The organism is Bradyrhizobium sp. GW821-FHT13H06, from assembly GCF_058803975.1.
Genome location: NZ_JBXAPN010000001.1, coordinates 55,419 through 169,427 on the forward strand (window position 1 = coordinate 55,419; position 114,009 = coordinate 169,427).

General features: G+C 64.6%; 103 protein-coding genes, 3 tRNA genes and 1 pseudogene (2 of these 107 running past the window's edge). 72 read left to right on the top strand and 35 right to left on the bottom strand.

Annotated elements, in window-relative coordinates; genetic code table 11:
* The 3 genes from AC1RQP_RS00300 to AC1RQP_RS00310 form a co-directional block, all read right to left on the bottom strand.
* Positions 1–231 carry the 5' portion of an O-antigen ligase family protein gene (locus AC1RQP_RS00300; protein WP_492935534.1) on the bottom strand. It extends 1,020 nt beyond the left edge of the window, so only the first 231 of its 1,251 coding nucleotides appear in the window; its start codon is at positions 229–231; its stop codon lies off the left edge, out of view.
* Positions 232–419: 188 nt separating this feature from the next.
* Complete coding sequence (locus AC1RQP_RS00305; protein WP_492935535.1) at positions 420–1,970, bottom strand: undecaprenyl-phosphate glucose phosphotransferase; 1,551 nt, start codon at positions 1,968–1,970, stop codon at positions 420–422.
* Between the two features lie 118 nt (positions 1,971–2,088).
* Complete coding sequence (locus AC1RQP_RS00310; protein ID WP_492935536.1) at positions 2,089–3,222, bottom strand: glycosyltransferase family 4 protein; 1,134 nt, start codon at positions 3,220–3,222, stop codon at positions 2,089–2,091.
* A 200-nt stretch (positions 3,223–3,422) separates the two neighbouring features.
* Between AC1RQP_RS00310 and AC1RQP_RS00315 the strand changes: the two genes are divergently transcribed.
* Positions 3,423–5,708 carry a GumC family protein gene (locus AC1RQP_RS00315; RefSeq protein WP_492935537.1) on the top strand — a complete coding sequence of 762 codons (2,286 nt, stop codon included), beginning with the start codon at positions 3,423–3,425 and terminating at the stop codon, positions 5,706–5,708.
* Positions 5,709–5,875: 167 nt separating this feature from the next.
* On the opposite strand, the gene AC1RQP_RS00320 is transcribed toward AC1RQP_RS00315, so the two are convergent.
* The gene (locus AC1RQP_RS00320) at positions 5,876–7,057 is read right to left on the bottom strand and encodes a GNAT family N-acetyltransferase (RefSeq protein ID WP_492935538.1); all 1,182 of its coding nucleotides are present in this window, start codon (positions 7,055–7,057) and stop codon (positions 5,876–5,878) included.
* 129 nt (positions 7,058–7,186) lie between these two features.
* Here AC1RQP_RS00320 and AC1RQP_RS00325 point away from each other — a divergent pair, with 129 nt between their 5' ends.
* The gene (locus AC1RQP_RS00325) at positions 7,187–8,233 is read left to right on the top strand and encodes a polysaccharide deacetylase family protein (protein WP_492935539.1); all 1,047 of its coding nucleotides are present in this window, start codon (positions 7,187–7,189) and stop codon (positions 8,231–8,233) included.
* Here the strand turns inward: AC1RQP_RS00325 and AC1RQP_RS00330 are convergent.
* Complete coding sequence (locus AC1RQP_RS00330; RefSeq protein ID WP_028178822.1) at positions 8,230–8,451, bottom strand: DUF2842 domain-containing protein; 222 nt, start codon at positions 8,449–8,451, stop codon at positions 8,230–8,232. The genes AC1RQP_RS00325 and AC1RQP_RS00330 overlap by 4 nt on opposite strands.
* 93 nt (positions 8,452–8,544) lie before the next feature.
* Between AC1RQP_RS00330 and AC1RQP_RS00335 the strand changes: the two genes are divergently transcribed.
* Positions 8,545–9,627: a COX15/CtaA family protein gene (locus tag AC1RQP_RS00335; RefSeq protein ID WP_492935540.1), complete on the top strand. Its 1,083-nt coding sequence runs from the start codon at positions 8,545–8,547 to the stop codon at positions 9,625–9,627.
* 26 nt (positions 9,628–9,653) lie between these two features.
* Here the strand turns inward: AC1RQP_RS00335 and AC1RQP_RS00340 are convergent, their stop codons facing one another.
* From AC1RQP_RS00340 to AC1RQP_RS00355, 4 genes are all read right to left on the bottom strand, one after another.
* Positions 9,654–9,998 carry a hypothetical protein gene (locus tag AC1RQP_RS00340; protein ID WP_492935541.1) on the bottom strand — a complete coding sequence of 115 codons (345 nt, stop codon included), beginning with the start codon at positions 9,996–9,998 and terminating at the stop codon, positions 9,654–9,656.
* Positions 9,999–10,232: 234 nt separating this feature from the next.
* The gene (locus AC1RQP_RS00345) at positions 10,233–11,513 is read right to left on the bottom strand and encodes an O-acetylhomoserine aminocarboxypropyltransferase (RefSeq protein ID WP_492935542.1); all 1,281 of its coding nucleotides are present in this window, start codon (positions 11,511–11,513) and stop codon (positions 10,233–10,235) included.
* 138 nt (positions 11,514–11,651) lie between these two features.
* The gene (locus tag AC1RQP_RS00350) at positions 11,652–12,236 is read right to left on the bottom strand and encodes a CoA-binding protein (protein ID WP_492935543.1); all 585 of its coding nucleotides are present in this window, start codon (positions 12,234–12,236) and stop codon (positions 11,652–11,654) included.
* 106 nt (positions 12,237–12,342) lie between these two features.
* Complete coding sequence (locus AC1RQP_RS00355; protein ID WP_492935544.1) at positions 12,343–13,167, bottom strand: enoyl-CoA hydratase; 825 nt, start codon at positions 13,165–13,167, stop codon at positions 12,343–12,345.
* An 86-nt stretch (positions 13,168–13,253) separates the two neighbouring features.
* Here AC1RQP_RS00355 and AC1RQP_RS00360 point away from each other — a divergent pair, with 86 nt between their 5' ends.
* The 6 genes from AC1RQP_RS00360 (at position 13,254) to AC1RQP_RS00385 (ending at position 16,941) form a co-directional block, all read left to right on the top strand.
* Positions 13,254–13,682 carry a PaaI family thioesterase gene (locus AC1RQP_RS00360; RefSeq protein ID WP_061877809.1) on the top strand — a complete coding sequence of 143 codons (429 nt, stop codon included), beginning with the start codon at positions 13,254–13,256 and terminating at the stop codon, positions 13,680–13,682.
* A 157-nt stretch (positions 13,683–13,839) separates the two neighbouring features.
* Positions 13,840–14,304 carry a 50S ribosomal protein L13 gene (rplM, locus tag AC1RQP_RS00365; RefSeq protein ID WP_011087726.1) on the top strand — a complete coding sequence of 155 codons (465 nt, stop codon included), beginning with the start codon at positions 13,840–13,842 and terminating at the stop codon, positions 14,302–14,304.
* 1 nt (position 14,305) lies between these two features.
* A complete protein-coding gene (gene rpsI / locus AC1RQP_RS00370) occupies positions 14,306–14,785 on the top strand; it encodes a 30S ribosomal protein S9 (protein ID WP_028178828.1) in 480 nt (159 codons plus the stop codon).
* A gap of 229 nt (positions 14,786–15,014) precedes the next feature.
* Positions 15,015–16,235, top strand: a complete 1,221-nt coding sequence (locus tag AC1RQP_RS00375) for a GGDEF domain-containing protein (RefSeq protein ID WP_194393673.1) — start codon at positions 15,015–15,017, stop codon at positions 16,233–16,235.
* 57 nt (positions 16,236–16,292) lie between these two features.
* On the top strand, positions 16,293–16,529 hold the full coding sequence (locus AC1RQP_RS00380) for a hypothetical protein (protein ID WP_131868128.1): 237 nt from the start codon (positions 16,293–16,295) through the stop codon (positions 16,527–16,529).
* A 115-nt stretch (positions 16,530–16,644) separates the two neighbouring features.
* Positions 16,645–16,941 (top strand): antibiotic biosynthesis monooxygenase family protein, encoded by a 297-nt coding sequence (locus tag AC1RQP_RS00385; protein WP_028155908.1) that lies wholly within the window; start codon positions 16,645–16,647, stop codon positions 16,939–16,941.
* Between the two features lie 90 nt (positions 16,942–17,031).
* Here AC1RQP_RS00385 and AC1RQP_RS00390 read toward each other — a convergent pair whose 3' ends face one another.
* Positions 17,032–18,183 (bottom strand): AI-2E family transporter, encoded by a 1,152-nt coding sequence (locus tag AC1RQP_RS00390; protein ID WP_492935545.1) that lies wholly within the window; start codon positions 18,181–18,183, stop codon positions 17,032–17,034.
* A gap of 279 nt (positions 18,184–18,462) precedes the next feature.
* Here AC1RQP_RS00390 and AC1RQP_RS00395 point away from each other — a divergent pair, with 279 nt between their 5' ends.
* Complete coding sequence (locus AC1RQP_RS00395) at positions 18,463–19,236, top strand: gamma-glutamyl-gamma-aminobutyrate hydrolase family protein (protein WP_319337094.1); 774 nt, start codon at positions 18,463–18,465, stop codon at positions 19,234–19,236.
* Between the two features lie 139 nt (positions 19,237–19,375).
* Here AC1RQP_RS00395 and glnA read toward each other — a convergent pair whose 3' ends face one another.
* Both glnA and AC1RQP_RS00405 read right to left on the bottom strand, forming a co-directional pair.
* Positions 19,376–20,785 (bottom strand): type I glutamate--ammonia ligase, encoded by a 1,410-nt coding sequence (gene glnA / locus AC1RQP_RS00400; protein WP_131868134.1) that lies wholly within the window; start codon positions 20,783–20,785, stop codon positions 19,376–19,378.
* Positions 20,786–20,937: 152 nt separating this feature from the next.
* Positions 20,938–21,276, bottom strand: coding sequence for a P-II family nitrogen regulator (locus AC1RQP_RS00405; RefSeq protein WP_007603495.1), 339 nt, complete (start codon positions 21,274–21,276; stop codon positions 20,938–20,940).
* 380 nt (positions 21,277–21,656) lie between these two features.
* On the opposite strand from AC1RQP_RS00405, the gene AC1RQP_RS00410 reads away from it, so the two are divergent.
* On the top strand, positions 21,657–23,156 hold the full coding sequence (locus AC1RQP_RS00410; protein WP_492935546.1) for an NAD(P)H-hydrate dehydratase: 1,500 nt from the start codon (positions 21,657–21,659) through the stop codon (positions 23,154–23,156).
* Between the two features lie 4 nt (positions 23,157–23,160).
* Here AC1RQP_RS00410 and AC1RQP_RS00415 read toward each other — a convergent pair whose 3' ends face one another.
* Positions 23,161–24,462: a multicopper oxidase family protein gene (locus AC1RQP_RS00415; RefSeq protein WP_492935547.1), complete on the bottom strand. Its 1,302-nt coding sequence runs from the start codon at positions 24,460–24,462 to the stop codon at positions 23,161–23,163.
* A gap of 154 nt (positions 24,463–24,616) precedes the next feature.
* On the opposite strand from AC1RQP_RS00415, the gene AC1RQP_RS00420 reads away from it, so the two are divergent.
* The 3 genes from AC1RQP_RS00420 to AC1RQP_RS00430 all read left to right on the top strand — a co-directional run bounded on the left by AC1RQP_RS00420 (position 24,617) and on the right by AC1RQP_RS00430 (position 27,249).
* Positions 24,617–24,701, top strand: a tRNA-Leu gene (locus AC1RQP_RS00420).
* A 172-nt stretch (positions 24,702–24,873) separates the two neighbouring features.
* Positions 24,874–26,235: a trigger factor gene (gene tig, locus AC1RQP_RS00425; protein WP_492935548.1), complete on the top strand. Its 1,362-nt coding sequence runs from the start codon at positions 24,874–24,876 to the stop codon at positions 26,233–26,235.
* 378 nt (positions 26,236–26,613) lie between these two features.
* Positions 26,614–27,249, top strand: a complete 636-nt coding sequence (locus AC1RQP_RS00430; RefSeq protein WP_028181340.1) for an ATP-dependent Clp protease proteolytic subunit — start codon at positions 26,614–26,616, stop codon at positions 27,247–27,249.
* A gap of 24 nt (positions 27,250–27,273) precedes the next feature.
* Here AC1RQP_RS00430 and AC1RQP_RS00435 read toward each other — a convergent pair whose 3' ends face one another.
* Positions 27,274–27,513 (bottom strand): hypothetical protein, encoded by a 240-nt coding sequence (locus AC1RQP_RS00435; protein ID WP_492935549.1) that lies wholly within the window; start codon positions 27,511–27,513, stop codon positions 27,274–27,276.
* 179 nt (positions 27,514–27,692) lie between these two features.
* Here AC1RQP_RS00435 and clpX point away from each other — a divergent pair, with 179 nt between their 5' ends.
* The 4 genes from clpX (at position 27,693) to AC1RQP_RS00455 (ending at position 32,306) form a co-directional block, all read left to right on the top strand.
* Complete coding sequence (gene clpX / locus AC1RQP_RS00440; RefSeq protein ID WP_008547851.1) at positions 27,693–28,964, top strand: ATP-dependent Clp protease ATP-binding subunit ClpX; 1,272 nt, start codon at positions 27,693–27,695, stop codon at positions 28,962–28,964.
* A 320-nt stretch (positions 28,965–29,284) separates the two neighbouring features.
* A complete protein-coding gene (gene lon / locus AC1RQP_RS00445) occupies positions 29,285–31,708 on the top strand; it encodes an endopeptidase La (protein ID WP_492935550.1) in 2,424 nt (807 codons plus the stop codon).
* A 69-nt stretch (positions 31,709–31,777) separates the two neighbouring features.
* Positions 31,778–32,182, top strand: a complete 405-nt coding sequence (locus AC1RQP_RS00450; protein WP_492935551.1) for a GFA family protein — start codon at positions 31,778–31,780, stop codon at positions 32,180–32,182.
* 47 nt (positions 32,183–32,229) lie between these two features.
* Positions 32,230–32,306: transfer RNA gene (locus AC1RQP_RS00455), tRNA-Val, on the top strand.
* Between the two features lie 42 nt (positions 32,307–32,348).
* Here AC1RQP_RS00455 and AC1RQP_RS00460 read toward each other — a convergent pair.
* Complete coding sequence (locus AC1RQP_RS00460) at positions 32,349–33,443, bottom strand: acyltransferase family protein (RefSeq protein ID WP_492935552.1); 1,095 nt, start codon at positions 33,441–33,443, stop codon at positions 32,349–32,351.
* A 161-nt stretch (positions 33,444–33,604) separates the two neighbouring features.
* On the opposite strand from AC1RQP_RS00460, the gene AC1RQP_RS00465 reads away from it, so the two are divergent.
* On the top strand, positions 33,605–34,465 hold the full coding sequence (locus tag AC1RQP_RS00465) for a class I SAM-dependent methyltransferase (RefSeq protein WP_492935553.1): 861 nt from the start codon (positions 33,605–33,607) through the stop codon (positions 34,463–34,465).
* 221 nt (positions 34,466–34,686) lie between these two features.
* Here AC1RQP_RS00465 and AC1RQP_RS00470 read toward each other — a convergent pair whose 3' ends face one another.
* The 6 genes from AC1RQP_RS00470 to AC1RQP_RS00495 form a co-directional block, all read right to left on the bottom strand.
* The gene (locus AC1RQP_RS00470) at positions 34,687–35,661 is read right to left on the bottom strand and encodes a cation diffusion facilitator family transporter (RefSeq protein ID WP_492935554.1); all 975 of its coding nucleotides are present in this window, start codon (positions 35,659–35,661) and stop codon (positions 34,687–34,689) included.
* Between the two features lie 2 nt (positions 35,662–35,663).
* Positions 35,664–38,882, bottom strand: a complete 3,219-nt coding sequence (locus tag AC1RQP_RS00475) for an efflux RND transporter permease subunit (protein WP_492935555.1) — start codon at positions 38,880–38,882, stop codon at positions 35,664–35,666.
* The gene (gene ihpB / locus AC1RQP_RS00480; RefSeq protein ID WP_239623863.1) at positions 38,875–39,849 is read right to left on the bottom strand and encodes a divalent metal ion exporter adaptor subunit IhpB; all 975 of its coding nucleotides are present in this window, start codon (positions 39,847–39,849) and stop codon (positions 38,875–38,877) included. The genes AC1RQP_RS00475 and ihpB overlap by 8 nt, the downstream gene beginning before the upstream one ends.
* A complete protein-coding gene (ihpA, locus tag AC1RQP_RS00485) occupies positions 39,846–41,120 on the bottom strand; it encodes a divalent metal ion exporter subunit IhpA (RefSeq protein ID WP_492935556.1) in 1,275 nt (424 codons plus the stop codon). The genes ihpB and ihpA overlap by 4 nt, the downstream gene beginning before the upstream one ends.
* 55 nt (positions 41,121–41,175) lie before the next feature.
* Positions 41,176–41,538: a hypothetical protein gene (locus AC1RQP_RS00490; protein ID WP_492935557.1), complete on the bottom strand. Its 363-nt coding sequence runs from the start codon at positions 41,536–41,538 to the stop codon at positions 41,176–41,178.
* A 119-nt stretch (positions 41,539–41,657) separates the two neighbouring features.
* A complete protein-coding gene (locus tag AC1RQP_RS00495; RefSeq protein WP_492935558.1) occupies positions 41,658–41,891 on the bottom strand; it encodes a hypothetical protein in 234 nt (77 codons plus the stop codon).
* A gap of 365 nt (positions 41,892–42,256) precedes the next feature.
* Here AC1RQP_RS00495 and AC1RQP_RS00500 point away from each other — a divergent pair, with 365 nt between their 5' ends.
* A complete protein-coding gene (locus tag AC1RQP_RS00500) occupies positions 42,257–43,147 on the top strand; it encodes a phage holin family protein (protein WP_492935559.1) in 891 nt (296 codons plus the stop codon).
* A gap of 60 nt (positions 43,148–43,207) precedes the next feature.
* Here the strand turns inward: AC1RQP_RS00500 and pepT are convergent, their stop codons facing one another.
* Positions 43,208–44,458, bottom strand: coding sequence for a peptidase T (gene pepT, locus AC1RQP_RS00505; RefSeq protein ID WP_492935560.1), 1,251 nt, complete (start codon positions 44,456–44,458; stop codon positions 43,208–43,210).
* Positions 44,459–44,560: 102 nt separating this feature from the next.
* Entirely contained in the window at positions 44,561–44,890 is a 330-nt protein-coding gene (locus AC1RQP_RS00510) for an HU family DNA-binding protein (protein WP_492935561.1), read from the bottom strand.
* 417 nt (positions 44,891–45,307) lie between these two features.
* Between AC1RQP_RS00510 and AC1RQP_RS00515 the strand changes: the two genes are divergently transcribed.
* The gene (locus tag AC1RQP_RS00515) at positions 45,308–45,805 is read left to right on the top strand and encodes a hypothetical protein (RefSeq protein WP_492935562.1); all 498 of its coding nucleotides are present in this window, start codon (positions 45,308–45,310) and stop codon (positions 45,803–45,805) included.
* An 11-nt stretch (positions 45,806–45,816) separates the two neighbouring features.
* Positions 45,817–46,674, top strand: a complete 858-nt coding sequence (locus AC1RQP_RS00520) for a DUF2971 domain-containing protein (RefSeq protein WP_492935563.1) — start codon at positions 45,817–45,819, stop codon at positions 46,672–46,674.
* 424 nt (positions 46,675–47,098) lie between these two features.
* Here AC1RQP_RS00520 and AC1RQP_RS00525 read toward each other — a convergent pair.
* Positions 47,099–47,175: transfer RNA gene (locus AC1RQP_RS00525), tRNA-Asp, on the bottom strand.
* Positions 47,176–47,335: 160 nt separating this feature from the next.
* The gene (locus tag AC1RQP_RS00530; RefSeq protein ID WP_239623856.1) at positions 47,336–47,539 is read right to left on the bottom strand and encodes a hypothetical protein; all 204 of its coding nucleotides are present in this window, start codon (positions 47,537–47,539) and stop codon (positions 47,336–47,338) included.
* Here AC1RQP_RS00530 and AC1RQP_RS00535 point away from each other — a divergent pair.
* The 24 genes from AC1RQP_RS00535 to AC1RQP_RS00650 all read left to right on the top strand — a co-directional run bounded on the left by AC1RQP_RS00535 (position 47,531) and on the right by AC1RQP_RS00650 (position 71,346).
* Positions 47,531–47,917: a hypothetical protein gene (locus AC1RQP_RS00535; protein WP_492935564.1), complete on the top strand. Its 387-nt coding sequence runs from the start codon at positions 47,531–47,533 to the stop codon at positions 47,915–47,917. The genes AC1RQP_RS00530 and AC1RQP_RS00535 overlap by 9 nt on opposite strands.
* A 175-nt stretch (positions 47,918–48,092) precedes the next feature.
* The gene (locus AC1RQP_RS00540; protein WP_492935565.1) at positions 48,093–50,348 is read left to right on the top strand and encodes a TonB-dependent siderophore receptor; all 2,256 of its coding nucleotides are present in this window, start codon (positions 48,093–48,095) and stop codon (positions 50,346–50,348) included.
* A gap of 739 nt (positions 50,349–51,087) precedes the next feature.
* Positions 51,088–51,453 (top strand): NADH-quinone oxidoreductase subunit A, encoded by a 366-nt coding sequence (locus AC1RQP_RS00545; RefSeq protein WP_008136158.1) that lies wholly within the window; start codon positions 51,088–51,090, stop codon positions 51,451–51,453.
* Positions 51,450–52,031 (top strand): NuoB/complex I 20 kDa subunit family protein, encoded by a 582-nt coding sequence (locus tag AC1RQP_RS00550; RefSeq protein WP_492936351.1) that lies wholly within the window; start codon positions 51,450–51,452, stop codon positions 52,029–52,031. The genes AC1RQP_RS00545 and AC1RQP_RS00550 overlap by 4 nt, the downstream gene beginning before the upstream one ends.
* Before the next feature lie 11 nt (positions 52,032–52,042).
* Positions 52,043–52,654 (top strand): NADH-quinone oxidoreductase subunit C, encoded by a 612-nt coding sequence (locus tag AC1RQP_RS00555; RefSeq protein WP_492935566.1) that lies wholly within the window; start codon positions 52,043–52,045, stop codon positions 52,652–52,654.
* A 2-nt stretch (positions 52,655–52,656) separates the two neighbouring features.
* The gene (locus AC1RQP_RS00560; RefSeq protein ID WP_492935567.1) at positions 52,657–53,853 is read left to right on the top strand and encodes an NADH-quinone oxidoreductase subunit D; all 1,197 of its coding nucleotides are present in this window, start codon (positions 52,657–52,659) and stop codon (positions 53,851–53,853) included.
* A complete protein-coding gene (locus AC1RQP_RS00565) occupies positions 53,853–54,815 on the top strand; it encodes an FkbM family methyltransferase (protein ID WP_492935568.1) in 963 nt (320 codons plus the stop codon). The genes AC1RQP_RS00560 and AC1RQP_RS00565 overlap by 1 nt, the downstream gene beginning before the upstream one ends.
* 10 nt (positions 54,816–54,825) lie before the next feature.
* Complete coding sequence (gene nuoE / locus AC1RQP_RS00570) at positions 54,826–55,437, top strand: NADH-quinone oxidoreductase subunit NuoE (protein ID WP_492935569.1); 612 nt, start codon at positions 54,826–54,828, stop codon at positions 55,435–55,437.
* The gene (locus AC1RQP_RS00575; protein WP_194393700.1) at positions 55,437–55,643 is read left to right on the top strand and encodes a hypothetical protein; all 207 of its coding nucleotides are present in this window, start codon (positions 55,437–55,439) and stop codon (positions 55,641–55,643) included. Before nuoE ends, AC1RQP_RS00575 begins: the two co-directional genes overlap by 1 nt.
* 15 nt (positions 55,644–55,658) lie before the next feature.
* A complete protein-coding gene (nuoF, locus tag AC1RQP_RS00580; RefSeq protein WP_131868153.1) occupies positions 55,659–56,984 on the top strand; it encodes an NADH-quinone oxidoreductase subunit NuoF in 1,326 nt (441 codons plus the stop codon).
* Between the two features lie 5 nt (positions 56,985–56,989).
* Positions 56,990–59,065 carry an NADH-quinone oxidoreductase subunit NuoG gene (gene nuoG / locus AC1RQP_RS00585; RefSeq protein WP_492935570.1) on the top strand — a complete coding sequence of 692 codons (2,076 nt, stop codon included), beginning with the start codon at positions 56,990–56,992 and terminating at the stop codon, positions 59,063–59,065.
* A 10-nt stretch (positions 59,066–59,075) separates the two neighbouring features.
* Positions 59,076–60,143, top strand: coding sequence for an NADH-quinone oxidoreductase subunit NuoH (nuoH, locus tag AC1RQP_RS00590; RefSeq protein WP_131868155.1), 1,068 nt, complete (start codon positions 59,076–59,078; stop codon positions 60,141–60,143).
* Positions 60,144–60,151: 8 nt separating this feature from the next.
* A complete protein-coding gene (gene nuoI / locus AC1RQP_RS00595) occupies positions 60,152–60,646 on the top strand; it encodes an NADH-quinone oxidoreductase subunit NuoI (protein WP_191093171.1) in 495 nt (164 codons plus the stop codon).
* Positions 60,647–60,762: 116 nt separating this feature from the next.
* Entirely contained in the window at positions 60,763–61,401 is a 639-nt protein-coding gene (locus AC1RQP_RS00600) for an NADH-quinone oxidoreductase subunit J (RefSeq protein ID WP_061027048.1), read from the top strand.
* Entirely contained in the window at positions 61,398–61,706 is a 309-nt protein-coding gene (nuoK, locus tag AC1RQP_RS00605) for an NADH-quinone oxidoreductase subunit NuoK (protein ID WP_008547737.1), read from the top strand. Before AC1RQP_RS00600 ends, nuoK begins: the two co-directional genes overlap by 4 nt.
* An 8-nt stretch (positions 61,707–61,714) precedes the next feature.
* Positions 61,715–63,805 carry an NADH-quinone oxidoreductase subunit L gene (gene nuoL, locus AC1RQP_RS00610; RefSeq protein ID WP_492935571.1) on the top strand — a complete coding sequence of 697 codons (2,091 nt, stop codon included), beginning with the start codon at positions 61,715–61,717 and terminating at the stop codon, positions 63,803–63,805.
* Positions 63,806–65,314 (top strand): NADH-quinone oxidoreductase subunit M, encoded by a 1,509-nt coding sequence (locus AC1RQP_RS00615; RefSeq protein ID WP_239623845.1) that lies wholly within the window; start codon positions 63,806–63,808, stop codon positions 65,312–65,314.
* A 22-nt stretch (positions 65,315–65,336) separates the two neighbouring features.
* On the top strand, positions 65,337–66,773 hold the full coding sequence (nuoN, locus tag AC1RQP_RS00620) for an NADH-quinone oxidoreductase subunit NuoN (protein ID WP_492935572.1): 1,437 nt from the start codon (positions 65,337–65,339) through the stop codon (positions 66,771–66,773).
* A gap of 1 nt (position 66,774) precedes the next feature.
* Positions 66,775–67,581, top strand: coding sequence for a biotin--[acetyl-CoA-carboxylase] ligase (locus AC1RQP_RS00625; RefSeq protein ID WP_492935573.1), 807 nt, complete (start codon positions 66,775–66,777; stop codon positions 67,579–67,581).
* Entirely contained in the window at positions 67,581–69,251 is a 1,671-nt protein-coding gene (locus AC1RQP_RS00630; RefSeq protein WP_239623842.1) for a ribonuclease J, read from the top strand. Before AC1RQP_RS00625 ends, AC1RQP_RS00630 begins: the two co-directional genes overlap by 1 nt.
* A gap of 68 nt (positions 69,252–69,319) precedes the next feature.
* Positions 69,320–69,724: a methylmalonyl-CoA epimerase gene (gene mce / locus AC1RQP_RS00635; RefSeq protein ID WP_239623841.1), complete on the top strand. Its 405-nt coding sequence runs from the start codon at positions 69,320–69,322 to the stop codon at positions 69,722–69,724.
* 9 nt (positions 69,725–69,733) lie between these two features.
* Entirely contained in the window at positions 69,734–70,009 is a 276-nt protein-coding gene (locus tag AC1RQP_RS00640; protein WP_492935574.1) for a DUF1467 family protein, read from the top strand.
* 246 nt (positions 70,010–70,255) lie between these two features.
* Entirely contained in the window at positions 70,256–70,609 is a 354-nt protein-coding gene (locus AC1RQP_RS00645) for a hypothetical protein (protein WP_239623840.1), read from the top strand.
* Positions 70,610–70,737: 128 nt separating this feature from the next.
* Positions 70,738–71,346 (top strand): class I SAM-dependent methyltransferase, encoded by a 609-nt coding sequence (locus AC1RQP_RS00650; RefSeq protein WP_492935575.1) that lies wholly within the window; start codon positions 70,738–70,740, stop codon positions 71,344–71,346.
* Between the two features lie 344 nt (positions 71,347–71,690).
* On the opposite strand, the gene AC1RQP_RS00655 is transcribed toward AC1RQP_RS00650, so the two are convergent.
* Both AC1RQP_RS00655 and AC1RQP_RS00660 read right to left on the bottom strand, forming a co-directional pair.
* On the bottom strand, positions 71,691–71,954 hold the full coding sequence (locus tag AC1RQP_RS00655) for a GlsB/YeaQ/YmgE family stress response membrane protein (protein ID WP_028178196.1): 264 nt from the start codon (positions 71,952–71,954) through the stop codon (positions 71,691–71,693).
* 32 nt (positions 71,955–71,986) lie between these two features.
* Complete coding sequence (locus tag AC1RQP_RS00660) at positions 71,987–72,436, bottom strand: YidB family protein (RefSeq protein WP_492935576.1); 450 nt, start codon at positions 72,434–72,436, stop codon at positions 71,987–71,989.
* Between the two features lie 270 nt (positions 72,437–72,706).
* Between AC1RQP_RS00660 and mtnK the strand changes: the two genes are divergently transcribed.
* A complete protein-coding gene (mtnK, locus tag AC1RQP_RS00665) occupies positions 72,707–74,005 on the top strand; it encodes an S-methyl-5-thioribose kinase (RefSeq protein ID WP_492935577.1) in 1,299 nt (432 codons plus the stop codon).
* A gap of 214 nt (positions 74,006–74,219) precedes the next feature.
* On the opposite strand, the gene AC1RQP_RS00670 is transcribed toward mtnK, so the two are convergent.
* From AC1RQP_RS00670 to AC1RQP_RS00685, 4 genes are all read right to left on the bottom strand, one after another.
* The gene (locus AC1RQP_RS00670) at positions 74,220–75,245 is read right to left on the bottom strand and encodes an ABC transporter permease (RefSeq protein ID WP_492935578.1); all 1,026 of its coding nucleotides are present in this window, start codon (positions 75,243–75,245) and stop codon (positions 74,220–74,222) included.
* Positions 75,246–75,256: 11 nt separating this feature from the next.
* Complete coding sequence (locus tag AC1RQP_RS00675; protein WP_492935579.1) at positions 75,257–76,759, bottom strand: sugar ABC transporter ATP-binding protein; 1,503 nt, start codon at positions 76,757–76,759, stop codon at positions 75,257–75,259.
* Between the two features lie 21 nt (positions 76,760–76,780).
* Positions 76,781–77,803 carry a sugar ABC transporter substrate-binding protein gene (locus AC1RQP_RS00680; protein ID WP_028177658.1) on the bottom strand — a complete coding sequence of 341 codons (1,023 nt, stop codon included), beginning with the start codon at positions 77,801–77,803 and terminating at the stop codon, positions 76,781–76,783.
* A gap of 222 nt (positions 77,804–78,025) precedes the next feature.
* Positions 78,026–78,157, bottom strand: a complete 132-nt coding sequence (locus AC1RQP_RS00685) for a hypothetical protein (protein WP_492935580.1) — start codon at positions 78,155–78,157, stop codon at positions 78,026–78,028.
* Positions 78,158–78,780: 623 nt separating this feature from the next.
* Here AC1RQP_RS00685 and AC1RQP_RS00690 point away from each other — a divergent pair.
* From AC1RQP_RS00690 to AC1RQP_RS00725, 8 genes are all read left to right on the top strand, one after another.
* Entirely contained in the window at positions 78,781–79,158 is a 378-nt protein-coding gene (locus AC1RQP_RS00690) for a DUF2946 domain-containing protein (RefSeq protein ID WP_492936352.1), read from the top strand.
* Between the two features lie 95 nt (positions 79,159–79,253).
* Positions 79,254–81,653: a TonB-dependent receptor family protein gene (locus tag AC1RQP_RS00695; protein ID WP_492935581.1), complete on the top strand. Its 2,400-nt coding sequence runs from the start codon at positions 79,254–79,256 to the stop codon at positions 81,651–81,653.
* 26 nt (positions 81,654–81,679) lie between these two features.
* Positions 81,680–82,891 (top strand): sialidase family protein, encoded by a 1,212-nt coding sequence (locus AC1RQP_RS00700; protein ID WP_492935582.1) that lies wholly within the window; start codon positions 81,680–81,682, stop codon positions 82,889–82,891.
* Positions 82,888–83,385 carry a TlpA family protein disulfide reductase gene (locus AC1RQP_RS00705; RefSeq protein ID WP_492935583.1) on the top strand — a complete coding sequence of 166 codons (498 nt, stop codon included), beginning with the start codon at positions 82,888–82,890 and terminating at the stop codon, positions 83,383–83,385. The genes AC1RQP_RS00700 and AC1RQP_RS00705 overlap by 4 nt, the downstream gene beginning before the upstream one ends.
* Before the next feature lie 27 nt (positions 83,386–83,412).
* Positions 83,413–83,949 carry a copper chaperone PCu(A)C gene (locus AC1RQP_RS00710; protein ID WP_492935584.1) on the top strand — a complete coding sequence of 179 codons (537 nt, stop codon included), beginning with the start codon at positions 83,413–83,415 and terminating at the stop codon, positions 83,947–83,949.
* A gap of 157 nt (positions 83,950–84,106) precedes the next feature.
* On the top strand, positions 84,107–85,426 hold the full coding sequence (gene proS / locus AC1RQP_RS00715) for a proline--tRNA ligase (protein WP_492935585.1): 1,320 nt from the start codon (positions 84,107–84,109) through the stop codon (positions 85,424–85,426).
* Between the two features lie 90 nt (positions 85,427–85,516).
* Complete coding sequence (locus AC1RQP_RS00720; RefSeq protein ID WP_239623830.1) at positions 85,517–86,797, top strand: lipoprotein-releasing ABC transporter permease subunit; 1,281 nt, start codon at positions 85,517–85,519, stop codon at positions 86,795–86,797.
* Positions 86,798–86,804: 7 nt separating this feature from the next.
* Entirely contained in the window at positions 86,805–87,509 is a 705-nt protein-coding gene (locus AC1RQP_RS00725) for an ABC transporter ATP-binding protein (protein ID WP_028177652.1), read from the top strand.
* 94 nt (positions 87,510–87,603) lie between these two features.
* On the opposite strand, the gene AC1RQP_RS00730 is transcribed toward AC1RQP_RS00725, so the two are convergent.
* Positions 87,604–88,683 carry a zinc-binding dehydrogenase gene (locus AC1RQP_RS00730; RefSeq protein WP_492935586.1) on the bottom strand — a complete coding sequence of 360 codons (1,080 nt, stop codon included), beginning with the start codon at positions 88,681–88,683 and terminating at the stop codon, positions 87,604–87,606.
* A 108-nt stretch (positions 88,684–88,791) separates the two neighbouring features.
* Here AC1RQP_RS00730 and AC1RQP_RS00735 point away from each other — a divergent pair.
* Together AC1RQP_RS00735 and AC1RQP_RS00740 are read left to right on the top strand one after the other, a co-directional pair.
* A pseudogene (locus AC1RQP_RS00735) lies at positions 88,792–89,563 on the top strand (helix-turn-helix transcriptional regulator).
* A gap of 267 nt (positions 89,564–89,830) precedes the next feature.
* A complete protein-coding gene (locus tag AC1RQP_RS00740) occupies positions 89,831–92,980 on the top strand; it encodes a GAF domain-containing protein (protein ID WP_492935587.1) in 3,150 nt (1,049 codons plus the stop codon).
* 152 nt (positions 92,981–93,132) lie between these two features.
* Here the strand turns inward: AC1RQP_RS00740 and pdxR are convergent, their stop codons facing one another.
* A complete protein-coding gene (pdxR, locus tag AC1RQP_RS00745; protein ID WP_239629791.1) occupies positions 93,133–94,539 on the bottom strand; it encodes a MocR-like pyridoxine biosynthesis transcription factor PdxR in 1,407 nt (468 codons plus the stop codon).
* 114 nt (positions 94,540–94,653) lie between these two features.
* Between pdxR and AC1RQP_RS00750 the strand changes: the two genes are divergently transcribed.
* The gene (locus tag AC1RQP_RS00750; protein ID WP_239623826.1) at positions 94,654–95,154 is read left to right on the top strand and encodes a carboxymuconolactone decarboxylase family protein; all 501 of its coding nucleotides are present in this window, start codon (positions 94,654–94,656) and stop codon (positions 95,152–95,154) included.
* 2 nt (positions 95,155–95,156) lie between these two features.
* Positions 95,157–95,795 (top strand): HD domain-containing protein, encoded by a 639-nt coding sequence (locus AC1RQP_RS00755; protein WP_197966849.1) that lies wholly within the window; start codon positions 95,157–95,159, stop codon positions 95,793–95,795.
* Between the two features lie 54 nt (positions 95,796–95,849).
* On the opposite strand, the gene AC1RQP_RS00760 is transcribed toward AC1RQP_RS00755, so the two are convergent.
* Positions 95,850–96,116, bottom strand: coding sequence for a DUF3551 domain-containing protein (locus AC1RQP_RS00760; RefSeq protein ID WP_239623825.1), 267 nt, complete (start codon positions 96,114–96,116; stop codon positions 95,850–95,852).
* 1 nt (position 96,117) lies between these two features.
* On the bottom strand, positions 96,118–96,426 hold the full coding sequence (locus AC1RQP_RS00765) for a DUF3551 domain-containing protein (protein ID WP_492936353.1): 309 nt from the start codon (positions 96,424–96,426) through the stop codon (positions 96,118–96,120).
* 254 nt (positions 96,427–96,680) lie between these two features.
* Between AC1RQP_RS00765 and AC1RQP_RS00770 the strand changes: the two genes are divergently transcribed.
* From AC1RQP_RS00770 to bamA, 13 genes are all read left to right on the top strand, one after another.
* A complete protein-coding gene (locus tag AC1RQP_RS00770; RefSeq protein WP_028177643.1) occupies positions 96,681–97,406 on the top strand; it encodes an outer membrane protein in 726 nt (241 codons plus the stop codon).
* A 470-nt stretch (positions 97,407–97,876) separates the two neighbouring features.
* Complete coding sequence (dnaE, locus tag AC1RQP_RS00775; RefSeq protein ID WP_492935588.1) at positions 97,877–101,380, top strand: DNA polymerase III subunit alpha; 3,504 nt, start codon at positions 97,877–97,879, stop codon at positions 101,378–101,380.
* 130 nt (positions 101,381–101,510) lie between these two features.
* Entirely contained in the window at positions 101,511–102,254 is a 744-nt protein-coding gene (locus AC1RQP_RS00780; protein ID WP_492935589.1) for a carbonic anhydrase, read from the top strand.
* Between the two features lie 322 nt (positions 102,255–102,576).
* Positions 102,577–105,240: a caspase family protein gene (locus AC1RQP_RS00785; protein WP_492935590.1), complete on the top strand. Its 2,664-nt coding sequence runs from the start codon at positions 102,577–102,579 to the stop codon at positions 105,238–105,240.
* A gap of 211 nt (positions 105,241–105,451) precedes the next feature.
* A complete protein-coding gene (locus AC1RQP_RS00790; protein WP_239623821.1) occupies positions 105,452–106,447 on the top strand; it encodes a 30S ribosomal protein S2 in 996 nt (331 codons plus the stop codon).
* A 131-nt stretch (positions 106,448–106,578) separates the two neighbouring features.
* Positions 106,579–107,502, top strand: a complete 924-nt coding sequence (tsf, locus tag AC1RQP_RS00795; RefSeq protein ID WP_131868196.1) for a translation elongation factor Ts — start codon at positions 106,579–106,581, stop codon at positions 107,500–107,502.
* Positions 107,503–107,562: 60 nt separating this feature from the next.
* A complete protein-coding gene (gene pyrH / locus AC1RQP_RS00800) occupies positions 107,563–108,279 on the top strand; it encodes a UMP kinase (protein ID WP_061879549.1) in 717 nt (238 codons plus the stop codon).
* A gap of 67 nt (positions 108,280–108,346) precedes the next feature.
* The gene (gene frr, locus AC1RQP_RS00805; RefSeq protein ID WP_027575609.1) at positions 108,347–108,910 is read left to right on the top strand and encodes a ribosome recycling factor; all 564 of its coding nucleotides are present in this window, start codon (positions 108,347–108,349) and stop codon (positions 108,908–108,910) included.
* Positions 108,911–108,920: 10 nt separating this feature from the next.
* The gene (locus AC1RQP_RS00810) at positions 108,921–109,679 is read left to right on the top strand and encodes an isoprenyl transferase (protein ID WP_028177636.1); all 759 of its coding nucleotides are present in this window, start codon (positions 108,921–108,923) and stop codon (positions 109,677–109,679) included.
* Positions 109,676–110,518: a phosphatidate cytidylyltransferase gene (locus tag AC1RQP_RS00815; RefSeq protein WP_492935591.1), complete on the top strand. Its 843-nt coding sequence runs from the start codon at positions 109,676–109,678 to the stop codon at positions 110,516–110,518. Before AC1RQP_RS00810 ends, AC1RQP_RS00815 begins: the two co-directional genes overlap by 4 nt.
* A gap of 4 nt (positions 110,519–110,522) precedes the next feature.
* Entirely contained in the window at positions 110,523–111,746 is a 1,224-nt protein-coding gene (gene dxr, locus AC1RQP_RS00820; protein WP_492935592.1) for a 1-deoxy-D-xylulose-5-phosphate reductoisomerase, read from the top strand.
* A 44-nt stretch (positions 111,747–111,790) separates the two neighbouring features.
* Positions 111,791–112,942, top strand: a complete 1,152-nt coding sequence (gene rseP / locus AC1RQP_RS00825) for an RIP metalloprotease RseP (RefSeq protein ID WP_061879513.1) — start codon at positions 111,791–111,793, stop codon at positions 112,940–112,942.
* Positions 112,943–113,118: 176 nt separating this feature from the next.
* Positions 113,119–114,009 carry the 5' end (the start) of an outer membrane protein assembly factor BamA gene (gene bamA, locus AC1RQP_RS00830; RefSeq protein WP_492935593.1) on the top strand. 1,650 nt of this gene lie beyond the right edge of the window, so only the first 891 of its 2,541 coding nucleotides appear in the window; its start codon is at positions 113,119–113,121; the stop codon falls past the right edge of the window.

Sequence of the window (114,009 nt, forward strand, 5' to 3'; positions counted from 1 at the left end):
GCCGACATTGAGCAGGACCAGCATCAGTACGAGCGGCATCAGCACGAGCCGCAGGCGCAGGCTGGTGGCGAAGAAGGTGACGGTGGCGAGCAGCGTCGCGATCTCGTACGGGCTCGGCTCGATGAAGACGATCGCGCCGGAGGCGCCGACCAGCCACACCAGCGCGCGCTGCAGCGCCAGCACGCCGGGCGCAGCCAGTTTCACTCCATCGGCTGTCGCCGCATACGCCATCACATGCTCATACGCTTACGCAACTCGTACACCACAACTTCCGCTGTCATGCTCCGCGAAAGCGGGGCATCCAGTACTCCGAGCCATTCGTGGCAGTTCTCGCTGCCGGTGGGTACTGGATCGCCCGGTCCTAGTGCGCAACTGCGCACTGGCCGGGCGATGACAGCGTGTCTTCGGGGGTAGCAAACTCAATACGCGTTCTCGTTCTTGGTCAGCAGCGAGATCGGCGTCTTCAGGAGGATGTAGAGGTCGAACAGCACCGACCAGTTCTCGATGTAGTACAGGTCGAACTCGACGCGCTTCTGGATCTTCTCTTCATTGTCGATCTCGCCGCGCCAGCCGTTGATCTGGGCCCAGCCGGTAATGCCCGGCTTGACGCGGTGGCGGGCGAAATAGCCGTCGACGGCTTCGTCGAACAGACGGCTCTGGAGCTTGCCCTGCACCGCATGCGGACGCGGGCCGACCAGCGAGAGATTGCCGGCGAACACCACGTTGAAGAGCTGCGGCAGCTCGTCGAGGCTGGTCTTGCGGATGAAGCGGCCGACGCGGGTGACGCGCGGATCGTTCTTGGTCACGACCTTCGATGCGGTCGGGTCGGCCTGATGGTGGTACATCGAGCGGAATTTGTAGACGTCGATGCGCTCGTTGTTGAAGCCGAAACGCTTTTGGCGGAACAGCACCGGGCCGGGGCTGTCGAGTTTCACCGCCAGCGCCACCAGTCCCATTACCGGCAGCGCTGCGAGCAGCGCGAGGCTGCCGACGAGGCGGTCGAACAGCCACTTCATCACCAGATCCCAGTCGGTGATCGGCGCCTCGAACACGTCCAGCGTCGGCACCTCGCCGAGATAGGAATAGGAGCGGGGACGGAAGCGCAGCTTGTTGGTGTGCGCGGACAGGCGAATGTCGACCGGCAGCACCCAGAGCTTCTTCAGCATCTCCAGGATGCGCGTTTCCGCCGAGATCGGCAGCGCGAACAGCACGAGGTCGACGCGGGTGCGGCGGGCGAACTCGACGATGTCGTCGACCTTGCCGAGCTTGCGTGCGCCGGCGCAGGTGTCGAGCGCTCGGCTGTCGTTGCGGTCGTCGAACACGCCGAGCACGTGGATGTCGGAGTCTTCCTGCGCCTTCAACGCCTCGACCAGCTGCTCGCCGTTGCTGTCGGAGCCGACGATGATGGTCCGGCGGTCGAGCCGGCCCTGGCGCGCCCAGCCACGCACCAGCGCGCGCAGCACCAGACGCTCGGCAATCAGCGTGGCGAGTCCGAGGAAGTAGAAGGCGGCAAGCCAGAGCCGCGAGATTTCGCTGCCGTACTTGGCGAAGAAGGAGATGCCGATGAACAGCAGGAAGACGAACGACCAGGACGAGATCATCCGGGTCATCTGCCGGAGCTGACCACGGAACAGCTGCACCTGGTAGATGTCGGCGGCCTGGAAGCAGACCACGGCGGCGACCGCGACGGCGACGACCTCGGCAGGATAAATCCAGCTGAAGGCGCCGGAGAGCGGCATGACATAGCCGACATAGAGCGCAATGCCGACGAGGCTCAGCAGCATGAAATCGGCCAGACGGACGAAACCGGCGATCACGACCGGCGAATAGGCGCGGGCGACCTTCTGGTTGACCACGTCGAGCGCGGCAGTTGAGAGCCGGCGACGGCGCTCCACGAAGGGCTGGTCAGCAGGTTTTGCCGCGGCACTGGTCGCGGCATCGAGCATCGAGCGTGCGTTGAGCGGTTCCACGGGCGTCCACGTCCATTCCAAAGCCCGCGGCACGGCGTTGAGCGCCCGGGCGAGCATCCCCTGGACCTTGGACTATCGAACAAATCGGAAGATTCTCTAAAGCGGGTCTTAAGAATGGTTAGTGATTGGTAAATGCGTCGCTATAGCCGGCGAGCACGCCATCGACCATCGCGGCTTGCGAGAAATGTGCGGAGATGCGTTCCCGCAAGGTGGCCGCGCGCTGCGCGGTCGTTTGCGGATCGTCCAGCGCCGCGGCGATCGCCTCCGCCATGGCCTCGGGATTGCTCGGTGCAAACAAAGCGGGGCTGTCGGCGCCGAAGATCTCGGGAATGCCGCCGATGCGGGACGCGATCATCGGAATACCGGCGGCACCCGCCTCGATCACAACGTAAGGCATGGAATCGCCGCGCGAGGGGACGACCAGCAGCCGCCCCTTGGAGAAGCCGTAGCGCGGCTTGACGTGGCCGATGAAGCGGATGGCGCCGGAGAGGCCGAGCCTCTCGACCTGCGCTTTCAGCGTCGCCGTTTCCTCGCCGTCGCCGCCGAGCGTCAGCGTGACCTTCCTGCCGCCCGCATGCAGCTGCGCCACGGCATCGACCAGCAGATCCGCGCCCTTGATGTGCCTGAACTCGCCGACATAAGCGAGGTCGGTGGCATCGTCGGCCGTTACGACCGGCTCGAACTCCTCGGGGGTGACACCATTGAAGACGCAGCGCACCACGCCCTTGGGCGTGCCGACGATGCGTTGATAGGTGTCGCGGGCAAATGCGCTCTCGAACAGGAACAGGTCGGTCGAATCCATCAGCGCGCGCTCGAGCCGTGCGTAGAACTCGCCCTTGAGGGTGTTGAGGGGATAATGCAGCGAACCGCCATGCGGGGTGTAGATGCGGATGGTGTCGTCGGAGCGCCGCCGCATGCGGATGAAGGCGCCGGCCTTGGCGCCATGGCCGTGCATCACGTCGGGCTTGAGCGTGGCGATCAGGCGCCTCATGCGAAGCCATACCAGGACATCGTCGGGCGACGGCTCGCGGCGGATCGCGAGCCGGTGCACGCCGAGCTTCAGCCGAGGCGCGAGCTCGGCAAGCGCCTTGTCGGCGCGCTCCCCGCCGGTGAGGCTGTCGGCGAGAATGCCGACATGATGGCCACGGTCGACCTGGCCGTTGGCGACGTCGAGGATGTGGCGGAAGATGCCCCCGACCGGAGCACGCACGGCGTGCAGGATGCGAAGTGGCCGGTCGGGAGAAGGGGACATGTTAGAAACCAGCTCGCCGGCGACTGCCGAACAATTCTCACGAAATAATCGTGAGGGATTAAGGGTCCTCGTGGTTAACAAACGGTGACGAGCGCGCGTGGCCGGCCGCCGTCCGTCGCGATTAACCCAGCGGCAACCTTAATGGAGTGTAATCGCCCCGGTTGAGGTAGAGTCGCAGCGTTGCCCTGCGGGAGTGTTCGATGCGTTTAGCGTTCTGGCGTGACAGCAAGGCCAAGGCGGTGATCGAGCGGGCAGTCTCGAAATCCAGACCCAAGCCTGCGCCCAAGGTCGAGGCCAAGATCGAGCCCAAGATCGAAGCCGAGGTTGAAGCGGGCCCTGCGCCTGTCGTCGCGAAGCAGGCACAAGTCGAATCCGGCGACATCGACCTGCGCGCGCTTGGAGCGGCATTGGCGCGCAAGCGCAGCTGGATCATCGTGCCGACGGTGCTGGCGCTCGTTGCGTCCCTTGCTGTCGTCAATCTCGTCACGCCGCGCTACAAGTCTGAAGCCCGCATCCTGATCGACGGCCGCGAGAACGTGTTCCTGCGCCCGAACAGCGACCGCACCGAGGAGCGACAGGCGCTCGACGCCGAGGCCGTCACCAGCCAGGTGCAGCTGGTGTTGTCGCGCGATCTCGCGCGGGAGATCATCAGGAAGAACAAGCTTGCGGAACGCCCCGAATTCGATCCGGTGCTGCAAGGCGTCTCGCCTCTGAAGTCGCTTGCCGCGCTCATCGGTATCGCCCGCGATCCGTTCTCGATGACGCCGGAAGAGCGCGTGCTCGATGCCTATTACGAACGCCTCCAGGCCTACGCGGTCGACAAGTCGCGCGTGATCGTGATCGAATTCCAGTCCGCCGATTCCGAGCTTGCCGCCCGCGTCGCCAATTCGATCGCCGACGGCTATCTCGTGCTCCAGCAGAGCGTGCGCCAGGAGCAGGCCAAGAACGCCAGCCAGTGGCTGGCCGGCGAGATCGAGAGCCTGCGCAAGAAAGTCTCGGACGCCGAGGCGAGGGTCGAGGACTTCCGTTCCAAGTCGAGCCTGTTCGTCGGGACCAACAACACCACGCTGTCGAACCAGCAGATGGGCGAGGTGAACACCCAGCTCAACAATGCGCGCTCGATGAAGGCGGATGCGGAATCCAAGGCCCGGCTGATCAAGGAGATGCTCCAGACCGGCAAGCCGATCGAGGCATCCGAGGTCGTGAACTCCGAATTGATGCGCCGGCTGTCGGAGCAGAGGGTGACCCTGCGCGCGCAGCTCGCCGAACAGTCATCCACGCTGCTCGGCAATCACCCGCGGATCAAGGAGCTGAAGGCGCAGCTTGGCGACCTCGACAATCAGATCCGCGACGAAGCGGCCAAGATCTCGCGCTCGCTCGAAAACGACGCCCGGATCGCCAGCGGCCGGGTCGATGGCCTGACCGTGAGCCTCGAGCAGCTCAAGAAGCAGGCGGCCTCGACCAACGGCCAGGATGTCCAGCTCCGCGCCCTGGAGCGCGAAGCCAAGGCGCAGCGCGACCTGCTCGAGACCTATCTGGCCAAGTACCGCGAAGCCAATACCCGCGAAACCATCGATACCGCGCCGACGGACGGCCGCATCATCTCGCGCGCCATCGTCTCGAACACGCCGGCCTATCCGAAGAAGCTGCCGATCGTGCTGATCGCGACCATCACGACGCTGCTGCTTTCGTCCGGCGTCGTCGTCACCGGTGAGCTGTTGCGTCAGACTGCGCCACGCGCGGCAGCCGTGTTCACCCCGGCGGCGATTCGGCGGGAGCCGGCGGTGGCTCGGCAAGACTTGGTGGTGGAGCCGGTCGTCGAACCCGTCACGGAAGAGCCGGCACCGCTTCAGCCGGAGATCACGGTCGATGCCGCTGTGACCGAGTTCGCCGAGATCGAGCATCTCGCCGACCGCCTGCGTGCCGCGGGCGCGGCGGCGAAGAAGGTCACGGTGCTCGGCACTGCGCCCGGCGAAGCCATCACGCTGTCGACGTTGACGCTCGCCCGGCACCTGGCGCGCGATGCCCGCGTCGTCGTCGTCGATCTCGCCGCGTCCTCGCCGATCATTGCCGCGGTGTCCGTCGATGCTTCGGTGCCGGGCCTCGCCGAGCTGATGCAGGGCGAAGCCTCGTTCGCCCAGATCATCACCCGCGACAAGCTCTCGCGGCTGCATCTGGTCATGGCCGGCCGTCCCGGCTTCGACCGCAGCCTGCTGCAATCGCCGCGCGTGGCGCTCGCGATCGACGCGCTGCTGCGCGCCTACGACCACGTGCTGATCGATGCCGGCGGCGCCTCCGATCTTCCGGCCGAACTGCTGACGGCGCATGCCCGCGCCGTCGTGGTGCCGGATGCGTCGATGGCAGCTGATGCCCGCACGCTGATGTGCGAGCAGCTGAGGGAGGTCGGCTTCAGCGAGGTGACGATGCTGAGCAAGCCGGTGCAGCCGTCGGATGCGATGGAAGCGCCGCGCGTCGTGGCGGCGTAGGCCCTCTCTCCTGGCGCGAGACGGGTGAGGGGGCTCTCTCCACGAGCTCGGAATCGTAGGGTGGGCAAAGGCGCACTTGCGCCGTGCCCACCACCTATCAACGCTTGCGGCGGACATGGTGGGCACGCTTCGCTTTGCCCACCCTACGATACTACGCAGTTCGGTGCTTACCCGAACGCCTGCCGCAGCCGTCGGGCCATATCGAACAGCATCTGGTTTTGCTTCACCAGCCGCTTGCCGTGGCTGAGCGAGGACATCGCCATCGCCGCGAGCTTGCCGCGGGAGGTCAGGGGCACGAAGCTGTCGAAAATGTCCTCTTCGTCCTTGCAGAACATTCGCTTGTAGTCGTCCGAGCCGATGCCGAGGTCGAGCGAGCGGTAGCCGTGTTCGGCACAGCGATCGAAGATGTAGCGCATCAGGATCAGGCCCGGGCTGTAGCGGGCGTGCTCGGACATCGTGTAGGTGTTGAACATCATCGAGAAGCGCTCGCCGTCGGCGACGCCGGCGAAGATCGCGATCACCTCCTCGTCGCATTCCAGCGCATGGATGTCGATGATGCGGCCTCCATCGCGCGGCGCAAGGCAGGCGCTGCGGACGAACTGTTCGACGCCGGGCTCGGCGAAGACGTTCGGGAGCTTCTGTTCCGCCATCCGCACCGGCTTGACGCGGAAGAACCAGTCGAGCAGGCGGGTGATGTCTGCGTCCGACGTGGCCAGGCGATAACGATAGCCGGCGAGCGACTGAAGCTTCTTTTCCTTGCTCTTGAGGCGGCGACGGAGCGAATTGCTGATCCGCGATGCCGGCGGGCCGCCAGGCTCCATCACCAGCCGCGGGCAGCCGTTGATCGCGCTCTGTCGCGGCAGCAGCGCAAACGGGTTCTGCTGGTCGTGCCAGCGCTGCGGCTGCTGCGTCAGCACGAGCACGTCGACATGCTCGCGCAGCGGCGCAAGCAGTGCGTCGAGATCGGCGAGGGCGGCCTGTGCCGCGAACTCGGCGTTCCACAGGCCCATGTTGAAGGTCGTATGCTTGCCGCCCATGAAGCAGGCCGTGCGCACGCCGTGGCTTTGGCGTTGCGAGAGCGGCAGCAGCAGCAGCGGGTGGCGCTCGGCGTCGCGGGCGATCACGATGAACGGCCGGGCGCCTTCATGGGCGCCCACAAGGCGTTGCCACGGGCTGAGCAGGTCGAAGCGTTGGTAGGGCGTGAAGAGATGGCCGTTCGCTTCGAAGGCACGCCAGATCGCCTCGGCCTCGGCGAGATCGGTGACGATATCGACCTGCGCGATACGGCTCGCTTTCGACCGCGCTGGCGCTTCTGCCGTCCGGCTTTGCATCGCCGCAGCCATGGTCATTCGCGAAACCTGTCGAGAAATCTAAAATACGTATTTCGGCCTGTGGCCGACCTTTGCAAACAAAGGTCAACAAAGGGTAATGACGATGGGAGAGGGGAACGGGCGCCGGCGAGCGCGAAGGGTGGGAATTTGGCATCCGACGACAGATGGCTGGAACGGTTGCGCCTCGAACTGGCCTGGTTCACTGGCCGGGCCATGCTGCACAGTCGCGGTGCCGGCGTCATCCTGCGCTTTGCGCATGTGCGGCCGCGGCGGCGCGGATTTCAGCCGCTGCGCGCGAACGAGATCACGCCGCAATTTCTTGACCGCGCGATTCGCGCGCTGAAGCGGTGGAGGTACGATTTCCTCGGCATGGACGAGGTCTGCCGGCGCGCCGTGACGCTGCCGGAGAAGCGTCGTTTCGTGGCGCTGACCTTCGATGGTGCGCCCAAGGACCTCATCAACTTCGCCTATCCGGTGCTAACGCGCCATGCCGTACCTTTCACGATCTATGTGCCCACCGCCTTTCCCGACGGCGTCGGCGAAGCCTGGTGGCTCGGTCTCGAACAGGTGATCGCGCGCGAGAGCCGGATCAGTCTGATGATGGGCGACAGGGAGCAGCGTTTCACGGTCACCGACAATGCCGAGAAGCAGGCGCTGTTTTCGTATCTGGAGAGCTGGCTGCGCTCGTTGCCGCCCGCGGAGCTGTCGGCCGCGATTGCCGATCTCTGCACGCGCTACAGGATCGATCTCGCAGCGGTCTCGCGCGAGGCGTCGATGGATTGGGAAGACCTGGCGCAACTGGCCGCCGATCCGCTCGTGACGATCGGCAGCGCGACAGTCAACTATCCCGTTCTCGCCAACATGAAGGATGCCGCCGCGCTGCGCGAGATGACGATGGGCAAGGCCGTCGCGGAAGCGGCTTTTGGCCGCGAGATCAGGCATTTCGCTTTCCCGTTCGGCGATCGCTCTTCGTTTCGACGCAGCCACGTCATGATGGCGGAGGAGGCCGGATTTGCCAGCGCGGTGTCGACGATCCCGGGCATCGTGGACGCGGAGGGGCGCACCAATCTGCGCGCGCTGCCGCGGATTTCCTGGGACGGACAGGTGCGTTCGCTGCGGATGATGCGCGTGCTGGCGTCGGGCGTCGCCTTTGCGCCGGTGAAACCGACGGGCAGCGTGATGGGCCAGACTTAACGCGTGGACTTGACGCGGTCGGGCCGCTGCATCCAGCTCACGATCGGCATCGCGGGCAGCACCCAGCCCATGCCGACCACGACATAGTAGATCGCCTGCCGCCAGCCGGACTCGGCGATCCACGGCATCTGCGCGGCCGCCATGCCGAGCAGGGCCCATACGGTGGCCAGCACCAGGAGCAGGATGGCGCCGAGGAACTTGCGGGTGCGGATCGTCATGGCGGGAGCTTGCTGCTTTCGCGTAACTTGCACTGAGGGAGCGGGGGACTATAAGGGGCACGCAGTCCGGTTCAAGCTTGGTTTTTGTCCCGAATGACGACGATTTCCACCCCGTCCGAGCCGCATCGCGCCGTGCGCTGGTGGCTGATCGCCGTGGCCGCGCTGATCGCACTGATGGTGCTGGTTGGTGGTGCGACGCGGCTGACGGAATCCGGCCTCTCGATCGTCGAATGGAAGCCGGTCACGGGCAGTGTTCCCCCGCTCTCGGAGGCGCAATGGACCGAAGCATTCGAGGCCTACAAGAAGATCCCGCAATATCGCGAGCTCAACGCCGGCATGAGCCTGTCCGAGTTCAAGGAGATCTTCTGGTGGGAGTGGAGCCACCGGCTGCTCGGGCGGTTCATCGGTATCGCTTATCTCTTGCCGTTCCTGTTCTTCCTCTGGCGCGGCGGCCTGTCGGGCGAGTTGAAGCGGCGGCTGTGGCTGCTGTTCGCGCTCGGCGGTCTGCAGGGTGCGGTCGGCTGGTGGATGGTCGCCTCGGGCCTGACCGGGCGGGTCGAGGTCTCGCAATATCGGCTGGCGACACATCTGGTGCTCGCGCTTCTGATCTTCGCCGGGATCGTCTGGACGGTGCGGCGGCTCAAAGAGCGGCCGCAGATATCGGCGCCGGCGCGGCTGCGGCTCACGAGCGCGCTGCTTCTCGTCGTGACCTTCGTGCAGATCTATTTCGGCGCGCTGGTCGCGGGCCTGCGCGCCGGGCGCGTCTACAACACCTGGCCGCAGATCGACGGCGCGTTCATCCCGTCGGCGGAGCGGTTGTGGTTCGAGACGCCGTGGTGGCGCAACATGTTCGACAATGTGCTGACCGTGCAGTTCGAGCACCGCATGACCGCCTATCTGCTGGTCGCGCTGGCGGCGCTGCACGCGATCGACGCGGTGCGCTCGCGCGCAGGGTCGGCGGCGAGCGGCGCGCTGTGGCTGTTTGCGGCCGTGAGCCTGCAGGCTGTGCTCGGCATCCTCACGCTGCTCAATCAGGTGCCGATCGATCTCGCGCTCGCCCACCAGGCGGTCGCGATCGTGGTGTTGACGCTTGCGGTGATGCAGGTCGAACGGCTGGCGCCGCGGCAATCAGCGCAGGCACAGCCGCGCGCGGTTCCGGTCAGTCAGCCCGGCTGATCACCAGCAGCCCGGCTGATCAGGGATCAGCAATAGCCGTAAACGCCGCACGCGTAGGGCAGGCGCCAGAAATAATCGACCTGCTTCCCGCCGTAATACGCGCCCTGATAATCGTAGCTCCAGGGGCGGCCGTAATAGCCCGGCAGCGCGTGTGAGCCCGGCAGCAGCGGCGTGCCCGGCAGGTTGCGGATGTAGCTGCCGATGCCATAGGCCGGCGAGATCAGCGCATCCGGATCGGTTTCGACATAGACCTGCGGCGGATCCTGTGGCGGCACGGCGGCACGCCGCTTCGGTGTCGCCGGCAGATCGGCGGCCAGCGCGCCTGAAACCGTCAGCATCGCCGCAAGGGCAGGCACCATCCAGTGCAGCATCGTCGGCTCCGAATCAAAAGGGCGATCCAAGGACGATGTATGCGGCAGATGTGGTTAATGACTGTTAACTGACGGTCGCCAAAGCGACCGCCATTCCGGGGCGGCGCGAAGCACCGAACTATGGTGCGCAATTGCGCACCTGAGAATCTCGAGCTTGTGATGCAACGTCGAGGTTCCCCGGTGCGCAATTGCGCACCTGAGGTTCGCGCTTTGTGCGCCCCGGAACGACAGCGACTACGCCCCCAGCGCCTGTTCCAGATCCGCGATCAGGTCTTCCTTGTCCTCGATGCCGACCGAGAGCCGCACCACGTCGGGGCCGGCACCGGACTTGATCTTGGCGGCGTCGTCGAGCTGGCTGTGCGTGGTCGAGGCCGGATGGATCACGAGCGAGCGGGTGTCGCCGACATTGGCCAGGTGCGAGAACAGCTGCAGTTTCGACACCAGGCTGACACCGGCGTCATAGCCGCCCTTCAAGCTGAAGGTGAACACCGCGCCAGCGCCCTTCGGCGCATATTTGCGGGCGAGCTGGTTGTACTTGTCGCTCGGAAGGCCGGCATAGCTGACCGAGGCCACCGCCGGATGGCCGGCGAGGAATTCGGCAACCGCCTTGGCGTTGTCGCAGTGCTTCTGCATGCGCAGCGGCAGCGTCTCGATTCCCGTGAGGATCATGAAGGCATTGAACGGCGACAATGCCGGTCCGAGATCGCGCAGGCCGAGCACGCGGCAGGCGATCGCGAAGGCGAAATTGCCAAAGGTCTCCTGGAGGCGGATGCCGTGATATTCCGGGCGCGGCTCCGAGAGCATGGGGTATTTGCCGCCCGTGGACCAGTCGAAGGTGCCGGCGTCGACAATGATGCCACCGAGCGAGTTGCCGTGGCCGCCCAGGAATTTCGTCAGCGAGTGCACGACGATGTCGGCGCCGTGGTCGATCGGGCGGATCAAATAGGGCGAAGCCAGCGTGTTGTCGACGATCAGCGGCACACCCGCTTTGCGCGCGACCGTCGAGATCGCCTCGATGTCGGTGATGCTGCCGGCGGGGTTGGCGATGGACTCGATGAAGATGGCTTTCGTGCGCGGCGTCACCGCGCGCTCGAAGCTCGCGATGTCGTCGGGATCGGCCCATACCACATTCCAGCCGAAACTCTTGAAGGCGTGCGTGAACTGGTTGATCGAGCCGCCATAGAGCTTTCGCGCGGCGATGAACTCGTCGCCGGGCTGCATCAATTGCTGCAACACCACGACCTGCGCAGCATGGCCCGAGGCCACTGCAAGCGCGGCCGTGCCGCCCTCAAGCGCGGCGACGCGCTCTTCGAGCACGGCATTGGTCGGGTTGCCGATGCGGGTATAGATGTTGCCGAACGCCTGCAGGCCGAACAGCGAGGCGGCATGGTCGGCGTCGTTGAAGACGAAGGACGTCGTCTGATAGATCGGCGTTGCGCGCGCACCGGTGGTGGGGTCGGGCTGTGCACCGGCATGCACGGCAAGAGTCGAAAATCCCGGAAGGCGATCGCTCATTTGGGCGTCCTGTTTCTCGTGGTCTGAAATCGCGCGGCATGCTGATCGGCGACGCGCTCGCCGTCAAGGCGCGGCTTCACATCGGAATGATCGTGCTGCGCATTGTCGCGTTCGCGAAAGAAATCCTTCGCAAGTGCGTCAGCCCTGTTCGCTCTTGTTTTTTGCGGCGCGATCCGATGCAGCGGTTTCGCCGCCGCCGACACTCATCCGATTGAGGGATAGCCGCATGCCATGCGTCGGTGCCGGCGCCCGCTTCGAACTGAGCGTGCGCGAATTCACGCCCATCCAGGAGATTTCGGACGACAGCCGGCCATACTCGATCTTCGGGCAGCGGTTCATGACCACCTTGATGCCGACCGACTCCGCTTTTGCCGCCGCGGCATCGTCGCGTGCGCCGAGTTGCATCCAGATCACCTTCGGCAGCGGATCGAGCGTGAGCGCCTCTTCGACGACAGGCATGATGTGGCTGGAATTGCGAAAGATGTCGATCATGTCGACGGGACGGCCGAGGTCGGAGAGCGAGGCGACGAACGGCTTTCCGAGCAACTCCTTGCCGACATGGCCGGGGTTGATCGGGATCATGTCGTAGCCGCGCTGCGCCAGATATTTGAACGCGAAATAGCTCGGCCGCACGTTGACCGGCGAGGCGCCGACCATCGCGATCGATTTCACGCTGTTGAGGATGCCGCGGATGTAATTGTCGGGATAGGCGTCGTGGTTCATGGCTCGTCTTTTTCCCTGTCATTGCGAGGAGCGAAGCGACGAAGCAATCCAGTCTGTCGCAGAGGAGGGATTTCCTGATTGCTTCGCTTCGCTCGCAATGACGATTTCACTCATCCCGCCATGTCGGCGTGCGCTTCTCGATGAAGGCGCCGATGCCTTCCTCGGCGTCGCGCGCCATCATGTTCTCGGTCATCACCTCTGCCGCATAGCGATAGGCGTCTGCAAGGCTCATCTCGGCCTGGCGGTAGAACGCTTCCTTGCCGAGCTTGATCGTGTAGGCGGATTTCAACGCGACCTTCTGCGCCAGCGCAATCGCGGCCTCGCGCTCGGTGCCGGCGGGGACGACGCGATTGACGAGCCCGATCTCGCGGGCACGCGCGGCCGGAATAGGCTCGCCCGTCAGCAGCATCTCCATCGCCTGCTTGCGCGGCACGTTGCGCGACAGCGCCACCATGGGCGTCGAGCAGAACAGGCCGATGTCGACGCCGGGCGTCGCAAAGCTCGCTGCCTCGGAGGCGATCGCGAGATCACAGCTCGCCACGAGCTGGCAGCCGGCCGCGGTCGCGATGCCCTGGACGGCGGCGACCACCGGCTTTGGCAGCTGCACGATCGCCTGCATCATCGCACTACAGGCGTTCATCATCTCGGCGAAGAAGGCGCGGCCGCGATCCGGATCGGTGCGGCGTGCGGTGAGTTCCTTCATGTCGTGGCCGGCGGAGAAGGCGGGGCCGTGGGCCGCGATCACCACGCCGCGGACGGCCTTGTCGTCGCGGATCTCATTGAGCTCGGCATGCAGGCTCGCGATCATCGCCTCCGACAGGCTGTTGCGCGCGGCCGGGCGGTTGAGCGTCAGGACCGCGATGCTGCCGATCGTCTCGCGCAGCAGGATCTGTGGTTGCGGGGAGGGGGTGCGGGCGGCCTGGACGGACATTGACGCGATTTCCGCTAAGTGATTGCAATTGGATGACGCAGATAACTTAATGTAACAGAGCAAGCGAAGCGAGGGTGGGGAACGGTATGGCGGTAGCGAGGATGAGCGTGGCGGAGCTTGAGCTGTTCCTCCGTGATGAATTTCCCCAGGCCTTCAGCGGTGACGACATCACGATCGAGAGCGCGGACGGCCAGACCTGCCTCCTGCGCCAGCGCTACAGCGAACGGATGCTGCGGCCGGGTGGAACCGTGTCGGGCCCGACGCTGATGGCGCTCGCCGATTTCGCGATGTACGTGGTGCTTTTGTCGGCGATCGGGCCGATCGGGCTCGCGGTCACCACCAACCTCAACATCAATTTCCTGCGCAAGGGCCAGCCCGGGCAGGACGTGCTGGCGGAGGCGCGGTTGCTCAAGCTCGGCAAGCGCCTCGCGGTCGGGGAAGTGAACCTGCTGTCGGGGACCTCGCCCGACCCGATTGCCCATGTCACCTCCACCTATTCCATTCCAAATGTTTGATGTTTTTGCAGGTAATATGGCACCATATTTGTAAGTGTCTGATTTCACGAATGTAATTTCCGTCGCTGGGCATTGACCGTGGCGCGTCTCTTCTCTAGAACCCGCGCAGTCCGGTGCGGTGTTCGCGCCGATGCTCCCCGTCCACGGAAACTCTGACATGAAAACCTTTTCGGCAAAGCCGGCTGAGGTGACGAAGAAGTGGGTGCTGATCGACGCCAAGGGTCTGGTCGTCGGCCGTCTCGCCACCATCGTCGCCATGCGCCTGCGCGGCAAGCACCTCCCGACCTACACCCCGCACGTCGATTGCGGCGACAACGTCATCATCATCAACGCGCAGCATGCGGTCCTCACCGGTCGCAAGCGCGAGCAGAAGACCTATTACAAGCACACCGGCTATGTCGGCCACGTCAAGGAGCGCACCGCGCGCCAGATCCTCGAGGGCAAGCATCCCGAGCGCGTGCTCGAGAAGGCCGTCGAGCGCATGATTCCGCGTGGTCCGCTCGGCCGCGTGCAGATGGGCAACCTGCGTGTCTACGGCGGGGCCGATCATCCGCACGAGGCGCAGCAGCCCGAGAAGATCGACATCGCCAAGTTGAACCGCAAGAACACGAGGGCCGCATAACATGGCCGAATCCATCCAGTCGCTCGACCAGCTCTCGCAGCTCAAGACGGCGGCAGCGCCCGAGGCGCCCAAGCACGAGAAGAAGGTCGACAAGTTCAACCGCGCCTATGCCACCGGCAAGCGTAAGGACGCGGTCGCCCGCGTCTGGATCAAGCCGGGCGCCGGCAAGGTCACCGTCAACTCGCGCGAGGTCGAAGTCTATTTCGCCCGTCCCGTGCTGCGCATGATGATCGAGCAGCCGTTCTCGGTGGCGCAGCGTTCGGGCCAGTACGACGTGATCTGCACCGTCGCCGGCGGCGGCCTGTCCGGCCAGGCCGGCGCGGTCCGTCACGGCATCTCCAAGGCGCTCACCTATTTCGAGCCGGAGCTGCGCGGCGTGCTCAAGAAGGGCGGTTTCCTCACCCGCGACTCGCGCGTGGTCGAGCGCAAGAAGTACGGCAAGGCCAAGGCCCGCCGGTCCTTCCAGTTCTCGAAGCGTTAATCGTTTTTGTCGCATTCGCCGCGAAAGCGGCTTCAATGAGATGCAAAAGGGCGCTGATTTCAGCGCCCTTTTTGCTGTTCGTTTGTATGCAAATTGAAGGCGTGTTTCCCGAAAACTTGGGCACCGGCGAAAACCTGAATGGAACCCGCCAGACATAGCGTCGCATTCGGAAGGGCGCGCAAATCGGATGTGCCGATCGCGTAACTGCTATGTTCTAGAGGGGGCCGACATGATGTCGCTCGATAGCATCACGCTCTATTTGGTCGCCACCATGGTCGCCGCACTGCTCGGCGCCATGATGGTGTTTTTCGGCAAGCAGGAGAACAGCCCAGCGCTGAAATGGTGGGGCACCGCCTATCTGCTCGGTGCCGCCTCGGTCGCGCTGTGGACCGCGGCGGGCGACAGGCTGGGCCCCCATATTTACCTTGCGCTGAACGCCGTCGGTTTCGTCGCCTGCGGCATGGTTTGGAATGCGGCGCGCGTCTTCCACGGCCGCAAGCCGAACTGGCCCGGTCTCGTGCTTGGTGCGCTCGCCTGGGTCACTGCTGCGACGCTGCTCGATCCCGCCGCGTCCATGCTGCGCATGCTCCTCGGTGCCGGTATCGTCTCGATCTATGCGGCGCTGACCGCGAGCGAGCTCTGGGTCGAGCGGCGCAAGAGCCTGCAACGGCGCTGGCCCGCCTTCGTGGTGCCGGTGATGCACGGCTGCGTGTTGATGCTGCCGATCCTGATCGGCAGCTTCCTGCGTCCGCACGATGCTGGCTTTTCATCGAGCATCTGGGTGACCGTGTTCGCGGTCGAGCTCGTGCTCTACGCCGTCGGCACCGTGTTCGTGATCTTCATGCTGGTGTCGGAGCGCACCGTCACCGCGCACCGGACCGCGGCGTCCACCGATCCTTTGACCGGCATGCTCAATCGCCGCGGCTTCTCGGAAGCCTGCGCACGCGTGATCGAGCGCGAGGCCAAGGCCGGGCGGCCCGTGACCGTGATGATCTTCGACATCGACCACTTCAAGTCGATCAACGACCGCTTCGGCCATCCCGCCGGCGACGAGATGCTGAAGCTGTTCTCCACCGTCGTCGTCAGCAACTTGCGCATCTCCGATCTCTCGGGACGCATCGGCGGCGAGGAGTTCGCCGCGCTCCTGCCGTGTTCGCTGGAGGAGGGCGTGCTGGTCGCCGAGCGCGTGCGCGAAGCGTTCGAGACCTCCGGCGTCGTGGTCGACGAGGGCCCGGTCGACACCACGGTCAGCATCGGCGTCGCCGGCGGTCCGGCCGGCACCGAGCTCGAAGTGCTGCTGGCCTCGGCCGACACCGCGCTCTACCAGGCCAAGCGCGGCGGCCGCAACCGCGTCGAGGCGGCCGAGGAGCTGCCACTGTCGCTGGAGAACTGGCGCCGCCAGAGCGCGGCACGGATCGGCGCGCCGCAGGCGCGTCCAGCCACGGCCTGACTCGCAGGGGCGTTGCGGTAATCCTCTGTTTACCGTTCGATTCCTACCATTGCGGTCATGGAATCGATCCGTCGACAGAATCCGCAAATCACCCTGATGTCGCTCGAAGCAGCCGCGGCGTCCGCACGCGGCGGCTTCGCCTGTCTCTTCTCGACCGCCGACGAATACGAGACGGCGCTGATCGCCGAGCGTCGCGCGCAGGGGCGCTATGGCCAGCACCGCAGCTATTGGCCGTTCGCGATGTTCGTCGGTTGCGTGTTCATCGTTGCGGGCACCGTTCTGCTGCTCGCCTGACAGGCCTGCATTCAAGAGACCTGCATATTCCAGGGACCGAGGCGCCGTTTTCGGCGCCTTTTTCTTTGTCGCCGTCTGCGGTAGACACGCCGATCGAACGAAAGGGTGGAAACCGATGATCACCGAGATCGCGCAAATCGACGTCAAGCCGGGTAGCGAGAAGGATTTCGAGGCGGCCGTCGCCAAGGCCAAGGCCGCCTTCGGCGGCTCCAAGGGGTTTCACGGCTTCGAGCTGCACAAATCCATCGAGAAGCCGCAGCGCTATCGGCTGATGGTGAAGTGGGCGACGCTGGAGAACCACACCGTCGACTTCCGCGGCTCGGAGAATTTCACCGAATGGCGCGGCCTCGTCGGCCAGTATTTTGCCTCGCCCCCCGAGGTCGAGCACACCGAGACCGTGCTGACGACCTGAGCGGCTCTATTTCTGGAGCATGATCTCCGCGCAAACGCGTTCCGCGTTTGTCGCGAAGGAAAACCGCTGCGCACTTTTCCGGATCATGCTCTACGCCGCCTCGGCGAGCGGCGGCGCCTCATACGTCTTGAAATGGTCGATCATGACCTTGGCGATGGCGACCAGCGGCAGCGCCAGCGCGAGGCCCCAGATGCCGAACACGACGCCGAGCAGGATCTGGAACGCGAACAGCGTGGCCGGCGGGATGTCGAGCGCCTGCCGCTGCAGGATCGGCGTCAGCACGTAGCTCTCCATGGCGTGCACGCCCATGAAGAGGAGAAAGGCCGACAGGGCGGGAATCCAGCCCGAGGCGAGGCTCGCCAGCACCACGATGACGCCGGCGATGATGGCTCCGACAGTGGGGATGAACGCGAGCAGGCCCGCCTGGATCCCTAAGATGAACGCGCCGGGGATGCCGATGATCGCAAGCCCGATCCAGGTCACGACACCGACCGCGATCATGACGACGATCTGGGCGATCAGCCAGCGCTCCAGCGTTTCGCTGATACGGTCGATGACGAGGGCCACACGCGTGCGGTGCCTTGCCGGTGCCAGGAACAGCAGGCCGTCATGATAGACGCCCGGCTGGGCGGCGAAGGCAAGGCCCAGGAACAGTACGATGAAGATGTTGCCCACGCCGTGAATGGTGCCGAGCAGCAGCTTGAAGGTCTGGCTGACGATCGCCCCGCCGCTGGAGGCGAGCGCGCCGGCACCGGGCAAGGGCCCGCGCGATGGCGCCGCTGGCGCGGGCGTCGCGTCCGGCGAGGTCGCGGCCGAGGCGTCCGACGCAGCGTTGCCGAGATCGAAGAAGCTGGTGTCGATGCCGTGGGTTTCCAGGAAGGACCTGACATTCACGATCTGCGACTTGATGGTCTTGCTCAGCAGCGAGGCCTGTTCGGCAATGGTGGCGCCGCCCAGATAGGCGATGCCCGCGAGAAGCAGGGCGAGCGCGACGCAGACGATCGCAAGTCGGACCGTATGAGGCAGGTGAACCCGGCGGCCGAGCGCATGGACCAGCGCGTTGAGACCGAGGCCGAGCAGCATGCCGGTGAAGATCAGCAGCAGGGTGGCCGCAAAATACCAGGTGAAGGCGAGCAGTGCGGTGAACAGCACGACCCCGATGCCTCCGACCGAAATCGCCCAGGCCTGATCCCGAGCCAGGTCGCTGCGGGTCCGGAGGCGTTCATCTCTGGGAATCGTCACATTGGATCCTTTTCGAGGGGGGCGGCGCCAGCGCACTCTTTCGCGAAATCCTGGCGCGGATCAAGCGGGACACGCGCCGGATCGGCGCGCTGGTCGCCAACGCGGGGCTGTAAGTCCCCTTCGAGCGATCGGACTCGCCGCCGCCCGGCCTGCCACGGCGCTCCAGTCCGGGTATTTGCGCGAAAATAGCATTGCCGTCCCGCGATCCCTTCTGTTGAATTTGTTCCATCGGAGGGGCATGTTGACAGAATCTTCTTACCTGGAGGCGCGGAACGACAGATGAGAAAGCCGGTCGTCGGCGTGATCGGGAATTCCCATCGCGTCGAAAATCGATTTCAGGTCCAGATGGTCGGCGAGCGAAACCTGCGCGCCGTGGCTGAGGTCTCCGGCGGCTTGCCGGTGATGTTCGCGGGTTCGCCCGACATCACGGATATCGCGGCGCTGCTCGATACCGTGGACGGCATCATTCTCACCGGCGCCCGCGCGAACGTGCACCCGACCCGTTTCAACGTCGATCCTTGCGAGAAGCACGAGCCCTACGACATCCACCGCGACGAGGTGGCGCTGGCGCTCTCAGTTGCCTGCGTCTCCCGCGGCATCCCGCTGTTCGGCATCTGCCGCGGTCTCCAGGAGATGAACGTCGCCTTCGGCGGCTCGCTGCATCCCGAGATCCGCGAGATCCCGGGCCGTATGAACCATCGCATGCCCCGGCTCGAGAACGGCGAGATCCATCCCGATCCGACGGTGGTGTTCGCCGACCGCCATGACGTCGACCTGACGCCGGGCGGGGCGTTTGCGAAAATCCTCGGCTGTGAGAAGATCCGGGTGAATTCGCTGCACGGCCAGGGCATTCTCGAACCCGGCAAGCGCGTTCTGATCGAGGGCGTCGCCGAGGATGGCACCATCGAGGCGATCCGCATCGCTGAAGCCCCGGCCTTTGCGCTCGGCGTGCAATGGCATGCGGAGTACGATCCGCAGCACAACCCGATCAACCGCAAGCTGTTCGAGGCCTTTGGTCAAGCGTTGGCCGCGCGGCAAAAGGCGGCGGCGTAGCTAGCGCTGTGTCCGGACACGCTGCAGCGTTCCTAGGCTGCCCGCACCATCAGCCGCGTGACGCGGCTGCGGCGTCCTCAAACGAAAAGGCGCCCCCTTCCGGAAGCGCCTTTTGCCTGTCGCGGTCTGTTCGAGCCGCTCAGCCCGAATAGTACATGTCGAACTCGATGGGGTGCGGGGTCATCTCGAAGCGCTCGACCTCGGTCATCTTCAGCTCGATATAGGCGTCGATGAAGTCGTCGTCGAACACGCCGCCGGCCTTGAGGAAGGCGCGGTCCTTGTCGAGGTTCTCGAGCGCCTCGCGCAAGCTGCCGCATACCGTCGGGATCTGCTTCAGCTCTTCCTTCGGCAGGTCGTAGAGGTCCTTGTCCATCGCCGGACCCGGATCGATCTTGTTCTTGATGCCGTCGAGGCCGGCCATCAGCATCGCGGCGAAGCCGAGATAGGGATTGGCGAGCGGATCGGGGAAGCGCACCTCGACGCGCTTGGCCTTCGGCGAAGCGGTGTAGGGGATGCGGCAGGAGGCCGAGCGGTTGCGCGCGGAATAGGCGAGCAGCACGGGGGCCTCATAGCCCGGGACCAGACGCTTGTAGGAGTTGGTCGAGGGGTTGGTGAAGGCGTTGATCGCCTTGGCGTGCTTGATGATGCCGCCGATGTAGTGGAGGCAGGTCTCCGACAGGTCGGCATATTTGTTGCCGGCGAACACCGGCTTGCCGTCCTTCCAGATCGACTGGTGCACATGCATGCCCGAGCCGTTGTCGCCATAGACCGGCTTCGGCATGAAGGTGGCGGTCTTGCCGTAGATGTGCGCGACCTGATGGATGCAGTACTTGTAGATCTGGAGGTGGTCGGCCATCAGCGTCAGCGTGTCGAACTTCATGCCGAGCTCGTGCTGGGCGGAAGCGACCTCGTGGTGATGCTTCTCGACCTTGACGCCCATCTTGGCCATGGCCCCGAGCATCTCCGAGCGCATGTCCTGCACGGAGTCCTGCGGCGGCACCGGGAAATAGCCGCCCTTGGTGCGGACGCGGTGGCCGAGATTGCCGCCCTCATATTCGGTGTCGGAATTGGTCGGCAGCTCCGAGGAGTCGAGGCGGAAGCCGGTGTTGTAGGGGCTGGAGGAGAAGCGCACGTCGTCGAACACGAAGAACTCGGCTTCGGGGCCGACGAACACGGCGTCTCCCACGCCCATCGACTTCACCATCGCCTCGGCCTTCTTGGCGATGCCGCGGGGGTCGCGGTTGTAGGGCTCGCCGGTGGTCGGCTCGAGCACGTCGCAGGTGATGACCATGGTGGTCTCGGCGAAGAACGGATCGATCGTCGCGGTCACCGGATCGGGCATCAGGCACATGTCGGACTCGTTAATCGCCTTCCAGCCGGCGATCGAGGACCCGTCGAACATCGTCCCTTCGGCGAAGATGTCTTCATCGATCATGCTGACGTCGAACGTGACGTGCTGCCACTTGCCGCGCGGATCGGTGAAGCGCAGGTCGACGTACTTGACGTCGTTGTCCTTGATCGATTTCAGGACGTCTTTGGCGGTCTTCATGCATACCCCTTTTGGCTCTGCGGATCGGTTTCCAGATGAGCAAACTCGTTCTCGCTTTGGGCGAGTTTTGCGCGACCGCACAAACGAAATCAGGCCGCCGAAGCAGCCTTATTTCTTGTCGGAGTGTCGCAAAATGCGGGATAGCACCCGGCTCAGATAGCGTCCAGCCCGGATTCGCCGGTCCTGATGCGGATCGCCTCTTCGATGTTGGAGACGAAGATCTTGCCGTCGCCGATGCGGCCGGTCTGCGCGGCGCGGCGGATCGCGTCGATGGCGCGCTCGACCAGATCGTCGCCGATCACGATCTCGATTTTTACCTTCGGCAGGAAGTCGACGATGTATTCTGCGCCGCGGTAAAGTTCGGCGTGACCCTTCTGCCGGCCGAAGCCCTTGGCTTCGGTGACGGTGATGCCCTGAAGGCCGACTTCCTGAAGCGCTTCCTTCACCTCGTCGAGCTTGAATGGCTTGATGATGGCTTCGATTTTCTTCACTGCGCGACTCCCGGCCTCTCGATCAAATAGCAACGTCTTCGTCAGGATGCGCATTTCTCAACGCACGATCTTGTCTTCATCTATGCCGGGATCCCTGACCAGTCCGGCAACAACGGCCGGCCACACCCTAAGATGCCAGTGAGCACGACGAACCGAAGCGGCTTCCTCGAAAGCAGGGTCTATGCCAAGTTGCAAATGCCCTGGTTATTGGAGCGTTATCAGCCTTTTAACGAGCATCCCTGGGTGGTGGCGCCGATCTGCACAAAATACCGAAGACTACGAAATAGGCAAACGGTTCAATATATGTGCAGATCGATGTTTTCGCCGTCGGATCGGCACGGAAGGTGCCTGTTGAAGAGGCGATTGTACTAGGAAGTGGCATGGAAGTTCTGACCAACGCCGAAATGCAGCGCGCCGACCAGCTCGCCATTGCGGCCGGTACGCCCGGCTTCAAGCTGATGCTGAGCGCGGGCCAGGCGGTCGCCAAGGCCGCCCATGCGCTGGTGGAGGAGGGGCCGATCCTGATCGTGGCCGGCCCGGGCAATAATGGCGGCGACGGCTTTGTCGCGGCCGCCGAGCTCGCCGCGCAGGGGCGGGAGGTCTCGGTGATCCCGATGTGCGAGCGCGATCAGCTCCAGGGCGATGCGGCCTCCGCGGCGCGCGGCTGGAAGCATCCGGTGCTTCCGTTCAACCCCCAGGCAATCGGAAAGCCTGCGCTGATCGTCGATGCGCTGTTCGGCGCCGGTCTCAGCCGTCCCGTCGACGGCGAGGCGCGCGAAATGATCGAGGCGATCAACGCCAACGGTGCCCCGGTGCTCGCGGTCGACCTGCCGAGCGGCATCAACGGCACCAGCGCGGCCGTCATGGGGGTGGCGGTGAACGCCACCGAGACCGTCACCTTCTTCCGCAAGAAGCCGGCGCATCTGCTTCTGCCCGGGCGGATGCATTGCGGCCGCGTGCGCGTCGCCGACATCGGCATCGATGCGCAGGTGCTGGACGAGATCGCGCCGCAGACCTTCGAGAACGATCCGGACCTCTGGGGCGCCGCCTTTCCGGTGCCGCGCATCGATGGCCACAAATACGCGCGGGGTCACGTGCTGGCGGTGTCCGGCGATGCGGCAGCGACAGGCGCCGCGCGGCTCGCTGCGCGCGGAGCGCTGCGGGCTGGCGCAGGCCTCGTGACGCTGGCGAGCCCGCGCGATGCGCTCGCGATCAATGCGGGCGCGCTGACTGCTGTGATGGTTCGCCCCGTCGACACCGCGATCGAGTTCGGCGAGCTGCTCGGCGACAAGCGCTATAGTACCTGCATCATCGGTCCCGGCGCGGGCATCGGTGAGCGCACCTGCGACCTCGTTCACACTGCCCTCAACGCGCAGCGGCATCTGGTGCTCGATGCGGATGCGCTGACGAGCTTTGCCGCGACCCCCGAGCGCCTGTTCGAATCGATCAAGTCCTCGCGGGACAATGCGGTGGTGCTGACCCCGCATGAGGGCGAATTTCCGCGCCTGTTCTCCGATCTCAGCAACAAGCATCCCGGCCGCTCCAAGCTCGAGCGCGTCCGCGCTGCCGCCGAACGCTCCGGCGCCGTCGTGCTCCTGAAAGGCCCGGACACCACCATCGCCGCCCCTGACGGCCGCGCCACCATCGCCGCCAACGCGCCGCCCTGGCTCGCCACGGCCGGTGCCGGCGACGTGCTCTCCGGCATCATCGCAGGGCTCCTGGCGCAAGGCGTCCCGGCTTTCGAAGCCGCCAGCATCGGCGTGTGGATGCACGGCGAGGCGGCAAGCGAGGCGGGGCCGGGTCTGATCGCCGAGGACCTCACCGAGACCCTGCCGGCCGTGCACCGGCGCATCTACGACGCGCTTGGGGTGGAATACTGAGCCCTCACTCCACCGCGTACCAGCGCACCAGGCGCGGCGCGGCCCAGTCGGTTGCGACGGATTCGATCAGCCAGCGTCCGGGTGAGATTGCCGCGAATGCGATGCGCTGGGTCTGGCCGGGCTCGATCGCGAGCGTGTCGAGCCAATAGGGCTTCCAGCCGTCGTCGAGCGTGTCGAGCAGGCGGAAGGGGTGGCCGTGCAGATTGAAGATGGTGGCGATCGGACCGGAGTTCTTCAGCGTCAGCACGACCGTGCGGCCGGGCTTGGCGCGGAAGACGGGGGCGGAGGCCGTGGAGAAGTTCGCGGGCCGCGTCCAGGCGGCGTCGGCTGCGCCAAGCGCGACATCGAACCGCAGGGCGCCTCTCAGATCGAGCTTCTCGGGAAGGTCGTTCGAAGGGAGCGGCTGCGGCGGCAACAGCGGCGCGCGCTCCAACTTCCCGGAGATGACGAGGCTTCCGACCTGGCGCGCCTCCTTGCCGTCATGGAGCAGGAATGGGGCCGATGTCGCTGCATCCACAAATGCGTCGGCTCGCGCGCCCGGGGCCAGCACCAGGGCGCCATTGCGGGCGGGGAACGGCTCGGCCGGCTGGCCGTCCAGGGCCATCACGCGGACCTCGTGGCTTCCCAATCTGATCGCCAGAACAGTACGTTGGGAGCCGTTGATGAAGCGCAGTCGCAGCCGCTCATTGGCCGCGGCTGAGAGTTCGAATGAAGTTCTGCCATTGACCGTGTAGAGCGGTGTCGTGTCCTTCGGGTCCTGGCCCGGCGGGACCGCGGTGCCATCCGGCCGCAGACGCCATTCCTCGATCAGCAGGACCTCGTCACGGTCGGCGGCAACCCGGCTGGTCTCGGCCACGATGATCGGGAGCGGGCGCGCAGGCTGCTTCAGGCTGCCCTCGAAGAGACGGAAGTCCGCCAGCAGGGTTCCCGCGTTTGGTGTTGAAATAATTGATGTTTCGGTCGTGTCTGGTGCGGCGGGCGCGCGCCCTCGCAGCGGGTCGGCGGCAGTCGCGCCATTGAGGCCGTACCAGACCGGCGCAAGTGGCACAGGCAGGTCGTTGCGAAACACCACCTCGCATCGGTCGCCGCGCTTGAGACGGACGGTCCCGAGATGGCTTACGGCGGCCAGCTCCCAGATTGCTGTAGCTGGTTGCCCCGCCTTCGAAGCCAGGGTTGCCGGCCTTGCCTGAAGCGCAAGCTGGGCGGTCACAAGCGGCCCTGCGCCGCCGGTCATCAACCCGGCCGCCGAGGCCCCGAGACCGGCCAAAACCTCGCGTCGGGTCGGGTCAGGAATCCGCGGTTTCATGGGGCGATCCGGATCATGCCGCGCTGGATAAGTCCAGCCATCGTGCCTACTTGAAGCATGCCTCCAACCAGCCATTTTTTTGCTGCGAACAGTCAGGCACATGCTATAAGCCCGGCCGCCCGCGGCATCGCGGCCGGTCTTGATGCAAATTCACGCGGGCGTGGCGGAACTGGTAGACGCGCTGGATTTAGGTTCCAGTGACGAAAGTTGTGGGGGTTCGAGTCCCTCCGCCCGCACCAAGCGCTTATCGCGTTTGCACGGATTACGAGACCTGCTTCTGCGGATGATCGTCCGTCTGGAGCCGGTCCGATGAACCACCGGTGGTGAGGCGTTTGCCTCGCGCCGGATCGATTAATGACAGCGTCCCGACGCGCGACGTGCCGGGACCGAACGAGAAGAAGATTGGACGCCATGCAGGTCACAGAAACCCTCTCGGAAGGTTTGAAGCACGAGTTCAAGATCAGCGTTCCCGCGTCTGATCTCGATGCCAAGGCCGGCGCCAAGCTCGTCGACCTCAAGGACAAGGTCCGCATCAACGGCTTCCGTCCGGGCAAAGTGCCGGTCGCGCACCTGAAGAAGGTCTATGGCCGCTCTGTGATGGCCGAAACCATCGACCAGACCATTCGCGACACCAACACGCAGCTGTTCTCCGAACGCGGCTTCCGCCTCGCGACCGAGCCGAAGATCACCATGCCGACGGAGCAGAAGGATGTCGAGGAGCTGCTGAGCGGCAAGACCGATCTGACCTACACGGTTGCGATCGAAGTGGTGCCGGCGATCGCGCTCGCCGACTTCAAGACCTTCCAGGTCGAGAAGCCCGTCGCCGACGTCACCGACACCGACGTCGACGAGGCGATCAAGCGCATCGCCGATACCAACCGCACCTTTGCCGACAAGGGTGAGGGCGCCAAGGCGGCCTCGGGCGACCGCGTCACCATCAACTTCAAGGGCAGCATCAACGGCGAAGTCTTCGAGGGCGGCACCGGCGAAGGCATCCAGGTCGTGATCGGCTCCAACACCTTCATCCCGGGCTTCGAGGAGCAGCTGATCGGCATCGGCGCGAACGAGACCCGCACGCTGAAGGTGTCGTTCCCCAAGAACTACATGAACGACAAGCTCGCCGGTCAGCCGGCCGAGTTCGAGACCACTGCGACCCTGATCGAGGCGCCGCAGGACCTTGCGATCGACGACGCATTCGCCAAGTCGCTCGGCCTGGAATCGCTGGACAAGCTCAAGGAAGCCGCGCGCGAGCGCCTTTCTGCCGAGTTCGCGACCGCGACGCGCCAGCGCGTCAAGCGCGCGCTGCTCGATCGCCTCGACGAGGCGCATCGCTTCGAGGCGCCGCCTTCGCTGGTCGACGAGGAGTTCAATTTGATGTGGAACTCGGTCAAGGCCGAGATGGATTCCGCCGGCAAGACCTTCGCCGACGAGGACACCACGGAGGACGCCGCCAAGGAGGAGTACCGCAAGATCGCCGATCGCCGCGTGCGGCTTGGCCTCGTGCTCTCCGAGATCGGCGAGAAGAACAAGATCACCGTGACCGACGACGAGGTCGGCCGCGCCGTGATCGAGCGCGCGCGCTCGATGCCCGGCCGCGAGAAGGAGGTCTGGGACTATTACCGTAACAACGCCCAGGCGTTGGCCCAGCTTCGTGCACCGATCTACGAGGACAAGGTCGTCGACTTCATCCTCGAACTCGCCAACGTGACCGAGAAGAAGGTCTCGCGCGAGGACCTCTACAAGGACGACGACGCGGAAAAGACCGCAGCCTGAAGGGTCTGTAGCGTTTTCGAGCGAAGTGGATACCGGTTCGCGTAGAGAAAACGCGTCAAAACCAAAATCCAGAGGCCCGTTCCGATACCATCGGAATGGGGCTCTGAGACAGTCTTCCATTAAGGATGATCAGCGAAGGGGCCCAGCTAGCCAGATGGCCGGCTGGGCCTCTTTGTACGAATCAGCTTCAACTGGTTCGAGGATTAAGCCTTAATGCGCTCCGCACTTGTCAGGAGCGAATTGGGCTATATCTGTCGCTACGCCTTCTACCTCTACCAAGTTCCTGCATCACAGGACGTCCATTCGCCCTTCCGGCAAATCCAGCCAAACTGGCGGCCAGGCCCGGCGATGTCCGTCTCCGAAAACCCTAGGTGACTCATGCGCGATCCGGTTGAAACCTACATGAACCTCGTGCCCATGGTGGTCGAGCAGACCAACCGTGGCGAGCGCGCCTACGACATTTTCTCGCGCCTCCTGAAGGAGCGCATCATTTTCCTGACCGGGCCGGTCGAGGACGGCATGTCGACGCTGGTCGTCGCGCAGCTGTTGTTCCTCGAGGCGGAAAACCCGAAGAAGGAAATCTCGATGTACATCAATTCGCCGGGCGGCGTGGTGACGTCGGGCCTTGCGATCTACGACACCATGCAGTTCATTCGCCCGCCGGTCTCGACGCTGTGCACGGGCCAGGCGGCCTCGATGGGCTCGCTGCTGCTCGCCGCTGGCGAGAAGGACATGCGCTTCTCGCTGCCGAACGCGCGTATCATGGTGCATCAGCCCTCCGGCGGCTTCCAGGGCCAGGCCACCGACATCATGCTGCACGCCCAGGAAATCCTCAACCTGAAGAAGCGTCTCAACGAGATCTACGTCAAGCACACCGGCCAGACCTACAAGGCGATCGAGGATGCGCTGGAACGCGACAAGTTCCTGACTGCGAACGACGCCAAGGAGTTCGGCCTGGTCGACAAGGTCATCGACAGGCGCGCCGAGGAGCCGGCGCCGGTGAAGGCTCCGTAGCACTACGGTCGTCACGGCGATCCCTCAGATCGCCGTGGACCCGTCGGGGTGCGTCCACGTTAGGTGCGGGTGCGCGCGTCGCAAAATGCGGTTTTGCGCGCTGCGACACGCAGAAAGTTCCGCTTTCGTGCTTTTTTCGTGGCAATCCAGCAACGCCGGGGTGATTTCGATCACTTCGTCCGTGCCAAGACCGGAAATCACGGTATTGTCACGGGTAGCCGGCGGCGTCCGATTAGCGAATTCTTGATAGTCGGGTGACAGCATGGTTGGCTACGACTGATCGGCTATGATCGCGGGAGAATCGAGTGACCGTGATTCGCACGGGATGTAATGCGTAGGGTCTTTTTTGGTACGGAATTTGCTCTACTTAAGCTTCATGCCGGCCATCGTGTCGGAATGGAGCGATCGAGCGGAACGGGATCGAACCGCGGACGGAGACAGGAATGAGTAAGGTCGGCACGAGCGACTCCAAGAACACGCTATATTGCTCGTTCTGCGGCAAGAGCCAGCACGAAGTCCGCAAACTGATCGCGGGTCCCACGGTCTTCATCTGCGACGAGTGCGTCGAGCTCTGCATGGACATCATCCGCGAGGAGAACAAGTCCTCGCTGGTCAAGTCGCGCGACGGGATTCCGACGCCGAAGGAAATCTGCAAGGTGCTGGACGATTACGTGATCGGCCAGAGCCATGCGAAGAAGGTCCTGTCGGTCGCGGTGCACAACCACTACAAGCGCCTCAATCATCAGACCAAGCACAACGACGTCGAGCTCGCGAAGTCGAACATCCTGCTGATCGGTCCGACCGGCTCGGGCAAGACGCTGCTCGCGCAGACGCTCGCCCGTATCCTGGACGTGCCGTTCACGATGGCGGATGCGACGACATTGACCGAAGCCGGCTATGTCGGCGAGGACGTCGAGAATATCATCCTGAAGCTGCTCCAGGCCGCCGACTACAATGTCGAGCGCGCCCAGCGCGGCATCGTCTATATCGACGAAATCGACAAGATCAGCCGCAAGTCCGACAATCCCTCGATCACGCGCGACGTGTCGGGTGAGGGCGTGCAGCAGGCGCTGCTCAAGATCATGGAAGGCACGGTGGCTTCGGTCCCGCCGCAGGGCGGCCGCAAGCATCCGCAGCAGGAGTTCCTGCAAGTGGATACCACCAACATCCTCTTCATCTGCGGCGGCGCTTTCGCCGGCCTCGAGAAGATCATCTCGGCGCGCGGGCGGTCGACTTCGATCGGCTTCGGCGCCCAGGTGCTCGCCCCGGAGGACCGCCGTACCGGCGAGATCTTCCGTCACGTCGAGCCTGAGGACCTCCTGAAGTACGGCCTCATCCCCGAGTTCGTCGGCCGTCTGCCGGTCGTGGCGACGCTCGAGGACCTCGACGAGACCTCGCTGAAGAAGATCCTGACCGAGCCGAAGAACGCGCTGGTGAAACAATACCAGCGGCTGTTCGAGATGGAGAACATCGAGCTGACCTTCGCCGACGAGGCGCTTGGCGCGGTCGCCCGCAAGGCGATCGAGCGCAAGACCGGCGCGCGCGGGTTGCGCTCGATCCTTGAGGCGATCCTGCTCGAGACCATGTTCGACCTGCCGGGCCTGGAAGGTGTGGAAGAAGTCGTGATTTCCCGCGAAGTGGTGGAAGGAACGGCGCGCCCGCTCTACATCTATGCCGATCGATCCGATCGCGCCGTCGAGAACGCCAGCGCCTGATCTGGCGGCGCTGGAGCGCTCCAATCCTCTCCTTGAGAAGGGCTGCGGAACTGTATCTCCGCAGCCGGTGTTGCGTCGCTTGTTTGCGTGCGTAAGCGCCTGATGGCGCGCGTTTTTCAATGGCTTGACACCCCCCGGGTCGATAGCCACCTAATGTCGGCGGCGAGCGAAAATTCTCTTCAAGATTCGCCTCAGTCAATCCGGCGAGCCGGTCCAACTCGTAGAGGACCGATCGGTTCTGCGGATCACCTCGGCACCTTGTGGCGGTTGCGCATCATCAGCGGGCTGCGTGCAAGGGGGCAAAGCAAAAGGAAAAGGCCATGACCAATCCCAAACCCCGGCCAACCATCGTCCATGGCGAAACGCACGCTTATCCCGTGCTGCCGCTGCGCGACATCGTCGTCTTCCCGCACATGATCGTGCCGCTCTTCGTCGGCCGCGAGAAGTCGATCCGCGCGCTCGAAGAGGTGATGAAGAACGATGCGCTGATCATGCTCGCGACGCAGAAGAACGCGTCCGACGATGATCCGGCGCCCGATGCCATCTACGAGACCGGGACGCTTGCCAGCGTGCTCCAGCTCTTGAAGCTTCCGGACGGCACCGTGAAGGTGCTGGTCGAAGGGCTCGAGCGTGCGCGCGTGGCAAAATACACCGACCGCGCCGACTATTACGAGGCAACTGCCGTTGCGCTCGCCGACACCGATGCAAAGTCGGTCGAGGCGGAAGCGCTGGCGCGCTCGGTCGTGTCCGACTTCGAGAGCTATGTGAAGCTCAACAAGAAGATCTCGGCCGAGGTCGTCGGCGTCGTGCAGGCGATCACCGACTTCGCCAAGCTCGCCGACACCGTTGCCTCGCATCTCGCCGTCAAGATCGCCGACCGCCAGGGCATCCTGGAGACGCTGTCCGTCACCACGCGCCTGGAGAAGGTGCTGGGCCTGATGGAGAGCGAGATCTCGGTGCTGCAGGTCGAGAAGCGCATCCGCTCGCGCGTCAAGCGCCAGATGGAGAAGACCCAGCGCGAGTATTATCTCAACGAGCAGATGAAGGCGATCCAGAAGGAACTCGGCGACGACGATGGTCGCGACGATCTCGCCGATCTCGAAGAGAAGATCTCCAAGACCAAGCTCTCCAAGGAAGCGCGCGAGCGGGCGCAGCATGAATTGAAGAAGCTGCGCCAGATGTCGCCGATGTCCGCGGAAGCGACCGTCGTGCGCAACTATCTGGATTGGCTGCTGTCGATTCCGTGGAACAAGAAGTCCAAGGTGAAGAAGGACCTGGAGGCTGCACAGGCCATCCTAGATTCGGATCACTATGGGCTCGAGAAGGTCAAGGAACGCATCGTCGAGTATCTCGCGGTGCAGTCGCGCGCCAACAAGCTGACGGGGCCGATCCTGTGCCTCGTCGGACCTCCCGGCGTCGGCAAGACCTCGCTCGGCAAGTCGATCGCGAAGGCGACGGGGCGCGAATTCGTGCGCGTCTCGCTCGGCGGCGTGCGCGACGAGGCCGAGATCCGCGGTCACCGCCGCACCTATATCGGCTCGATGCCCGGCAAGATCATCCAGTCGATGCGCAAGGCGAAGTCGTCCAATCCGCTGTTCCTGCTGGACGAGATCGACAAGATGGGCGCCGATTTCCGCGGCGATCCGTCCTCGGCCTTGCTCGAGGTCCTCGACCCCGAGCAAAACGCGACGTTCAACGACCACTATCTCGAGGTCGACTACGATCTGTCCAACGTGATGTTCATCACGACCGCGAATACGCTGAATATTCCCGGCCCGCTGATGGACCGCATGGAGATCATCCGGATCGCGGGCTACACCGAGAACGAGAAGGTCGAGATCGCGCGCAAGCACCTGATCCCGAACGCGGTGTCCAAGCACGGCCTGGACTCCAAGGAGTTCTCGATCGACGACGACGCGCTGCTGCTTCTGATCCGCCGCTACACCCGCGAAGCGGGCGTGCGTAATCTGGAGCGTGAGCTCTCGACACTCGCCCGCAAGGCGGTGAAGGAGCTGATGATCTCCAAGAAGAAGTCGGTCAAGGTCACCGAGAAGACTCTGGAAGAGCTGCTCGGCGTGCCGAAGTACCGCTTCGGCGAGATCGAGAGCGAGCCGCAGGTCGGCATCGTCACCGGCCTTGCCTGGACGGATGTCGGCGGCGAGTTGCTGACGATCGAAGGCGTCATGATGCCCGGCAAGGGCAAGATGACGGTCACCGGCAATCTGCGTGACGTGATGAAGGAGTCGATCTCGGCGGCGGCATCCTACGTCCGCTCGCGCGCGATCAACTACGGCGTCGAGCCGCCGCTGTTCGACCGGCGCGACATCCACGTGCACGTGCCGGAGGGCGCGACGCCGAAGGACGGTCCGTCCGCAGGTGTCGCCATGGCCACCGCGATCATCTCGGTCATGACCGGCATCCCGGTCCGCCACGATGTCGCGATGACCGGCGAGATCACGCTGCGCGGCCGCGTGCTGCCGATCGGCGGCCTGAAGGAGAAGCTGCTGGCTGCGGCCCGCGGCGGCATCAAGACGGTGCTGATCCCCGAGGACAACGCCAAGGATCTCACGGAGATTTCCGATGCGATCAAGGGCGGCATGGAGATCATCCCGGTCTCGCGCCTCGACGACGTCATCGCCAAGGCGCTGGTGAGGAAGCCCGTGCCGATCGTCTGGGAAGAGGACACCAAGGTGACGGTGAAGCCGGACGGAGACGAGGCCGCCGGCGGCCTGACCGCTCACTGAGATCAGGCGAAAGATGATAAAACGGCGCCTTCGGGCGCCGTTTTTGTTTTGGGGGAAGGGGAGGAGGCAATGCACATCGACGGGCAATGCCATTGCGGGCAGATCACCTTTGAAGCCGAGATCGACCCCGAGGCCGTCTCGGTCTGCCATTGCCGGGACTGTCAGACGCTGACGGGCTCGCCGTTCCGGGTCACCGCGATCTGCTCCGCGGCCGATGTCCGCCTGACCGCCGGCACGCCAAAAATCTACGGCAAGCGCGGCGACAACGGCCGGATGCGCTTCCAGCACTTCTGCGCCGACTGCGGTTCCCCGCTGTTCACGAGCGGCGAAGGCGACCAGGCTGACGATTGGGGCATCCGCTGGGGCAGTATCCGCCAGCGCGACCAATTGCGGCCGGTTCGGCAGATCTGGTGCCAATCGGCGGCGGTGTGGATCGACGCCGTGCCGCTGCTGCCGGGAAGGCCGGGGGATTGAGGTCGGGCTTGCTCATCAAGGGCGGGTAGGGATAAACAGGCGGCGAGGGGCGGTTAGCTCAGCTGGTTAGAGCATCTCGTTTACACCGAGAGGGTCCGCGGTTCGAATCCGTGACCGCCCACCAGCCTCCGTCAATTCGCTCGCGAAAGTGCGGATAGGATCTATTCTATCCGACCGGCTCCTGACGCGCGATGTTACCGCTCGGCACCGCGGCCGGACAGTCGCCTTCCGGCTTTCCCGGCCGCCATTGTCGAAGCCTGGCGAGCGGGTTGGCCAGCAATGCGGTCAGCGGCTTGATCGTCGGTTTCTCGACAAGTGCATAGACCAGCCAAGCCATCGCAGCGAGGAAGAGCGGCAGCACGAAAGCCCGAATGATCACGGCGGACTTGTAGTCCCGGCCGATATGGGCCCACTGTAGGATCATATTTCCGATGTCCTGATGAAGCAGATAGAGTGGATAGCTGATGACGCCGATGAAGGCCAAGGGAATGGCCAAGAAGCGGAACGATCGAAGCAGGACATGGTCATGGCGCGCGGCGAGATAGACGGCAGCCGTGCCGGACCAAAGCAGCAGGGATCTGTACATTTCGATCGGGACTGATGGCTGTTTGACGTTGAACTTCAAATGATAGAGTTCGACCGAGAACGCCACGACGAGTCCGATGATGCCCTCCTTGCTGTGCCCCCTGACGAGAGCTGCGACGCTCATACCGGCAATGAAGAACGGGAAGAAATCGTTGGAGGTGTAGAAGTCTGTGCTGGTGGTCAGTGTGCGGAAAACGGTTACTACGCAGAGCAGCGCCAGCAGGTGTTGCTTGAGGCCGAGCGCGATCATCATGCAGCAGAACACGTAGAACTGAAATTCGATCTGCAATGACCAATAGGCGCCGTCGGGCAGATGATGATCGACGTGGAGGACATTGATAGTTGGAAGGGAAATCAGGGTATAAGCGTAGTCGAACCAAGTCACCCCACGGCCAGGCTCAACCAGTTCGGGCATGACATTCTTGAAGGTCGTGGTCAGTAGGCCGCAGACGATTAGTGCCGGCAGGAGGCGACCGAGCCTCTTGGCGTAAAAGTGCCACGCCGATTGTGATGTCTCGACGCTGAATGCGATGCAGTAGCCACTGATGATGAAGAACAGCAGGACGCCAAACGTGCCGCGGTTGAATATCTGGTGCGGGCCAAAATGATAAAGCAACACCCAAATGATCGAAATTGCGCGCAGGCAATCGATGCCGACCGACCGTTCCGATTTCACGGGGGGGCTCCTGTTCGGCTAAGTTAATGCAGGGTTGCTCGGCTGTGTCAACTTGGCATGGCTGTCGGACCGATCATGTCCGGCGCGGAATTCGTCCTTGCGGTAGGGAACGACGTGCGGATAAGCGTCTTGAGCCGGCGGCGTCCGGCGCGGAGAGTGTGATGCAACAGCCTAGCGGACACGAGCAAAACGCCGACCAGATCGCCTATTGGAACGGGCCGAGCGGGCAGCGCTGGGCCGACCGCCATGCGGCGCAGGAGAACTTGCTCGGCCCCATTGCCGACGTGCTGATCGACCGCGCCAGGCCGAAGCCGGGCGAGCGTGTGATCGACGTCGGTTGCGGCTCCGGTGCGACGACGGTGGCGTTCGCGAAGGCGGTGGCGCCGAATGGATTTGCGCTCGGCCTCGACGTGTCCGAGCCGATGCTGTCGCAGGCGCGCGCATTTGCGCCAAAGGGCCTGCCGCTCGATTTCGTGCTGGCGGATGCGACCGTCTATCCGTTCGAGCCGGCGAGTTTCGATCTATTGGCCTCGCGCTTCGGCGTGATGTTCTTCGCCGACCCCACCGCGTCCTTCACCAACCTGCGCCGCGCGCTGAAGCCATCCGGGCGGCTCGCCTTCGCCTGCTGGCGCGAGCCGAAGGAAAATCCCTGGATGATGGCGCCGCTGATGGCGGTCTACAAGCATGTGCCGAAAATGCCGCCGGTCGGGCCGGAAGAGCCGGGCCCGTTCGCCTTCGCCTCGGAGGAGCGCGTGATGCGCATCCTGAAAGGCGCAGGCTTCGTGGACGTGGCGATGGAGCCGCACAATCTCGCAATGGACATCGCGATCGGCGGCGGCCTCGATGCTGCGGTCGACGGTTCGCTGCAGATCGGCCCAGCCAGCCGCGCGCTGCAGGGCCATCCGCCCGAGACCTACGAGGCCGCCAAGGCTTCGATCCGCGAAACGCTCGCGCCGTTCCTCAAGGGACAGACCGTCGAGTTGCAAGGCGCGATCTGGATCGTGACGGCGAAGGCGGCGTAAGTTCACGACTAAGGGGCATTGTGGCACACGTCGTTGCCACACCCTCGGTGTCGTCCCCGCGAACGCGGGGAACCATAACCACAGGGAGAACTTTGGCGCGAAGCTGGTAACTCCGAGTCTTCGCCAAATCATTCCCTGTGGTTGGGTTCCGGATCAGCGCGGGCTTTAGGCGCGCTTGTCCGGGACGACAGCGGAGATTAAGGCGTGCCGTTGTGTGCTCCTCACACCACATCATCCGGCGCCAGCGCGCAGCCATTGTCGGGACGCGTCTCGACCTGGAGGGTGGTGTGGCCGATGCGAAAGGATGTCTTCAAGAGCTGCGCCGTCTGCATCAGGAATGCGTCGTCCGTGCCTGTGGGCAGCACGAGGTGGCAGGTCAGCGCCGTCTCGGTGGTGGAGATCGGCCAGACATGGAGATCGTGGATCCCTGAGACGCCCGGACGCGCCAGAAGGAAAGCTCTGATCGCGGCGAGGTCGGTGCCCTTGGGCGCGGCCGCCATCGACATGTCGATGGAGCCCCGCAGCAGGCTGGTGGTGCTCCAGAGGATGGTGGCGCAGATGACGAGGCTGGTGATGGGATCGAGCCAGAGCCAGCCCGTCCAGATGATCAGCGCCGCCGAGACCACGACGCCGAGCGAGACGGCGGCGTCGGCCGCCATGTGCAGGTAGGCGCCTTCGATGTTGATGTCGTCCTTGCGTCCGCTCGCGAACAGCATGGCGGTCAACCCGTTGATGAGGATGCCGATGCCGGCGACCACCATCACCGTAACGCCTGCGACCGGCTCCGGCTGCTGCAGGCGCAGGATCGCCTCCCAGCCGATCGCGCCGGTCGCGACCAGCAGGAACACCGCGTTCGCAAGGGCCGCGAGGATGGTGGAGGCGCGCAGGCCGTAGGTGAAGCGGCCGCTCGGGGCGCGGCGCGCTGCGATCGAGGCGCCCCAGGCCACCACGAGGCCGAGCACGTCGGAAAGATTATGACCGGCGTCCGCGAGCAGGGCGGTGGAGTTGCCGATATAGCCGTAGACCGCCTCGGCCACGACCAGCGCGGTGTTGAGCGAAATGCCGATCGCGAACGCCTTGCCGAAAGTGGCGGGCGCATGGACATGCGCATGGCCAAGACCATGGCCAAGTCCATGATCATGGGCGTGGCCGGCATGGTCATGGTGGTGATGGCCGTGATGGTCGTGGCTTCCCACCTCTAGCGCTCCCCGGAAGCTGCCATGTCGGGCCCCATTGTAGGCGCTTCCCGCGCTACGTCACGCCGGAACAGGACATAGAGCGCCGGCAGCACCAAGAGCGTCAGCATGGTGGAGGAGATGATGCCGCCGATCACCACGGTCGCGAGCGGCCGCTGCACCTCGGCGCCGGCACCGGTGGCGAGCGCCATCGGCACGAAGCCGAGGGAGGCGACGAGGGCCGTCATCAGTACAGGCCGCAGCCGCGTCAGTGCGCCTTCGCGAACGGCCTCAACAACGGACCGTCCCTCGCTGCGCAGACGCTCGATGAAGGCGATGATCACGAGTCCGTTGAGCACGGCCACGCCCGACAGCGCGATGAAGCCGACGCCGGCGCTGATGGACAAGGGAATGTCGCGCAGCAGCAGCGCCGCGACGCCGCCGGTCAGCGCCAGCGGCACGCCCGAAAACACCAGCGCCGCATCCGCCGCCGATCCCATGCCCATGAACAGCAGCAGAAACACCAGCAGCAACGCCACCGGCACGACGATGGTGAGCCGCTTGGTCGCGGAGACCAGCTGCTCGAACTGTCCGCCCCAGCCGATGAAGTAGCCCGGCGGCAGCTTGACCTTCTCGGCCACGGCCGCCTCGGCCTCGGCCACGAAGGAGCCGAGGTCGCGCGCGCGGACGTTGGCGGTGACGACGATCCGCCGTTTGCCGTTTTCGCGGCTGATCTGGTTGGGTCCGGGCGTCGCATCGACGGTTGCGACCGACGACAGCGGCACATAACGCATCTGGGTGAGGGAAGAGGCGGATAATGCTGTTCGGAGCGGCGTGTTGGCCGTGGCCTCCTCACCGGGCGGCAGTGGGATCGGGATCGCCCGGATCGCCTCGAGATTGCCGCGCAGATGCTCAGGCAGGCGCACGACGATATCGAAGCGGCGGTCGCCCTCGAACAGCTTGCCGGCCGACTTGCCGCCGACGGCGATCTCAACGATGCCCTGCACCTCGGCGACGCTGAGGCCGTAGCGGGCGAGCGCCTGGCGGTCGAGCCGCACGGTGAGGATCGGCAGGCCCGCGACCTGCTCGATCTTGACGTCGCTGGCGCCGCGGATGCCCCGGATCGCGGCCTCCACCTGTTTTGCGGCGCCTTGCAGGATGTCGAGGTCATCACCGAAGACCTTGATGCCGACATCGCTGCGCACGCCGGAAATCAGCTCGTTGACACGGAACTGGATCGGCTGGGAGATTTCATAGGCGCTACCCGGAATCTCGTCAGCAGCATGATCGATGGCCTCGATCACCTCGGCTTTCGGCTTGTCCGGGTCGGGCCATTCGGCGCGCGGTTTGAGCATGATGTAGCCGTCGGTTTGCGCCGGCGACATCGGGTCGGTCGCGATCTCCGCGGTGCCGATGCGGGTGAAGAACTCCTTCACTTCGGGGATCTGCTTGATGCGGTTCTCCAAGGCCTTCTGCAGGTCCAGCGACTGGGTGAGGCTGGTGCCGGGAATCCGGATCGACGCCAGCGCGACGTCGCCTTCGTCCAGGCTCGGAATGAACTCGCCACCCATGCGTGCGGCGGCGATGCCGCTCGCAACCACGATGACCACGGCCATGATGGCGACCGCGGCCCGGTTGTCGATGGCAAAGCGGAGCAGGGGGAGATAAGCGCGCTTGGCGACCCGCATGAACAGGTTTTCATGTTCGGACACCTTGCCGGTGACGAAGATGGCAACGGCCGCCGGCACGAAGGTGATGGAGAACAGCACGGCGGCGCCGAGCGCCATGAGCACGGTCAGCGCCATCGGCGTGAACATCTTGCCTTCGACGCCGGTCAGCGTCAGCACGGGCAGGTAGACCACGGCGATGATCAGTGTTCCGAACAGGCTAGGCTTGATGACATCGCTCGACCCGCGCTGGATCGCCTGCAGCCGCTCCGGGAGCGTGAGCAGGCGACCCTTCTCGCGCTGGGCCTCGGCCAGCATGCGCAGGCAATTCTCGACGATGATGACGGCGCCGTCGACGATGATGCCGAAGTCGATCGCACCCAGGCTCATCAGGTTCGCGCTGACCTTGGTCTCGACCATGCCGGTGATCGTCATCGCCATGGACAGAGGGATGACGCAGGCGACCACGAGGGCAGCGCGAATGTTTCCGAGGATCAGGAACAGCACGGCGACGACCAGCGCCGCGCCTTCCAGGAGGTTGTTCTGCACCGTGCGGATGGTGGCTTCGACCAGATCGGTGCGATCGTAGACGGTTCGCGTCACGACGCCTTCGGGCAGCGATTTGGCGATGTCCTCGATGCGGGCCGCGACGCGCCGCGCCACGGTCCGGCTGTTCTCGCCGATCAGCAGCATCGCGGTGCCGAGCACGGCTTCCTCGCCGTCTCGCGTCGCCGCGCCCGTGCGCAGATCGCGGCCTTCGATGACGGTCGCGACATCCCTGATCCTGACGGGATTGCCGCCGCGCGAGCCGATCACGATGTCCTGGATTTCGGCGATGTTGCCGACCTGCCCCGGCGAGCGCACCAGATATTGCTCGCCATTGCGCTCGATATAGCCGGCACCGACATTGGCGTTGTTGGCGGCCAGCGCCGTCATGACGTCGCGAAAGCCGAGCCGGTAGGCCATCAGCTTGCCGGGGTCCGGCAGCACATGGAATTGCCGCTCGAAGCCGCCGATGGTGTTGACCTCGACCACGCCCGGCACGTTGCGGAGCTGCGGCCGGATGATCCAGTCCTGCACGGTGCGCAAATCGGTCAGCGAATAGTCGTGGCCGCCTTGTGTCTTGGCGCCCGCCCTGGCCTCGACGGTGTACATGAAGATTTCGCCGAGCCCGGTCGAGACCGGCCCCATCGCGACCTCGACGCCCGCCGGGAGCTGGTCCTTCACCTGCTGGATGCGTTCGCCCACGAGCTGGCGGGCGAAATAGATGTCGGTGCCGTCCTTGAAGACGATCGTCACCTGGCTGAGGCCGTAGCGCGACAGCGAGCGGGTGTAGTCGAGCTTCGGCAGCCCGCTCATGGCGGTCTCGACCGGGAAGGTGATGCGCTGCTCGGTCTCGAGCGGCGAATAGCCGGGCGCGCGGGTGTTGATCTGGACCTGGACGTTGGTGATGTCGGGCACGGCGTCGATCGGCAGGCGCTGGAAATTCCAGGCCCCGAAAGCGACGGCGCCGAGCGCGAGCAGGAGGACCAGCCAGCGCTGGTGCAGCGAGGCGGCGATGAGACGCTCAATCATGCTCGGCCTCGCCCTTGCCCATCTCCGCCTTCACGACGAAGCTGTTCTCCGCGACATAGTGCTCGCCGGCCGCGAGCCCAGCCTTGATCTCGACGAACCTCGGATCGGAATCCCCGAGCTCGACCGGGCGCGCCTCGATCTTGTCGCCGTCCTCGCGCACGAACACGATGGTCCTGTTCTCCAGCGTCTGGATCGCGCTACGGCGCACGGCGACCGCGACGTTGCGCGCGGCGAGGATCAGCCGCGCCGTGACGAACAGACCGGGACGCAGACGTCCGTCCGGATTTGCCAGCACCACGCGCGCCAGCGCGGTCTGGGTCTCGCTACTGCCGATCGGAGCCATGTAGGAGATCGTGCCCTTGATCTCGCCGCGGCCGTCGTCGGGATCGATCAGCACCTCGTCGTTGATGCGGACGCGCCTCAAGTCCTGCCGGTAGATCGACAGATCGACCCAGATGGTGGAGAGGTCGGCGACGACGAAGGCCGGCTTCTGCTCGGAGGCGTATTCACCGAGCGAGATCTGCCGCTCGATGATGGTGCCGGCGAACGGCGCCTTGAGCTCATAGACGGTGAGACTCTGGTTGCTCTCGATCGCGGCAAGCAGATCGTCCTTGGCGACCTTGTCGCCGATGCGCTTCAGGATGGATTTGACGACGCCCGGAAAGCGCGGCGTCACCTGCACCACGGCTTCCTGGTTGGCGCGCAGGATGCCGTTGAAGGCGAGCGTGTCGGTCAGCGTGGCGCCAGCGGCTTCGGCCAGCGTGACGCCCGCGGCCGCGAGCTTGACGTCGGAGATGCGGATGCGGTCGGCGCCGTGCTCGTCCTGCTCGACATGGTCGTTCGGCTTCTTTTCGGCATGCTCGGCATGCTCGGTGTGTGCGAGCTTGTCCGGGGCGAGCAGGGAATAGCCGTAAGCGCCGAGCGCGGCGGCAACGATGGCAACGACGATGGTAGAGGACGTCCTCATCGTGCGCTCTCCCGCGCCAGCGTGAAGGGATTGCCGACGAGGCCCTCGATGATCGCAACGCCGGCATGGAAATTCTGCAGCGCCTCCTGCTCGCGCAGCCGCGCCTGGGTGACGCTGGCCTGGGCATCGAGCACCTCGAGCAGGGTGAAGCGGCCCTGGCCGTAGCCCTGCGAGATCGCCTCGGACGCCTCGACGGCCTTGGGGATCGCGGTCTCACGCAGCACGGCGAGCTCGCGCAGCGAGCCCTGGACCGAGTCATAGGCGCGGCCGGCAATCACGATCAGCGTGTTGCGGTTGGCCTCGCGCTCGGCCCTGGTCTTGGCGAGGCTTTCCTGCGCCGAGAGGATGTTGCCCTGGTTCTGGTCGAACACGGGGATCGGCACGGAGACGGTCAGGCGCGCCGCATCGTCGCCCGTTTCGTTGAAGTGGCGCCAGCCGGCGGCGATCCGCACGTCGGGATAGGGTTTGAGCCGCGCCAGCAGCAGCTCGGCATTGCGCTGCGCGTAAACGGCGGTCCAGCGCACCAGTTGCGGATTGGCATCGATGGCGGCAACCACCGCCTGAAACGAGGGCGGGCGTCCGGTGGTGTCGAGCCTGCCGGACACTTCGCCGAATTTCGCGGCTGGATCGCCCATCAGCACCGCAAGCTCGCGCCGGGCGCTGGCCAGCGTCGCCTTGAGGCGCTCGCGGTCGGCTTTCACCAGGGCGGAGGCGACCTCGGCGCGGCCGGTCTCGGCGGGCGAGGAGGCGCCGGCCTCGACGCGGCGGCGCAGCAGCGGCGTCAGGCGGTCGATGGCGGCAATCTGCTCGTCGAGGATCTGAATGCGCCGCTGTGCGCCGAGCACGCTGAGGAAGGCGATCGCGGTCTCCGACAGCAGCTCCAGCCTGACGGCCTTGCGCTGGATCGCGGCCACTTCGACGCCGGCGACGCCTGCGGCAATCCGCGCATCGCGCTTGCCGAACAGCTCGAAGGCCTGGCTGATCTGCAGCGTGGTCTCGGCCGATCGCGTCCCGCGATATTTGCCGGAGCCGAAGGAATCGTCCTGCTCGTAGGACAGTTCCGGGTTGAAGAGGGCGCCTGCCTGGATGCGCTGGCCCGTGGCGATGCCGACGTCGCGCTCGGCCGCCGTCAGCCGCGGGCTTGCGGCCAGCGCGCGCGACAACGCGCTCCGCATCGTCAAAGTCTGGGCGTGAGACGGCGCAATCGCGAGTCCGGCAATCAGACACGCCGCCGCGCACGCCAGGCGCGCGGCCATTCCTCTGAAAAACATCAAGCCGACCTGTGAAGGATGAACCTAATGGGCGCGGGACGCCCGACCAATCCGTTCAGGCAATATGTTTGGGAGGCGGCGAGTCGGTGTCCAGGACAATTCCGGCGAGCCGGGGTGCACGTTGCGGGCTCGGTGCGGAAACAAGCGCGACCGATGCTGTCGACGGCGCCGGCTGTGTCACCGTGAGCGAGAAGCAGCCATGACAGTGATGGCTGCCGATGACCTTGTGGTCGCTGTGGCCTGCGGGGCCATCAAGGGCCGCCACGATCTCCGAGCCGCCGCCGGGCGTGGTGACGTCGATGTCATGCGAGCCGTGCAGCGCGCTCGCGAGCAGATAGACGGCCGCGATCAGCACGGACAGCAGCCCGCGCCAGGTGCGCGGGCGGCAGGATCCTGAGGGCTGGCGGTTTGCGAGCACGACGTCTCTCTGGTTGCGGTCTGTGCCCGGCCTAGCATGGGCGCGGGAACAGAGTCGACCCGCAACATTGTTACGTCGCTGGAACAATTGCCGCAGCGGCGCATACGTCGCCGGCGCATCTATTGGCGAGTCACGATGCGCCGATGCGGGGCCATGGCTTCGGCGGCCGTCGTGGGGGCCGCCTCCGGAACGTCGTCCGCCGCCATGGTGATGACGGCGTGACAGCTCGCTTCCATCGCCCGTTCCAACCATTCGATGGCTTCGTCGATCCATTGATCGTGGTGCTCGGGATCTGCGATGGCCTTCTCCCGGAATGCACTCGCCTGATGCAGGCACGCGGTTCTGCGATCCACGCGGTGCTCCTGATCTGGAGGGTCCGCCCCGATCGCATCTTTGATGATCCCGGCTTCTTCGTCGTTAACATAGGACAGGCGCGGGCAAGCTGGTTGCAACGCGAAAAGGCCCCAGCCCGAACGAACGGGCTGAGGCCTTGTGTGCTCACAATCTCTATCCTTGGGACTTGAGCCGATAACCCTCAATTCCGCAGTTCGTTCCCGCCGCTCCGTCCAATTAGGAACGTTCCTCATACCTCGCGATTAGCGACCGGAATAAATAAACTGAGGAGGACCAACAATGGACGGACTGATTTACTTGATCGGCTTGATCGTGGTCATCATGGCGATCCTGTCGTTCTTCGGCCTGCGCTGAGAGCGCTACGATGACGGTCGAAACTCTCATGCGCGAAGAGATCTTGGAAGGCGGCCTGGAGGACGAGGCTCCCCGAACCATCCAGTGGAGCTCGGTGTTCGCAGGTGCGCTTGCGGCGGGCGCGATGTCGTTCATCCTGCTGAGCTTTGGTGTTGCGATCGGCCTTGGTGTCAGTTCGGCCTCGCCGACCTGGCGCGATGCCTCGGCTGCGCTGGCCCTGCTCTCCGGGCTGTATCTGATCATCCAGGCGGTCATCAGCTTCGGCTTCGGCGGCTACATCGCCGGACGGACGACGCGGCCGGCACCCGCGCTGGCGACGATCGAGGACGACGGCGAGCGGCGGGACGGGCTGCATGGGCTGACGTCCTGGGCGCTCGCCGTGCTGCTCGGAGCCGCTTTGCTTGCGCTGCTCGGCGCATCGGCGGTTGACCGTTCGCCGTTGCGCAGCTCGGCCGGCGGTACGTCCGCGGCCGAGCCCCTGCTGAGCTATGAGCTCGACAAGCTGTTCCGCGCGCCGCGGCGTCCGCCGAACACGGACCTTCGCGAACCGCGCGCCGAAGCAGGACGCATCCTGATGACGTCGTCCAGCCACAGCGGCGTCACCACCGACGACAGGGCCCATCTCGTGCAGCAGGTGGCCGCGCTCACGGGTCTTGCGGCGCCCGATTCCGAAAAACGGGTCGATGCGCTGATCGCGGAGTCCAAGACGGCCATCAACCGGGCGCGGCGCAACTCGATCATCGTCGCGTTCTCGGTCGCAGCCGCGACCCTGATCGGAGCGGTGGTGGCCTGGGCGGCGGCCGCCGCCGGTGGGCGGCATCGTGACGGCGCACCGCTGCCGAACTGGATGGCGAGTTCAAATCGCTTCCACCGCACTCCGCGCGCGATTCCGGTGCCGTAATCTCAAAGCAAATGGCCGGGCGTGAGCCCGGCCATTTCGATATTGCGACGGTGAGGGGCCCTAGGCCCGTTCCTCCCAGATCATGGCGAGGTGGACGATGGTCTGCACCGCCTTTTCCATGTCCTGCCGGCTGACCCATTCGAGCCGCGAATGAAACGCGTGCTCGCCGGCGAAGATGTTGGGGCAGGGCAGGCCCATGAAGGACAGGCGGGAGCCGTCGGTGCCGCCGCGGATGGCGGTGCGCATCGGGCGCAGGCCGGCGCGGCGGATCGCCTCGATGGCATATTCGAGGACATGCGGGTGACGATCGATCACCTGCTTCATGTTGCGGTACTGCTCCTTGATCTCGAATTTGTAGGTCGAGCGCGGATAGTCCTTCATCACGTCCTTGACGATGCCCTCGAGCAGGACCTCCTTCTCCTTCAGTCCTTCCTCGGTGAAGTCGCGGACGATGAAGGAGAGCGTCGCCTGTTCCAGCGCGCCCTCGATGCCGATCGGATGCAGAAAGCCCTGCTTGCCCGAGGTCGTCTCCGGCGAGCAGCCTTCCTTCGGCAGCCGCTCGACGATGGCGGCGGCGATCTTGATCGCATGCTCCATCTTGCCCTTGGCGTAGCCGGGATGGGCACTGACGCCGTGGATGGTGATGGTGGCGCCGTCGGCCGAGAAGGTCTCGTCCTCGACGCAGCCGGCGCTCTCGCCGTCCATGGTGTAAGCGAAATCGGCGCCCAGCTTCTTCAGGTCGACGTTGTCGACGCCGCGGCCGATCTCCTCGTCCGGCGTGAACAGGATCTTGATGGTGCCGTGCTTCACATCGGGGTTGTTGAGGAAGAAATGCGCGGCATCCATGATCTCGGCGACGCCGGCCTTGTTGTCGGCACCCAACAGCGTCGTGCCGTCGGTGGTGATGATGTCGTTGCCGATCTGGTTCTTCAGCGCCGGATGCTCATTGAAGCGGATCACCTGGCTGGTGTCGCCGGGCAGCACGATGTCGCCGCCGCGATAGTTCTTTACGAGCTGCGGCTTGACGTCCTTGCCGGTGACGTCGGGCGAGGTGTCCATGTGCGAGCAGAAGCAGATCACCGGCACCTTCTTGTCGGTGTTGGCCGGGATCGTGCCGTAGACATAGCCGTATTCGTCGAGATGAGCGTCCTCGACGCCGATGGCCTTCAGCTCCGCGGCGAGCACGCGGCCGAGATCCTTCTGCTTCTCGGTCGAGGGCGAGCGGGGGGATTCCGGATCGGACTGGGTGTCGATGGTGACGTAGCGCAGGAAGCGCTCGGTCACGGTGTGCGAAAAGGTGAGAGAGGACATTTCTGGTCGAACCGCCGAACTTGAGGGAAGCAGGCGGTATATCAGAAAAGCCGGCCGCGATGCGGCCGAACGAGCTCCGATAGGCCTAATGAATCGTAAGTGCTAGATCGCCTCTTTCAGTTCCTTCACCGGGCGGAACGCGACCTTCCGGCTGGCCTTGATGTGGATCGCTTCGCCGGTGGCGGGGTTGCGGCCGGTACGGGCGGCGCGCTTGCGGACCTGGAGAATGCCAAGGCCCACGATACGGACACGGTCGCCCTTCTTGAGGTGCTTGGTGATCAGGTCGACCATATCGGACAGGACGGCTTCGGCGTGCTTTTTCGAGAGATCCTGGCGCTCCGCGATATCGGCGGCGAGGTGCTTGAGCGTGATGGTCGCGGGAGCGGCAGCCTTCTTAGCCGAATCCTTCTTAGCCGAATCCTTCTTAGCCATGACTGGCCTCCTCGATCCACAGGAAGCCCCGGAAAAGCCGGAAACGCGTGGGGATCCCTCTAAGTCTCGGAAGGCGTAGACGATTCGGGCGTGGGCTGACTATGCCGAGAGTTCCCGCCGGACGCCGGCAAATGCGACAGGCGTGGAGAAGTTCAGGCTAAGGCTATGAAGGGATTGCCAAAATGGCGCGAGAGACGGGGCTCGAACCCGCGACCTCCGGCGTGACAGGCCGGCTGATCGCCTGATTAGTTCAACTGCAGTTCCAACTTTTCCGCCGCCAAATGGGAGGCTGCCAAAGCTGGAACGCTTAAGAGGGCAATGCTGAGTACCCGCACGCAAGGTTCTCGCCCCATGGTTGCGAGCCTGATCCCACATCCATAACTGGTGGAGATCACTGCACAGGCACGAGGGGCGAATATGCAAGTTGATTTTCCCGGGATCGTCACCAAATTTGATCAGGTCCCGCTTGGTGGATTTTTCCAGTTCGATCTATCGAGTGGCGGCACCTACGCCCTTTGCGTTGGCATTGCCGAAAGTACGAGGGCTGCCCTTTCTCTCCCAGGGCCAGCATCGAGAGATCGACGGTTTGGCTGGATCCAAGTAGGAGGCCTGCGCCATCAGACGGTCATCTATTTGCCGGACGTCGTTTTACGACCCGTCCTCACGAGCGTTGCTGAGGCCGGCTCAACGCCAGGGTCCGTTCTGATCTGCGCCGGCTCAAAGCAATTCATTCGCGGGTATGAGGACAGCGGCATGCACCAGCGGACGTTCGATCTCGCGACAGGAGTGGTCGCCGAGGTTGCGCGACTGGAGATCGCTTATTTCAATCGATGGAGAGTTGGCCGGGTGGTCGAAGGGCAATTCGAGGAAATCTACTCGTTCCCGCCGCCGGCTCCCTCTGCGCTCACCGCCTAGGTCCAAGCTAAGTGTTTCCCGGACAGGTGCTCGAACAATTCAACGGGTATCACCTCGATTCAACGGATCATTACGTCTATCGCTATCGGACGGCTGAGCGAGCGTTGATGGAGATCGAAAGAAAGACCCTGCGTCTTTCGCCGTTCCCCGAGCTGAACGATCCCAAGGAATTCGGAAGTTGGCAGTTTGGTTTTGCTGCCAGCGGCAGCTTCGGCGACATAGACTTTGAAGACCTCGAACACCAAGCGACTGCCCACGCCAAGAACTTTGCCAAGGTGCTATGTGTAACCCTGGATGATCCTGCTGCACTCAATCGAGGAGACATAAACGCCGTCTGGAGTCGAGGTTTTTCGCGCCCGCGCATGTGGCAGCAATATGCCGACAATTACCGCGGCGCTTGCATGGTCTTTGATCGCGAGTTGCTTGATAAAGCTGTTCGCGCGTCAGCTCCGAAGGGCTCTAAGCTGATCGTCAATCGCGTTCGCTACGCCAATACCCCGAGGATTTTCAGAAACCACCCTGTCTTAAACCCGTTCATGTTGAATTACGATCGGATCAAGAGTGTCGGCATGATGCAGGCGATGACCGAGCACGCGGAGATTCACTCGCAGGCGCTGTTTTTCGATAAGGCTTTGGATTGGCAGTCGGAGAAAGAATATCGCTGGCTGATTTGGGATACCGAGCACCCCGCCATCGTTTTCGACTACGGCGATGCCCTGAAGGCCGTTGTTGTCGGAGAGACCTTCGAGAGACTGGACGATCTGCACAGCCTCTGTGGCCCCCTTGAAGTCCCTGTCTGGCAGATGCGCTGGAAGAACGGGTCGCCGGAGCCAGTTCCCACGATCCCTAGGCGTTGGGTCGCGCCTTAGCTCACGCTGCGCGGTGAGACGCCCTTTTAGACTAGCTCTTGCGAGAATGCTGGGTGACCAGGCGAAGAGATCGCAGCGGCTTGCCAATTTCGTCTGCCAACGACGAGCGATTGGGATGATTTCTTGGCTGGCCGGGAGGCCGAATTCGGGCCCTGGAGCGTCGGGCGCTCGGCCACGATTTCCGTCGCTCGGGTACCGTCGAGGTGATCACGGGCAAGGTCGTGCAGGCCGCCATCGTCAGCATCCATGGACAAGACCGTTAATGCCTCAAATGGCTGTTCGCGATCTACATTCGGGTCAATGTGACAACGATTCGGACGCTAGCTGAATATGCCGCGGGTTCCCGGTGGACGACGGCAATAGCCCGCATAGCCGCGAAAGATGACTAAGAAGCTCAGCTAAGGCTATGAAGGGATTGCCAAAATGGCGCGAGAGACGGGGCTCGAACCCGCGACCTCCGGCGTGACAGGCCGGCGCTCTAACCAACTGAGCTACTCCCGCGTGGTTCGCTCGATGCGCGCGGAACGAGGGGGAATTAAAGGCGGGGCTGGGTGAAGTCAAGGACGTTGCGCTTCGCCGGTGCATCTCGGCTAAGCATTGCCCCGGAAAACGAAAAAGGCCGCCCGAAAGGCGGCCTTGGGTCAGCCCGGAAGAGGACGTATCAGCGAATCTCCGAGCTCGCCGCACTCGTCACCGCCACCGGCTTGCCGGCCTTGATCACAGGCGTCGACTGGGCCGTCTGGCCGTAATCGGCATTGGTGCGGGCTGCGATCCCGAAGCCGGCCACCATGATGCCGGCCACCAGCGCCACCACCACGATCTTCAGGTGGGTCGCACGATCAGCAGAGTGAATTGAGTGGTTCATCTGAGCCTCCCGACGGGCTTTGCCGCCGTCTATGGCTCTTGTCTTAAGGACCGTCTGTTTCCGGATGGTTTCGCGGGTTCCGCAAAATGGTTTCATCTCTCCGCCTGGCTGGTTTCGTCCGAGCACAGCCAGCGGTCGGCCTCGGCCCGGACGAACGGCGTGGCGGCGCCGAGGCGGCCGGTCGGGACAGGAACGGATCAGCCGCCCGTTCGCAAATCCGTTGGCGTGCAAACCGATCGTGAAATCTGGAAATCCGAATATGATCGCGAGAAACTGCGATCGCGGCGGCTTCAGCGCAGCGGGTATCATGCAGTGCTGGTCGATCAGCTCACGGCGATCGTCGCCGGGATGTTCGAGAGCGAGAAGAATGCGCGCTGATCTCGCTGCAACAACTGGAAATGTTGGAGCGTTTCTAAGAGCTCTTCTAAGAAGCTTTCAATTAGGGAAATCGCGCACCCTCACATAAGCGTCATCGCAAGCGCATGCCGTCCGGGACAGGCGGCATGATGCATCACACATGCAGCTTTGGGGTGGCGCGTTGAACAGTCTTGGAATGCTGCGGTCGGCCGTGTTGGCGACGGCATCCGCTTGGGTCTTGATGCCGCAGGCATCGCTCGCACAATCTTCCTCGCAGAGTGGCGCACAGAACCTGCCGGCGGTGACCGTCACCGCGCCGGAAGCGCGCCGCCGCGCAGCCACAACTCCTCAGCGCCGTCTGCCGCGGGCGTCGGAACAGGTCGCCACTCGAAACAGACCGCAGCAGCCGCAGCGCAATGTCGGCTTCGTCGAGACGCCGCGCGGCCCGGTGAACGGCTACGTCGCCGGCCGCAGCTCGTCCGGCACCAAGACCAACACGCCGATCATGGAGACGCCGCAGTCCGTGTCGGTGATCAGCGCCGAGCAGATCCGCGACCAGAAGCCGATGAAGCTCGACGAAACCCTGCGCTACACCGCCGGCGTGCGGGCAGGGACATTCGGTGCGGACACCCGCAACGACTGGTGGCTGATCCGCGGCTTCAAGTCCGACGACATCGGGCTGTTCCTCGACGGCCTGCAGCTGTTCTACACGTCCTATGCGAGCTGGCGGCTGCCGCCGTCCAACATGGAGCGCGTCGAGGTGCTGCGCGGTCCGTCCGCCGTGCTCTATGGCGGATCGAGCCCGAGCGGCATCGTCAACGTCATCAGCAAGATGCCGCCGGCCGAGCCGATCCGTTACATCGAGACCGGCGTCAACAATTTCGGCAACGCCTATGTCGGCTTCGATGTCGGTGGTCCCGTGGCAACGCAGCCCCAGGACGGAAAGCTGTTCTACCGCGTCGTCGGCGAGGTCAGGAACGGCGGGACGCAGGTCGACTTCACGCCTGACAACAACTACTTCATCGCACCGTCATTCACCTGGAAGCCCGATGCCGATACGACCCTCACGGTTCTTGCGTCGGCGTCGAAGACGGACACCCGCGGCATCAACTTCCTGCCTTACCAGGGCACGGTGACCAACGCGCCGTTCGGCAAGATTCCGACCAGCTTCTTCGTCGGCGATCCCAGCGTGGACAAGTTCACGCGCGAGCAGGCGATGCTCGGTTACCAGTTCGAGCGCAATCTCACCGACGATCTCACGTTCCGGCAGAATGCCAGATTTGCGCATATCGACCTGACCTATCGCGGTTACATCGGCAACGGTTGGGACAACGTCAACACGGCGACGATGGGCCGCTATAACTGGTATGCGAAGAACACCGCGAACCAGGCCAATCTCGACAACCAGCTGGAGTATCGCTTCAACACCGGTCCCGTCAGGCACACGATGCTGTTTGGCGTCGATCTCAAGGGCTATCAGATCGACGACTACCAGAGCTTCAATTTCGGCACCGTCCCTTCGATCAATGTCTTCAACCCCGTCTACGGCCTCGACATTCCGCTCACGGGCGCCCCGTTCCGCAACTTCCAGATCACGCAGAAGCAGGCAGGCACTTATCTTCAGGATCAGATGAAGCTTGGCAATTTCACGCTGGTGCTGAGCGGTCGCAATGACTGGGTCGAGACGACGCAGGTCGCCCGCGATAGCGGCGCGACGCTCGCCAGCCGCGACGACAGCAGGTTCAGCGGGCGGGCCGGGCTGATCTACAATTTCGACAACGGCATCGCGCCCTATGTCTCCTATGCAACCAGCTACAATCCGGTCATTGGCCTCAACGCGCAAAATCAGCTGTTCCTGCCGGAAACCGGGCGACAGGTCGAGGTCGGCGTGAAGGTCGCGCCGAAGGGATTTGACGGCTACTTTATCGTCTCGGTGTTCGATCTGAAGCGCCAGAATGTGCCCACCACCGATCCGGTGATCACCACGCTGCAGAACCAGACGGGCGAGGTGACCTCGCGCGGCATCGAGCTCGAAGCGGTGGCCAACGCCACGAAGGAGCTGAAGCTGATCGGTGCCTTCACGGCCTACGATCTCTTTACCAGCAAGGATCTCAATCCGGCGCTCGTCGGCAAGACGCCGACCAACACGCCTGAACTCCTGGTGTCGGGCTGGGCCGACTACACCTTCAGGGACGGGCCGCTCGCGGGGTTCGGCTTCGGCGGTGGCGTGCGCTACATCGGCTCGTCCTGGGCGGACGCAGCCAATACGCTCGAGGTTCCCGCAGTCGTGCTCGGCGATCTCGCGCTCCATTATGAATGGCAGAACTGGCGCACGGCGCTGAACGTGATCAACCTGACCGACAAGATCTATGTCGCGAGCTGTGCGTCGACCACGTCCTGCTTCTACGGCGATCGCCGGCGCATCACCGCCAGCGTCTCCTACAAGTGGTGAGGTCAGGCGAGGGCAGGACGTTGCGGCGGCAGGCTCCGAGAATTGGACCAGCTGATCGCGATCGTCCTTCTGCTCCGCCCAGCCGTCCGAACGCGGATCCTCCGTCAGGAGATCGATGAGCCTGCAGGCCATGCCCCCCAGCCCGAAGCTCATCTGGGCGCGGCGCGAGCGACCGACCAGGTCGCCGCCGCCGCGCTCGCGGCCGGTCCGGGATGGGCGCGGGCCGACGCATTCGCCAGACGAGACCCGGCCTCGTCGTGACGCATGGCTCTTCCCATCGCTCGCAGCTGTGGATAGTGTCTTCCGCAGCGCCTGTACTGATCGCGGCGGGCGTCATGATCGGCTCCCTTGGCTGCGCTGCTCTGGAAGACTGTCGGCAAAATCTGCTGCTGCGGCGGCGGAGGGGGCCCTGCGGCAGTCATTGCCGGGGTTTGAGTGTGCTGCCGCACCAAGAAAGCCGAGCATTTTGGTTGTCAGCGCATCGCGCATAGCTGTCCCGGCCCGAGCGCCGCAATCTCAGAACTGCTGACCTGCGAAACCGTGACTGCCCTTGCTGGGGCAGGCGATCTGCTCCATACCAGCCGCGGGGTGATTCCGGGATTTTCACGGTTCTGGGAGCGGCAAAGGGCCTGAAAAGAGCGTGTCTTGCGCCCATTGGTGCACTGCGCTAAGGCTCAGAATAATTCCAAATCGGACGAATCCGTGGCTGTCCCGAGGCTGCGGGAAAAAGGGCTCGTCAATGAGCGGCATTCTTCAGAACTATCTACCACTCGTCGTCTTTATAGGGGTAGCGGGCCTCATTGGCCTGGTGCTGCTGATCGCGCCCTTCATCGTGGCGTTTCAGCAGCCGGACCCGGAAAAGCTGTCGGCGTATGAGTGCGGTTTCAACGCCTTCGACGACGCCCGCATGAAGTTCGACGTCCGCTTCTATCTGGTCGCCATCCTCTTCATCATCTTCGACCTCGAGGTGGCGTTTCTGTTTCCCTGGGCGGTGGCGTTCGGCAAGCTTGGCGCGACCGGCTTCTGGTCCATGGTGGTGTTCCTCGCCGTGCTGACGGTCGGGTTCGCCTATGAGTGGAAGAAGGGAGCACTGGAATGGGATTGAACCCTGCACCGTCCGCCGGTCCGGTCGTCGCGCCGGCCCCGAAAGGCATCCTGGATCCGTCAACCGGCAAGCCGGTCGGGGCCAGTGATCCGTTCTTCCTCGAGGTCAATTCCGAGCTGTCCGACAAGGGCTTCTTCGTGGCCGCGACCGACGACCTCATCACCTGGGCGCGCACCGGCTCCCTGATGTGGATGACTTTCGGCCTTGCCTGCTGCGCGGTCGAGATGATGCAGGTGTCGATGCCGCGCTACGACGTCGAGCGCTTCGGCTTCGCGCCGCGCGCCTCGCCGCGCCAGTCCGACGTGATGATCGTCGCGGGAACCTTGACGAACAAGATGGCGCCGGCGCTGCGCAAGGTCTACGACCAGATGCCTGAGCCGCGCTACGTCATCTCGATGGGCTCCTGCGCCAATGGCGGCGGCTACTATCACTATTCCTACTCGGTCGTGCGCGGCTGCGACCGTATCGTGCCGATCGACATCTACGTGCCGGGCTGCCCGCCCACGGCGGAAGCGCTGCTCTACGGCGTGCTGCTGCTGCAGAAGAAGATCCGGCGCACCGGCACCATCGAACGCTAAGGTTTTACGTCATGGACGACGCCAAGCTCGACGCCCTGGGGCAGACGATCGTTAGCGCGCTTCCGGGCGCCGCCACCGGTCATACGGTGGCCTTCAACCAGCTCACGGTTGATGTCGAGGCCGTCAAGATCGTCGAGGTGGTCAAGTACCTCCGCGACGATCCGAACTGCCGTTTCGTCAACATCACTGACATCACGGCGGTGGACTATCCCGATCGTGAGAAGCGTTTCGACGTGATCTATCACTTCCTGTCGCCGACGCTGAACACGCGGGTCCGGCTCCGGGCCCAGGCGGACGAGACCACGCAGGTGCCATCGCTGATCGACGTATTCCCGGGTGCGGACTGGTTCGAACGCGAGGCCTACGACCTCTATGGCGTGTTCTTCGTCGGTCATCCCGACATGCGCCGCCTCCTTACCGATTACGGCTTCGAGGGGCATCCGCTGCGCAAGGACTTCCCGCTCACTGGTTTCGTCGAGGTCCGCTACGACGACCAGGAGAAGCGTGTGGTCTACGAGCCCGTGCGGCTCAACCAGGAATTCCGCAAGTTTGACTTCTTGTCGCCGTGGGAGGGTGCGGATTACCCCCTTCCTGGCGATGAGAAAGCAGGACCGAAGGCCTGACCATGAACGAGCAAGCTGAAAACCTTCGCAACTTTACGATCAACTTTGGTCCTCAACACCCTGCGGCGCATGGCGTGCTGCGTTTGGTGTTGGAGCTGGACGGTGAGATCGTCGAGCGCGTCGATCCGCATATCGGGCTGCTTCACCGCGGCACCGAAAAGCTGATCGAGCAGAAGACCTATCTCCAGGCGATCCCGTATTTCGACCGGCTCGACTACGTCGCGCCGATGAACCAGGAGCATGCCTTCTGCCTCGCGGCCGAAAAACTGCTCGGCATCGAGGTGCCGCGCCGCGGCCAGTTGATCCGCGTGCTCTATTGCGAGATCGGCCGTATCCTGTCGCATCTGCTCAACGTCACCACGCAGGCGATGGACGTCGGCGCGCTGACCCCGCCGCTGTGGGGCTTCGAAGAGCGCGAGAAGCTGATGGTGTTCTACGAGCGCGCGTCGGGCAGCCGCATGCACGCAGCCTTCTTCCGCGTCGGCGGCGTGCATCAGGACCTGCCGCAGAAACTGGTCGACGACATCGAGGCCTGGTGCGATCCGTTCCTGAAGGTCGTGGACGACCTCGACCGGCTGCTCACCGCCAACCGCATCTTCAAGCAGCGCAACGTCGACATCGGCGTGGTGCCGCTCAAGGAGGCCTGGGAGTGGGGCTTCTCGGGCGTGATGGTGCGCGGCTCCGGCGCGGCCTGGGACCTGCGCAAGTCACAGCCCTACGAGTGCTACGCCGAGATGGATTTCGACATTCCGATCGGCAAGAACGGCGATTGCTACGACCGCTATCTGATCCGCATGGAAGAGATGCGCCAGTCCGTGCGCATCATGAAACAGTGCATCCAGAAGCTGAACGCGCCTGAGGGCAAGGGCCCCGTCGTCGTCGAGGACAACAAGGTCGCACCGCCGCGCCGTGGCGAGATGAAGCGCTCGATGGAAGCGCTGATCCACCACTTCAAGCTCTACACCGAGGGCGTCCACGTGCCGGCCGGCGAGGTCTACGCCGCGGTCGAAGCGCCGAAGGGCGAGTTCGGCGTCTATCTCGTCGCCGACGGCACCAACAAGCCCTACAAGTGCAAGATCCGCGCGCCGGGCTTTGCGCATCTGCAGGCCATGCATCACATCTGCCGCGGCCATCTGCTCGCCGACGTCTCGGCGATCCTCGGCTCGCTCGACATCGTGTTCGGAGAGGTCGATCGGTGATGGCGCAGGCGCCAATCCAGTTTGACCGCGCCTCGGGGGCCCTTGAAGGGGCCAACCTGTGGGAGCGGACGGCTGCCTTGGCGCTGGTGACGGGATCGAAGATCTCCTCGCATTTCTCGCACATGGGCTACATCGCCTGCGCGAATCTGCTGCGCAAGACGCTGCCGGAGCGCAACATCGCGATCAGGCTCAATCCCGACGCCGTGTTCGAATTCCCCTACGGCGACGGCTATTGGAGCAAGCTGCTCAACCGCTCCTACAATTACGAGGACGAGCTCGAGCTGCTGTTCGCCGACTCCATCGACGTCGACTACACGCTGCTCGATTGCGGCGCCAATTACGGCTACTGGTCGGTGCTGGTGTCGAGCAAGCCCTTTGGTTCGCACAAGGCGATCGCGATCGAGCCGTCGGGCCAGAACTACCCGAAGCTCGCCAACAACGCCCGCGTCAACGGCAACCGCTTCGAGACCATGAAATGCGCCATCGGCGCGGCCCGCGGCACCGCGCGGCTGTCCGGCACCAAGCACGAGGCCTTCAGCATCGCCGGCGATCCGTCGGCGGGCGGTGAAGAAGTGTCCGTGATCGCGCTCGACAACCTCATCGACGACGGCAGGGTCGCGGCCACCGGCAAATACCTGATCAAGCTCGACGTCGAGGGCGTCGAGATCGAGGCGATCAAGGGCGGCGCCCGGCTGCTCGAGGCCGACAGCGTCATCATGTGCGAGGAGCACGGCAGCGACCGCTCCCATGCCGTGTCGCGCTTCATCCTCGAGCAGACCCCGCTGAAGCTGATCGTGTTCGATCCGCGCAGCAACCGGATGGAGACCGTGACCGAGCTGTCGATCCTCGACCGCATCAAGGTCTCGACCCACGTCGGCTACAACGTTTTCGGCACCGCAAGCGCATTCTGGCAGGACAGGATCGATGCCCTGAATGCGAAAACCGCGCGCCGTATGCAGTGAGAGATTAGAGATGTCCGTTCGCCGATTAGCACCGAAGGAAGTCCAGCCCGCGAGCTTTGCGTTCACGGAGGAGAACCTCGCATTCGCCAGGCAGCAGATCGCGAAATATCCGGCCGGGCGCCAGGCCTCCGCCGTCATCGCCATCCTCTGGCGCGCGCAGGAGCAGAACGACGGCTGGGTGTCGGAAGCCGCGATCCGCGTCATCGCCGACATGCTCGACATGCCCTATATCCGCGTGCTGGAGGTCGCGACCTTCTACACGATGTTCCAGCTCGCCCCGGTCGGCAAGAAGGCCCATGTCCAGGTCTGCGGCACCACGCCGTGCCGCCTGCGCGGCGCCGAGGATCTGATCCACGTCTGCGAGCACCGCATCCATCACGAGCCCTTCCATCTCTCCAAGGACGGCAATTTCAGCTGGGAAGAGGTGGAGTGCCTGGGCGCCTGCGTGAATGCGCCGATGGTGCTGATCGGCAAGGATACTTACGAGGACCTGACCAAGGAAAGCTTCGGCAAGGTGCTCGACGGTTTTGCTTCGGGCAACCCGCCCAAGCCGGGTCCGCAGAACGGCCGCCAGTACTCGGCGCCGATCACCGGGCCGACCACGCTGAAGGAGGTCACCTGATGCGTGATCTCTCGTCGCCGGCAATGCAGGGGAGCGGTGCCATGAAGAAGTGGGGCTTCATCGCGATGCACGCCGTCGTGGCGGCCGCTTTCATCTTCCTGCTTCAGCGTTTCGGCCTGAACGCGTCGCTGGAATCCAGTCTGCTCTGGGCGCTGACGTTTGGTATCTGCGCCGCCGGACTTGCCTACAAGCAGTCCAATCGTTGATCGGAAAGCACTGATATGCTCGAGGACAAGGACCGCATCTTCAAGAACCTCTACGGCCTCCACGATTGGGGGCTCGAGGGCGCGCGGCGCCGCGGCGCCTGGGACGGCACGAAGAACATCATCGACAAGGGCCGCGACTGGATCATCAACGAGATGAAGGCCTCGGGGCTCCGCGGCCGCGGCGGCGCCGGCTTCCCGACCGGTCTGAAATGGTCCTTCATGCCGAAGGAATCGACCGACGGCCGGCCGAGCTATCTCGTCGTCAATGCCGACGAGTCCGAGCCCGGCACCTGCAAGGATCGCGAGATCATGCGGCACGATCCGCATCTCTTGATCGAGGGCTGCCTGATCGCGAGCTGCGCGATGAACGCGCACACGTGCTACATCTATGTCCGCGGCGAGTTCATCCGCGAGCGCGAGCATCTGCAGGCTGCGATCGACCAGGCGTACGACGCCAAGTTGGTCGGCAAGGATAACGTCAACGGCTGGCCGTTCGACATCTACGTCGCCCACGGCGCCGGAGCCTATATCTGCGGCGAGGAGACCGCGCTGCTCGAAAGCCTCGAAGGCAAGAAGGGCCAGCCGCGCCTGAAGCCGCCGTTTCCGGCGAACGTCGGTCTGTTCGGCTGCCCGACCACCGTCAACAACGTCGAGTCCATCGCCGTTGCGCCGGATATCCTGCGCCGCGGCGCGGCGTGGTTCGCCGGCATCGGCCGCCCGAACAACGTCGGCACCAAGCTCTTCTGCATCTCCGGCCATGTCGAGCGGCCCTGCAACGTCGAAGAAGCCATGGGCATTCCGTTCCGCGAGCTGATCGAGAAGCATTGCGGCGGCATTCGCGGCGGCTGGGACAACCTCAAGGCCGTGATCCCCGGCGGCTCGTCGGTGCGCATGGTGCCGGCCGAGCAGATCATCGACACGCCGATGGATTTCGATTCCTTGAGCAAGCTGCGCTCGGGCCTCGGCACCGCGGCCGTGATCGTGATGGACAAGTCCACCGATCTGATCCGCGCCATCGCCCGCATCTCCTATTTCTACAAGCACGAGAGCTGCGGCCAGTGCACGCCATGCCGCGAGGGCACCGGCTGGATGTGGCGGGTCCTGACCCGCATGGCCGAGGGCCGCGCCCACAAGCGCGAGATCGACATGCTGCTTGAAGTGACCAAGCAGGTCGAAGGCCACACCATCTGCGCGCTCGGCGACGCGGCGGCCTGGCCGATCCAGGGCCTGATCACGCATTTCCGTCACGAGATCGAAGCGCGCATCGACCAGTATTCGCACAAGGCCGACATCGACGATATCGGCGTGCGCGATCCCGTGAACATGGTCGCGGCGGAGTAAGAGACATGACCAAGCTCATCATCGACGGCAAAGAGATCGATGTCCCCGCCGAATACACGCTGCTCCAGGCGTGCGAGGCGGCCGGTGCCGAGATTCCGCGCTTCTGCTATCACGAGCGGCTGTCGATCGCCGGCAATTGCCGGATGTGCCTCGTCGAGGTGAAGGGCGGCCCCAAGCCGGTCGCCAGCTGCGCCTGGGGCGTGCGCGACTGCCGTCCGGGCCCCAAGGGTGAGCCGCCTGAGATCTCCACCCGTTCGCCGATGGTGAAGAAGGCGCGCGAAGGCGTGATGGAGTTCCTTCTCATCAACCATCCGCTGGACTGCCCGATCTGCGACCAGGGCGGTGAGTGCGACCTCCAGGACCAGGCGATGGGCTATGGTGTCGACACCAGCCGCTTCGCCGAGAACAAGCGTGCGGTCGAGGACAAATATCTCGGCGCGCTGGTCAAGACCTCGATGAACCGCTGCATCCAGTGCACGCGCTGCGTCCGCTTCTCGGCGGAAGTCGCCGGCGCCCCCGAGATGGGCGCGACCGGCCGCGGTGAGGACATGGAGATCACGACCTATCTCGAGCACGCGCTGACTTCGGAACTGCAGGGCAATCTCGTCGACATCTGCCCGGTTGGTGCGCTGACCTCGAAGCCCTATGCGTTCGCGGCGCGTCCTTGGGAGCTCGGCAAGACCCAGTCGATCGACGTCATGGACGGCCTGGGATCGGCGATCCGCGTCGACACCCGCGGCCGTGAGGTGATGCGTATTCTGCCGCGGATCAACGAGGCCGTGAACGAGGAGTGGATCTCCGACAAGACCCGTCACGTGGTCGACGGCCTGCGCACCCAGCGCCTTGACCGTCCCTATATCCGCGAAGCCGGCAAGCTGCGCGCGGCGAGCTGGACCGAAGCCTTTGCCGCAATTGCCGCCAAGGCGGCGCGCACCGACGGCAAGCGCATCGGCGCGATCGCCGGCGACCTCGCCGGTGTCGAGGAGATGTTCGCGCTGAAGGATCTGCTCGCCAAGTACGGCTCGAGCAATCTGGCGGTGCAGGGCGGCGACGCCTTCGATCCGGCGCTCGGCCGCGGCTCCTATATCTTCAACCCGACGCTCGCGGGCGTCGAGCAAGCCGACGCGCTGCTCATCATCGGCGCCAATCCGCGGAAGGAGGCGGCCGTGTTCAACGCCCGCATCCGCAAGCGCTGGCGTGGCGGCGGCTTCAAGGTCGGCGTGATCGGCGCCAAGGCCGACCTCACCTACGACTATGACCACCTCGGCGCGGGTACCGAGACGCTCGCCGACCTCGCGGCCGGCAAGCACTCCTTCATGGACGCGCTGAAGAACGCCAAGAATCCGATCATCCTGGTCGGTGCGGGCGCGGCCGCCCGTCACGATGGCGCTGCCATCCTCGCTGCCGCCGCCAAGCTCGCGCTCAATGTCGGCGCGGTGAAGGACGGCTGGAACGGTTTTGGCGTGCTGCACGAGACCGCTTCGCGCGTCGGTGCGCTCGATGTCGGTTTCTCCGCAACGAGCGGAGGCCTGAACGCGGCGCAGATGACGACGTTCGGCACGCTCGACTTGCTGTTCCTGCTAGGGGCCGACGAGATCAAGGCGCCGGACGGCACCTTCGTCGTCTATATCGGCACCCATGGCGACCGCGGCGCGCATCGCGCCGACGTCATTCTGCCGGCGGCCGCCTACACCGAGAAGTCCGCGATCTACGTCAACACCGAGGGCCGCGTGCAGATGACCGGCCGCGCCGCGTTCCCGCCGGGCGAGGCCCGCGAGGACTGGGCGATCATCCGCGCGTTGTCGGAAGCGCTGGGCAAGAAGCTCGGCTACGACTCGCTCGCGGCCCTGCGCCAGACGATCTTCAAGGCCGTGCCGCATCTGATGCGTCTCGACCAGATCGAGGCCGGCACCGCCGACCAGATCAGGAAGCTGGCGGGGAAGGGCGGCTCGCCCGAGAAGGCGCCGTTCAAGCCGCTGGTCGAGGATTTCTATTTGACCAACCCAATCGCGCGTGCGTCCGCCGTGATGGCGGAATGCTCGCGCCTCGCCTCCGGGCATATGCTGACCGCAGCGGAGTGAGCGTGATCTGATGGAATTCTTCGAAAGCGCATTCTGGACCGGGTTCCTCTGGCCGCTGATCATCATGGTCGCGCAGAGCGTCCTGGTGCTCGTCGTCCTCCTGGTCGCGATCGCCTACATCCTGCTCGCCGACCGCAAGATCTGGGCGGCGGTGCAGATCCGCCGCGGCCCGAACGTGGTCGGTCCCTGGGGCCTGCTGCAATCCTTCGCCGACCTTTTGAAGTTCGTGCTGAAGGAGCCGATCATTCCGGCCGGCGCCAACAAGGGCGTTTTCCTGCTGGCGCCGCTGGTGTCCTGCGTGCTCGCGCTCGCCGCCTGGGCGGTGATCCCGACCAATCTCGGCTGGGTGATCGCCGACATCAATGTCGGCGTCCTCTTCATCTTCGCGATCTCGTCGCTGTCGATCTACGGCATCATCATGGCCGGCTGGTCGTCGAACTCGAAGTATCCGTTCCTGGCCGCGCTGCGCTCGGCGGCGCAGATGGTGTCGTACGAAGTCTCGATCGGCTTCGTCATCATCACGGTGCTGCTCTGCGCCGGCACGCTGAACCTGTCGGCCGTGGTCGAGGCCCAGCACGCGCGCGGCCTCGCCAGCCTGATCGGGCTGCCGCAGCTCACTATCCTGAACTGGTACGTCTGGCCGCTGTTCCCGATGTTCGTGGTGTTCTACGTCTCGGCGCTGGCGGAAACCAACCGTCCGCCCTTCGACCTCGTCGAAGCCGAATCCGAGCTCGTCGCCGGCTTCATGGTCGAATACGGCTCGACGCCGTACCTGCTGTTCATGCTCGGCGAGTATGTCGCGATCGTCACGATGTGCGCGCTGGCGACGATCCTGTTCCTCGGGGGCTGGCTGCCGCCGGTGGACCTGCCGCCCTTCAACTGGGTGCCGGGGATCATCTGGTTCTCGCTGAAACTGTTCTTCATGTTCTTCCTGTTCGCGATGGCGAAGGCGATCGTGCCCCGCTACCGCTACGATCAACTGATGCGCCTCGGCTGGAAGGTGTTCCTGCCGCTGTCGCTGGTGATGGTGATCGTGGTGGCCGGCGTGCTGCATTTCGCCGGCATCGCGCCGAAGTGAGGGCCGTCATGGGTATCAACGTCAACGCCACTGCACGCTCGCTTCTGCTGTCGGAGTTCGTCTCGGCGTTCTTCCTCGCCATGCGCTATTTCTTCCAGCCGAAGCCGACGCTGAACTATCCGTTCGAGAAGGGCCCGATCTCGCCGCGCTTCCGCGGCGAGCACGCGCTGCGCCGCTATCCGAACGGCGAGGAGCGCTGCATCGCCTGCAAGCTGTGCGAAGCGGTCTGCCCGGCGCAGGCCATCACCATCGAGGCCGGGCCGCGCCGCAACGACGGCACCCGCCGCACCGTGCGCTACGACATCGACATGGTGAAGTGCATCTATTGCGGCCTCTGCCAGGAGGCCTGTCCTGTGGACGCCATTGTCGAAGGCCCGAACTTCGAGTTCGCGACCGAGACCCGCGAGGAATTGTTCTATGACAAGGCCAAGCTGCTCGCCAACGGCGATCGCTGGGAACGCGAGATCGCGAAAGCGATCGAGCTCGACGCGCCGTACCGGTGAGGTGAGGGCATGATCCAGATTTCCAAGTCATTCCGGGATGGTCCGAAGGACCAGACCCGGAATCTCGAGATTCCGGGTTCACGCTTCGCGCGCCCCGGAATGACGGGAGTTTCCCGATGATCCTTCCCGCGCTGTTCTTCTATCTGTTCGCCGGCGTCTGCGTCGCCTCGGCCGTGATGGTGATTGTCTCGCGCAATCCCGTGCATTCCGTGCTGTACCTGATCCTGGCCTTCGTCAACGCCTCCGGCCTGTTCGTGCTGATGGGCGCCGAGTTCCTCGGCATGATGCTGATCGTCGTCTATGTCGGCGCGGTCGCGGTGCTGTTCCTGTTCGTGATCATGATGCTCGACGTCGACTTCCTCGAGCTGCGCGAGGGCTTCATCGAGTACCTGCCGGTCGGCCTCGTGATCGGCGGCATCTTCCTGTTCGAGCTGCTGCTCACCGTCGGCTTCTGGGTCATCAATCCCGGCGTCTCCAAGACGATCACGGCGGCGATCCCGGCCAATGTCAGCAACACCGAGGCGCTCGGCCTCGTGCTCTACACGAAGTACATCCACTACTTCCAGCTCTCGGGCATGGTGCTGCTGGTCGCCATGATCGGCGCCATCGTGCTGACGCTCCGGCACAAGGCGAGCGTGAAGCGGCAGGACATCAACGTTCAGAACGCACGCACGCCCGAGATGGCGATGGCGATGCGCAAGGTGGCGCCGGGGCAGGGGCTTTCGGACGCCGATGCGGCGGAGTGGGTGAAATGACGATCGGGCTCGGACATTATCTGGCGGTCGGCGCGATCCTGTTCACGCTCGGCATCCTCGGCATCTTCCTGAACCGCAAGAACATCATCGTCATCCTGATGTCGATCGAGCTGATCCTGCTCTCGGTCAACATCAACCTCGTGGCGTTCTCGACCTTCCTCGGCGACATCGTCGGCCAGGTCTTCGCGTTGCTGGTGCTGACCGTTGCGGCCGCTGAAGCTGCGATCGGTCTCGCCATCCTGGTGGTCTATTTCCGCAACCGCGGCTCGATCGCGGTTGAGGACGTCAATCTGATGAAGGGCTGAGCTCTCAAATGGTTCAGGCAATCGTTTTCCTGCCTCTGCTGGGCGCCATTCTGGCCGGCCTGATTGCGCTGTTCGGCGCGCATGCCCGCAACCCCTCGGGCGACGAGGTCGAGCATCACGGCGACCACGGCCACGGCGCCCATGCCTCGACGGCCCATGACGCCCATGGCCACGACGAACACGGCCACGACGATCACGGTCACGACGATCACGGCCATGGTCCGACCGAGCCCGCCGCGGCGGGCTCGCGCCCCGCCGAGCTGATCACCACGGCGCTGCTGTTCGTCTCGGCGGCGTTGTCCTGGATGACGCTGGTCGATGTCGGCTTCATGCACCACGACTACAGGATCCAGCTGCTGCCCTGGATCTTCTCCGGCGACCTCCAGGTCTGGTGGACGCTGCGCGTCGACACGCTCACCGCCGTGATGCTGGTGGTGGTGACCACCGTGTCCTCGCTCGTGCACCTCTATTCCATCGGCTACATGGACGAGGACCCGAACCGGCCGCGCTTCTTCGGTTATCTCAGCCTGTTCACCTTCGCCATGCTGATGCTGGTGACGGCGGACAACCTCGTGCAGCTGTTCTTCGGCTGGGAAGGCGTGGGCCTGGCGAGCTACCTGCTGATCGGCTTCTGGTACCAGAAGCCGTCGGCGAACGCGGCCGCGATCAAGGCCTTCGTGGTCAACCGCGTCGGCGATTTCGGTTTCGCGCTCGGCATCTTCGCGATCTTCATGCTGGTCGGCTCGACCGATTTCGAGACCATCTTCCACGCTGCTCCCGGACTCACCGGCAAGACCGTCAACTTCCTCGGCTGGCACGCCGACGCGCTGACCCTGACCTGTCTCCTCCTGTTCATGGGCGCGATGGGCAAGTCGGCGCAGTTCCTGCTGCACACCTGGTTGCCGGACGCGATGGAAGGCCCGACCCCGGTCTCGGCGCTGATCCATGCCGCGACCATGGTCACCGCCGGCGTGTTCATGGTGGCGCGCCTGTCGCCGCTGTTCGAGCTCGCCCCGAACGCACAGGCCGTCGTGATGTTCTTCGGCGCCACCACCGCGTTCTTCGCGGCGACCATCGGCCTCGTCCAGAACGACATCAAGCGCATCGTCGCCTATTCGACCTGTTCGCAGCTCGGCTACATGTTCGTGGCGATGGGAGCAGGGGCCTATTCGGTCGGCATGTTCCATCTGTTCACGCACGCCTTCTTCAAGGCGCTGCTGTTCTTAGGCTCCGGCTCGGTGATCTATGCGATGCACCACGAGCAGGACATCCGCAACATGGGCGGCCTCTGGAAGAAGATCCCCTACACTTATGCGGTGATGGTGGTCGGCACCCTGGCGCTCACCGGCTTCCCGCTCACCGCCGGCTACTTCTCCAAGGACGCGATCATCGAGTCCGCCTACGCCTCGCACAATCCGTTCGGGGTCTACGGCTTCCTGATGACGGTCGTCGCCGCCGGCCTGACCTCGTTCTACTCCTGGCGCCTGATCTTCAAGACCTTCCACGGCGAGCCGCACGACGAGCATCATTACGAGGCCGCGCACGAGGCTCCGCTCTGGATCCTGGTCCCGATCGGCGTGCTCGCGGTCGGCTCGTTCGTCGCAGGGTTCCCGTTCAAGGAGCTGTTCGCCGGTCACGGCGTCGAGGAGTTCTTCCGCGAGTCCGTGAAGATGAACCCGCACATCATCGAGGAGATGCACCACATCCCCGCGACCATCGCGTTCCTGCCGACGGTGATGATGGTGCTGGGCTTCCTCGTCTCGTACCTGTTCTACATCCGCCGGCCTTATTTGCCGGTCGAGCTCGCGAAGACGCAGCCGATGCTGTACCAGTTCCTGCTCAACAAATGGTACTTCGACGAGCTCTACGACCTCATCTTCGTCCGTCCGGCGAAGTGGATCGGCTACCAGCTCTGGAAGAAGGGCGACGGGCTCATCATCGACGGCTTCGGCCCCGACGGCGTTTCGGCCCGCGTGCTGGACGTCACCCGCAACGTCGTGAAGATCCAGACCGGCTATCTCTACCACTACGCATTCGCCATGCTGATCGGCGCCGCCGGCCTGATCACCTGGTTCATGTTCGGCTTTGGAGGCCAGTAAATGACAACCTGGCCCATCCTTTCGGTCACGACGTTCCTGCCGCTGGTCGGCGCGCTGATCGTCTATCTCAGCCGCGGCGATGACGAGGCGGCCCGGCGCAACTCGCGCTGGATCGCGCTGTGGACCACGCTGATCACCTTCGCGGTCTCGGTGATCCTGGTCATGCGCTTCGACCCCGCCAACCCCGACTTCCAGTTCGTCGAGAAAGCGAACTGGCTCGCCACCGGCATCACCTACCACATGGGCGTCGATGGCATCTCGCTGCCGCTGGTGATCCTCACCACCGCCGTGATGCCGTTCTGCATCATCGCGAGCTGGAAGGCGATCACGAGCCGCGTCCGCGAATACATGATGGCGTTCCTGATCCTGGAAACGCTGATGATCGGCACCTTCTCGGCGCTCGATCTCGTGCTGTTCTACCTGTTCTTCGAGGGCGGCCTGATCCCGATGTTCCTGATCATCGGCGTTTGGGGCGGCCCGCGCCGGGTCTACGCGTCGTTCAAGTTCTTCCTCTACACGCTGCTCGGCTCGGTCCTGATGCTGCTCGCCATCATGGCGCTGTATTGGAACGGCGGCACCACCGACATCCCGACCCTGATGCACACGGCCGTGCCGCGGTCCCTGCAGACCTGGGCGTGGCTCGCCTTCTTCGCCTCCTTTGCGGTGAAGATGCCGATGTGGCCGGTCCACACCTGGCTTCCCGACGCGCATGTCGAGGCGCCGACCGCGGGCTCGGTGGTCCTCGCCGCGATCCTCCTGAAGATGGGCGGCTACGGCTTCCTGCGCTTCTCGCTGCCGATGTTCCCGCTGGCCTCGCACGACTTCGCGCCGCTGGTGTTCACGCTCTCGGCCATCGCCATCATCTACACCTCGCTGGTGGCGCTGATGCAGGAGGACATGAAGAAGCTGATCGCTTACTCGTCGGTGGCGCATATGGGCTTCGTCACCATGGGCATCTTCGCCGGCACCATGCAGGGTGTCGCCGGTGGCGTGTTCCAGATGATCTCGCACGGCATCGTCTCCGGCGCGCTGTTCCTCTGCGTCGGCGTCGTCTACGACCGCCTGCACACCCGCGAGATCGCGGCCTATGGCGGCCTCGTCAACCGGATGCCGCTCTACGCGATGACGTTCATGGTCTTCACCATGGCCAATGTCGGTCTGCCCGGCACGAGCGGCTTCGTCGGCGAGTTCATGACGCTGCTCGGCACCTTCAAGGTCTCGATCCCGACGGCGTTCTTCGCCAGCTTCGGCGTGATCCTGTCGGCGGCCTATGCGCTGTGGCTCTACCGCAAGGTCGTGTTCGGGGCGCTGGCCAAGCCGTCGCTGGCGAGCATGAAGGATCTCACCTTGCGCGAGTGCGTGATCCTGTTCCCGATGATCGCGCTGACGATCCTGTTCGGCGTCTATCCGAAGCCGGTGCTCGACATGTCGGCCGCCTCGGTCCAGCAACTCGTCAACAACTACAACACCGCTGTGACGGCCATGAAGGCCGCCGCACTGCTCCAGTGATCGGGCAGGTCAGGATATCGCCATGAGCTTTGAGACTGCAGGTTATCAACTGGCGCCGGTGCTGCCCGAGCTCGTGCTCGCGGTCGGCGCGATGGCGCTTCTGATGCTCGGAGCCTATCGCGGGCAGGAGACGACCAGGACGGTCACATTGCTGTCGGTGGTGCTCCTGATCGTGGTCGGCGCGCTCGTCTACATGCAGCCCGCGGGCAAGCAGGTGACCTTCGGCGGCAGCTTCATCGCCGACGACTTTGCCCGCTTCATGAAGATCCTGGCCCTGATCGGCTCGGCGGTGACGCTGATCCTGTCGACCGAGTTCCTGTCCGACCCGTCGCGCCGCATCTTCGAATATTCGATCCTGGTGCTGCTCTCGACGCTCGGCATGATGGTGCTGATCTCGGCGGGCGATCTGATCTCGCTCTATCTCGGGCTCGAGCTGATGTCGCTGGCGCTCTACGTCGTGGCGGCCTCGAACCGCGACAACGCCAAGTCGACCGAAGCCGGCCTGAAGTATTTCGTGCTCGGCGCGCTGTCCTCGGGCATGCTGCTCTACGGCTGCTCGCTGGTCTATGGCTTCACCGGCACGGTCAGCTTCGCCGGCATCGCCGCGGTCGCAACGGTCTCGAATGTCGGCCTTCTGTTCGGCCTGGTTTTCCTGCTCGTCGGCCTCTGCTTCAAGGTCTCGGCAGTGCCGTTCCACATGTGGACGCCCGACGTCTATGAGGGCGCGCCGACCCCGGTCACCGCCTTCTTCGCCTCGGCGCCGAAGGTGGCCGCGCTCGCTGTTTTCACCCGCGTCACGCTGACCGCGTTTCCCGGTATCGTCTCGCAGTGGCAGCAGATCCTGGTTTTCGTGTCGATCGCCTCGATGGCGCTCGGCTCGTTCGCCGCGATCGGCCAGAGCAACATCAAGCGCCTGATGGCCTATTCGTCGATCGGCCACATGGGCTTCGCGCTGGTCGGCCTCGCCTCCGGCACGGTCGAGGGCGCGCAGGGCGTCCTGATGTACATCGTGATCTATGTCGCGATGACGCTCGGCTCGTTCGCGATCATCCTCGCCATGAAGCGCAACGGCCAGGCGGTGGAGCAGATCAGCGATTTCGCAGGCCTCTCGCGGACCAATCCGCTGCTGGCCTTCATGTTCGCGATGCTGCTGTTCTCACTCGCCGGCATCCCGCCGCTCGCCGGCTTCTTCGCCAAATGGTACGTTTTCGTCGCCGCCATCAAGGCGAACCTGTTCACGCTCGCCGTCATCGGCGTGCTGACCAGCGTGGTGGGTGCCTATTACTACCTCGCCATCGTCAAGACGATGTACTTCGACGAGCCGGCGGGCCAGGTCGATCCGGTGCGCATCGAAGTGCGGACGGTGCTGGCGGTCGCGGGCCTGTTCAACATCCTGTTCGCGCTGTTCGCAGGTCCGGTGGTGAGCGTCGCCTCCGCCGCGGCAAAGTCGCTGTTCTAGGATGGCTTTCGCGCTCGGTTCTCGCGCACTGTCGGCGGGCTATAAGCTCGCAGCTTTCGAGCGGACCGGCTCGACCAATACCGAGGCGATCGAGCGCGCCAGGGCCGGCGAGCGTGGTCCGATGTGGTTCGTGACATCGGAACAGACCGCCGGCCGCGGCCGCCGCCAGCGCGCGTGGGTCGCGCCCAGGGGTAATCTCGCGGCCAGCATCCTCGAAGTCATGGACGTCGCCCCGGCCGTCGCCGCCACGCTGGGCTTTGCCGCCGGGCTGGCGGAGGAGGCTGCGCTGGAGAAGGTGAGCCTCGAGGCCGCGCTCCGCCTCGGCGAGGGCCGCCCCCGCTACGCCCTGAAATGGCCGAATGATGTGCTCGCCGGCGGCAAGAAGCTGGTCGGCATTGGGCTTGAGGCCGAGGCCGTCGGCAACGGTCTCGCCATCGTCGTCGGCATCGGCACCAACGTGGTCGCAGCGCCCGAGGGCACCCCGACGCCCGCGGTGTCGCTGGCCGCGCTCGGCGTCCAGATCAGCGCCGAGGAGCTGTTCTCGGCTCTCTCGGACGCCTGGGTCGAGTTCCGCGGCATCTGGGACAATGGCCGCGGCTTTGCCGAGATCCGGAAGCTCTGGCTCGAACGCGCTGCCGGCCTTGGGGACAAGATCGCGATCCACACGGGTACGATGACGCTGGAAGGCATTTTTGACACCATCGACGACGCCGGCTGCCTGATCGTCCGCACCGCCGAGGGCCGTCGCGTGCCGGTGGCCGCCGGCGAGGTGTTCTTCGGCCCCGTCGCCTCTGTGGGAGCTGCGTGATGGCAAGGCCCGACGAACTGGTGTTTGCGCCCCTCGGCGGCGTCGGCGAGATCGGCATGAACCTGTCGATCTACGGCCTCGGCAACCGCCACCAGCGCGCCTGGCTGGCGGTCGATCTCGGCGTGTCCTTCGGCGACGAGGAGCATCTGCCGGGCATCGACCTGATCATGCCCGACATCAGCTTCCTGGAGAAGGAGCGCAAGAACCTGATGGGCCTCGTGCTGACCCACGCCCATGAGGACCATTTCGGCGCCATCATCGATCTCTGGCCGAAGCTGAAATGCCCGATCTACGCCACCAAGTTCAGCGCGGCGCTGTTCGAGGCCAAATGCGCCGCCGAGCGCAATGCGCCCGAGATCCCCGTGACCGTCATCCCGTCCGGGGGCCGCATCGATGTCGGCCCGTTCAACGTCGAGTTCATCCCCGTCGCGCATTCGATTCCGGAAGCGCATGCACTGGCGATCCGCACCGAAGCCGGCACGGTGCTGCACACCGGCGACTGGAAGATCGACCCGACTCCGATCCTGGGCGCCCCGACCGACGAGAAGCGGCTGCGCGAATTGGGCGAGCAGGGCGTGCTCGCCCTGATCGGCGATTCCACCAACGCCGTGCGCGATGGCCGCTCACCGTCGGAAGCCGAGGTTGCCCGGACCATCATCGAGCTCGTGAAGTCGGCCAAGGGCCGCGTCGCGGTGACGACCTTCGCCTCCAATGTCGCGCGCATCAAGGCCGTGGCCGCCGCCGCCAAGGCCGCCGACCGCGAGGTCGTCGTGGTCGGCCGCGCCATGGAGCGCGTGGTGCAGGTGGCGCGCGAGACCGGCTATCTCGACGGCGTGCAGAATTTCCGCTCGCCCGACATCTACGGCCATCTGCCGCAGGACAAGGTGCTGGCGCTGTGTACCGGCAGCCAGGGCGAGCCGCGCGCCGCGCTGGCGCGCATCGCCAATGACGACCATCCCGAGATCACGCTCAACCGCGGCGACAGCGTCATCTTCTCCTCGCGCACCATTCCCGGCAACGAGAAGGCCGTCGGCTCGATCATCAACAATCTCGTGCTGCAGGGCGTCGAGATCATCACCGACCGCGACGCCCTGGTCCACGTCTCCGGCCATCCCCGCCGCGACGAGCTGCGCGACCTGATCTCCTGGGTGAAGCCGCAACTCCTGATCCCGGTCCACGGCGAGGCCCTGCATCTGCACGAGCACGCAAAGCTGGCGCGCGCCGCGGGCGTGCCGCGCGTGCTGGTCTGCCGCAACGGCGACCTCGTCAAGCTCGGCCCCGGCGATCCCGGCATCGTCGGCGAGGTGCCGTCGGGGCGTCTCTACAAGGACGGCACGATCTTGGAGGATTCCAAGTCGCGCGCCGTGGTCGAGCGGCGGCGCATGGCGTTCTCCGGCTGCGCCTTCGTCGCCATCGCCATGACCGGGCAGGGCGAGCTCGCCGACGATCCCGAGGTCGATCTGGTCGGCATCCCCGAGAAGAACAGGGCGGGCGAGCCCTTCGACGACATCGTCTTCGACGCCGTGATGTCCACCATCGAAGGCCTGCCGAAGGCGCGTCGCCGCGATCCCGACGCCTTGGGCGAGTCGGTGCGGCGCGCCGTCCGGGCCGTGATCAACGAACATTGGGGCAAAAAGCCTCCCTGTCTGGTACACGTACTGACAGTGTAATTGTGTCAGCATCTCCGGGAAGGCGGCTCGCCGCTTGTTCCGGATCACGCGCTGAGGGAGAAGAAACCATGCTGGGCCGGCTCAACCATGTGGCGATCGCAACCAAGGATGCGGTCAAGGCCGCGAAGATCTACGGTGCGGCGTTCGGGGCCGAGATCTCGGAGGCCGTTCCGCTGCCCGAGCACGGCGTCACCACCGTGTTTGCGACCTTGCCCAACACCAAGATCGAATTCATCGAGCCGCTCGGCGAGGCCTCGCCGATCGCGAAGTTTCTCGAACGCAATGCCGATGGCGGCATCCACCATGTCTGCTACGAGGTCGTCGACATCATCGCCTCGCGCGACACGCTGGTGAAGGAGGGCGCGCGGGTGCTGGGTGACGGCGTGCCGAAGATCGGCGCCCACGGCAAGCCGGTGCTGTTCCTGCACCCGAAGGACTTTTCCGGCGCGCTGGTCGAGATCGAGCAGGCGTAAGGCCGTCCCATGGCCATCCAGATATCGACTGCGATCGCGATCTACTTCGTCATCTGGTGGGTCGCGCTGTTCCTGACGCTGCCGTTCGGCGTGCGCAGCCAGCACGAGGATGGCGTCGGCGCACCCGGCACGGACCCCGGCGCGCCGATCATGACGCGGATGGGGCGCAAGCTGATCTGGACCACGATCATCTCGGCGGTGATCTACGGCATCGGCGTAGCGGCCTATCATGCCGGCTATCTCTCGATCGAGCGTCTGTCGAAATTGATGGGAATGCCGTTCTAGGTTTATCTTCGTGCAGCCCCATCCTTCGAGACGCCCGCCTTTGGCGGGCTCCTCAGGATGAGGATTGAGTGCGCGGCAGTAGTTTCAACGGGCGGCGATGTCCGTTAGCCTCATCCTGAGGAGACCGCCACCGGGTCCGCGCAAAAGCGCGGCCCGATGACAGGCTCCGCGGTCGTCTCGAAGGACGAGGCGTGCGCGCTTCATCTCGCCTGGATCTTTTGCGCTTGTTTTGTTCGGGGGACACAAATGACTTTTCAACGTATCGTCGTCGCGCTTCTGGTGCTGATCGTCGCCGGCCTTGGGGCCATCGGCTATTTCGAATGGAAGATGGCCGTGCAGGTCCGCACCCTGAAGGCGTTCGTCGAGGGCTATGTCTTCAACGAGGCGGTGCTGGCCTGCGAGCAGTCCAAGAGTTCGACGCCGTTCAAGTGGAACGGGGGCAAGAGCACTGCGGTGATCGGCCTGAACTCGGTCAAGCTCGACAAATACAACGTCAGCGCCAGCTACACGCTGGTGGCGGACAGCGTCTATTGCGACTACGATCCGATCAAGAGAAAGGCCGACATCGGCTCCAGCTTCCTGGAGCGGGAGACCTTCTAAAGCGCGATGCGATTGGGATGAATCGTCATCGCGCTTTAGGTTATTGTTTGAGCATGATCTTTTCGGAAAATCGCTGCACACTTTTCCGGATCATGCTCTAGTCGCGAACGAAGCGCGTGAGTCCTCGAATGGCATCGGACGCTGCCGACCACATCATCGATCTCTATCAGCGCAAGGCATCGGACTGGATCGAGAGCCGTGCACGGAGCAGGCTGTTCGAACAGCCCTGGCTCGACCGTTTCCGTGCGCTGCTGCCGCCTGCCGGCTCCGTCCTCGATCTCGGCTGCGGCTCGGCAGAGCCGATGGCGGGATATCTGATCGGGCTCGATCATCCCGTGACGGGGGTGGATTCCTCGCCGGCCATGATCGACACCTGCCGACGGCGCTTCCCGCAGCAGGAATGGATCGTTGCCGATATGCGCCGGCTTGCGTTGGGACGGCGATTTGGCGGCATCCTTGCCTGGGATAGCTTCTTCCACCTCTGTTTTGACGACCAGCGCCGCATGTTCCCGATTTTTCGCGACCATGCGAGGCCGGATGCGGCGCTGATGTTCACGAGTGGCCCGACGCAGGGCGAGGCGATCGGAGCGTTCGGCGGCGAGCCGCTGTATCATGCCAGCCTGGATCCGGCCGAATATCGTTCATTGCTGGATCGGAATGGATTCCGCGTCGTGTCGCATGTGGTCGAGGACCCCGATTGCGGTGGGCACACCATCTGGCTGGCGCAGCGCCTTTGAGACGCCGCGGCAAGCCGCGGCAGCAGCAGCGTCGCCGTGAAGCAGGCATCCGGCGAACCTTCCGTCACACATTCCGCTTGAGCGAGTCCGCCAGCAGGTCTCGGCCAGTTCTAAAGCATGATGCGATTAGGTTTGATTGCGCCACCGGCGGTGCACTTCCTCTCCCGCTTGCGGGAGAGGGTTGGGGAGAGAGTGTTTCCGCAATGGGACAATCCCCTCGAGGAGAAAGCCCTCACGCGGCGCGCGGGACGATGCTTCGCATCGCCCGGACGCGCCGACCTCTCCCGCAAGCGGGAGAGGTGTACGAGCCGCACCGATCATCTATTCAACCTAAGCCATTCCGCTTAGATCGCCCGGCGTTGCCGGCCAGCGAAGAGACCGTAAACAAACAGCACGACGATCGCGCCGACCACCGCACCGATCAGGCCGGCCCCTTCACCAGGGCGATACCAGCCCAGCGCTTGCCCGAGATAAGAGGCCACGAACGCGCCGACGATGCCGAGAATGGTCGTCAGGATGAAGCCGGAAGGTTCATTGTCGCCCGGCATGATGAACTTGGCGATCACGCCGGCGAGAAAGCCAATGATGATGGTCCAAAGAATGCTCATGGGTACATCTCTTCTGAGTTAAGCCGCTGCTTCTATGCTTCGGGCAGGCGTCCATCCGGCGTGTATTTGTCGATTGCGGAAGGAAGTTCACGGGACAGCCGTGTGATGATCTCGTCTTGAGAAAGCCCGGTCTGCTCTGCGAGCTTCTCCAGGACGTCGCTGCCGATAGCTTGTTTGAGCTGCGGCGAGGAGATGTCCTTGTTGGGCCCGGGCTTCACCCATGAGTCGGCGATTTCGCCCTGGCCAGTCTGGTTGAACCTCTCCAGGAGCTCGCCAATTCCGCCATTGAGCAGGCCCCCGATTCCGCCCGCGCCGAGCATGCCGCCGAGATTGCCGAGCACGCCCCCAAGCGGCGGCTGACCGCCCGGGGACGAGCCGCTCCCCGCGCCTTTCAGCAGCTCAGCCAGCTTGTCGCGATTCTGATATCCGGCGATGGCCAGCATCGCCAGAAGGGCGGTCATGGAGGGCATTCCGCGACCCATCGGTCAGCTCCTTTGAAAGGTTAGAAACCGAAAACTGTCTCAGCCTGCTTGGGTTCCTCAAACGGCCAATCGTGGCTCGCGACCAAGCGTCCCAGCTGGTTGCCCGATGCCCACAACCTCGCGCCCATGTCCTGCGCGCCGGCACACAGCGCCCCAGGTGGCGGACCGCGTTGATTGCGACTACGATCCGATCAAAAGAATGGCCGGGATCGGCTCGAGCTCTCCAGCATCGGGAGTAACGATCCGGTCCAGACAAGGGATGGGATCGTCATGAGCGGGGACCGGGCAGGGGATTATCGAATTCTGCATGAAGGCGACCTGCGCGACTATCTCGCGGGCGTCTCCGAGCTCAGGGCATTGCTTGGCGCCGAGCCGGCGTCCTGGTCCATCACTGAGGTCGGCGACGGCAATCTCAACCTCGTCTTCATCGTCAAGGGCGCCAGCGGCGGCATCGCGGTGAAGCAGGCGCTGCCCTATGTCCGTCTCGTCGGTGAAAGCTGGCCGCTGCCGCTGTCCCGCGCTCATTACGAATACCTCGCGTTGACGCGGCAGGCTGAACTCGCGCCCGGACTCGTTCCGGCCGTGCTGCATCACAACGACGGGCTGGCGCTGACGGTGATGGAGCTGCTCGAACCTCACATCATCATGCGCAAGGGGCTGGTCGCCGGAACGCGATATCCGCGCTTCGTGGACGACATCACCACGTTCATGGCAAGGACCTTGTTCTTCACCTCCGACCTCGCGCTCTCCGCCGCCGAGAAGAAGGAGGGCATCGCGGCCTTTGCCGGCAACCATGCGCTGTGCAAGATCACGGAGGATCTGATCTTCACAGATCCCTACCGCATCGCGGAGCAGAACCGCTGGACCGCGCCTTATCTTGACGGCCTGGCGGCGGCCTTGCGCGAGGACCTCGACCTGCACGTCGCGATCTCCCGGCTGAAGTTGAAGTTCATGGCGAGCCCCGAGGCGCTGATCCACGGCGACCTCCACACCGGCTCGATCATGGTGACGGAGAGCCAGACGCGGGTGATCGACCCGGAGTTTGCTTTCTACGGTCCGATGGGATTCGACGTCGGCGCGGTGCTGGCCAACCTCTTGATGGCCTATTTCGCCTCCGCCGGTCATGAGCGGGCACCGGGCGAGCGGCAGGCATTCGAAGGCTGGGTGCTGGAGACGGTCGCGCAGGTCTGGAACGAGTTCGCGCGCAAATTCCTCGACCTCTGGCGCGGTGGGGCCGCCGGCGACGCCTATCCCGTCTGCCTCTTCGCCGGTGAGCAGGGCGCCGCACGTCTCGAGGCCGAGCGCCACGCCTACATGCAGCGCCTGTTCGCCGACACGGCCGGCTTCGCCGCCGCCAAGATCATCCGCCGCATCTTCGGCCTCGCCCACAACATCGACTTCGAGCTGATCGAGGACCCGCGGAGGCGCGCAACCAGCGAGGCTCGTGCGGTGCGGCTGGCGAGGGCGATGATGGTGGAGACGGCAGCGTTTCGGACGATCGCTGACGTCACCGGCGCCGCGCGAAAATTGCGGGATTGGCAGCCGGAGCTGGCCGGGGTCGGCGCTTGAAGCGCCGCACGATGGACATGTGGTGCGGTCAAGGCTGGAGCTGCTGCCGAGGCGACGACCGCGGCCATGGTGACATCGTGCTCCTGTTTTGCGTGACAAGTCAAACCGTCGTCGCGGTCGATTCACGTCGTCGCGAACTTGGTAAGTCGCTGAATTCACTGTATGTTTCTACTGTGCATGGGGTTGTTTTCGCGGTTTTTGCTTTGAGCGCCGTCTACTCCGCCGCTTTTTCCCTCAAGCGTTGCGCATAGACGTTGATGACCAGCGCCGCCAGGAGGATCAGTCCGCGGATCAGGATCTTCAGGAAGCTGTCGATGTTGACGTGGTCGAGGCCGTTGTTGAGCACGCCGAGCACGAACAGGCCGACGATGGTGTTGCCGATGCCGCCGCGGCCGCCGAACAGGCTGGTGCCGCCGACGACGACAGCGGCGATGGAGTCGAGCAGATAGGTGTCGAACTCGTTCTGCTGCGCGCTGCCGAAATGGGCGACGCCGAGCATGCCGCCGATGCCGGAACAGACCGCGGAGATCACCATCACGCTGCCTAAGATGAGCTTGACGTTGAGGCCGGAATATTCGGCCGCCTCGCGGTTGCCCCCGACCATGTAGACGTAGCGGCCGAAGCGCGTGTAGGTCAGCACCAGATGCCCGCCGAGCAGCATGATGGCGGCGACGATGACGATCCAGGGGATGCCGCCGATCGAGCCGGAGCCGAGGGTCGTGATCAGGCTCGGCACCTTGTAGGCGATCTGGCCGCGCACCAGCAGCGCGGAGATACCGGCGGCGATCTGCATCATCGCCAGGGTCATGATGAAGGAGGGGATGCCGATCACGGTCAGGCCAAGCGCATTGACAAGGCCGAGCAGGGCGCAGAGCAGGATCGACAGGATGATCGCGACCGCGCCGGGCAGGGGGACGTTGGCGATGTTGACGTAGGATTCCTGCAGCGTGAAATAGGCGACCGCAATGCCCGTGACGTTGGCGATGCTGGCGATGGAGAGGTCGATCTCGGCGCACAGGATCACGAAGGTGAGGCCGACGGCGATGATCCCCGTGACCGACACCTGGGTCAGGATGTTACCGAGATTGTCGAGCGTCGCGAAGGAGGGGCTGGCGAAGGCGAAGAAGGCGGTCAGGAAGATCAGCGTCAGGAAGGGGGCGATGTTGCGCATCTGCGAGCGCAGGAAGGGTGCAAGGCCCCGCGCCCTCCGTCCCGCCGCCAAAGCCGTCTCGCTGCTCATGTGCTTCTCCGTCACGCCGCTTCCAGCAGGCGGTCCTTGCTGACCGGCTCGTTCGTGAATTCCCGCACCACTGTGCCGCGCTTGAGCACGAGGATGCGATCGGCCAGCGACAGCACCGTTTCCGGCTCGGTCGACAGCACGATGATGGCGAGCCCCCTGGCGCGGAGGTCGCGGACGATGTTGATGACGTCGTTCTTGGCGCCGACATCCATGCCGCGGGTCGGCTCGCACAGCACCAGGAGCTTCGGTGGGTAGGTGAGCCATTTCGCCAGGGCGACCTTCTGCTGGTTGCCGCCCGAGAGCATGCCGAGATCGAGGCCGACCACCGGTGGCCGGATCTGCAATTGCTCGACCTGGCGCTTGGCGATGTCGCGCTCCCGCGCCGGCTTGAGCAGCAGGGCCGAGATGCGATCGAGAATGCTGATCGAGATGTTCTTGTAGACCGGCTCCTGGTGAAACAGCATGTCGCGCCGGCTCTCCGGCACCAGCGCCACGCCGGCCCGCCGCGCCGCCGCCGTGCTGGCGAATTTTCTTTGCGTGCCCTCGACCGCCAGCGTGCCGCCGTCCGGTTTTAGCTTCCCGAACAGGATGCGCGACAGCTCCTGCTGGCCACAGCCCATGAAGCCGTAGATGCCGAGCACCTCGCCGGCGCGCGCCTCGAACGAGACGTCCTGAAGGCTGCGGGACAGCGACAGCTGGTCGGCCTTGAGAACGACCTTGCTGTCGCTCGGCTGCGGCAGCATCAGATCGTCGGTGTAGCTATGCCCGAGCGCCTCGCCGCCGCGGCCGATCATGGCCTCGATCAGCGCGCCCTTGCTGGTCGCGGCGCTTGCCGTCTCTGCGACCTTGCGCCCGTTGCGGAACACGGTCACCGTGTCCGACACGCGCAAGATATCCTCGATGAAATGCGAGATGAAGACGATGGCAGTACCGCCCTCGCGCAGCCGCTTGAGCGTGGCGAACAGCCGCTCGACCTCGGGCGGGGAGAGGGCTGAGGTCGGCTCGTCCAGGATGACGATGCGCGCGCCGGAGAACAGCACGCGCGCGATCTCGATCAGCTGCTGCAGCCCGATCGGGAGATCGCCGAGCCGGCTCATCGGATCGACGTCGATGCCGAAGCGGGCGAGCTGCTCGCCCGCCTCCCGCGCCATCCGCCGCCATTGCACGAGGCCAAGCCGGTTGATCGGCTGGTTGCCAAGGAAGACGTTCTCCGCGACCGTCAGGTCGGGCGCAACACTGAGCTCCTGATGCACCATGGCGATGCCGGCGGCGTGCGCATCGCGGGCCGAGCGGAAATGCAACTCCTTCCCGTCGACCAGGAAGCGGCCGGAGAACTCGGTGTGCACGCCGGCGATGATCTTCATCAGCGTGCTTTTTCCGGCGCCGTTCTCGCCGACGAGACCATGGATCTCGCCGGGATAAAGCGCGAAGTCGACACCACGAAGCGCTTCGACCCCGCCGAAGCTCTTCGTGATGCCCTGCAGTTCCAGGATGGGCTGTTGTCCCTCAGGCATGAAAGTTCAGGTCTTGGAGGCTCAGATCAGGAAGTGATCCTGCATCCACTGCATGCCGGCGGCGTTGGCCTTGGTCACGACCGGGCCGTCGGTGACGACGTTCTTCGGGATTCCCTGTCCGCTCTTCTCGCCGCCGACCACGGCCGACACGCCTGCAATGATGGCGCCGCCATGGATGCGGCAGGAGGGATTGCGCACCGTGGCGAACATGCGGCCTTCGCTCACGGCCTGGATCGCCGGCGGCATGGCATCGACGCCGCCGATCAGGATGTTGGTGCGGCCCCGCGCCTTCATGATGTTGGCGGCGGCGAGCGCCATGTCGTCATTGTGGAAGAACGCCGCGTCGATCTGCGGGTATTTCGTCAGGTACGTTTCCCAGAGGCGGGCGGTCTTGGAGACGTCCCAGTCGGCCGGCTGGGTGTCGAGCACCTCAATGCCGGGGAATTGCTTGACCACCGAGTTGAAGCCCTTGGCCCGTCCTTGCGCGCCGGTATGCCCGAGCGCGCCCTGCGTCATGATGATCTTGCCCTTGCCGCCCATGGCGTTGCACAGCGCCTGCGTCACCGAAGCCCCCATGAACTCGTTGTCGGGCGCGAGGAAGGAATGGACGTTGATCTGATCGAGCGGCGCGATCAGCGTGTCCATGTCGATCACGGGCGTGCCGGCATCGATCATCTTCTGCACCGGCTGGGTGAGGGTGCCGATGCCGAAAGCCTGGATCGCCACGAAATCCCATTTCTGCGAGGCCATGTTGTCGATCGCCGCGCGCTGCTTCACTGCGTCGAGCTGGCCGTCGAACCAGGTGACTTCGACGTTGAACAGCTTGCCCCAGAATTCCGCGGCCTGCTTGCCTTGCGCGCACCACGTCGCCTGCAGGCCCGCATTGGAGAAGGCCGCCTTCAGCGGTTTCTCGCTGCGTCCGACCGCGGCTGCCAGTGCGGGGTTTATGCCCATGCTGCCGAGGATGGCAGTTGCGGCGCCGGCGGTCGCTGCCGCCTGGAGAAGATCGCGCCTCGTCGTCGAGAAATCTTTCGTCCCGGACATCGCTCGCTCCCATGTATTTTGTCGTCGGCGCGTCATTGCTTGCGCGACCGATGTCCGAAAGTCTCTCACAAGAGTTGTTGGCACTCAATCTGCAATCAACCGCGAGATCGCCGCAGCCAGTGTTGGTGCAGCGCAAAGCGTCGGGCCGGAGCGGCGGCGCATGCGTCGATATCCGCGCGCAATGTATCCCAGGCCTGCGCGATCTGCGGCGTCCATTCATCGTCAAGCAGGTCGCGGAGCGTATCCCTGACGACGCGGCGTGCCGTACGCATCGCGCGAGGCGACCTCGCAGGCGATCAGCCGGAAATGCCTGCGGCGCTCACCGGCGAAGTCGAGGATCGCTTCGATCGTCAATGCGAGCGTCGATACCTTTCCAACTCGCTGCCTTCGAGCGGAACATCGCCTGCGTTTCCAGATGGAGCTCGAACGACGTTGGTAAACGAGTGCGTTGTGATCGCCGCGCGTTGTCTAGGATTGGATGAGAGGCCACGTTCATCGGCAGTTCAGCCGCGCGGGTAAAAAAAGAGCGGGGCCCTGGCCCCGCTCGAAAATTGTGTCGACCCTATTATCCCCGATTCTAAGATTTGCTCTTGATTGACGGGGCGACGCTGCGTTTTGCGCGCCAGGGGCTCCTCCCGAGACTTGGACCACCAGACTTCGACCTCGCGGCCAGCCTGAGCAAGGGGGATGCTAGATCAACTTTTCTCACTTGTCATCATTTTCGGCAACGAATGTTCAAAATTCGAGCAGTTGACGAAACGATCGAGCTCAATGTCATCTAAATATATGACAAGTATAAGAAATTTGTGGACGGCTGGGATGGTTGCCCTGCCTTAAACGGCGGACGGGCGCCGGTGCTGGAGCGCGCCGACCACAGTCTTCGAGAAATTTGCGCTGGGCCAAGAAGGCGGCGGAACTGACCTCGACTCGGCCCTGGCTGCAGTGTTTAGTTGGCTGACGAACGAATGGTTCGGCAGATGCGCGCACGGCTACAGAAATTCCTACCCATCGTCCTGCTCGCCCTGGTGATGCAGGTGCTGGCGCCGATTGCCGCGTGCTTGGTGGCCGGCCAGGCTATGGCCGATCCGCTTTCCGCCGCCGTCATCTGCCACAGCGCGAGCGAGCAGGGCGGCGGACCGAATGATCCGACCGGATCGCCGACCGCGCATGCCGGCGCGTGCGCGCTTTGTTGCCTGGTCCAGGCCAACGCGACGCTCGATTCGCCGCCGCAGGTTGCGCTCGCCACTCCCTTGCGTCACGCCGAACGTGTCGTGTGGCTCGCGGCGGATGTGTCCGCCATCCCCGCTTACAAGGGCTCGAGCGCCCAGGCTCGCGCACCCCCTCGATTTTCCTGACGTAGCGACAAACCGAACCATTGGCGCGCGTCGTTGCCGTGCCGATGGCGTGTGCAATGGACCGGCCGACGTGCCGGATGTCGGGAATTCAAGAGATGTTACGCATTCGTGCGATCAGCCGCGCGAGCCTGCCCGTGCTTTGCGGGCTGGTGTCCTCGGTCGGCTCGGACGCGCTGGCCCAAGGCGCCTCGGAATCGCTTCCCGCGGTGACGGTTGAGGCGCCGCAGCCTTCGCGTCCCAAACCAACCACCCGGCCATCGCGACTGCGCTCAGCTTCGGCGGGACGCGCAGCCAGACCCGTTGCGCAGAACGCGACCGCCAGCGCGCCGGCCCAAAACCTGGCCGCGTCTGCCGGCGCAGCGCGGGCTGGTCTCAATCAGTCGCCGGCCGGCCAGACCGCGACGACCATCGATCGCAGCCAGTTCGACAATCGCCCGGCATTTTCGGTCAGCGACGTCTTGCGGGACAGTCCGGGCATTTCGATCAAGCAGGGCAATGGCCCCCGCGATTTCGGAATCTCGATTCGCGGATCCAACGCCCGCAACGGGTTCGCCATCCGCAATCTCGTGATCTTCGACGACGGCTTCCCGGTGACGCAGCCGGACGGCCTGTCGCGGAGCGACCTGATCGATCCGCACGCCTATGGCGCGATCGACGTGATCCGCGGCCCCTCGTCGGCGCTCTACGGCAATTACGCGACCGGCGGTGCGCTCAATTTTCGGACACGGCCCGGCGGCACGATCGACGGCGTCGAATATGGCGTGGACGGCGGCAGTTACGGCTACCTCAACAACTATGTGGCGGCCGGCAAGAAGGTCGGGAATTTCGAGGGCTCGCTGTTCGCAAGCGACGTGCGGGGCGATGGCTATATCGGCAACAGCTGGTTCAATACGCAGACCGTCAACTTCCTCGGCACGCTGAAGGCGACGCCGGACGATCGTTTCACGGTCAAGATCATCAACAACGACCTCAGCACGCGGTTGCCCATCCGGCAGTCGCTGAACCAATACGACCTCAACCCGTTCCAGCAAGGATGTGCCACCGGTACCACCGCCGCGCCGGGATGCGGGACGGTCAGGCTGTTCAACAACGGCTTCAACGCGACTGCCGGAACCGACACGGAAACGGCCCTGCAGGCCGGCCTCGGCCGCAACGACCGGCGGACCATCGTCGGCGGCCGGTGGGAGCACGATTTCGACAACACGATGACGTGGCGCAACCAGTTCGTGTTCGACGACAGGAACATCAGCCAGCCGACCGGACAGACCAGCTCGATTGGAGATTTTCCGTCGTACAACTACATGAGCGATCTCACCAAGCGCGGCGAGATCCTCGGGATGGAGTCGACCGCGTTCTTCGGCGCCTTCTACAACACTCTGACGGCGTCGAGCGACACGCGAAATGTGATGCCCGGGGGCAATGCCACGCTCGGCAGGCTCTCCAGCAATCTCTTCAGCGAAACGACCAATTATGGTGTGCGTGCCAGGGAAGAGCTCAGGCTGACGACCTCGCTGACGGCGGTCGCTGGCATTGGTTGGGAGACCACGCTACTCAAGGGGACAAACACCGCGTATGCGTACGCGGGTCCCACCGGCATCACCACGACAACCCTGACGACTGCGGACCGGCAGTTTCAAAATGCTGCGCCAGAGTTGGCGCTCCTCTACAATCTCAACAACGAATGGCTCTTCCGCGGACGAGTTGCCACGGGATACGGCACTCCGCAGGTTTCGAACCTCTTCGTCCTTCCGACGGGTTTGTCGGGCAACAATACCCAGCTCCAAACCCAGAAGAATCTAGGTTACGACCTCGGTTTCGATTGGACGCCGAACAACACGCTCAAGCTCAGCGCGACCGGCTTCTACGAGTTCTTCCGCAACGAGATCGTCAGTCAGGCGACTCCGATTGCCGGCATATCCTATACGTTCAACGCGCCACGGTCGGAGCACCGCGGCATCGAGCTTGCCGCTGACTGGAAGTTCCATCCGGGCTGGCGGTTCATGGTCGCCTACACCTATCTCGACGAGGTCTACACCGAGTATGTCGAGAACATCACCAATGGCGCGGTGTTCAGCTTCAACCGTGCCGGCAACAAGATTCCCGGCATCTCCCCCAACGAGCTGACGGCGCGAATTGGATATGACGAGTTCGCCGGGCCGCTTGCAGGTCTCGGAGGATTTGTCGAACTGCAGTGGAAGGACTCCTTCTACATGGACAATGCGAATCTGCTGAAGGCACCCGGCTATGAGCTGGTCAATTTGAACGTTCACTACAAGACCGATCTGGTGTCGGACACCTTCAGGTCGCTGAATCTGTTTCTCGAGGTCAGGAACGTATTCGACCGGACCTACATCGCTTCGGCAAACAACATCGCCAACACGGTGACGGCGGCTGGCCTTCAAAATCCTGCGAGTGTGCTCGCAAACACCACAGGATCGATCTATGCCGGCTCGCCGCGCACCTTTGTTGCGGGTATGAAGGTGGCGTTCAAATGATCCGAGCTATTGAAGGGAGTAGGGCATTGATCCGAACTGGCCTGCTCGGGATCGTCGCTTTCGCATTCCTGCAAGGTGCGGCGCTCGGACAGATGCGTGCTCCGCATGCGTCCGAAGCGGCGTGTGAGGAGCCGACGCTACGCTGTGCAACCAAGGCAACGCCCGCGTTCGCTCCGGACGGAACGCTGTGGCTGGTCTGGATGGCGGGAGGGCAGGTCTCGGTCGCGAGCTCGCAGGATGCGGGCCGCAATTTCTCGGTCCCCGTCCGGGTCACGACGAAGCGGCTGAACCTCGATTGGGGACCGGATGCGCGGCCGAAGATCGTGGTCGATCGCAAGGGCGGCATTGCCGTCGCGTTCTCGATCTTCAGGGACGAAGCCTTCAACGGCCAGGTGCTTTACACGCGTTCGGCCGATGGTGGAAAGAGCTTCGCGGAGCTGAAGCCCATCACCGCAAGCAATGAGAGCCAGCGTTTCGAAGCGCTGGCGCTCGATCAGGACGGAACGGTCTTTGCGGCCTGGCTCGACAAGCGCAATCGCGTCCCCGCAAGGGAGGCGGGACGGAAGTACGAGGGAGCAGCGCTGTTCTTTGCCTCGTCCGCCGACGGCGGCGCCACCTACACCGAGGCCCGTCTCGCGCGGGAAGGCACTTGCGAGTGCTGCCGGTTGGGGCTGACGTTCGCGGCACCCGGCCGGCCGGCCGTGATCTTCAGAAACATCTTCGAGGGGGGCGTGCGCGATCACGCGATCATGACGTTCACCGACGTCTCGACGCCCGGGGAAATCCATCGGGTCAGCAACGACGACTGGCAGATCAATGCCTGCCCGCACCACGGCCCCAGCCTCACCATCGGGCCGAACGGAACCTATCACGTCGCCTGGTACACGAACGGGAAGGCTCGTAAAGGATTGTTCTACGCCTACTCGCGCGACGAGGGCCGCACGTTCTCTGCGCCGATGGCGTTGGGGCGGCCGGATCGCAATCCGACGCGCCCCTTCGTGCTCGCGGGCCCGGCAGGGACGGTGATGGTGTGGAAGGAGTTCGATGGCGAGAAGACCGCGGTCCAGATGACGATCTCTCATGACGATGGCGAGACCTGGTCGCCACCGAAGGCGATCTCGAGCACGACCGACACATCCGATCATCCCTTGCTCGTCGCCAATGGCGGACAGGTCTACCTGTCATGGATGACGAAAGCAGATGGCTATCGCCTCACAGCGATCGAGGACCAAAGATGAGACGTCGATTTGCAACCATTCTGGGTCTGGGTATCCTTCTCGCATCGGCGTCTGCCCTCGGATCGCCTCCGGGCCTCAAACCGTTCGAACGCGGCACCTGGCAAGGTGTGCTGACCGGGCATGCAGGTCGCCCGACCCTCGTGCATTTCTGGGGCGTGACCTGCGGGCCCTGCAAGGTCGAGCTGCCGTTGCTCGGGAAGTTTGCGAAGGACCATCCCGAAATCGATGTCGTCACGGTCAGCGCGGACCTCGTGCCGAACCTGCCGGCTGCGACGCAATCGATGCTCGACAAGGCGGGGCTGTCGTCGACCGAGAACTTCATCTTCAACGACGGCTTTGTCGAGCGCTTGAGGTTCGAGATCGATCCTGCCTGGCAGGGCGACATCCCCAGGACGATGCTCATCTCTCGGGACGGGAGCATCACGACGATCGAAGGCTCTGCCGAAATGTCCGACCTGGAGAAATGGTCGGCGCAGCAGCTCTCCAAACACTGAAATTCAATCTGCAAAGGAAATACCGATATGAAGACAAGGCTGAAAGATGTGCTGCTCGCTACGTTCGCTCTTGCGCTCTGCGCAGCGCCGGCGGTCGCCGACGACGTCAAGGCCGGCGATCTCGTCATTTCACAGGCGTGGAGCCGTGCGACGCCGGGCGGTGCCAAGGTCGCCGGCGGCTATCTGATCATCGAGAACAAGGGCACGGCGGCCGACAGGCTGGTCAGCGTGGCCGCCGATATCGCCGGCAAGGCCGAGATCCACGAGATGGCCATGGACAACGGCGTGATGAAGATGCGCCCGCTCGACAAGGGGCTCGCGATCGATCCCGGCAAGACGGTGAAGCTCGCGCCCGGCGGCTATCACCTGATGCTCCAGGAGCTGAAGGGCCCGTTCAAGCAGGGCGACAAGGTGCCCGTGACGCTGCAATTCGAGAAGGCCGGCAAGGTCGCCGTCTCTCTCGACGTCCAGGGCGTCGGCGCGCAGGCGCCGGGCGATGCGGGGCACTCGGGTCACATGGACATGAAGAAGATGCCGGATCACTCGGGAATGAAAATGAAGTGAGACGGATCCTCACATCACACAGCGGGCCGAACGTTGGGCCGACGGAAAAATGATGAGGAATTTCGCCGCGTTAGCGGGTTTTCCTCATTCCCGGTCTTGTGTTTTCGCTCTCAATCCGGTTTCACTGCAAGCGATCACTGATTCCCAGAGTATTACCATGCGGTTGTCGCGGTTCTTTCTGCCCATCCTGAAGGAAAATCCGAAAGAGGCGGAGATCGTCTCGCATCGGCTGATGCTGCGCGCAGGCATGATCCGGCAGGAGGCGGCCGGCATCTATGCCTGGCTGCCGCTCGGCTTCCGTGTGCTGAAGAAGATCGAACAGATCGTGCGTGAGGAGCAGGACCGCTCCGGCGCGATCGAGGTCTTGATGCCGACCTTGCAGCTCGCCGATCTCTGGCGCGAGAGCGGCCGCTACGATGCCTATGGCCCGGAGATGCTGCGCATCGCCGACCGCCACAAGCGTGAGCTGTTGTACGGGCCGACCAACGAGGAAATGATCACCGAGATCTTCCGCGCCTACGTCAAGTCCTACAAGAACCTGCCGCTCAATCTCTATCACATCCAATGGAAATTCCGCGACGAGCAGCGTCCGCGCTTCGGCGTGATGCGCGGCCGCGAGTTCCTGATGAAGGACGCCTATTCGTTCGACCTCAACGAGGCCGCGGCGCGCGTCGCCTACAACAAGATGTTCGTGGCCTATTTGCGCACCTTCGCGCGGATGGGGCTGAAGGCGATCCCGATGCGCGCCGAGACCGGCCCGATCGGCGGCGACCTCAGCCACGAGTTCATCGTGCTCGCCGAAACCGGCGAATCCGGCGTCTTCATCAATCGCGACGTGCTGGACCTGCCGGTGCCGGGCGAGGATGTCGATTATGACGGCGACCTGACGCCGATCATCAAGCAATGGACCTCGGTCTATGCGGCGACGCAGGACGTTCACGACGCCGCACGCTTCGAACAGGAGGTGCCCGCGGACAAGCGGGTCAACACCCGTGGCATCGAGGTCGGGCAGATATTCTATTTCGGCACCAAATATTCCGAGCCGATGAAGGCGCTGGTGGCGGGCCCCGACGGCGTCGACGTGCCGATCCATGGCGGTTCCTACGGCGTCGGCGTCTCGCGCCTGTTAGGTGCCATCATCGAGGCCTGCCATGACGATGCCGGGATCAAATGGCCGGAGGCCGTCGCGCCGTTCCGCGTGTCGATTCTCAACCTCAAGCAGGGCGATGCCGCCGTCGATGCGGCCTGCGAGAAGCTTTATGCCGAGCTCACGGCCAAGGGCGTCGACGTGCTCTACGACGACACCGATCAGCGCGCCGGCGCCAAGTTCGCCGCCGCCGACCTGATCGGCATCCCCTGGCAGATCATGATCGGGCCGAAGGGGCTCGCCGACGGCAAGGTCGAGATCAAACGACGCAGCGACGGCGCTCGCGAGACCATGTCGCCTGCCGACGCGGTCGCAAGACTTGTGGGCTGATAAGGCTGGTCGGCTGAATATTGTTCATCGCCCGAGATCGCGGCCGCCAATCCGGCCACAATTGACCCCGAATCATGGGATTATCGAGCGATGGATGAGACCATGACCGAAACCGTGCAAACTGCGCCTTTTGCGCCATTCGAGTGGATGCTGTCGGCGCGCTATCTGCGTGCGCGGCGGAAGGAGGGATTCATCTCGGTCATCGCCGGGTTCTCCTTTCTCGGCATCATGCTGGGCGTCGCGACGCTGATCATCGTCATGGCCGTGATGAACGGCTTCCGCAAAGAGCTGCTCGACAAGATCCTCGGCCTCAACGGCCATATCCTGGTCCAACCGCTGGAATCGCCGCTGACCGACTGGAAGGACGTCGCCGAGCGCATCAGCCAGGTCGATGGCATTCGCCTCGCGGCGCCCGTCGTGGACGGTCAGGCGCTGGCGTCGTCGCCATGGAACGCCTCGGGCGTCCTGGTGCGGGGCATCCGCTCCGACGATCTCAACAACCTCACCTCGATCGCCAAGAACATCAAGCAGGGCTCGCTCGAAGGCTTCGACGACGGGCAGGGCGTCGCGATCGGCCGGCGCCTGGCCGACCAGCTGTCGCTGCATGCCGGCGACAGCGTGACGCTGGTGGCGCCGAAGGGCGCGGTGACACCGATGGGCACGACGCCGCGGATCAAGCCATACAAGATCGTTGCGGTGTTCGAGATCGGCATGTCCGAATACGATCTCGGCTTCGTGTTCATGCCGCTGGCCGAGGCGCAGGCCTATTTCAACCGCAGCAACGACGTGACCTCGATCGAGGTGTTCACCACCAACCCCGACAGGATCGACGCCTTTCGCAAGGCGGTGACGGAGGCGGCGGGTCGGCCGGTATTCCTGGTCGACTGGCGGCAGCGCAACTCGACCTTCTTCAATGCGCTCCAGGTCGAGCGCAACGTGATGTTCCTGATCCTGACGATGATCGTGCTTGTCGCCGCGCTCAACATCGTCTCCGGCCTGATCATGCTGGTGAAGGACAAGGGCAGCGACATCGCGATCCTGCGCACGATGGGCGCCTCGCAGGGCTCCATCATGCGCATCTTCCTGATCACGGGCGCCTCGATCGGCGTGGTCGGCACGCTGGTCGGCTTCTGCGTTGGCCTCGTGATCTGTCTCAACATCGAATCGATCCGGCAATTCCTGTCCTGGCTGACCAGCACCGAGCTGTTCTCGCCGGAACTCTATTTCCTGTCGAAGCTGCCCGCTGAAATCGACGTCGGCGAAACCACGGCGGTGGTCGTCATGGCGCTGACGCTGTCGTTCCTGGCGACGCTCTATCCGTCGTGGCGTGCCGCGCGCCTCGATCCTGTCGAAGCGCTGCGGTACGAGTGAGGGGCTGATGGAGCAGCAGCAGGGGGCGGAAGATGTACCGGTCATTTATCTCCACGAGATAAAGCGGCAGTACCTGCAGGGCGAGGTGCCGCTGACGATCCTCGACGGCGCCAATCTGGCGCTGTGGGCCGGCCAGTCGGTCGCGCTGGTGGCGCCGTCGGGCTCGGGCAAGTCGACGCTGCTGCATATCGCGGGGCTGCTCGAAGCGCCCGATTCCGGCGAGGTCTATGTCTCGGGCGCGCCGACCTCGCAGCTGCCCGACATCGAGCGTACGCAGCTGCGTCGCACCGACATCGGCTTCGTCTACCAGTCGCACCGGTTGCTGCCGGAGTTCTCGGCGCTCGAGAACGTCATGCTGCCGCAGATGATCCGCGGCCTGAAGAAGTCCGAGAGCGTCAAGCGCGCCAAGGAGATCCTGGGCTATCTCGGCCTCGGCGACCGCATCACCCACCGCCCGGCCGAGCTGTCCGGCGGCGAGCAGCAGCGTGTTGCGATCGCACGTGCGGTCGCCAACGCGCCGCGCGTGCTCTTTGCGGACGAGCCGACCGGCAATCTCGACCCGCACACGGCGGATCACGTGTTTCAGGCGCTGATGCAGCTGGTCAAGGCGACGCGGGTGTCGATGCTGATCGCGACCCACAACATGGAGCTCGCCGGCCGCATGGACCGGCGGGTCTCGCTGTCGAACGGCCAGGTGGTCGAGCTCGAATAGCAAAACTGCGAAAACAACCCCATGCACAGTAGCCAAGTGATTGGCGGGACTGGCAAAAAGAATCGGCGACGACGCTCGGCCGCGCCCCTAGGGCTCAAGGTCTGATCACCGTCAATTTGAACGGCCCGCCATTGGCTGCGGCGTGCTCGACCGCCTCGTTGGCATGGTCGAGGTCGAAGGCCGTCGCCTTGTACTCGTCCAGCCTGAGCAGCCCCGCGCGCACCAGCGCGATCAGGCGGCTCGCCGCATCCGGCGGGTACATCCAGACGCCGTGGATGCTGATGCAGTTGCGCATGATCCAGGGGTAAGGCAGCTCGAGGCCCGCGCCGCCCGCCATGCCGACGCCGCCCATCAGCACGATGCGGCCGTAAGCGCGCACCGTCATGACCGCCGCCCGCACGACGGTCGGGCTCACCGAAGGCGGCATGATGTCGAACACGCAGTCGATCGGCCCCGGCGCGGCGCGCCTCATGCTCTCGCGGTCGTCGTCCTCGTTACCGGCGAGCCTGACCGGCTTCACGCGGTCTCCGAAGCGGCGGACGAGGTCGGCGAGGATCTTTTCGTTGCGGCCCGGCGCGACCACGCAGGCTGCGCCCATCGCCAGCGCAACGGATACCGCAGCGCTGCCGAAATTGCCGGTGGCGCCGCTCACCAGCACGGTCTCGCCAGGCTGAAGATCTGCGGCGAGGAAGCCGCCATAGGGCACCAGCAGCGTGCCCAGCGCGCACCAACGCGTCGCTTCCTCCGACGTGATCGCGCCGAGGCGTTTGACGTTCTCGGTCGGCAGGCGCATCTGCTGGGCGAAGGAGCCATGGCGAAAGTGCTTTTGCAGAAGCATTCCGCCGGGCCCGGCGGCGGTGAGGCCTTGCAGCGCGATATCGGGCGCAACGGAGTCATCGCGCGAGCGTACCGTCGGATCGCAGAACACCCAGTCGCCGACGGCAAGCCTGGTCGCGTCCGGACCGATCGCGCGGACCCGGCCGATGCCGCCGGGGCCCGGGACGATCGGCAGGTCGAGCGCATAGTTGCGCGTCCCGTCGAGGACCTCGTTCATGTAGGACAGCACGCGCGTGGCGACGACGTCGACGATCACCTCGCCGGTGCCGATGGCTGGGTCCGGAACGTCCTCGATCACGAGCGGCGATCCAAAGGATTTGAGCACGGCAGCTTTCATGATGTTCACCTCAAGGTCGGGTGAAGCCCTATGCGCTGTCTTGGAGAGCGCAGGAAGGCCTGGTATTATCCTAGTATTCCATAGGCCCTCTATTGCAGGACGCGCGTCATGGCCGATCCACGCCGGGTTGAATTCGGCGACTTCCTGAGATCCCGCCGCGAAAAGCTGTCGCCGAAGACCGTCGGGCTTCCGATGGGCCGGCGCCGGCGCACCGCGGGGCTGCGCCGCGAGGAGGTCGCGCAGCTCGCAGGCATCGGCGTCGACTGGTACATCCGCCTCGAGCAGGGCCGCACGGTCAGCCCGTCCGTTACCACGATCGACGCACTGGCCCGCGCGCTGCGCCTCAGCAAGACCGAGCACGCGCACCTGAGGGCGCTGGCGCGCGACGGCGACAAGCGCCCGTTCACGCGCGAAATCGTGCCGCCGCCGATCCGGCGGATGATCGAGAGCCTGCACCAGCCGGCCTACATCACCGGGCGCCGCTGGGACGTGCTGGCCTGGAACGAGGCGGCCGAGGACGTCTTCGCCTTCGGGCGATTGCCGGAGCAGGATCGCAACACGCTGCTCCTCATGATGACCAACAAGCAGACGCGAAAATCCTACGGCGCCGGCTGGGTGGATGTCGCCAAGGCCATGGTGGCGATGTTTCGCGCGACCCACGACGTCTGGGCCGGCGATCCCGCCTTCACGGAGTTGCTCACGCGACTGCGCCAGGGCAGTCCGGAATTCGTCATGGTGGGAGGCACACGATATCCGCAGCACGATCTCGGGGCGCAAGACCATGAACCATCCGACCAAAGGTGTGCTGCACTTCGAGCACACCAGCTTCCAGGCCAACGACGATCCCGCGCTGAAGCTCGTGATCTATACGCCGGTGTAGGACGGACACCGATTCAATAGAGCGTCTGTCTTTGAAGCCATTCAGGCTTTCGAATACGACCGCTGCAGATATCGTTCCGAGCGCAATGAAGCGCCGTCAGCCCGATCCCAAGGGCCCGGGGAACCCAAGTGTCACCCGGAGGTTAATTGGTCGATCAGTCGACATGGACGTCAGGTCGGGCTGCCCCGATCGAATTGAACTGCGCAACGCGGAATACCGTTTCATCAGCCTATCGAGTGGAGGCAGGGAAGTGTCCGGGGAAGACCGATGACGACAGCGACCGGGCTGCTCTCGGCCGACCGAAATGCCGTCTTAGCCACCCTCGGCGACTACATTCGAGAAATCGGCAACCCCGACGATCTCGCCTATGCCGCGGCTGAACTGCTTGGCCGCAGCCTCAATGTCAGCCGGGCAGGTTACGGCACCGTCGATACCTCCGCCGAAACCATCACGATCGCTCGCGACTGGAACGCTCCCGGGATCTCGAGCCTGGCCGGCGTGCTGCGCTTTCGCGACTATGGCAGCTACATCGAAGACTTGAAGCGGGGCGAAACGGTCGTCTGCGCCGATGCCGAGAAAGACCCTCGCGTCGGCGACCGTGCCCGTGCTCTCGAGGCGATCTCGGCACGCGCACTCGTCAACATGCCGATCTCCGAGCCCGACGGGGTTGTGGCGCTGTTGTACCTCAACAATGCCGCGCCGCGCGAATGGAGCCCTGCAGAGCTGGACCTCATCCGCGATGTTGCCGAGCGCACGCGCACCGCGGTCGAACGCCGCCGTGCGGAAACGGCCGTGCGCGAGAACGAAGCCCGGCTGCTCTTCCTGGACGCCCTCAACAAGGAGACGGCCAAGGTCCGCGATGCCGATGGCGTGATGGCGGTGACGACGAGGATGGTCGGTGAGCATCTCCGCGTCTCGAACTGCGCCTATGCCGACATGGATCCTGATCAGGACGGCTTCACCATACGCGGGGACTGGGCAGCGCCCGGTGCGATGCACATCCTGGGGCACTATAGCCTTGCCGACTTCGGTGAGAAGGCGGTGCGAGAGCTGAGCGCCGGCAGGCCCCTTGTCATCAACGACAATCGAGAGGAGATCGCGCCGGAGGAAGCCGCCGCTTTCCAGCGCATCGGCATAGGTTCGACCATTTGCATGCCCTTGGTGAAGGAAGGGCGGCTGACGGCCTTGATGGCGATACATCACCGGGGCCCGCATCTCTGGACGGCGCGAGAGCTTGCCTTGCTCACGGAGGTGACGGAGCGATCGTGGGCGCACATCGAGCGCGTCCGATCGGAGCAGGCAGCCCGGGAATCTGCCGAACGGCTGGTCCTCGCCAACAAGGCGGCCGGCATCGGCACCTGGGACTACGATCCGCTCAACGACATTCTCCGATGGGACAGCCGCTGCAAGGAGGTGTTCGGCCTCCCACCGGACGCCAATGTCAGCTATGAAGGATCATTCCTGAGGGGTATTCATCCCGAGGACCGGCAGCGCGCCCATGAGGCTGTATCGGCCGCCCTGAAGCCTCATTCTCCGGCAAGCTACAACATCGAATACCGGACCGTCGGTATCGAGGACGGCGTCGAGCGCTGGATCGCCGCAACTGGTCGCGCGATTTTTTCCAACGGCCAGGCTACCCGCTTCATCGGGACCGTGCTGGATATCTCCGCGCAGAAGAAAACGGAACGTCATCTCAGGATACTCAACGATACAGGGGCATCGGTTGCCCGCGAACGCGATCTCGAGAAGATCGTTCAGATCGTGACGGATGCCGGCGTCGAGCTGACGGGCGCTCAATTCGGAGCCTTCTTCTACAACGTCCTGGCAGCGGGCGGCGACAGCTACATGCTGTATTCGCTATCCGGCGTGCCTCGGTCGGCTTTCGAAAACTTCCCAATGCCGCGCAACACCGCCATGTTCGAGCCGACGTTCAGGGGCACGGGCGTGGTGAGGTCGGACGACGTTCTACAGGACCCGCGCTATGGCAGGAATGAGCCGCGGAAAGGCATGCCCGAGGGCCATCTTCCGGTCCGCTCCTACCTGGCGGTCCCCGTGATCTCGCGAAGCGGCGAAGTGCTCGGCGGGCTCTTCCTGGGTCATGCGGAGGTGGGCAAATTCCACGAAGAGCATGAGGCCGCATTGCTCGGCATTGCCGGTCATGCCGCCACGGCCATCGACAACGCCCGGCTCTTGACCAAGCTCGAGGCGCTCAATGCCGAGCTGGAGCAACGTGTCGCCGATGAGATCGGCGAGCGCATGAAGGCCGAGGAGCAATTGCGGCAATCGCAGAAGATGGAAGCCGTCGGGCAATTGACAGGAGGCATCGCCCACGACTTCAACAATATGCTGGCCGTGATACTGGGCAGCCTGAATCTTGCAAAGCGGCGGCTCAGCAAGGGCGAGGTCAACGTTGACCGATTCCTCGAAGGTGCCATCGACGGCGCAAACCGTGCGGCCACCTTGACGCAAAGGCTGCTCGCGTTCTCGCGTCAGCAGCCTCTTGCGCCGGAGGTCCTGGACATCAACAGGATGGTCGGCGAGATGAGCGAGTTGCTCGAGCGATCGCTTGGCGAGCTGGTCCACCTCGAAACGGTCCTCGCCGCGGGTCTCTGGCGCGTCAAAGCCGACCCCGCCCAGCTGGAAAGCGCGGTCATCAATCTCGCGGTGAATGCGCGCGACGCGATGCCGAAGGGCGGCAGGCTGACGATCGAAACCAGCAACGCGTCGATAGATCGAAAATATGCCCGCGAATACGCCCTTGCGCCCGGGCAGTATGTTCTCATTGCCGTCACGGACAACGGCACGGGAATTCCGGCGGAGATGCTGGGAAAGGTCTTCGATCCGTTTTTCACGACCAAGGTCGTGGGCAAGGGCACCGGCCTTGGACTTAGTCAGGTCTACGGCTTCGTGCGGCAATCGGGCGGCCATGTCAAAATCTACTCGGAAGTCGACGTTGGCACGACCGTGAAGATCTACCTTCCACGTTTCATCGGCGAGGAGGCAATCCCGGACTCGTCGCGCGGGATCATCCATCCCGGCGCAAGCCCTCAGAACGAGACCATTCTCGTCGTAGAAGACGACGAGCGTGTCCGCAGCATCTCATCCGAAAGCCTGCGCGAGCTCGGCTATACCGTCATCGAAGCTGCGAGCGCCATGGAGGCGATCAGGACGATCGAAAACGGCACCGTTCCGGATCTGCTGTTTACGGATGTCGTCATGCCCGAGATGACCGGCGCTGAACTCGCGGCACAATTGTCGAAGCGACATCCCGGCCTGAAGGTGTTGTTTACCACCGGCTACACGCGCAATGCGATCGTTCACAACGGCATGCTCGACGCCGGCAAGCATCTGTTGTCGAAGCCCTTCGCGATCGAAGACCTCGCCGCCAAAATTCGCAGTCTGCTCGACGAGTGTTGAGCACATCGTGTCATGCGCCTTTCGATTCGAAGCACGCCGGCTTCCAGGTAGCAATCAAGCTTCAGTCCATCACGCTTGCATGTCGTTTTCACAGACGGGCTTGTCCCGGCTTTCGCAAGAGGACCTTTGAGGGGTATACCGACGCGTGTTGATCACGTCAGTCGATCGATGATCTGAAGGAGCCGATCGCAGGACGCCTCGATCTTCTTAGGAGGAGACATTGCGACACCGAGCAACAGTCCTGGGCGCGCTGTGTCCTTCGACGCAAACCAGAGCGATAGCGGCGTAGGCGCGAGGCCAAGCGGTGCCGCTTCCCTGGCGATGGCCAGATCGGGTGCTCCCTCCGGCAACCGCAGGACCGCCGCCAATCCGGCAATCGTAACGTTGGCAGTGCGCGGGCGCAGGTATTTCAGCAAGCCATCGGCTTGTGCTGCGTAGACCCGTTTCGTGCGCCGAAGATGCCGCAGATAATGGCCGTCGCTGATGAAATCGGCCAGCGCGAGCTGCACCGCAGGTCCAGGCGCAGGTGCGAGGCACGCCGCAACTTCGGCAAATCGCGCCGCCAGAGCGGCGGGTGCAACCACAAAGCCCAGTCGCAGCGCAGGAGTCACGGTCTTGCTGAAAGAGCCGATGTAGATGACGCGGCCGGCGCGGTCGAGCGAGGCGAGCGCCGGTGTCGCCCGGCCCTTGAGCTGAAGCTCGCTCAGATAGTCATCCTCGATCACCCACGCCTTGCTTTGCGTGGCCCAGTCGAGCAGGCGTGAGCGTCTCGCCAGCGACAATGTCGCTCCGAGCGGCGCCTGCTGCCCTGGCGTCACGACCACCAGTGCCGCATCAGGAGCATGCTTCAGGCCGAGATCGACATCGATGCCGTCGGCGTCAACGGGGATCGGCACGATCGATGTTCGCGCGAGCTTGAGGCCGTGCTGCGTGAAGGGAAAGCCCGGATCCTCCATCCAGGCCTTCTTCTGCTCGAGGCCGAGGACGCGGAGCGTCAGGCCGAGGCCGCCGCTGAAACCGCCGGTGATGATGATCTGGGAGGGCGCGCATTCGATCCCGCGCGCCAGCGCAAGGTAGGCCGCGATTTCGCGCCGCAACGCCGGCTCACCGCGTGGATCAGGATAGATCGCCGGTGCGCTCATCTCGATGCGGACCGCCTGCGCGCGTATCCGCGCCAGCAACGTCGCAGGAAGGGTCTCCTGCGCAGGAACGCCCATCTGGAAGATCGCCGGCCCGGCCGTGAGCTCCTGGTACATCTCCATGAACGAGCCTGGGGCCGGGGCCTTGTCCCGCCGCACCGGAAAGCGTGGCCGGTCCGCGACATGTGTTCCAGTCGCGCGCCTTGCGACGATCAGTTGGGCGGATGAGAGCTTTTCGTATGCGACCCGCACGGTGCCGCGCGCGACGCCGAGCTGGGCGGCCAGATCCTGCCAGGAGGGCAGGCGCGCGCCCGGGGCGAGCACGCCGCTCTCGATGGCGGCCCTGATTCCCCTGTGGATCTGCTCGGCCAACGGCGTCTTCGCAGATCGATCCAGCTCTAGGCGCAGCGGCTTGGTCATGCCTGCTTGGTACATGATTTTTGCGCGTTCTTGGTACTTTTTCGTGGACCAGAGCAGGGACACCTAAGGGGTAACGGGGAGTGTTCATCCCTCCGATCATCAAGGAGCAAGCAGATGAGTGAACGTCTCGACTACAACCACGTTGCACCAGCCGGCGCGAAGGCGCTGGGTGGTGTCTACGGCTACGTCATGCAGAGCGGGCTTCCCGCGACGCTGGTCACCCTGGTCTATCTCCGCGTGTCGCAGATCAACAACTGCGCCTATTGCCTCGACATGCATATGCGCGACCTGCTCAAGGCCGGCGTGAAGACCGAAAAGCTCGCGCTGGTCCAGGCGTGGGCGGAGGCCGGCAATCTCTTCGACGAACGCGAGCGCGCCGCCCTCGCATGGGCCGAGACGGTCACCCGCGTCGCCGAGACCAATGTTCCGGATGATGCCTTTCGAGCCGCCCGCAAGGTCTTCAATGAGCGCGAGCTCGTCGATCTCACGATCGCGATCAGCCTGATGAATGCGTACAATCGCATGTCGATCAGCTTCCGGAAAACGCCGCAGGCCGTGCTCGAGAGTGCCCCTGACGGCGAATGGCATCAGCCGAAACAGAAAGCAGGAGCCTGAAAATGACGAGCGTGATCTCCGGCGTCAAAATTCCCGACAGTCAATTGGCGCGCGAGGCTGCCGAGCTCGTGCGCAGCTACGAAGGCGAGATGTTGTTCAACCATTCGGTTCGCGTCTACGTGTTCGGCGCGATCAAGGGGCTGCGTCAGAAGCTGAAGTTCGATCCCGAGCTGCTATATGTCGCGGCGCTGTTTCACGACCTCGGTCTCGTCGATCACTACCACACCGAGACCAAGCGGTTTGAGGTCGACGGCGCCGACGCCGCGCGTGACTTTCTGCGGGCGCGCGGCATTGCCGAGCCGCAAGCCGACCTGGTGTGGGAAGCGATCGCGCTACACACCACCCCCGGCATTCCGCAATATATGAGACCGGAGATCGCGCTCACCAACGCAGGCGTCCTGGTCGACGTCGTGGGCATCGGATATGACGAGTACACGCCCGAGCAGCGCGACCAGGTGATCTCCGCGTTCCCGCGCGGCGACTTCAAGAACGAGTTCCTGAAGGTGCAGACCTGCTCAGCGCTGAAGAAACCGCAGACGACGTTCGGGACGGTCAACTTCGATTACATCGAAGATCACGATCCGGGCTTCCGCAAGCCGAACGCGTGCACGCGCATCCGCAGCACGCCCTGGCAGAGCTGAGGGGATGCAACGGGCTCCGTCACGGGATGCCTGGCATCAGCCGAACGGTTCTGATCATCCGGCGCGAGCGGCGGGGCGTCTCGGGCGGTGAGGGGGTGTCGGTTTGCTCGGCGGAAAATACGGATTCACCACGCAACTCGCGGAGCGCCCGACCGCGAGATAGCGGCACTGCGCAAGCGATGCGTAGCGGCAGTCGAAATAGCCGACGGGACCGTAGATCTGCATGCAGACCGGATAGCTCGGATCGTAGGTCTGTGCATGCGCAAGTCCGCCGGCCGAGAGCTGGGCGACCGCGATGAGCGCGAGGTGGGCGCGGCGCATCTCAGCGCGGCAGGAAGTAGCCCGGCGTCTGTGCGCGCGGACGATTTTGATACGCGTATGGATCGTCGCTCTGTCCGACGAAATACGGATTGGCGATGCAGGTCAGCGCGCGACCGGATGCGCTCTCCTGACACTGCGCGTAGGTGTCGAACCTGCAATTGCTCAGTCCCGGCCATTCATCACCGGTGAGGCAGAATGGATGATTTTTGCCGAATGCGTGCGCCGGTGTGCTTGCACCTGATGCCAATGCAAATGTGACGAATGCGAGCGAAAATGTGGCGACAATAGGCAAGGGAACTCGACCGCGCATTTCGATTCTCCAATCACGCGAAAGTGCGCGCGACGCTGCTACACGCACCTGCAGTTTATGTCCTGTAGTCGACATTGGAACGCGTGAAAACACTTGTTTCATAGGGTTTCCGCACACCTGCTGATAAACATTCGTTAACGAGCGAGGTCCTTTCGACCAAACTGTTGCGTCGCGGTTACAGCAATTCCGTCGTCCACTGCTAAGACGTTGCGCACGGCCCGGGGGCCTACTGAAGAAACTGGAACGGGAATCAAATGAAGAAGAGTTTGTTGCTTGCCGCTGTCAGCCTCGTCGCGCTCAGCGCGGCTGCACCGGCGATGGCTGCTGACCTCGCGGCGCGGCCCTACACCAAAGCTCCGCCGGCGGCGATCGCTGCCGTTTACGACTGGAGCGGCTTCTACATCGGCGTCAACGGCGGTGGCGGTTCGGCGGATACGTCGTGGGACCTCGTCAACTTCGGTCCTGAAGGTTCGCACAACTCGACCGGCGGCACGGTCGGTGGCCAGATCGGCTATCGCTGGCAGACCGGCCAGTTCGTTTTCGGTGTGGAAGGCCAGGGCAACTGGGCCGACTTCTCGGGCGACAACATCAGCCTGATCGCCCCCGGCAATCGTAACCGGACCAAGATGGACGCATTTGGGCTCATCACCGGTCAGGTTGGCTATGCCTGGAACAACGTCCTGCTCTACGTGAAGGGTGGTGCGGCTGTTGTCAGCAACAAGTACGACGTCTACAGCGTTGCCACGGGTGCAAACCTCGACAACGCGGACGAGACCCGCTGGGGCGGCACGGTTGGCGCAGGCCTGGAGTTCGGTTTCGCTCCGAACTGGACAGTCGGCGTCGAGTACAACCACATCTTCCTCGGCGACCAGAATGTCACCTTCGCCAGTGGTGCAGTCGACCGCATCAAGCAGGACGTCGACATGGGCCTCGTCCGCCTGAACTACAAGTTCGGCGGCCCGCTGCTGGCCCGCTACTAAGACAGCTCGCTCAACGCGAGCGGCTGACGAAAGCCCCGGCTTCGGCCGGGGCTTTTTGTTGTTTGCATTCAGCGAGTTAACCATCCCGCTTGGCGAAATCTCGGACTGCTTGACTCTAAAGAACAAAATGAGAACAATGTTCTTCATACGTTCCAACAGGGGAGCAGGCCATGTTCAGGGTTTTCGTGGAAGAAGCCGCCGCACTGGCGTCGATCACGCTGTTCGTCGGGATGATCGCGATCTGGGCGCAGGTGATTCCGCAGCTCTAGGCCGGTGAGCGTGCTGCTGCCGCTTGGGGAAAAGCGGGACGACTCGGCCGATCGGCCGCTCCGGCGTGGACTCTGGAGCAGTGACGCCCCACCATTGCGAGGCGAGTCGCCCGGGCGGTGCAGGATCCTCGTTTGATCCGCCTGACATCTCCCGGCGTCGGCGACCGCTCCATTTCATCTGCAAGAGGCCGTCACGCGACCATGCCGAGCGCCGGATTCGTTCACCTTCACGTTCACTCGGCCTATTCGCTGCTCAAGGGCTCGATCAAGATCGCCAAGCTCGCCGAGCTTGCGAAGAAGGACCACCAGCCCGCGTTGGCGCTGACCGACACCGACAATCTGTTCGGTGCGCTGGAGTTCTCCGACAAGATGGCGAGTTCCGGCATCCAACCGATCGTCGGCTGCGAGCTGGCGATCGATTTCGGCGACCAGGATCCGAATGCGCGCAACGCGATGGGGCCGTCGCGGGTGGTGCTGCTGGGAGCGCAGGAGCGCGGCTATCGCAGCCTGATGCGGCTGAACTCGCGCGCGTTCCTGGAATCACCGGACAGCCATGCTCCCTTCATCAGGTTCGATTGGCTCGAGGGCGAGACCGAAGGCCTGATCGCGCTGACGGGCGGACCGGACGGGCCGATCTCGCTGGCGCTCGCCGGCGGTCACGCCGAGCTCGCCGCGCAGCGCTGCGAGCGTCTGGCCGGCCTGTTCGGCGACCGCCTCTACGTCGAATTACAGCGCCACAACACCGAGAAGGAGCGGCGCGTCGAAAGCGGCTTGATCGACATCGCCTACGCCAAGGGACTGCCGCTGGTTGCGACCAACGAGCCGTATTTCGCCGCGACCGACGATTACGAAGCCCATGACGCGCTCCTCTGCATCGCGGGCGGGCGGTTGATCGCCGAGACCGAGCGCGAGCAGCTCACGCCGGATCATCGCTTCAAGACGCGCGCCGAGATGGCGGTGCTGTTCGCCGACATTCCGGAGGCGTTGGCCTCGACGGTGGAGATCGCCGAGCGCTGCTCGTTCCGGCCGATGACGCGCAAGCCGATCCTGCCGTTCTTCACCGTCGGCGCCGCGTCGAGCTCGGATGCGGCTGCGGTGGAGGCCGCCGAGTTGAAGCGCCAGGCGGAGGAGGGGCTCGCCAACCGCCTCCGCGTGCACGGCCTGTCGCAGGGCACGACGGAAGAGACCTACGCCAAGCGGCTCGCCTTCGAGCTCGACGTCATCATGCGCATGAAATATGCGGGCTACTTCCTGATCGTCTCCGACTTCATCAAATGGGCGAAGTCGCAAGGGATTCCGGTCGGGCCGGGCCGCGGCTCCGGCGCCGGCTCGCTGGTCGCGTGGGCGCTGACGATCACCGACCTCGATCCGATCAAGTTCGGCCTGCTGTTCGAGCGCTTCCTCAATCCCGAACGCGTCTCGATGCCGGACTTCGACATCGACTTCTGCCAGGACCGCCGCGGCGAGGTGATCCAGTACGTGCAGCAGCGCTACGGCCGCGACCAGGTCGCGCAGATCATCACCTTCGGTACGCTGCAGGCGCGCGGCGTGCTGCGCGACGTCGGCCGCGTCCTGCAGATGCCCTACGGCCAGGTCGACAAGCTCACGAAACTGGTGCCGCAGAATCCCGCTGCACCGGTGACGCTGGCCGCCGCGATCGAGAGCGAGCCGAAGCTCCAGGCGTTTCGCGACGAAGACCCGGTGGTGGCGCGCGCCTTCGACATCGCGCAGCGCCTCGAAGGCCTGACGCGCCACGCCTCGACCCATGCGGCCGGCATCGTGATCGGCGATCGCCCGTTGAGCGAGCTCGTGCCGCTCTACCGCGATCCCAAATCCGACATGCCGGTGACCCAGTTCAACATGAAATGGGTCGAGCCCGCGGGGCTCGTGAAGTTCGACTTCCTCGGGTTGAAGACGCTCACGGTCCTCGACGTCGCGGTGAAGCTGCTCAAGCCGCGCGGCATCGATGTCGATCTCGCCACGCTGCCGATCGACGATGCCGAGAGCTACCAGATGCTGGCCCGTGGCGACGTCGTCGGCGTGTTCCAGGTTGAAAGCCAGGGCATGCGGCGGGCGCTGATCGACATGCGCCCGGACCGTTTCGAGGACATCATCGCGCTGGTCGCGCTCTATCGACCGGGCCCGATGGCGAACATCCCGACCTACTGCGCGCGCAAGCACGGCGACGAGGAACCGGAATATCTGCATCCCGTGCTGGAGCCGATCCTCAAGGAGACGTTCGGCGTCATCATCTACCAGGAACAGGTGATGCAGATCGCGCAGGTGATGTCCGGCTATTCGCTCGGCGACGCCGACCTCCTGCGCCGCGCCATGGGCAAGAAGATCCGCGCCGAGATGGACAAGCAGCGCGACATCTTCGTCGCGGGCGCGGTGAAGAACGGCGTGCCGAAGGGGCAGGCCGAGACCATCTTCGAACTCCTGGCGAAGTTTGCCGACTACGGCTTCAACAAGAGCCACGCGGCGGCTTACGCGCTGGTGTCCTACCACACCGCCTACATGAAGGCGCATTATCCGGTGGAGTTCATCGCGGCGTCGATGACGCTCGATCTCAACAACACCGACAAGCTTTCCGAATTCCGCTCCGAAGCGCAGCGTCTCGGCATCAAGGTCGAGCCGCCCAACATCAACCGGTCAGGCGCGACCTTCGAGGTCGGCGAGAAGACCATCTACTATGCGCTCGCCGCGCTCAAGGGCGTCGGCATCCAGGCGATCGAGCAGATCATCGCGGAGCGGACCAGAGGCGGCCTGTTCACCTCGCTCGCCGATTTCGCTGCCCGGGTCTCGCCGCGCGCGATCAACAAGCGCATCATCGAAAGTCTCGCCGCCGCCGGCGCCTTCGATACGCTGGAGCCGAACCGGGCGCGCGTCTTTGCCGGTGCCGACTCGATCCTCGCCGCCTGCCAGCGCGCGCACGAGGCCGCGACCATCGGCCAGAACGACATGTTCGGCAGCGCGGCCGACGCGCCGACCATCATGCTGCCGCAGGTCGAGCCGTGGCTGCCGGCCGAGCGGCTGCGCCGCGAATACGACGCGATCGGCTTCTTCCTGTCGGGACATCCGCTCGACGACTACGCGACCGTGCTGAAGCGGCTGCGGGTGCAGAGCTGGGCCGAATTCTCGCGCGCGGTGAAGACCGGCGCCACCGCCGGCAAGGTCGCCGCGACCGTGGTCTCGCGCATGGAGCGGCGCACCAAGACCGGCAACAAGATGGGCATCATGGGCCTGTCGGATCCGACCGGCCATTTCGAGGCGGTGCTGTTCTCCGAAGGCCTCGCGCAATATCGCGACGTGCTGGAACCGGGCGCGGCCGTGCTGCTGCAGCTGGGCGCCGAGCTTCAGGGCGAGGACGTGCGCGCCCGCGTGCTGCATGCCGAGCCGCTCGATGACGCCGCGGCCAAGACGCAGAAGGGCCTGCGCATCTTCCTGCGCGACACCAAGCCGCTGGATTCGATCGCCAAGCGCCTTGCCGGGCCCGACATGGCGGCCTCGAACGGCGGCGCGCCGAAAGTCGGGAGTCCCGCGCTTGCGCCGCGCTCCAACGGCGACGGCGAGGTCTCGCTGGTGATGATGCTCGACCTCGAGACCGAGGTCGAGATGAAGCTGCCCGGCCGCTTCAAGGTCTCGCCGCAGATCGCCGGCGCGATCAAGGCGGTCGCGGGCGTGGTGGACGTGCAGCAGCTCTGAGGTCGCCGGCACCGCCGCAAACCAAAGCTTAACTATTTGGCCCGCGTGTGGTTTCGAAGTCGCTCGAGCGCAGCTATCAGTTGTCGGCTCGACGATCTCGTTTGACGAGAAACCTGGAAGGACAACAACCATGTGCGACAAATGCTCCGAAAATCTGCATCAACCTGTTGCTCCCTCCCGGCGCTCCATGATGCTCCTTGCCACGTCGGCGCTTGCGGCGGCGGCGTTTGGCGGGGCCGCCTTCGCCAAGGAGAAGAAGGCGCCGCCGAAACCGCAGAACGTGCTGTCGCCCGATGCGGCGCTGAAGCGGCTGATGGAAGGCAATGCGCGCTACGTCTCGGGCGTGTCGCGCCGCCACGACTTCAAGCATGAGCGCGAGGCGTTGGTCGGCGGCCAGAATCCCTACGCGGCCGTGCTGAGCTGCGCCGATTCCCGCATCGCGCCCGAATACGCCTTCGACAGTGGACGCGGAGACCTGTTCGTGTGCCGCGTCGCCGGCAATTTCGCTGGCGACGAGACCGTTGCGAGCATGGAATACACCGTCGCGGTGCTCGGAACGCCCCTGATCCTGGTGCTCGGCCACGACAATTGCGGCGCGGTCGATGCGACCATCAAGTCGCTGAAGGACGACAAGCCGCTGCCGGGGCACATTCCCACGCTGGTCTCCGCGATCGCTCCGGCGGTGAAGACGGCGGCCCAACAGAGCGGGAATGCGCTCGACAACGCCATTCGCCAGAATGTCCTCGACAACGTCGCCAAGCTGAAATCGGCCGCTCCGATCCTCAACGCGGCGGTCGAGCAGGGCAAGCTCAAGGTGGTCGGCGGTATCTATCGGCTGAGCACAGGAAGCGTCGAGTTGGTCGCCCAGGGCTGAGCCCGCCCCGAGCATCGAGGCCTGGCGGTCGCGCCTCTTTCCTCCAGAGGCCGGCCGCAAAGCCGACAAGCAGCAATCACCTTCGCGATGACGTCGGGATACAAGAATCCGGGGCCGGTCGATTTCTCGCCCGTTGAGTGATCCGCCGGCAAGAGGACGCGTCGTGATATCGTCGCAGCGGGGCTGACGCCGGCGATGGGGCGGCCATGCCACCGCCTCAATCCAAGCTTTTCGTCGTTCAAGCCTTTCGTTCAACCGCCGTTCAGCCGGCTGCGCGCCTCATGCGTGCCGGACCTCGACAACAATAGCGGGCGAGCAAGCCATGCGTGGGACGCTCAGAGCTTTCATCTGCCTTCTGCTGCCGATCCTGGCCCTCGCCGCCGGCGTACCGGAACCGGCGCGCGCGCAGCAGCCGGAAAAGCGCCTCGCGCTCGTGGTCGGCAACGGCGCCTACGCCAAATCGCCGCTGGCGACGACGGCCAACGATGCCGGCCTGATCGCGCAGACGCTCCAGGCGGCGGGCTTCGACGTGGTCGGCGCGCGCGATCTCGACGGCGACACGCTGCGCAAGAGCCTGCGCGATTTCATCCAGAAGGCCCAGGCTTCGGGCCCGGGCACCGTCGCGATGATCTATCTCGCCGGCTACGGCGTGCAGCTTGCCGGCGAGAACTATTTCATCCCGGTCGATTCCAACATCACCCGCGACACCGACATACCGACCGAGGCCCTGCGCATCGGCGACTATGCGCGCCAGCTCGCGTCCATTCCGCTCAAGGCCGGCGTCGTCGTGCTCGACGCGGCGCGCGCGCAGCCCTTCATCGAGGGCGGTCAGCCGATCGCGAGCGGCCTGGCGCTGGTCGAGCCCGAGGCGAACATGCTGATCGCCTTCAACGCCGCGCCCGGCACGGTGACGCCGGAGGAGCCGGGGCCTTACGGCATCTATGCCCAGTCGCTCGCCGAGATGATCCGCACCGGCGGCCTGCCGCTGCCCGAGGTGTTCGACCGCGTGCGCTTGCGCGTCAACGAGGCCTCCAAGGGCGCGCAGGTGCCCTGGAACGAGCAGAAGATATCGGCACAATTTTCGTTCTTCGAGCGTGGGCCCGACGCGCCGCCGCCGGAGACCACGCCCGACCAGGTCGCCGCGATCCGCAACAAGCCGATCCGCGATCTCGGCGTGCAGGATGCCTATGCCGCCGCGCTCGAACGCGACACGCTGGCGGCCTATGAGGAGTTTCTCGCGGCCTATCCGAATGACCCGCTTGCAAAGCGCGTCATGGCGATCGTGGCGGCGCGCCGCGAGGCGATCACCTGGCGGCGAACCTATCGCGCCGATACGCCGGACGCCTATTGGTCGTATCTGCGCCGCTATCCGCGCGGGCCACATGCGGGCGATGCCCGGCGCAGGCTCGCGATCCTGACTGCGCCGCTCGAGCCGCCGCCGACTTTCACGATGCTGGACTACGACGTGCCGCCACCGCCGCCGGAGGAGGTCATCTATGTCGACCGTCCGGTGCTGTATTTCAGCGACCCCGATTTCGGCTTCGCGCCGCCACCGCCGCCGCCGGTCTATTATCTGCCGCCGCCGCCGCCGGATTTCGTGGTGCTGGCGCCGCCGCTGGCCGTGGTCGGCCTGTTCGTCCTGCCGCAGCCGGTGTTCGTGCCGATCCCGGTGTTCGTCAGGCCGCCGGTCTATGTCGCGCCGCCGCCGAACAACATCATCTTTCAGAACATCCACAACACCACGGTCATCAACACCGTGATCAACCGCCCGCCGGCGCCGCCGCCGGCCGCGGGGCCGGCGCCCGGTCCGGGCAATCTGGGTCCGGCGGTTGCCGGCCGCGCCACGCCGGCAGGTGCCGCCGTGCCGCAGGCAGTCGTGCAGCGCGCCGCGTTGATCCAGCAGGGCAAGGCGCCGATGCCGCCGAGCGCGACGATCCAGCCAACGGTGAGACCGGGTATCGCGGCACCGGCTCCGGCTCCAGCTCCAGCCAATGTCGCGCCTGCCACGACGGCGCAGCCGCCGGCTGCGGCCAAGCTGCCCCAAGCCAATACCTTGCCGGCACCCAATACCCTGCCGGGAACTCCTGGCGGTCCCCCGGCGGGGACGGCGCCCGGCGCCGTCACGCCGAGCGGCACGCCCAGTCCGGGCGCGATGGCCCCCGCCGGCAACATTCCTGCTGCGACACCTCAAGCACCGGCGGCCACCAAGCTGCCGCAGGCCAACACGCTGCCGGTGCCCGGAACTCCGGGTGGACCGCCTCCGGCCGGGGCAGGGGGCGCGCCCGGCGCTGCTCCGCCTCATGGCAGACCCGCTGCCGCCACGACGCCCACCGGCAACGTCCCGCCGGCACCGCCGAACGCGGCAACCGCTACGGCGCCCAACCACCCACCGGCTCCCGGAAGCTCGACGCCGACGGCCGCAGGCCTGCCCAAGCCGCCGGGGCCGACGACGCCACCTGCGGCTGACCTGCGCGGCAGGCCGGCCGGGTCCCAGTCGGGCGCTTTGCCGCCGCCGAGCGCGTCCCCCGGCAAGCCGGTCGTCCCGCCCACGGTCAAACCCGCGGCACCGCCACCGCCGCCAGTGGCGGCGCGGGGGCCGTCCGGAGTTCAGGATCACCGGCCCTCGCCGCCGGCCGCCAGGCCTGCCGCACCGCCACCGCATCCTCAGGCCCTGGCGAAGCCGACGCCGCCGCCTCCGCCGCGAGTCGCGCCGCCCCCACCACCGCGCGCGGCTCCTCCGCCCGCAGCCGTGGCCCGACCGGCGCCACCGCCGCCCGTTGCTCGACCGGCGCCGCCTCCGCCAGCGATGGCGCGTCCTGCACCACCTCCACCTCCGATGGCACGGCCCGCGCCGCCGCCACCTCCGGTCGCGCGGCCGGCACCGCCTCCCATGGCGGCCGCGCCGCCGCGTGCCGCGCCGCCTCCGCCAGCACGGCCGGCCGGCCCGCCACCAAAGGCCTGTCCGCCCGGCCAACCCAAGTGCTAGGAGGCTGAAGGGCAGGGACGTCGGGACGTGACAGGGAGCTTGCGGGCGTCCCGGATGGCCCCTTATTTCCTTGCTTCTGGCCGAAATAGCGCTATATAGCGCGCCATCTCACACGGAAACATGGCTCACAAGGCCGTCCGGTGGCAGCCGGGGCGAGAACGCTCCGTTTTGCTCACACGTTTCCGGAGGAACCAACCGGAGAATTAGAACGATGGCGCTACCCGATTTCACCATGCGTCAGCTGCTCGAAGCTGGCGTGCACTTTGGTCACCAGTCTCACCGCTGGAATCCGAAAATGGCTCCGTTCATTTTCGGTACCCGCAACAACATCCACATCGTCGACCTCGCCCAGACCGTGCCGATGCTGCACCAGGCCCTCCAGGCCGTCAGCGACACGGTGGCCAAGGGCGGCCGCATCCTGTTCGTCGGCACCAAGCGCCAGGCGCAGGACGGTGTTGCGGACGCGGCCAAGCGCTGCGCGCAGTATTTCGTCAATTCGCGCTGGCTCGGCGGCACGCTGACCAACTGGAAGACGATCTCGGCCTCGATCAAGCGCCTGCGTCACCTCGACGACGTGCTCTCGGGCGGCGAAGCCAATTCCTACACGAAGAAGGAGCGCCTGACGCTTCAGCGCGAGCGCGACAAGCTCGACCGTTCGCTCGGCGGCATCAAGGACATGGGCGGTCTGCCCGACCTGATCTTCGTGATCGACACCAACAAGGAAGACATCGCGATCCAGGAAGCCCAGCGGCTCAACATTCCGGTCGCCGCGATCGTCGACACCAATTCGGACCCCAAGGGCATCACCTATGTGGTGCCGGGCAATGACGACGCCGGCCGCGCCATTTCCCTGTACTGCGATCTCATCGCGCGTGCGGCGATCGACGGCATCTCGCGCGCCCAGGGCGATTCGGGCATCGACATCGGCGGCGCGGCTCAGCCGGTCGCCGAGGAGCTGCCGACGCCCTCGTCGAGCGGTTTCCAGGGCCTTGCGGGTCCCCGCGGCACCGCCGACGACCTCAAGAAGCTCCCGGGCGTATCGGGTGCGATCGAGAAGAAGTTCAACGACCTCGGCATCTTCCACTATTGGCAGCTCGCCGAGCTCGACCACGACACCGCGCACACGATCGGCGAAGAGGTCGGTCTGCCGAGCCGCGCGGACGCCTGGGTGGCCAAGGCCAAGGCGCTGACCGCAGAAGCGGAATAGTCAAAAAGACGATGGGTTGGCCGGATAGGATCCGGCCACCATTTCAGTTGACGCAAATTGCTGAGATGGCGCGCGGCGGGGCGCTACGATGCCACGCTGCGGCAAACCGGCAGGCACAAAGGATTTCAACGATGGCAACGATCACAGCGGCGATGGTCAAGGATCTGCGCGAGTCGACTGGCGCAGGCATGATGGACTGCAAGGCCGCGCTGACCGAGAACGACGGCAACATGGAAGCGGCGCAGGACTGGCTTCGCAAGAAGGGTCTGTCCAAGGCTGCCAAGAAGTCGGGCCGGGTCGCGGCCGAGGGCCTGATCGGCGCGCTCACCAAGGGCACCAAGGGTGTCGTGGTCGAGGTGAATTCCGAGACCGACTTCGTCGCGCGCAACGGCCAGTTCCAGGGCCTCGTCAAGATGATCGCCCAGGTCGCCTTCGACGTCGGCGCCGACGTCGAGAAGATCAAGGCCGCCAAGGTCGGCGACGTCACGATCGAAACCGCCATCAATGATGCGATCGCTACCATCGGCGAGAACATGACGCTGCGCCGCGCCGCCCAGCTCGAAGTGAGTCAGGGTGTGGTGTCGCACTATGTCCACGGGGCCGTCATCGACGGCGCCGGCAAGATGGGCGTGATCGTGGCGCTGGAATCGCCGGGCAAGGCCGACGAGCTTGCGGCGCTCGGCCGCCAGATCGCGATGCATGTCGCCGCCGCCAACCCGCTGGCGCTCGATCCGTCCGGCCTCGATCCGGCGGTCGTCAAGCGCGAGAAGGACGTGCTCGCCGACAAATATCGCCAGCAGGGCAAGCCCGAGAACGTGATCGAGAAGATCGTCGAGTCCGGCCTCAAGACCTACTACAAGGAAGTCTGCCTGCTCGAGCAGGCCTTCATCCACGACACCGGCAAGTCGGTGGCGCAGGCGGTGAAGGAGGCCGAGGGCAAGGTCGGCGGCGCTGTGAAGATCGCCGGCTTTGTGCGCTATGCTCTCGGCGAGGGAATCGAGAAGCAGGAAAGCGACTTCGCGGCCGAGGTCGCCGCGGCCAGCGGCAAGAAGTAAGCGCCGGAACGTTCCTTCCGGCGTGCCGCCGGAAGCGGCGCCCGGACAAGGAAGGTGCTCATGACTGATCCGGTCTACCGTCGCGTCGTGATCAAGCTGTCCGGCGAATATCTCGCGGGACAGCAAGGCTTTGGCATCGATCAACCGACCGTCGACCGGGTTGTGGACGATCTGATCGCGGCCCGCCATCTCGGCACCGAGGTCGCGGTCGTGATCGGCGGCGGCAACATGGTCCGCGGCGTGGAGGTGTCCTCCCGCGGGGTGTCGCGCACAACCGGCGACACCATGGGCATGCTCGCCACCATGATGAACTGCCTCGCGCTGGAAGCGGCGATCGAGCGCAAGGGCACGCCGGCGCGGACGCTGTCGGCCTTCGTCATGCCAGAGATTTCCGAGCTGTTTACCCGCACTGCGGCACACAAATACCTGGCCGAGGGCCGGATCGTGCTGCTTGGCGGCGGGACGGGCAACCCGTTCTTCACCACCGACACGACCGCGGTGCTCCGTGCCGCCGAGATCGGGGCGCAGGCGGTCCTGAAGGCGACCAATGTCGACGGCGTCTACTCGGCCGACCCGAAGACGGATCCGACCGCCACGCGGTTCGACCGTCTGACGCATTCACAGGCGATCGAGGGCGGCTACAAGGTGATGGATGCGACCGCCTTCGCGCTTGCCCGCGAGACATCGCTGCCTATCATCGTATTCTCGATCGCGGAGCCGGGGTCGATCGGCGCGATTCTGCGTGGCGTCGGCCACGGAACCATCGTCGCCGGCTGACGGCTCGTCTTGCGTGCCCCGAGGGAAGGGCGCGGAGCGGTCGCCGGGATTTTGAAGGAGAAACGTGATGGCCACGGGTAATTTCGACCTCAACGAAGTGAAGCGCCGCATGCAGGGCGCCGTCCAGTCCCTCAAGCATGAACTCGGCGGCCTGCGCACCGGCCGCGCCTCCGCCTCGATGCTCGATCCGGTTCAGGTCGAGGCCTATGGCAGTCACATGCCGCTGAACCAGCTTGCCACCGTCAGCGTGCCGGAGCCGCGGCTGATCTCGGTGCAGGTCTGGGACAAGTCGATGGTCAAGGCGGTGGAGAAGGCGATCGTCGATTCCAATCTCGGCCTGTCGCCCGCGACCGAGGGCCAAGTGCTGCGCCTGCGCATCCCCGAGCTCAACGAGGAGCGGCGCAAGGAGCTGGTGAAGGTCGCGCACAAATACGCCGAAGCCGCCAAGGTCGCCGCGCGCCATGTCCGCCGCGACGGTCTCGACGTGCTCAAGAAGCTCGAGAAGAATCACGAGATGTCGGAGGACGATCAGAAGCGTCACGCCGACGAGGTGCAGAAGGCGACCGACGGTACCATCGCCGAGATCGACCAGTTGCTGGCCGCCAAGGAAAAAGAAATCCTCACCGTCTAGGGCCGCTTCCATGTCCAACGCCGCCGCGCCAGCAACCGAAGGGCCCGACCGGTCCGAGGCGCCTGCGCACGTCGCCATCATCATGGATGGCAACGGGCGTTGGGCGGCCGCGCGCGGCCTGCCGCGTGCGGAAGGGCATCGCCGCGGTGTGGACGCGCTGCGGCGCGTGGTGCGCGCCTCGCACGAGCTTGGCATTCGCTATCTCACCATCTTCTCGTTCTCGTCGGAGAACTGGTCGCGCCCGGCGAGCGAGATCGGCGACCTGTTCGGCCTGCTGCGGCGCTTCATCCGCAACGATCTGGCGAGCCTGCATCGCGACGGCGTCAAGGTTCGCATCATCGGCGAGCGCGAGGGGCTCGAGAGCGACATCTGCGGGCTCCTCAACGAGGCCGAGGAGCTGACACGCGACAACACGCGCCTGACGCTCGTGGTCGCCTTCAATTACGGCTCGCGGCAGGAGATCGCGAAAGCGGCGCAGAAGCTCGCCCGCGAGGTCGCGGAGGGCAAGCGGGATCCAGCCACGATCGACGCCGAGACGCTCGGGGCGCATCTCGACGCGCCCGACATTCCAGATCCCGATCTGATCATCCGCACCAGCGGGGAGCAGCGCCTGTCCAACTTCCTGATGTGGCAGGCCGCCTATAGCGAGCTCGTGTTCGTGCCGATCCACTGGCCCGACTTCGACAAGGCGGCGCTGGAGAGCGCGATTGCCGAATTTGCCAGGCGCGAACGCCGTTTCGGCGGCCTGGTCGCGAAAACCGCCTCGTGAGCGAACCGGACGCCGCACCGGCGGGCTCTCAGCCCGCCCAGAGCAATCTCGTGCTGCGAGTCCTCGCAGGGCTGGTGCTGGCGCCGCTCGCCATTGCGCTCGCCTATGCCGGCGGCTGGCTCTGGGCACTTCTCGTCACCCTGGTCTCGATCGGACTGTTCGCCGAATGGCTGATGGTGGTGGGCGCGAGCTCGGTCGCGCTGACGGGCGTGGGGACGATCGTCATTGCCATCGTGGGATTTTGCACGGCCTTCGGCGCCCTCAAGACGGCCGTCATCAGCGGCTTCATCGGCGGCGCGATCGTGACGCTGATTGCGCGGAGGAAGTTCGTCTGGGCGGCGACCGGGTTTGCCTATGCGTCGGCGGCGCTGCTGGCTTCGATCCTAGTGCGGCAGGATCTCGTCAACGGTTTCGCCGCGCTGATGTTCGTGCTCCTCGTGGTGTGGGCGACCGACATCGGCGGCTATTTTGCCGGCCGCAGCATCGGCGGGCCGAAGCTGTGGCCGCGCGTGAGCCCGAAAAAGACCTGGTCCGGAGCGCTCGGCGGCTTTGCGGCGAGCCTGGCGGTTGCGGCCGGCTTTGCCGCCTGCGGGATCGGAAAGGTGGTTCCACTACTGCTCGTCAGCGCCGTCCTGTCGGTGGTATCGCAACTCGGCGATCTCTTCGAATCCGCAGTGAAACGGCGCTTCGGAGTCAAGGATTCCAGTCACTTAATTCCCGGCCATGGCGGACTTATGGACCGCCTAGACGGTTTCGTCGCCGCCATCCTGGCGGCATGGATTATCGGCTTTCTCCGCCATGGTGTGCATAGCGCCGGAAGCGGTCTTATGGTTTGGTGAGGATATGAGCGCGGTCCCATTGCGTAACAACAGGCTTGCGGCGTCCGACGTCCGCAGCGTCACGGTTCTCGGCGCCACCGGCTCGATCGGCGACAGCACGATGGACCTGCTGCGCGCCTCGCCCGAGCGCTATCGTGTCGAGGCGTTGACGGCGAACGGCAATGTCGCGGCGCTGGCCAAGCTCGCCAGGGAGTTCTCCGCGCGCTATGTCGCGATCGCCGACACCTCCAAGCTCGCCGAGCTCAAGGCCGCGCTGGCGGGCACCGGCACCGAATGCGGCGCCGGCGAGAGCGCGGTCATCGAGGCCGGCGCGCGTCCGGCCGACTGGGTGATGGCGGCCGTGAGCGGTGCTGCGGGACTGAAGCCGGCGCTGGCGGCGGTCGATCGCGGTGCCCATGTCGCGCTCGCCAACAAGGAATGTCTGGTCTGCGCCGGCGATTTCTTCATGCAGCGCGCGGCAAAGGCGGGCGCCTGCATCCTGCCCGCCGATTCCGAGCACAATGCGCTGTTCCAGGCGCTGAGCTCAGGTAATCGCGACGAGCTGGTCCGCGTCATCATCACGGCCTCGGGAGGTCCGTTCCGGACCTGGAAGCCCGCCGACATCGAGCAGGCCACGCTCGAGCAGGCGCTGAAGCATCCGAACTGGAGCATGGGTCAGAAGATCACGATCGATTCCGCCTCGATGATGAACAAGGGGCTCGAAGTGATCGAGGCATCCTATCTGTTCGCGCTCGCGCCCGACGAGATCGACGTCCTCGTTCATCCGCAGTCGATCATTCACGGCATGGTCGAGTTCTCCGACTGCTCCGTCGTGGCCCAGCTCGGCGCGCCCGACATGCGGACGCCGATCGCGCATTGCCTCGGCTGGCCCGATCGCATCAAGGGGCCGGCGGCCAGGCTCGACCTCGCCAAGATCGGCCAGCTGACCTTCGAAGCGCCGGACTTCGAGCGCTTCCCCGGGCTGCGGCTGGCCTACGATTCGCTCCGGACCGGGAAGGGGGCGACCACTGTCTACAACGCCGCCAACGAGGTCGCCGTCGCCGCCTTCATCGCCGGCAAGATCCGGTTCGGCGCGATTGCCCGGCTGGTCGAGGCGACCCTTGACGATTGGGTCAAGGGTGGGAACCAGGCACCCCTGACGTCCGCCGACGATGCAATTTCCGTTGACCATGTTGCGCGAAATAGGGCTGCCGCCCTATTGCCTCAAATTGCCTTAAAGGCATCCTAGTTGGTTCGGTGCCAGGGCCTTGCGGCGCTGGGTGAGGGAAATCGATGATCGACTTTTTCGTCCATAGTTTCAATACGTTGAGCCATGGGCTCCTCGGTTACGCAATTCCCTTCCTGTTCGTCCTGACCATCGTCGTGTTCTTCCACGAGCTTGGCCATTTCCTGGTCGCGCGCTGGGCGGGTGTTCGCGTGCTGACCTTCTCGCTCGGTTTCGGACCTGAGCTGGTCGGTTTCAACGACCGCCATGGCACCCGCTGGAAGATCTCGGCAATCCCGCTCGGCGGCTACGTCAAGTTCTTCGGCGACGAGAGCGAGGCCTCGACACCGTCGTCACAGACGCTCGCGGCGATGACGGCCGAGGAGCGCGCCGGCAGCTTCCACCACAAGAAGGTCGGCCCGCGCGCGGCCATCGTCGCGGCCGGACCGATCGCGAATTTCATCCTGGGCGCGCTGATCTTTGCCGGCATGGCCCTCTATTACGGCAAGCCGAGCACGATCGCGCGTGTTGACGGCGTCGTCGCCGATGGCGCGGCGGCTGCGGCCGGCTTCAAGGTCGGGGACGTCGTCATCCAGATCGACGGCAAGCCGATCGAGAGCTTTGCCGACATGCAGCGAATCGTTGCGATGAACGCAGGTTCGGCGCTTGCGTTCCAGGTGAAGCGCGACGGCGCCATCGTCTCCCTGACCGCGACCCCGGCGCTGCTGGAGCGCAAGGATCCGTTCGGAAACAGCCATCGTCTCGGCGTGCTCGGTATTGAGCACAAGTCGCAGGCCGGGGAGGCCTCGACCGCGCCGGTCGGCGTCGGTGAAGCCCTCAAGATCGGGGTCGAGCAGGTCTGGTTCATCATCACCAGCACCTTCAAGTTCCTGGGCTCGCTGTTCGTCGGGCAAGGCAATCCGAACGAGGTCAGTGGCGTCCTGGGAATCGCGAAGATGTCGGGGCAGGCGGCCAGCGCCGGGTTCCAGTTTGTCATCAATCTCTGCGCGGTGCTGTCGGTTTCGATCGGCCTGCTGAACCTGTTCCCGATCCCGCTGCTCGATGGCGGCCACCTGATGTTCTATGCGGCCGAGGTGGTCCGTGGCCGGCCCTTGTCCGAGCGAACCCAGGAGATGGGGTTCCGAATCGGACTCGGCTTGGTCCTGATGTTGATGGTGTTTGCGACCTACAACGACATCCTGCGGATGGCCGCTTCCTGATAGAGGCTTTTTTGTGGCGTTGCTGTTCAGCAACGTCCTGGAATGAAATTGAAATCACGGCGCTTTCGGCCGTTTGCGCCGTCGGCGAAATTGGCTACAAGCGGCCTGAACTTGGGGAATCTCCAGACCGGCGTTGGGGTTGGGTCTGGCAGGGAATGATAAGGGCGCGTTGCGCGATGAAGTTTGGACTGCGACTCCGGGGGGGCTTGCTCGCAACCCTGATCATGTTCGGCGCGCCGGTGATTGCCCCGGTTGGGGCTGTTTTCGTGTCTTCGTCTGCATTCGCTCAGACCGTCCAGTCGATTTCCGTCGAGGGAAATCGCCGGGTCGAGGTGGAGACGATCCGCTCCTATTTCAAGCCGGGCCCGGGCGGCCGTCTGGATCAGGCTGCCATCGACGACGGCCTCAAGGCGCTGATCGAGACCGGCCTGTTCCAGGACGTCAGGATCAACCGCGGTGCCGGCGGCCAGATCATCGTCTCCGTGGTGGAAAATCCGGTGATCGGGCGCCTCGCCTTCGAGGGCAACAAGAAGATCAAGGACGAGCAGCTCTCCGCTGAAGTCCAGTCCAAGGCGCGCGGCACCTTCTCCCGCGCCATGGTGCAGTCCGACACGCTGCGAATCGCCGAAATCTATCGCCGCTCCGGCCGCTACGACGTGCGCGTCACGCCCGAGGTCATCGAGCAGCCGAACAACCGCGTCGATCTCATCTTCACGATCGAGGAGGGCGCCAAGACCGGCGTCAAGTCGATCGAGTTCGTCGGCAACAGCGCGTTCTCGTCCTACCGCCTCAGGGACGTCATCAAGACGCGCGAATCGAACCTGCTGAGCTTTCTCGCCAGCGGCGACATCTATGATCCCGACCGCGTCGAAGCCGACCGCGACCTGATCCGCCGCTTCTACCTCAAGAACGGCTTCGCCGACGTCCAGGTCGTGGCCGCGCTCACCGAATACGACCCGGAGAAGAAGGGTTTCAACGTCACCTTCAAGATCGAGGAAGGCGCGCAATACCGCGTCGGCGCGGTCAACTTCCGCTCGAGCATTCCGAACTTCGATCCAACCTCGATG

What these genes read in the sequence shown, in the direction of transcription:
- AC1RQP_RS00310 (WP_492935536.1), bottom strand. Translation starts at nt 3,222, where the DNA reads ATGTCCCCTTCTCCCGACCGGCCACTTCGCATCCTGCACGCCGTGCGT.
- AC1RQP_RS00315 (WP_492935537.1), top strand. Translation starts at nt 3,423, where the DNA reads ATGCGTTTAGCGTTCTGGCGTGACAGCAAGGCCAAGGCGGTGATCGAG.
- AC1RQP_RS00320 (WP_492935538.1), bottom strand. Translation starts at nt 7,057, where the DNA reads ATGACCATGGCTGCGGCGATGCAAAGCCGGACGGCAGAAGCGCCAGCG.
- AC1RQP_RS00330 (WP_028178822.1), bottom strand. Translation starts at nt 8,451, where the DNA reads ATGACGATCCGCACCCGCAAGTTCCTCGGCGCCATCCTGCTCCTGGTG.
- AC1RQP_RS00335 (WP_492935540.1), top strand. Translation starts at nt 8,545, where the DNA reads ATGACGACGATTTCCACCCCGTCCGAGCCGCATCGCGCCGTGCGCTGG.
- AC1RQP_RS00340 (WP_492935541.1), bottom strand. Translation starts at nt 9,998, where the DNA reads ATGCTGCACTGGATGGTGCCTGCCCTTGCGGCGATGCTGACGGTTTCA.
- AC1RQP_RS00345 (WP_492935542.1), bottom strand. Translation starts at nt 11,513, where the DNA reads ATGAGCGATCGCCTTCCGGGATTTTCGACTCTTGCCGTGCATGCCGGT.
- AC1RQP_RS00350 (WP_492935543.1), bottom strand. Translation starts at nt 12,236, where the DNA reads ATGAACCACGACGCCTATCCCGACAATTACATCCGCGGCATCCTCAAC.
- AC1RQP_RS00355 (WP_492935544.1), bottom strand. Translation starts at nt 13,167, where the DNA reads ATGTCCGTCCAGGCCGCCCGCACCCCCTCCCCGCAACCACAGATCCTG.
- AC1RQP_RS00360 (WP_061877809.1), top strand. Translation starts at nt 13,254, where the DNA reads ATGGCGGTAGCGAGGATGAGCGTGGCGGAGCTTGAGCTGTTCCTCCGT.
- rplM (WP_011087726.1), top strand. Translation starts at nt 13,840, where the DNA reads ATGAAAACCTTTTCGGCAAAGCCGGCTGAGGTGACGAAGAAGTGGGTG.
- rpsI (WP_028178828.1), top strand. Translation starts at nt 14,306, where the DNA reads ATGGCCGAATCCATCCAGTCGCTCGACCAGCTCTCGCAGCTCAAGACG.
- AC1RQP_RS00375 (WP_194393673.1), top strand. Translation starts at nt 15,015, where the DNA reads ATGATGTCGCTCGATAGCATCACGCTCTATTTGGTCGCCACCATGGTC.
- AC1RQP_RS00380 (WP_131868128.1), top strand. Translation starts at nt 16,293, where the DNA reads ATGGAATCGATCCGTCGACAGAATCCGCAAATCACCCTGATGTCGCTC.
- AC1RQP_RS00385 (WP_028155908.1), top strand. Translation starts at nt 16,645, where the DNA reads ATGATCACCGAGATCGCGCAAATCGACGTCAAGCCGGGTAGCGAGAAG.
- AC1RQP_RS00395 (WP_319337094.1), top strand. Translation starts at nt 18,463, where the DNA reads ATGAGAAAGCCGGTCGTCGGCGTGATCGGGAATTCCCATCGCGTCGAA.
- glnA (WP_131868134.1), bottom strand. Translation starts at nt 20,785, where the DNA reads ATGAAGACCGCCAAAGACGTCCTGAAATCGATCAAGGACAACGACGTC.
- AC1RQP_RS00410 (WP_492935546.1), top strand. Translation starts at nt 21,657, where the DNA reads ATGGAAGTTCTGACCAACGCCGAAATGCAGCGCGCCGACCAGCTCGCC.
- AC1RQP_RS00415 (WP_492935547.1), bottom strand. Translation starts at nt 24,462, where the DNA reads ATGAAACCGCGGATTCCTGACCCGACCCGACGCGAGGTTTTGGCCGGT.
- tig (WP_492935548.1), top strand. Translation starts at nt 24,874, where the DNA reads ATGCAGGTCACAGAAACCCTCTCGGAAGGTTTGAAGCACGAGTTCAAG.
- AC1RQP_RS00430 (WP_028181340.1), top strand. Translation starts at nt 26,614, where the DNA reads ATGCGCGATCCGGTTGAAACCTACATGAACCTCGTGCCCATGGTGGTC.
- AC1RQP_RS00435 (WP_492935549.1), bottom strand. Translation starts at nt 27,513, where the DNA reads ATGCTGTCACCCGACTATCAAGAATTCGCTAATCGGACGCCGCCGGCT.
- clpX (WP_008547851.1), top strand. Translation starts at nt 27,693, where the DNA reads ATGAGTAAGGTCGGCACGAGCGACTCCAAGAACACGCTATATTGCTCG.
- lon (WP_492935550.1), top strand. Translation starts at nt 29,285, where the DNA reads ATGACCAATCCCAAACCCCGGCCAACCATCGTCCATGGCGAAACGCAC.
- AC1RQP_RS00450 (WP_492935551.1), top strand. Translation starts at nt 31,778, where the DNA reads ATGCACATCGACGGGCAATGCCATTGCGGGCAGATCACCTTTGAAGCC.
- AC1RQP_RS00465 (WP_492935553.1), top strand. Translation starts at nt 33,605, where the DNA reads ATGCAACAGCCTAGCGGACACGAGCAAAACGCCGACCAGATCGCCTAT.
- AC1RQP_RS00475 (WP_492935555.1), bottom strand. Translation starts at nt 38,882, where the DNA reads ATGATTGAGCGTCTCATCGCCGCCTCGCTGCACCAGCGCTGGCTGGTC.
- ihpB (WP_239623863.1), bottom strand. Translation starts at nt 39,849, where the DNA reads ATGAGGACGTCCTCTACCATCGTCGTTGCCATCGTTGCCGCCGCGCTC.
- ihpA (WP_492935556.1), bottom strand. Translation starts at nt 41,120, where the DNA reads ATGTTTTTCAGAGGAATGGCCGCGCGCCTGGCGTGCGCGGCGGCGTGT.
- AC1RQP_RS00500 (WP_492935559.1), top strand. Translation starts at nt 42,257, where the DNA reads ATGACGGTCGAAACTCTCATGCGCGAAGAGATCTTGGAAGGCGGCCTG.
- pepT (WP_492935560.1), bottom strand. Translation starts at nt 44,458, where the DNA reads ATGTCCTCTCTCACCTTTTCGCACACCGTGACCGAGCGCTTCCTGCGC.
- AC1RQP_RS00510 (WP_492935561.1), bottom strand. Translation starts at nt 44,890, where the DNA reads ATGGCTAAGAAGGATTCGGCTAAGAAGGATTCGGCTAAGAAGGCTGCC.
- AC1RQP_RS00515 (WP_492935562.1), top strand. Translation starts at nt 45,308, where the DNA reads ATGCAAGTTGATTTTCCCGGGATCGTCACCAAATTTGATCAGGTCCCG.
- AC1RQP_RS00530 (WP_239623856.1), bottom strand. Translation starts at nt 47,539, where the DNA reads ATGAACCACTCAATTCACTCTGCTGATCGTGCGACCCACCTGAAGATC.
- AC1RQP_RS00540 (WP_492935565.1), top strand. Translation starts at nt 48,093, where the DNA reads ATGCTGCGGTCGGCCGTGTTGGCGACGGCATCCGCTTGGGTCTTGATG.
- AC1RQP_RS00545 (WP_008136158.1), top strand. Translation starts at nt 51,088, where the DNA reads ATGAGCGGCATTCTTCAGAACTATCTACCACTCGTCGTCTTTATAGGG.
- AC1RQP_RS00555 (WP_492935566.1), top strand. Translation starts at nt 52,043, where the DNA reads ATGGACGACGCCAAGCTCGACGCCCTGGGGCAGACGATCGTTAGCGCG.
- AC1RQP_RS00560 (WP_492935567.1), top strand. Translation starts at nt 52,657, where the DNA reads ATGAACGAGCAAGCTGAAAACCTTCGCAACTTTACGATCAACTTTGGT.
- AC1RQP_RS00565 (WP_492935568.1), top strand. Translation starts at nt 53,853, where the DNA reads ATGGCGCAGGCGCCAATCCAGTTTGACCGCGCCTCGGGGGCCCTTGAA.
- nuoE (WP_492935569.1), top strand. Translation starts at nt 54,826, where the DNA reads ATGTCCGTTCGCCGATTAGCACCGAAGGAAGTCCAGCCCGCGAGCTTT.
- AC1RQP_RS00575 (WP_194393700.1), top strand. Translation starts at nt 55,437, where the DNA reads ATGCGTGATCTCTCGTCGCCGGCAATGCAGGGGAGCGGTGCCATGAAG.
- nuoF (WP_131868153.1), top strand. Translation starts at nt 55,659, where the DNA reads ATGCTCGAGGACAAGGACCGCATCTTCAAGAACCTCTACGGCCTCCAC.
- nuoG (WP_492935570.1), top strand. Translation starts at nt 56,990, where the DNA reads ATGACCAAGCTCATCATCGACGGCAAAGAGATCGATGTCCCCGCCGAA.
- nuoH (WP_131868155.1), top strand. Translation starts at nt 59,076, where the DNA reads ATGGAATTCTTCGAAAGCGCATTCTGGACCGGGTTCCTCTGGCCGCTG.
- nuoI (WP_191093171.1), top strand. Translation starts at nt 60,152, where the DNA reads ATGGGTATCAACGTCAACGCCACTGCACGCTCGCTTCTGCTGTCGGAG.
- AC1RQP_RS00600 (WP_061027048.1), top strand. Translation starts at nt 60,763, where the DNA reads ATGATCCTTCCCGCGCTGTTCTTCTATCTGTTCGCCGGCGTCTGCGTC.
- nuoK (WP_008547737.1), top strand. Translation starts at nt 61,398, where the DNA reads ATGACGATCGGGCTCGGACATTATCTGGCGGTCGGCGCGATCCTGTTC.
- nuoL (WP_492935571.1), top strand. Translation starts at nt 61,715, where the DNA reads ATGGTTCAGGCAATCGTTTTCCTGCCTCTGCTGGGCGCCATTCTGGCC.
- AC1RQP_RS00615 (WP_239623845.1), top strand. Translation starts at nt 63,806, where the DNA reads ATGACAACCTGGCCCATCCTTTCGGTCACGACGTTCCTGCCGCTGGTC.
- nuoN (WP_492935572.1), top strand. Translation starts at nt 65,337, where the DNA reads ATGAGCTTTGAGACTGCAGGTTATCAACTGGCGCCGGTGCTGCCCGAG.
- AC1RQP_RS00625 (WP_492935573.1), top strand. Translation starts at nt 66,775, where the DNA reads ATGGCTTTCGCGCTCGGTTCTCGCGCACTGTCGGCGGGCTATAAGCTC.
- AC1RQP_RS00630 (WP_239623842.1), top strand. Translation starts at nt 67,581, where the DNA reads ATGGCAAGGCCCGACGAACTGGTGTTTGCGCCCCTCGGCGGCGTCGGC.
- mce (WP_239623841.1), top strand. Translation starts at nt 69,320, where the DNA reads ATGCTGGGCCGGCTCAACCATGTGGCGATCGCAACCAAGGATGCGGTC.
- AC1RQP_RS00640 (WP_492935574.1), top strand. Translation starts at nt 69,734, where the DNA reads ATGGCCATCCAGATATCGACTGCGATCGCGATCTACTTCGTCATCTGG.
- AC1RQP_RS00645 (WP_239623840.1), top strand. Translation starts at nt 70,256, where the DNA reads ATGACTTTTCAACGTATCGTCGTCGCGCTTCTGGTGCTGATCGTCGCC.
- AC1RQP_RS00650 (WP_492935575.1), top strand. Translation starts at nt 70,738, where the DNA reads ATGGCATCGGACGCTGCCGACCACATCATCGATCTCTATCAGCGCAAG.
- AC1RQP_RS00655 (WP_028178196.1), bottom strand. Translation starts at nt 71,954, where the DNA reads ATGAGCATTCTTTGGACCATCATCATTGGCTTTCTCGCCGGCGTGATC.
- AC1RQP_RS00660 (WP_492935576.1), bottom strand. Translation starts at nt 72,436, where the DNA reads ATGGGTCGCGGAATGCCCTCCATGACCGCCCTTCTGGCGATGCTGGCC.
- mtnK (WP_492935577.1), top strand. Translation starts at nt 72,707, where the DNA reads ATGAGCGGGGACCGGGCAGGGGATTATCGAATTCTGCATGAAGGCGAC.
- AC1RQP_RS00670 (WP_492935578.1), bottom strand. Translation starts at nt 75,245, where the DNA reads ATGAGCAGCGAGACGGCTTTGGCGGCGGGACGGAGGGCGCGGGGCCTT.
- AC1RQP_RS00675 (WP_492935579.1), bottom strand. Translation starts at nt 76,759, where the DNA reads ATGCCTGAGGGACAACAGCCCATCCTGGAACTGCAGGGCATCACGAAG.
- AC1RQP_RS00680 (WP_028177658.1), bottom strand. Translation starts at nt 77,803, where the DNA reads ATGTCCGGGACGAAAGATTTCTCGACGACGAGGCGCGATCTTCTCCAG.
- AC1RQP_RS00690 (WP_492936352.1), top strand. Translation starts at nt 78,781, where the DNA reads ATGCGCGCACGGCTACAGAAATTCCTACCCATCGTCCTGCTCGCCCTG.
- AC1RQP_RS00695 (WP_492935581.1), top strand. Translation starts at nt 79,254, where the DNA reads ATGTTACGCATTCGTGCGATCAGCCGCGCGAGCCTGCCCGTGCTTTGC.
- AC1RQP_RS00705 (WP_492935583.1), top strand. Translation starts at nt 82,888, where the DNA reads ATGAGACGTCGATTTGCAACCATTCTGGGTCTGGGTATCCTTCTCGCA.
- AC1RQP_RS00710 (WP_492935584.1), top strand. Translation starts at nt 83,413, where the DNA reads ATGAAGACAAGGCTGAAAGATGTGCTGCTCGCTACGTTCGCTCTTGCG.
- proS (WP_492935585.1), top strand. Translation starts at nt 84,107, where the DNA reads ATGCGGTTGTCGCGGTTCTTTCTGCCCATCCTGAAGGAAAATCCGAAA.
- AC1RQP_RS00720 (WP_239623830.1), top strand. Translation starts at nt 85,517, where the DNA reads ATGGATGAGACCATGACCGAAACCGTGCAAACTGCGCCTTTTGCGCCA.
- AC1RQP_RS00725 (WP_028177652.1), top strand. Translation starts at nt 86,805, where the DNA reads ATGGAGCAGCAGCAGGGGGCGGAAGATGTACCGGTCATTTATCTCCAC.
- AC1RQP_RS00730 (WP_492935586.1), bottom strand. Translation starts at nt 88,683, where the DNA reads ATGAAAGCTGCCGTGCTCAAATCCTTTGGATCGCCGCTCGTGATCGAG.
- AC1RQP_RS00740 (WP_492935587.1), top strand. Translation starts at nt 89,831, where the DNA reads ATGACGACAGCGACCGGGCTGCTCTCGGCCGACCGAAATGCCGTCTTA.
- pdxR (WP_239629791.1), bottom strand. Translation starts at nt 94,539, where the DNA reads ATGACCAAGCCGCTGCGCCTAGAGCTGGATCGATCTGCGAAGACGCCG.
- AC1RQP_RS00750 (WP_239623826.1), top strand. Translation starts at nt 94,654, where the DNA reads ATGAGTGAACGTCTCGACTACAACCACGTTGCACCAGCCGGCGCGAAG.
- AC1RQP_RS00755 (WP_197966849.1), top strand. Translation starts at nt 95,157, where the DNA reads ATGACGAGCGTGATCTCCGGCGTCAAAATTCCCGACAGTCAATTGGCG.
- AC1RQP_RS00760 (WP_239623825.1), bottom strand. Translation starts at nt 96,116, where the DNA reads ATGCGCCGCGCCCACCTCGCGCTCATCGCGGTCGCCCAGCTCTCGGCC.
- AC1RQP_RS00765 (WP_492936353.1), bottom strand. Translation starts at nt 96,426, where the DNA reads ATGCGCGGTCGAGTTCCCTTGCCTATTGTCGCCACATTTTCGCTCGCA.
- AC1RQP_RS00770 (WP_028177643.1), top strand. Translation starts at nt 96,681, where the DNA reads ATGAAGAAGAGTTTGTTGCTTGCCGCTGTCAGCCTCGTCGCGCTCAGC.
- dnaE (WP_492935588.1), top strand. Translation starts at nt 97,877, where the DNA reads ATGCCGAGCGCCGGATTCGTTCACCTTCACGTTCACTCGGCCTATTCG.
- AC1RQP_RS00780 (WP_492935589.1), top strand. Translation starts at nt 101,511, where the DNA reads ATGTGCGACAAATGCTCCGAAAATCTGCATCAACCTGTTGCTCCCTCC.
- AC1RQP_RS00785 (WP_492935590.1), top strand. Translation starts at nt 102,577, where the DNA reads ATGCGTGGGACGCTCAGAGCTTTCATCTGCCTTCTGCTGCCGATCCTG.
- AC1RQP_RS00790 (WP_239623821.1), top strand. Translation starts at nt 105,452, where the DNA reads ATGGCGCTACCCGATTTCACCATGCGTCAGCTGCTCGAAGCTGGCGTG.
- tsf (WP_131868196.1), top strand. Translation starts at nt 106,579, where the DNA reads ATGGCAACGATCACAGCGGCGATGGTCAAGGATCTGCGCGAGTCGACT.
- pyrH (WP_061879549.1), top strand. Translation starts at nt 107,563, where the DNA reads ATGACTGATCCGGTCTACCGTCGCGTCGTGATCAAGCTGTCCGGCGAA.
- frr (WP_027575609.1), top strand. Translation starts at nt 108,347, where the DNA reads ATGGCCACGGGTAATTTCGACCTCAACGAAGTGAAGCGCCGCATGCAG.
- AC1RQP_RS00810 (WP_028177636.1), top strand. Translation starts at nt 108,921, where the DNA reads ATGTCCAACGCCGCCGCGCCAGCAACCGAAGGGCCCGACCGGTCCGAG.
- dxr (WP_492935592.1), top strand. Translation starts at nt 110,523, where the DNA reads ATGAGCGCGGTCCCATTGCGTAACAACAGGCTTGCGGCGTCCGACGTC.
- rseP (WP_061879513.1), top strand. Translation starts at nt 111,791, where the DNA reads ATGATCGACTTTTTCGTCCATAGTTTCAATACGTTGAGCCATGGGCTC.